This window comes from Leptolyngbya sp. FACHB-261 (assembly GCF_014696065.1).
GTDB lineage: Bacteria > Cyanobacteriota > Cyanobacteriia > FACHB-261 > FACHB-261 > FACHB-261.
This window is the reverse complement of record NZ_JACJPL010000027.1, coordinates 517,355-629,219: the sequence shown is the minus strand read 5'-3', so window position 1 is coordinate 629,219 and position 111,865 is coordinate 517,355. Positions and strand designations below refer to the sequence as shown.

The window sequence follows — 111,865 nt, the reverse complement described above, 5'->3', positions numbered from 1 at the left end:
CCGGTAGCCCCACCTACCTATTGTACAGAGGGTCTTAGTAAGCTTTGTATCAAAAAAGCCCCTCTCGCCTCGGAGAAGGGCTGGTTCAGAAATCAACTCAGGCTAGAAAGCCAGAGCCTAAGGAGCCAGAGCGCTGCCCCGTAGTAGGGAGCCTAGTGTCTTGGCAGTTACCTTTAACTGCACTAGTGGATTCGCAGGTACCACAGTTTTGTAGAGGTAGCTGTCAAAGGTCATCTTTTGCACATCGCGGTCAGCACACATCTCTACGAAGGCTTCACGGGTGGCGTCCGAACGGTAGAAGACCGTTTGCAAGATGTCCAACACCTTGTAGGTCAGGCCATACTTCTTGTCCCAACGCTGCAAATAGACCTTGAGGTTAGCCTCAGTGGGAACGCGCTGGCCTCCTTCGGAAAACTCCACAATGGCTTCTGCGCACATGCGCCCTGACTTGGCAGCAAAGTAGATGCCCTCACCGGAGGACTTGGTCACGGTGCCTGCTGCATCGCCTACGAGTGCAACACGACCCCGTACCCGCACCGGACGAGGGTGTTCGGGGATTGGGTGTGCTTCAACTTTGATAATCTTGCCGCCCCGTAACTTCTCAGCAGCCCGAGCGCGGATCCCGGCCTGTAGGTCTTTGATGCGAGCTTTGTTGGGCCTCATCGTGCCAGTGCCCACGGCGACGTGGTCGTACTTGGGGAATACCCAGGCGTAAAAGTCGGGCGAAACGTCGTCGCCTAAGTACATTTCCGCTCGGTCTTCGTAGAACTTCATTTTGTCGTCCGGGATGCGGATGCGCTCCTGGAAGGCGATTGCGTAGTTGTAGTCCCCAGCTTCAATGTCTTTAGCAATGCGGGAATTAGCGCCGTCTGCCCCGATTACCATGTCGACTTCAAGGCTCTTTTGCACCCCTTCAGGGCCACCCTCTGATAGGTCGGTGTAGTCCAGGACGTAGGGCTTGTTGCCGTTATCGCGGATGTTGAGCTTGTAGACTACACCGTTGATAATCTGGGCACCCAACTTAGCAGCCCGGTCACGCAGAAAGCCATCGAGAATTTCGCGGCGGCACATGCCGATGTACTCATTTTCCTTTTCGATGTTGATGTCCACCTCAAGGTTGGAGGGGGAAATCATCTTCATCTTGCGCACACGGCGGTCGATGATCTCAGGTGGTAGATCAAACTCTTCGACCATGCACAGGGGAATCGCACCGCCACAGGGCTTGGCGTTGTCCAGCTTGCGCTCGAATAAATAAGTTTCAATACCGGCTTTGACCAGAATCTCGGCGGCGGAAGACCCTGCCGGACCCGACCCAACTACAGCAACCCGTAGAGTCAACGCTCTTGTCTCCTATGGCCCTTCGTTACAGAGGGCATCCTACCACGGCTTTTTCCGCAGCCTGAGCGGCTTCTAGGATTTTCAGGAGAGTTGTAACAGGCTTTAACACTCTAGTTAAGAAGAGATACAAAGACTTGAACAACCTGAGCTTTCTGGTATGCGGATGGCGAGACTCGAACTCGCACAGGCAAGCCTACTACCCCCTCAAGATAGCGTGTCTACCAATTCCACCACATCCGCGTGGTCTTTTCCGGCTCCCTAGTCTAGCATGGCGATTGTGCAACTTTTGCAACCCTCACCAAATTTAGCGGCGATTCAAACCTGGTATCGGGTCAGGCTTCGCTATTATGGGAGGTGCTGTCAAATTTTTTTAAGGACTCACGCAAGGGGACTCATGGCCAAGAAGAGCATGATCGAGCGCGAAAAGCGTCGTCAGAAGCTAGTTGATAAGTATGCCGACAAGCGCGCTAGCCTCCTAGAGCAGTTCTCTGACGCCACCTCTCAGCAGGAAAAGCTCAACGTTCAACGGCAAATTCAACAACTGCCCCGCAACAGCTTCCCCAACCGTCTGCGCAACCGCTGTGCTTTGACTGGGCGGCCACGGGGTGTCTATCGGGATTTTGGTCTGTCTCGCCACGTTTTTCGGGAAATGGCTCACGCAGGTATGCTGCCAGGTGTAACCAAGTCGAGCTGGTAAGACCCCCGGCAGGGCTTTAAAACCTTGCTGTTCCTACCGAACGTTACCAAAGTAGGCCTGGCATTCAAGTTAGCGCCTGGGAATTTCCACCTTTGTGGCTTGCTGAGCCTCAGTGTATTTCTGAGCTAGTAGCCGCAGCAGGTGTTAATCCCCAGGCTGCTTAGTAATAGGTCGCTGACGGCGTTAGCGACGGCGAATTCACTATAAAAGCTCTTTGAGAAGTCGAACGCCTGCATCTCTGTGACAATGGCCACGACGAGCTCGCCAACGTCTGTTTCGCCTTCCATTCGCTGTCGGGCAAAGACTTGGGCTGCGCGTCGAGCGATCTGCTCGTTGACTGGTTCTGGAATAAACTCTTCGTCTAACCAGTGATGCAAGGCTTCTGCCAACCAATCTGCTTCCTGTTGGGCGTCCTGAACCGGAGGAAGGGTAATGGGAGAGATGGGATCAGCCATAACCAATGCCTCGCCTTCAGGGTTGCAGACTTGTGACGGAACTTGTGCCGGAAATTGTAGCTGGAACTGGTAACTGGAACAGAGGCAGTCAGTGCTTCTGACCTCTCACCTCTGACCTGCTGATGTGAGCATCCTCAGTATACTAATCCTGGCTACTGTCGAGACCTTATGCAGAGGAACCTGTCATGGCATTGGTTGTTGGCGAGCAAGCGCCAGATTTCAGCTTGAAAGACACCCGAGGTAACTCGGTTTCCCTATCCGGGTTAGCGGGCCAGAAGGTTGTCCTATATTTTTACCCAAAGGACGACACGCCTGGGTGCACCAAGCAGGCGTGCAGTTTTCGGGAGGCCTACCAGGACTATCTGGACAAGGGCATTGTGGTCTATGGGGTCAGCAAAGATGACCTCGACTCCCATCAAGAGTTCACGGGTAAGTACAATCTGCCTTTCCCGTTGCTAGCGGATCCCGCAGGCGAGATGATCAAGGCCTACGATGTTGAAGGCAACAGTGGCTACGCTCAAAGAGTCACCTATGTGATCGACGAGGCAGGCACGATCGAAAAGGTTTACGGTGCGGGCACTGTCAACACCGAGACCCATGCTACAGATATCCTGGCTGACCTAGGCGCTCGTTAGCCGATAGAGGAGTAACCCCGATGATGCCTCCCAGAAACCCTACACGCCAGCCCCGCTCCGGGTTTCTGGGGTGGCGGAGCACAGGGGCGAACCCCAACGTGACTGAATCGGCTGTGGTCGATGATATTCCTGTTGCCCAACGGCAGCCGCCTAAAACTCCCCCGGCACCAGTTCGACAAGGGATGCCCATCCGCTGGTTGGGTTGGACGATTAGCGCTGGTGTGTTGACCGGCTTAGCCGCGTTTGGGGTGTGGGTAGTCGTCGGCCCTCGCCGCGTTGCACCGGGTGCGTCAGTGTCTATTCCTGCTTCCACGCCGAGCTCAGCTGCCGCTAGCGCTGTGGCCTCCACCGATTTCTCCGCGGAAGCGCCCAAGACCCTGCTGGGGCATCGACCGTTTGAGGAAGCACCCCTCACTAGCCTGGAATCGATTGGTTCTGGTCGGGATGGTCGTGAGCTAATGATGCGGGCGACGGCTGCAGCTCGCTTCAAAACTATGCAAGCTGCAGCCAGAGCGGATGGCGTTGAATTAGTCCCTATTTCTGCGTTTCGTAGTATTGAAGACCAGAAGCGCCTGTTTTTTGAGATGGCTCGCGACCGTGACCAACGCCCTGCCGAACGTGCCAAAGTGAGTGCCCCTCCGGGTTACAGCGAGCACCATACTGGTTACGCTGTGGACATTGGTGACGGCGCTGCAGGCAGTGACCTGAGCGAGAGCTTTGAGCAGACGCCTGCTTACCACTGGTTGCAAGTGAATGCGGCGCGCTACAGCTTTGAGTTGTCATTTCCGAAAGATAACCCTCAAGGTGTGGCCTACGAGCCCTGGCACTGGCGTTTCGTGGGCGACAGCGATAGCCTGCAAACGTTTTACTAGCCTCGTATTACTCGCCTCTGCCCCATCCCCAAATCATGACCAGCCTATGAGCAGCCCTAGCCTGAACCTGATTGCGATCACGGTGTTTACCTTGACTCTCTCAACCTTGCTGGGGCCATTGCTGAACCTCAGTCCAGTGGTACCTGCGGCGGCAGTAGCGGTGGGCATGGCCTTGTTTGCGACCGATCGGCTAGTATTAGCAGGCCGCGGCGGCAATCTATTGCAGAACTGGTTAACACCCCAGCAGCGGGAGCGGGTCTTAATCCATGAAGCGGGTCACTTTCTAGTGGCTTATCTGTCGGGAGTGCCGATCCTTGATTACACCTTGAGCCCCTGGGAGACTTTTCGCCGTGGCCTGGGTGGGTCAGGAGGTGTGGTTTTCGACCGTACGGCCTTAGAAGCGCAGCTATCTGCTGGCACACTCTCGGCCCAATTGCTGGAGCGCTATTGTGCAATTTGGATGGCGGGTGTAGTTGCAGAACAGCAGGTTTTTGGCAATGCGCAGGGGGGCGCAGACGACCGCTTACAACTGCGTTTAGCTCTGTCACAGTTGCGCAAAGGCAGTAGTGAGCGCCTGAACCCCGAGATGCACGAACGTTGGGCAACACTAAGAGCCCGGACGCTAATGACTGAGCATAGCAGTGCCTATAAAGCTCTCTTGGCGCAGATGCGCCAGCGTGCCAGCGTCGAAGATTGCTGTGCTGCTATTGATCAACACCGGGATCAAACGGTGGATAAAGTGGTGAATGTGTAAATCTTAAAAGTCAAGTTTAAGAGTTGAGGCTGACATTAGAGGTTGGCGCAGGTGGAGTTGCTGCTTGCAGACAACTGACAACGCGATTGCGCCCCTGTGCCTTGGCCCGCAGTAGATTTTGATCGGCTCGGTTTAGCAAATCTAGACCTTGGGCATTATCGTTTTCTTGCAAATAAGCCGTGCCAATACTAATCGTGATTCGCAGATTGATCTGTGAATCGATAGCGAACGGTTGCGCACTGACCAGATGGCACAGACGCTTGCCAACTAACACTGCTTCCTCTATCTCGGTGTTACTCAGAATAATCACAAACTCCTCGCCGCCATAGCGAAACAGCGTGTCATGAAAACGCAGATTATTTTGTAGACGATTAGCTAATAATTGGAGGGCACGATCACCTGCCAAATGCCCGTAACGATCGTTGATTGACTTAAACAAATCAACATCAAGCATGATTAGGCTTAAAGGCAAGCCTCGGCTACGCGCATTTTGGATCTGGCGGGGTAAATCGCCATCTAGAGCTCGGCGGTTGTTCAGTTCCGTGAGCGGATCGGATAAAGCAATCGAGGTCAGTAGATCGTTGGTACGCATCAAACTGCGATGGTTGTAGACGATGCGCAAGCCGACGCGGACCTGGGCTAGCAGGAGGCGAGCTGTAAGACCCTGGTTTTGGACCACGTCTGCTCCCTGCTCTAAAAAACTGGCGACTCTAGCCTCATCAAGGGCATTGTCCTTAATTACGGGTGTCTCAGTTTGTAACAACAGGCAATAGATCCAGGCAAGCTTAGGCTGAGCCTTAATGCGATGGCACAGTTCTACTCCTGGTCCATCTGCAAGTTGCCCCTGCACAATAACAACATCTGGCTGTTGAGCTTGGATCAGTTGCAGGGCTTCACATGAATTGTCAGCAGTCTGGAGCGCACAGTTCGTCAACTCACACAACTGGGCGAGCACCGTTGAAGTGAAATCATGGTTCCCCACCGCAAGAATCAGGGCGTGCATTCAGACTTAACCGGCAATCCTAGAGGATGGTAGATACAAGGCAGGGGGAGCAAGCACCGCGAACACTAACATAATGGCCCCACAGAATAGATAAGGCCATCGGTACATTAGAACCCGAGCGTCAAGCTTCTGGATGCAGATGAGGGTATCTGGACCCTTGTGGAGAAGTCAACCCAAAAGTAAGCCGAGGGTATTACCCTCAACTTCAACTCGTTTGACTAACACGGCTTGAACTCTGAGACCCCTTGAGCTGTGTTGCAAGCTGCAAGCTGTGAGTCGGCAGCTTTTGGTGAACCTGGCTGGTCGGCGGCAACTGTCGCTGTACACCATAATTGAAAGAAGGCGTTCCTAGAAAACACTGACGTTATCGCACTCACTGCTTGCCCCATGACCAACTCTGCTTCTGGCCCTCTATCCCTTAGCGGTTCTCAAATCCGTCAGAAATTTTTGGATTTCTATGCCAGACGAGGACATGCGGTGTTGCCGAGTGCCTCGTTGGTGCCCGAGGATCCAACCGTTTTGCTGACCATCGCTGGCATGCTGCCCTTCAAGCCGATTTTCCTGGGACAGCAGGAACCGGCTGTGCCTCGAGCAACCACATCTCAGAAGTGTGTGCGCACGAACGACATTGAAAATGTGGGGCGAACGGCGCGGCACCACACTTTCTTTGAGATGCTCGGCAACTTCTCGTTTGGTGACTACTTTAAGCGGCAGGCCATTCCTTGGGCTTGGCAACTGCTAACAGATCCCGAGGAAGGCTTTGGCTTGCCCCCTGAGCGCTTAGTGGTCAGCGTGTTTAAGAGCGACTTGCCCGGAGTTGACAGCGACACCGAGGCCGCCGAGATCTGGCGCGATGTTGTCGGCATTCCCGAACACCGCATCCAGCACATTGGTGCTTCGGACAACTTCTGGAAATCAGGGGACACGGGGCCTTGTGGTCCTTGCTCAGAAATCTATTACGACTTCAAACCAGAAGCGGGCGACGACTCGATCAACCTTGAAGACGATAGCCGCTTCCTGGAGATCTACAACCTGGTGTTCATGGAGCTGAACCGCGATAGCGAAGGTAGCCTGACACCGCTTAAGAAGCAAAACATTGATACGGGCCTGGGCTTGGAACGGCTAGCTCAGGTGCTTCAAGGGGTTGCCAACAACTACGAAACTGATCTGATCTTCCCGATCATCCAGACGGCTGCTCAGATTGCTGGCGTAGACTACCACCAGGGCGATGAACGCACTAAGACTTCACTTAAAGTGATTGGCGACCATGTGCGGTCCGTGGTCCATATGATTGCCGATGAAATCCGAGCTGAGAATGTTGGACGAGGCTATGTGCTACGTCGTCTGATTCGTCGGGTGGTGCGCCACGGCAGGCTCCTGGGAATCGAACGGGTGTTTACGCCAGAGGTGGCGGAGACCGCGATTGCGCTTTCTGAAACTGCTTATCCGCAGGTGCGTGCTAAAGAAACAGCGATTAAGGCCGAACTTCAGCGCGAAGAAGAACGCTTCCTCAAGACTCTGGAGCGCGGCGAGAAGTTGCTGGCGGAGATTTTGGAGCGGCCCGAAACCCAAACTTCTAAGCAGATCACAGGACTGGATGCCTTTACGCTCTTTGACACCTATGGTTTTCCTGTGGAGCTAACGCAGGAGATTGCTGAAGAGGAAGGGCTCAGCATTGATGTGGCTGGCTACGAGCGAGAGTTAGAGCAGGCCCGTGAGCGCTCCCGTGATGCCCACGAAACAGTTGACCTGACTGTTCAAGGCAGCCTCGATAGTTTAGCTGCAAGCTTACAGGCGACTGAGTTTACGGGTTACAAGGACAACTCGACCCCGGCAGCCGTGCAAGTGCTCTTGGTTGGAGGTGAACCTGTGCAGTCTGCCTGTGTGGGCACTGAGGTGCAGGTGGTCCTGGACCAAACACCTTTTTATGCCGAGTCGGGGGGGCAGATCGGTGACCGTGGTTATCTTCTGGGTGACGCGGTGGTTGTGCGCGTTGAGGATGTGAAGAAAGACGGTAGTCTATTTGTGCATTTCGGGCGCGTGGAGCGGGGTGAATTGAAGGTCGGTGATCCGGTCACTGCCCAGATTGACTTGGCCTGTCGGCGGCGCGCTCAAGCCCATCACACTGCCACTCATCTATTGCAGGCAGCGCTCAAGCAACTGATTGACGCCAATATTGGGCAGGCCGGTTCGCTGGTGGCCTTTGACCGACTGCGCTTCGACTACACCTTTAATCGTCCTCTCACCCCTGCTGAAATTCAGCAAATCGAGGAGCAGGTCAACCTGTGGATCTCTGAGACCCACAGCCTGCAAAGCAGCACCATGGCTCTTACCGAGGCCAAAGCCAAAGGCGCGGTAGCGATGTTTGGTGAGAAGTACGGCGAACAGGTCCGGGTAATCGACGTGCCAGGGGTTTCGATGGAGCTGTGTGGCGGCACCCATGTCAACAACACTGCCGAGATTGGCCTATTCAAAATCGTGGCAGAAACGGGGGTCGCCTCCGGTATTCGCCGGATTGAGGCAATTGCAGGCTCAGCTGTCTTGGAATACCTGACCCTGCGCGATAGTGTGGTGCGCGATCTCAGTGACCGATTCAAAGTCAAACCTGAAGAAATCCCTGCCCGGATCACGAGTCTTCAAGAAGAACTCAAGGGTGCGCAAAAGCAACTGGAAGCGCTCAAGAGTGAGCTAGCCATCGCCCGTTCTGAGACTCTGCTGGAGCAGGCCCAAGCCGTAGGAGACTTCAAGGTGCTGGTCGCAAATTTGGGCGATAGTGACCCGGAAGCTCTAAAAACTGCTGCCGAACGTCTGCTGCAAAAGCTGGGCGAAGGCGCTGTGATCCTCGGCTCAGTCCCTGAAGCTGATAAGGTCAGCTTAGTTGCTGCCTTCAGTCCTTCTGTAATCAAAAAGGGTCTCCAAGCCGGCAAGTTTATTGGCGGTATTGCCAGGCTGTGCGGTGGTGGGGGTGGTGGGCGACCCAACTTAGCTCAAGCCGGTGGTCGCGAGCCTAGCAAGCTAAAAGAAGCGCTGGAAGCAGCCTGGACGCAGTTGTCTCAAGACCTCAGCTAATTAGCTGGCCTAGGTCCTGACCAAAGGGGAACCTGAGACCCCTGAATAGTTTGAACCTGATATACCTTGAGCCCGATGCTGAACTTGCTCAGCATCGGGCTCAAGGTATTTAGCTCTCAGCTTTTAGGTCTAAGCTCTAAGACCTAGGCTGCTCTAGACGTTGCCTGCCACCAAACATAAACCTCGGTGCTGTTGAAGCGGTGTAGTCCTTCTTCATCCGCAACAGCGACGTTAGTTGTGCCTGCAAGCGCTTCTAGAAAAATTGACAGGTACACCGCGTATTCCATGAGTTGGGTAGTTACCCAGGGGGAGGGGCTAGTAATGACCAAGCCTGGCAGATCGTCGAGTGCAGGCACGCGGGTCATTAAACATTGCTCAAGCAGCGCTCTTAGGGTTTCGTCACAGGTTTCGTATAGTTGTTTAACCATTTTTTTGATCTGGTATTTTTATCCAGCCTCTACTGAGAACTGTCCAAGCGCACCTAACTATCGAGTGAATTTGCCTTCGTCCGATAGATAAACTTTTCCATGCTGAGAATAAATTCACGATCTGGAGCTAGCTCGGCTGGTGCAATGCCAGGGAACGGGCACTCAGGGCAAGGACAGAATTAAAATTGCAGGCGGTCCAAGCACTCAGACCTTTAGGTCTGAGTGCTTGGGGGCAGCTAATCTGGTACAAGTTCTGTCCACAGTTGTGAGAGCTTTCGTGGAGCAGTTATAGGAGATGAAAGTTGCTCTAATTGGTGTATATTCGAGCACCTGATGCTCTAGTTGACCAACTCGGGGCTTGGTAAGGTTTCTGGGTCAGTGATTCCCTGCTGCTTTACCCTGACAGGAGCTACGAAGTGCCTACGCCCGAAGCCAAAAAATTGCTCCAAGACCTAGTGGACCAGCATGGTATCCACCAAGTTCTGAGCACTCTAGCTGAAATTCTTGATACCCAACTTGAAAGAGAACCACATCGTTATCACTGGTACGACATCGCTGCGGGTCTCCGCTTTCTGGTGGAGCACTTTCCAGAACGGTAGTTATGGCTAGTCGTCCTCTACTGCCCTAACGCTTCGTCGAGTAGTAGAGGACAACCTCTAGAAAACTATCCTTTAAAAAACTTTGACTATCGAAGGTGAGCCTGTAGCTAGCTGCAAGGTTTTTAGGAATGGAATTTCTCAGCCAGAACCAAACTTTTTTGATGCCTAAAATAGGGCAATGTTACTGTTCATTGGCCTGTTAATGAACTAGAGACCTATGGCCGAACCTATGGTCGGACTACATAGTTTGAGTTTAGTCTTTCTGCCTTACCCTGTTGAACTAGTGCTTGGTAAATGAAAGCAGCCACATCAGCCCGAGTAGTCACCTGGTTAGGCTTGAGGAGATTCGTCTCTGGATAGTTAACAACTAGCTCTGCCTGAGTTGCTGCAGCAACCTTGTCAGTGGCGTAATTTGGAATTTGGGACGCATCTTGATAAACCTGTACCGTAGTTGCCGCAGGGGTGCCCGCCGATAGACCCAGGCCATTGGCTAAAGCAATCAGAGATTGCACTCTGGAAATCTCTTGCTCAGGCTGGAAAACACCATTGGGATAGCCTTTTAGGAACTGCGTTTGATCAGCCTCACGGATGGCATTGGCTGCCCAATGATTGCTGGGAACATCTTTGAAACTTCTGGCTGTGCCTTGACCCGTTGGGCTACTGGCTGAAGTACCAAAAGCCCTTTCAAGAATGGAGGCATATTCAGCGCGGGTAACTGCTTGATTGGGCCGAAATGTGCCATCTGGAAAACCGGTAATGATATTGCGCACTGCCAAAGCGTCAATGAACGAACGTGCCCAATAATCTGTAGGCACATCTGAAAAGCTTGACACGGCAGGCGTGGCTGGGGCGGGTGAAACGGGGACGGGTACCACTGCAGTCGATTGCTCTTGCTCTGAAGTGGTGTACCGACTCGACCGCGGCTCAACTGGCAATCGCCCTGCGGGTATAGGCAGCACGGTCGGCAATTGAGATGTGGTATCGAGATTCTCTGGCGGCAGCTCATCAGTTGGATCGACAGGCACAACATCAGATATTGCTGGGTCTGTGGGAGCCAGAATGGCTGATGAAGCAGCTGGGGCAGGTGCTGAGATCAATGGAGTTCCTAGTAAATCAGAACCCCGTTCGCCCTGGTTGATCGACCAGAAAAAGATGCCACCCAAGACAGTCAGAGCAATAAAAACGGCGAGAGCTTCATCGAATCCTATGGGCTGATTTTGAGGCGAACGGGGATCAGGAGGAGGGGAATTCGTCATGGTCGTTAGCTCTGAAATCTCTGAAATATGCGAGGCCAGGACACGAAAGAGCAAGACGAGACAGGTCCGTTACCCAATCTTTGGCAATCTTTTGAGCTAGGTTCACTCGTCCAAGACTCACGCCTAATGCTCACAGGTGAAACCTGGGAAAATAGCCTCTAATTTGTGTGTAACGGAACCTGGCTGAACTGCAAGCTGAAGTCACATCTGCGCTTAAGAGGAGCACTGAATAGGGACGTGATGTGCTCTGTCTCCGAAGCCGGTTCAATGTGCAGCTATTGTTTGGCGCGGAACTCTTGCAGCCAATTGTTCAGCTCTCGACCGGCAATCTCGCGGCTGCCTAGACCAAAGGCAATAGCCACCGCGACTGCGACTGCTCCAAATAGCAAGCCGAAGGCTAAATTAACGATGCTGCTGGCGATGCCGAGCTGTTGCAGTGCCATGGCACCAATCAGAATCAGAATTGCCACCCGAGCAGCTTGAGCTAGGAATTTCGCCTGTTGGCTGCGCGCGCTCCAGATCACGGTGTAGGCCAGATTAGCTAGATACAGACCCAGTGCGAAGATCACGAGAGCCAGCACCACCCGTCCAGCAAACTCAATAAACTGCGCGACTACACTGGTTAGCACCACGAAACCTAGCAAATTAGCGGCTTCCACCGCAGCAAAGAGCATAATGCCAACTAACACCAGCGTGCCCGCAATTTCTGAAGGCGTTTTGGGTGCTTGGGTCTGTACCCTTACCGGTGTGGTTGCTGGATAGGCACTCGGCTGAGGGGGCTGGACTTGAGTCGTAGTTTGAATTCGAGTGGTTGTATCTGGTGGTGCTGTACTGGGCACCGAAGGCGGCGGTGGCAAATCATCAGCAGTGCCACTAGCTGCCTGATTGACAGTGGCGGCACCCGCTGGACGGTCGGTCACACCCAGCCAGGCCAGAACATTATTGAAGCCAAAGCCGGTGAGAATACTCGTCACCAGACCCGCAACTAAGCGCCCCACCACATAAGCAATTCCCAAAACCAACGCCGCCGCGAAAATCTGAGGAATCGCCAACAGGATGGCGTTCAACATGTTGGTTGCGGGCTGAGAAATGGCTGCAATTTGCAGAGCATTGAGCGCTGCAATCACAGTTGGGATCAGAATCAGCGCGTAGACCACGATGCCCAACAGACCAGAGAGCGATTGCCCGCCAATCCCAGCATCCATGCCAACTGAACGGCCTACCTGATCCAGACCAACGGCTGCTGCCAAATTCGTGACAATGCCTCGCACAATACGAGCTAACAGCCAGCCCACCACCAGGATGATGCCAGCTGCCAGAATGTTAGGCAGCATTGCCAGAATTTCATTGAGCAGATTCTGCACAGGCTGTAGTAAGCCATTCAGTTGTAAGGTGCTTAGAATCGCGGGCAGAAAGAGAAGAAAGACAAACCAGTAGACAGCATTAGCCAGTGTTTCGCTGACTGAAACCTGAGTCGTTGTATCAGGCGCAGTTGTTGCAGGCGTAGTTTCGGCGGGGTCAATTAGCCGAGAATAGCGACGAGGTTGATTAATGCCAGCTTGGGCACTTAAGCGTTCGTCTAGATTGGTTGCTCGTAGTGCTCGCTCAACAATTAGGCGTAGCACCGTTGCTAATACCCAAGCAACCAGGAGCAAAATGCCTGCCCCCAAAAGCTTGGGCAGAAAGACAAAGACCTGGTTGAGTAGATTAGTTAGAGGAGTCGTGACTGCTGGTAGATTAAGAACATTGAGACAAGCGACCAGAACCAGCAGTAACACTAAGTAGAAGACGGCAGTAGCGGCCCACTTCTCGATCTCAATAGGTGAGCGGCGGCCTGACTCGCCGGTGAGCATAGCTGCCAACCGATTATCGATTGATGTGCGATTTAGAATCCCACGAGTCAGTGCGGAGAGGGCCAGCGCCAGTAGCCACCCCACCACTAACATGAGCACGGCCCCTAAGATACTAGGGACATACGTGCCAATATCCTGCGCAATTTGTTGCAGTGTTACCTGGAACTCCTGCATTTCTTAACTCCTGACTTAAACCACAATTAGCAACACCGCGCTCATTCTTTTAGCTTTTTAGGATTAAGAAGCTAAAATGGTAGAGCATTGACCCTGCACAATGGGACCATATCACCATAGTTATTATGTGTCTACTCATCCAGAGATAGATAAGGTATAGAGAACCTTAGGGATTGTTTAACGATAGTAGTCAAAAAAGTGCTCTCTACTACATTTGCATTTATGTCAAGATGCTGCGCTTACTGGTTGGGTCATAGGATAGTCATGAATTGACGACAACTCAGCTTAGTGACAGCAATAGCTAGCTGTTAGATTCCTAGAAGAGACCTCCAGAATTTTTCTCCCCTACATTTCCTTGCGGCCTAGAAGATTATTTGTAGCAACACATGCTTCTGGATTAGATTCTAAAAACAGCTTGAATTTAATAATTTGTCGCAGTCGAGTTTTCGTCTGAGCTTGGCAATAATTTCAACTGGGTGTTGATGTTTTTCGTCAGGAGGTGGAGCTTATATCTCTTTGTTTTTAATCAGTCCGCAGGCATATTTTTTCGAGGCCAGTTATTAAGCTAATCTGAAGCAGGAAATGTCTTGCCTGCTTTTAGACTGCGGATGGGTCATGATTGATTTTAGTAAATTGCTACGAGAAAAGAGTGACCTCATCATTGAGCATTGGGTCGAAGCTGTCCAGCAAGATAGTCAAATCGAGAGTGTTAACTCTCTGCCTTACAAAGCTGTGAGAGATAGCCTGCCGCGCGTTTTGCAGGCTCTAGCGACGGTGCTATCTCAGTCTGAGAGCAACGACACTCAGTTGTTGGTGGAAACGAGTTTAGAACACGGGATCCTGCGAGCTGAACAGGGGTTTGAGCCTTTAGAAATTGCACGAGAATACCGGCTGTTGCGCTCGGTGATCTCTTCGATGTTGGAAGCAGATTTGATGGAAGCATCCGCTCTAGAAGTTTTTCGGGTGATCCGTTTAACGGATGCTGTAATTGATGAGGCCATTGCCCGTTGCTTCAAAAGCTATACGGAGACTCGCTTAAAAGAGCTGGAGCAACTACAGAGCCAACTAACTCTGACTAATCAGGAGCTAACCCGGTTGCTTCGGGCCAATCAAGATAATCTTTCGCACCTCGCCCACGAGCTCAAGACACCTCTGACTTCGATCATCGGCTATTCGGATCTGTTTCTTCGCTCACATCGTAGTGCATCTGAGGTCAGAGATTCCTTTCCCAATCTAGAGCATGTACAACGGGTGCTGAATAGTGGGCGTCAACTACTACATTTGATCAATGATGCGCTGGAGATCTCGCGCTGCGAAGCGGGGGAAATGCGTTTGCATCCTAACCAAACTGATGTGCGTGGATTGGTCAATAATGTCGTTGAGATGGTTGAGCCTCTGGCTTGTTCCAAAGATTTAGAACTGGTTGTCAACTGTGAGGATGCGCCTGAGGAGGTTGTGACTGACCCCTTACGCTTGCAGCAGATTCTCACCAATCTTTTGAGCAATGCAATCCGCTACACTCAATCCGGTTCTATTTCCCTAACTTGTCAAAGTCAGCCGGGGCAATGTTGGTCGATTACTGTAAAAGATACTGGGGTTGGCATTGAGTTAGAGGATCAGGCTCGCATTTTTGATCCCTATTTCCGAGTTCCTGCAATCGACAAGTCCTATATTGCCAATAGCACTGGTTTAGGTTTAGCGATTGTCTCGCGCTTGGTTAAGCTTTTGCGAGGGGAGATTCAGCTTGTCTCTGAGGTGGGGGTTGGTTCAACCTTCACGGTGACGCTGCCCCTAGCTATTGAGGTACCGGAGAAAAAAGCAACTCAGTTGCAGTTGGATTAGTGTTAGCTCACACAGAAGGGGTTGGCTAGGCTTTCCTGAAGCTTTCTGTTCGGGACTATGTTGTGCTGTGACTGCAACTTTTTAAAACTTGCAGGAGCCTCAGTTTTCGATTCTAAATTTTGAGGTCAATCGTCTCTCAATCTCATCTTTACCTATGCCTTCGATCAGAGCGTCCATGCGCCTGTGCAATTTTTGCACCTGATGCATGACCCAACCTATTATTAATAACTGGGCTATAAACCACCCAAAACTTTTATCGCCCTCAAAACCTATGTAGAAGCACATGAAAATGACCAGCCCTATAGGTTCTATCCAATCATGCCAGTGCATCCCGCTCCACATGGTGTCGCGGATCTTGTTATAGCGCTTTAATCTCAGTTTCAGCGCATTCTTCTCAAAGTTCTCCATATTGACGCTACACCTGACAGCTCGCCACTGATGGATACTTCGAATTGTAGTCGAGCAAACGCTTGTTGATCGAGTGTAGAGCCGTCAAGATATCTAAATCTTTGTTGCCGTGTGGTGCAAATGTTGGTTAAGCATCTATGTGACTCCAGCTTAAGTTCGTCAAGTCCAAAGTGTAATTCACAGAGTTTTCAATATATTTCTCCTTGCCGCTCATCATGGTGGCAATCTTACCGCCGGTGACATATATTTTAGCTGACTCTTTGTAGTAAGCCTTATGCCGACTAATCCATCCGGGTTTATCTCCAGTAGTTTCAATCTTTTCTATTCTGAATGTGTCACAGTAAAGCCGATAAACTGGTGTTTCATTATGGATTCTCTCGTTTTGGTAGCCTAAATTTCCAATGATATATATATGATTTCCAACTAATGTCGCAGTATGGAAGTCAGTTGGAGGAAAGATATTCTTAGGATAACCAAAAATCTTAAAAGTATCGTCACTCTGATAAACTACAACATCGTTATATATACAGAAGTTAGAGTCATAGTAGTCTTCATGCTCACCAGCTATTTCAACGATTCTTCCGTCCGGCAACTCTGTAATTGTTCTGCCAAATCGTTGGTAGCCCCATACTGGCTCATTACAGTTATTTGTTTGAGCGAAGCTGTCTCGTGCTACATATGCAGGCCTATTGCAACGAATCATTGCCTTCCAGAAATCGACTTCCATTAGTTCTGGATTCTTGTTACCAAATCTCCGATATCTTCCCGCTAAGTACTGCTCCTGTGACACTTGCAGGTCTTGACCACCAACTCCTAAAAGAAGCTGACGAGCCTCATCACTAATATCACTCAAATCTTCGCCTGCTTGAACGAGCATCCTTACAATTGGAATATCACTAGCGATTTTAATCGCTGTTTCACCTGAAATATTGACACGCGATGGATTGGCACCATTTCTAAGAAGGACATCTACGCAGTCAGTAGCACCGTATTCTGCTGCCATCATGAGAGGGGTAATATCGCAGCCAGCGGTAGCTTCGATATCAAATCCTTCTTCAATCAACCACTCTAGGATGTCAGCCCTGTTATGCTCGATAGGGTACATCAGTGTTAACTTTCCACAAGGTGCCCAATCACTTGGATCTGCTCCTGATAGAAGGAGTAACTTTGCCTTATCCAAGTCGCCTACTTGAAGGCTTAAGAGCCAGGGCGTTCTGTCGCAACGGTCACGCGCAGAAAGATCAGCATCTTGATCCAGTAAAGCCTTTACCCCATCTAGACTTCCTAGGGCAATTTCATGCATTAACCCAGTCCATTCTAGTTGAGTGGGATCGGCGCCTGCGGCTAGTAAAACCTTGACAGCATCAAATCTTCCTACTCTTGAGGCAACTTCAAGCGCAGACTCTCCATTACCGTTGACACGATTGACTTTGGCACCCCTCTCAATTAATAAATTCAAAATGGGTATTAAGTTTGCAGCTTTTGAAATGTTTCGATCATACATAGCATCAATCAATGCACTATAGCCATTCGGTCTTCGGCAGTGGATGTTCGAGCCAACATCTAGAAGGAACCGAACTTTATCAAGGTTTCCTGATTGCACTGCTAAGCTAAGCACGGTTTGTTGAAATTCTCCGCCAGCCGCGTTGACATTAGCACCGTTTCTTGCAAGGAACCGAAGCATGTCGGTATCTGCATCTGCACTGATTACTGCACACATTAATGGGGTCTGCAAGGAATATTGCTCTACAGCATTAACATCAATACCATTAGCGAGCTGGCGTGCTACTCCTGCAATGTCTCCCCGTTTCACGCAATCATGAATCTGCATAGTTTCAATTAAGATGCAATTAGCAAATACGCCTAACGCTTAAGCTAACTGGACGCAGATAACCTCTGAAACTCAGTCAACGATTTTTGGATGTTTCTGTGCAGCGCGGTGTTAGGCTACGATTGTTTTGTCTGATTTTATTACTCAAGTTTATTCTCCTCAATGTATAGTGTTTGCTAACGAACTCTTCAATAACCAAATCGACTGCGAATTTTCTTCGAGCTTTGATGCAACTTGTCGATTATCATTTTAACATAAGGCTTTTCAAGGTCAGGGATACCGGCTGCTGTTGTGTCAAATACACCTATCTCTGACCGTAAAAACTTAGTAATAACAATCTGTATATTTCTGATCTCGACCCAGCGCTCTTGGGGTAGGGGAATGTCATGATGCTGCTCTAGCAAGTCAATCAAGTAGTTATGATAGCCCCAGACTACTTGGGCTGTCGTTGGAGTCAGCAGAATAGCGTGAGAAGAAATCCAAGTGTCGTATTGCTTCTGAAGTTCAACGAGGTGTTGCTTACTCGGAGAATCATACTCAATTACATTGTTGAAGTCATTGAGTGCCTTGAAGAGAACTGGATATACTTCAAGTCGTTTGTCAAATAACGATGTTGTGTATTTCTGCTCTAATTGTCTAGTTAGTTTTCGAAATTCAGTGCGTGCTTGATATATAGCTACCAAAGATGAAGCCAATAGTGTAATGAGTCCTGACACAATGGCTATCAATAGTTCCGGCTTCATCTTTGGTAGCTTACATGTCTCGTTTACTTTATCAGGCGATTGTGCTATTCCAGTGCAGTGTCGTCTTAGACCTGTAAAGTCTGTGGCTCTTGGGTTTTGTTTCTCCACTCAACTATGAGCGAAGTTGTCTGCACTGTTCCAGGCCCCAGCTAGGCTTGGGGCATTGCGGCCATATGGTTAAGGTCTCGTTCGGGATGGCCCAATTCACGAACTGTTGCTGCAAACTCTAGGAGAATGCCATCTGGGTCGAAAAAGTAGAAGGAAGATAGGAAGGTGCTCTCATCCGCTTCTGGAACGTAACCGGAGGGCACATCGGCATGGTGCAAAATTGGTGTTGTTTGGACGCCTTTAGCGACTAGCTGATTTCGATACTCTTCTAGTTCTTCAGGTGCAACGTTGAAAGAGACATGATTCATTGAACCATGCGCAGTTCTGATGTCACCCGTTTGCATTGCCGCTGGATTTACAGATGCGATACCTGGTGCGGCCTCAGGAGCTTGGGGAAACCAGAAGAAAGCCAGTGCATCACCATTTCCAATGTCAAAGAAGAAGTGTTGTCCTCCTTCAGGCATTTGGATTGTCTTTATTAGACGTAAACCTAAGGTATTGCAGTAGAAATCAACAGTGCGGGTCATGTCCTTGCATACGAGAGCAAGATGATTAATGCCTTGGAGTTGAAATTCTTTCATTGGAGATACCTACTGATGTCTACTGATTGTTCACGAGCTGACATTAAGGTTATCTGGCGATCTTATCATGCCATTTCCTACGATACCTGACGATTGATAGGCAGAACGTTTCTATCTAAGATCCCGCAGCAAGTGAATACACAGGGTTGTTATGTTTAATACCGCTTGCAGCTTTTTCCCTGGCTGTGGTCATGTTCAGTTTCATCTTGTGACCCAAGATGCTGATTTCATCGAACGAACCCGTCTTTACGATTCTCCTCTGAAAGTGATTTGGTTACGGTTGGTAATGCACGAACGATTAATGAGGAAGCAATCTTTCGCTCTGAGGCTGAGACAATTCAAGATTTTATGAGCAATGCTTCATTGGATTGTTTTGAGCCTTACTGATCCCTGTGATTGCCTTGCTGACAGTTTCAAAGCAACGCCTCACAGATAAACTTCAACCTAATGTTACGCCCTAATAGAGTGTTTCACTCTAAAATTTTCCTCGAAATGTAATTCCTGATAGCGAGGAGATTGAACAAAACTTGAACGAATAAACTAGGCAACCATTTTCCCAACCACGTCTCGATCAAAGACATCCAGTTACTGAGCATTGCATCCCACGATATCTTGTGCCACCACAGGGAGTGAAGCGGCCTAATAGCAAAGTTGAGGGAATGCAAAGGTTACCGACAGTCCCACTAAGCTCTCCCATTAGTCCGCTCTGAAGGGGTCTTATGCTACAAGCTGCTACACCCTCCAACTTTGATCCCTAGATAAGATCAGAAGAATTCTAAGTACGCTCTTGCTCTTGCTCCTGATCCTGATCCTGATCTCTTGATCGCTTACTATCACCTCTACTAGCTTGTCTAAGCTCCAGATAGAGCTTGAGACAAGTTTCAGTTAGTTCAACGATAGCTGTAGCAAAACTCAGAATCACAACGTATTCAATCATTTACTTCTCCAGACAACTTTCATGAGCTATCTGAAGCGTATTCTTTATCAAACTGCATGGGTATGGAAAAAACCGGACGATTTTTTCCATACCCCCTATGGATTTCCCATGTCTCTAAATGATGTACTGATATGACCTGTTTCAATCATTTGAATGGATGTACCCGATATAACCTGTTTTAATTATTGTTTGGGCTAAAGCTTCTTGGTATTCTTCATAGGCACGAGGAGACTTTTGGTTGAGCAACTCTTTAGCCATCTGCTGGTATCGATTTGTGGACGGACTTGTTAATGTGCGAAGTGGGGCCATTTTTGTTTCTGGAGGTTTGCGAACAATTACCTTTTGGGATACCTCTTCGCGTTCCCACTGTCGAATAGCGGCTCGAACTCTCTGTCCGTCCACTGGTCCGCTTTTAGGAAGCCACGGAGGATTACCACTTCGGATATCCTCTAAACCATTAAGTAAGCAATCTAAAATATCTTTTTCTTTCATCCGAACTGACGTAAGCAGCTGATGAGCATTGGTAAAGCCTGATGAACTTATAGTTTCTACGTCGATACTAATAATCTCATCAGAAGCCTTACACAAATTAACCAGGCAGTCATAGTTGATATCCATTGCAATTAAGTTATAGCTCCAGCCATTTTTATGCATTTGGTGATAGTTATATAGCAAAGAGTATTGGATTTGATTTAAGTTAGTTCCTTGGTTCTCTCTCAGTCTAGTTCTGAGAAGATCTATTTTTGCCCATGCTGATCGTAGTTCTTCTGCTGATGCTTCTTCTTTAATGATTATTGCAAGCTCCATTCTTCCTGATGTCTGTTTTAGAAAGCGAGCAGATAAATTCCTCGATATGGGCATAAGCTCGGTGGCTTTTACTATTTCGCTCTGTCTACGTTGCTCTTCTTTCTTCAAATGTTTGTCCAATAAAAGATAAAGAACTTTTATTGCTACCTGTATAGTTAAAGAATCGGTAATTCTTCTCAAATCTGAAGTGCTCGTACCATCTATTGTATAAGAGCAAATAATGGGGTCTGGCGCAGTTTGACAAGCGCGTACTTCTATATAATCAATGATTGCTTCCGGAAATCTTTCTTCTCCTAGAATATAAACTGAATAAACAAATCCATGTTCTGCTTTTGCAAGCTCGGAACATTTGATCAAAATTCCAATAGACTCAGGTAATGGATTTGGACAATGTTCAAGCTCAATGAAGAAATCGTTTTTCAGGGGAAACCTTTCCAAGGCAATCAATAGTTTCTTGACCTCTTCCACACTTTTCAAGTTGCTATACGGTTCCCAGGTAAAATCTGATAAGAACAATATCGATGCATATAACTTGCCTATTGGCGTACTCAGTTTGATTTTCTCCAGAACAAATGATTCCACCTTCTCTTTACTTGGAATAGGCGTATTTTTAGATATTTCTGAAAACAATTTAAGGCGTAGTCTTCCTAATAAGCTCTTTTCGAGATGCTGAATTAAGGGTTTCTGGTTCATAAATATACAGCCAAAAAATGCAATCAAAAATATCCTGCCAATTCGCTAACTGATTTACTTTGAAGAAGTACGCAGCATAACGTTCGCGTTCAGCGGCAGCTAGTAACTTAAAAAACTAAAATTCAGCTTCTGTCCGCCTGCAACGTGATTGTTAGACTGCTTTAGGCTCACTTTTGCTCTACACTCTTCAACCGAAGTTCTTTAGCTAGATTATTCAAGGTGTCATCTATTATATCTCCTAAATCATGAACAGTGTTGTCATTAAAATGTTTCCAATCAGGAATTTTTTGCTTTGTGTCACGCTGTTTCTTCATCAATCTGTACAATTCCATATCGAGTGGTATTAGCTTTTTGTAATATAACTCTCTGAGTTCTTGATAGGTATCAGTGCTTGTTAGATATAACGCCTTGCTAATCTCCGCACGTATTTTGGCGAAAGTTGCTCCTGTTCTTTTATCGTATTCTTTTACAGCAGCAGAGTAGAGATCACTTTGCTCAATAGGATTGAAATATGATACTTCAATAGCTAATAACTGATACTCCCAGATCAAGTTTGCAAGATTATCGAGAAGCTGAACCTGAGCATCTATAATTTTATTTTGTCTTAGGAGAGCCGCTTCATATAATTTTTGTTCTCTAAGTCGCCTATCATCAATCTCCTTCTGCTTCTGAGCTTTTCTCTCATCAACTATTTTGAGAACACAGGGTATGAGAAGACCGGTTACACCAGCAGTGAGTATCAAAAGAAGAACTTTTTCAAAAAAATCTTGGCTAAAACTCATGTAAATTACTCGGAACTTAATGAACTGATGAACACTCGAATACGAAACCTATATCGATACACTTGTAGGTTAGCAGTCTGTCTAACGTTCCTAGTCAGCGGTTGCCAGAGACTTTGCAGCAACACAAGGCGGCTTCATTCAATCCGCTGCACTAGGCTTGTTATGCCGCGTCTGCTATGGTAATTAGCAGCTCTTTAAATAAAGATTAGGTTCCCTCATCTTCTACAGTGGTTCTATCTGATCTTGTTGCTCCTTTTTCGTTTGTAGACTGACCGAAAAAGTAACCTAATATTATCAGAAAGGCATTGTTTAAAATCTCCGGGATTGAGAATTTAGTAAAGATAGCAGTCACATGGGCTATTAGGATAATAAATAATAGAATTCCTCCTAAAATAGTCGCTGCTGATTCCCGTTCTAGAAGAGTAAACCAAACTTTTGATCTCCTCTCAAAAAGCTCTATATTTAGTTTGGCAAGATCTGCTTGTGATTTTACTCGCTCCTGATTCTGCTCTTGCTCAACCTCTTTAGACTGTTCTCTTAAGCGTTGAGCTTCATCTCTAAGCTCATTAACTTCTTTTTCAAGTTTTTTCTTGATTTCCTCATTATTAACTCGATTGATTAGGTCTTGTATCGTTTCAATTTTCTCATTTGAAGAGAGTATTCTAATCTTCTCTAAAATGAGTTTTTTCCTATCGAGAAGTAAAGGTAATATACCTATTTCAAACTGAGCATTTGATTTGGAGCTTGTGACAAAAATCTTTCCTTCGGCTCCCACACTGAAGCTTAAAGAACCAAAGGAACCAGGGTGTTTTATAGCTTCATTAATTGACTCTAAACTTTGCCTAAGCTCATCCAATGATTGTGTCTCTATTTGGCTTTTAGAAAACCCCAATTCTGCTAATTGAGGTTCAAAATATTCCTGAGCTTGTGCAGCAAGTCGCTTTCTTATAGCTTCGTAATTATATGCTGCTTTCTGTTCTGGCAATAAAAGCCCCATTCTAGTTTTTACCTCGACAACGTTGATTTATCAGGGATTGAAAGCATATTACTATTCTCTATTTGGATGCTGGTATCCGGAGAGATTGCGTTTCCTCCAACCCTCATAAAGCCAGTAGCGCAACAAACAGACAAGCTTCAGGTAACGTCTCCACCAAGGACTAAGCGGCATAACTATTATTAGACTGAAAGTTTCCGTATAACACCCTCATAGTCGTGATTAGGTGGATAATTTCCGTATAACACCCCAAACCAGGTAGATAAGTAGAATCTTTACCGCATAGTACGCCGATTCAGCCAAATAGGCAGAATCTTTCCGCATATTTTCAAGTTCAACACACTGATGAACAAGTCTCCTTCCAGATCTCAAGCCGAGCTGAGGTATTCATCCCAGCATAGCTGCCATTTTTCCTACTGGGTAGGAAGAAATTCAATGGAACGAAGTGCGGTTGAAACTAAGTTTTGCTCCTCACAGTCCTGTGTTTGCAACGATACAAGCTGGCCCAGCAGAGAATTTTCCGCTGACCCCTTGACTCTGCACTTCAGCCCTGATAGGGTTCCTAATTAAGCGACTGGACCCCTAGGCGTCCCCCAGAGTCTTAGATAAACTCTGGGGAACTAACCGCCAGGTTGTTATGCGCAACCTGGCGGCTAGGGGGCAGTTTAGCACTTGCCTTCCTTGGCCCTAAATAGGGTCACAGGATCCCATTGCCCTCAAACTTTTGGAGTCCTTTCCATGCACCTTACCCAGGTGTTGCAGCCGCAGCTTTGCATTTCCCTACTTCAAGTCGCCCGTTTCTTGGGCATTCCCAAATCGCGCATCTGCCGCATCGAACACTGGATGCACGTCTTGTTCGTCCATCGCACCGATCAGGGTGGTCAGTTCATCAGCTATCGAAAATTCGCTGCTTGGAGCGAAGCTTGCGCCCGCACCATCCTCAGTTGCACCGATTTACGCTTGCTTGAATGGCTGGGACACGTGATTAAAAGCGAGGTTCAGCGCTTTGCTTATCCCGAAGACGTCCTAGTCTACTGGCGGCATCTCTGGCAACGGCGCTACCGAGAGCTTCAACCGCAGCAATCAACCGCCTGAACGCAGAACCAAAATTCCGGTCCTGGCTGGGAAAGACTCATCCGCTAATGCAAAATTTCGTTGTTCGCTCTGGAAAAGTCAATCGTCTTGATTGAAATTTGCCTGCTGGTAGCGAAATTTTGCTACTCAAGACCGAAACTTCGCTACTCAAGACCAAAAGTTCGCTAATTCTAAGCAAACTTCGCTAATTCCAAGCAAAATTTGCTACTCAGATTAGAAAAATCAATCGTTCGGAGCAAAGTTTGTCTACTGGCAGCCAACGTTTGTTAATCGTGACCGAAAGTTCGCTAATTCTAAGCAAGTTTTGCTAATTCTAAGCAAAGTTTCGTTTGTCTGATTTGGAAAACTTATAGCCCTTGTCTCAGCTCAGTTCTCACGATGCAAACGCCATGTCCTCCCAAGCTCGTCTCGCTCTGTGGGACCACATCGTCCGTCGCCTCAAACTCCCGGCCCAACTCAAACTGATTCTGCTGGTAATTGCTAACTACATCGAACCCAACGGTGGCTGCTCCCGCGTTCCCCTCACCTTGCTCAGCCGCGACAGCAACCTCGAAACCTCAGAACTCAGCTTGTTATTGCTCAGCCTCGAAGGTCGCAACTTAGTGAGTAGAGTCATTGTTCATCCAGAAGGCGGTGGCCCCACCATAGTGCTCTACAGTCTTTCCGCTACCCTGCTGCAAGCCGTGCAAAACTTCCATTAGCTCTGCATCTTGCTCCCCCCGAACTTGCCAAACCAAAAAGGCCACACAACAACGAAGACCGCCTAAGCGGTCTTCGAGGTCTCTAATCTATAGCCTTAGATTCGAGCGGCGGAGCCTCAAAACGAGACTCTCAAGCAGACTTAGAACGTAACCAGACTTCCACTCCCCCAAACTTGGGGGTTAGGGGCCTAGCGACGACCGCCCATCCACTTAGCAGCAATCGCACCCAACGCAGCACCCACCATGGGGTTGCTCAGGAACTTCACCAGGAAAGGCTGGTCGGCCAGAACATCCTGGAAAATATCGGGGTGAGAGCGATAAGCAAAGGCAGCCAACTTGCTCACATCATCAGCACTCATGTGGCTGGCGTGGTGGGTTGACAGACCCAGTTGTCTCTCAATGTCCTTTTCAGAGAGACCGCGTTGCTTAAAGTGCTTCAGGAAATCACGGGCAACATCATCCCGCTGATTTGGCTGAATGCGGCTAATCGCTTGCTGGAGTTCTGGCTCCATTTGAGCGGAAGGAATGCGGTCGGGATGGAAAGAGCGACCAAACAAGCCCCGGCGCTCTTCGCGGCTAGAACGGTTAGCGAAATCATCAAAGTTGTCGTAGTTCTCAGCCGGAGCTGAAGCGTGGTTGTCGGGCAACTGCTCGACATCACCACCCGCCAGGTCATTCATAACCTGACGACGATATTCATTACTACTTGGCATGACTCAAACTCCTAATGTGCTTACTCGTACTCAATCCGATTGGCACTGTCGTCATAATTGGCCGTCAGGATTAATTTCTTGTCCGGCGCGTAGACCAAAACTTTCAAGTCGCGCTCCGGGAAATTACGACGGAATCCTTGGACCAAAGAAGACGCTAAATCGCGAACTTCAGTCGGACGAACTTGAGGAGCAATAACAACGCCTAGTTTGTTGTCATCACGCACGAAGGCATCTTTAACCATGCCTCGGCTCTTTTGCACTACCCATTCGCCAAAGTTCGCGCCAGTTGCAGATGTTCCCCGCTCTAGTTGGCTGTAGGGAGATTGCCCAACCTGGGTTTGCGCTGAGGGTAAGCTCCGAGGAGCCTGAGCAACTGAATTGCCTCCACAGGCAGTCGATAGGGTCAATACTAAAAAGAGAACACAAACAGTAAGAAGCTGTTTGCCTCGGCTCATAAAGTTCACTTAGTAACCTCCTGTTTCACAACAAAATGATTGGAATCGTTGGCAGCAACCCCAAGGGCGAAACCCAACAGTGGATTGCTACAGCTTGTGCCAATGCACTTTTAATCAAGCTTTAGACCAACAGAGGCAGGCCAGTTCCGACCTGCCCCTGACTCTAGCTATCGCCTGTAAATAAAGGCTTTAGATTCCACCCAGAATCTAAAACTAGGCGCGATCTACGATGTCTTTGGCTTTATCTTTCACGTCTTCTTTGACGTTACGAGCCTTGGCTTCGGCTTGCTTGGCTTGGCCTTCAGCTTGATGCTCGGGGTCTCCAGTGAGGTTCCCGAAAGCTTCTTGGGCTTTACCTTCGATATTTTTACCAGCTGCTTTTGCTTTTTCGTCAGCGCTCATACTATGCTCCTAGGCGTTGTCCGCCTTATCGAGGTCTTAATGTCTCAAGAATAGGAAGTAAATGAGCTGAAACTCTCTTTCAGAGGTTACATTCATTACTCTATCGAGAGAGATAGTACAATTGCTTATCAAAGTTCTTACAACTTGTAGCCGGGTCTTGAGCCTAGCTTGAGACAGGGGTTTGAGCCTAATAGAGCACTTTGAAAATCGCCTCTAAAAAGCTGCCTCTAAAAAATTGCCTGTTTAGAAACGCTCTTGTAAAGAATTCTGTAAACCTTTCTTTACAAATTGTTCTTGCCAGAAAGCATTTTGTACTTTTTTTATGCTAATTCCTGAGCTGGCTAACTAAATTCAGCTCAGGAACTCCAGCTCACCAGCCCATCGTGCCGATGCTGCCTTTGAAAGGGCCAACAATATCGCTTGTAACCCAGCCGCCGTAGAAATCGCCGGGTTGAGCCTGCACGCGTTCGCCATTGACATAACAAGCTTCCATCTTGCTTGGATAGACTGCAATGTAATCGCGAAGCGCCGCAAAGTAGGCTGTGGGCTCAGGATAATACCAGGCCCCATTGGGTAAGCTCTGCTCACCGACCGTAATCGTGTAATAGCGAGCGTTCCCTTTCCACTCGCAGAAGGTGGAACGAGGGCTGTCTTGGAAATATTCGCGCTTCACATCCTCCGGCGGGATGTAGTAAACCGGCGGATGACTAGTCTCCAGCACTCGCTTGGTACGGTTAGATTCGGCAATGACCACGCCGTTGAACACGACCTGAATTTGCTTGTCAGAATCCTCCAGCCGAGGCGGGCGAGGGTAATCCCAAACCGATTCCTGGCCGGGGCCGGGCTCAATACGGCGAGGTCCAAACACGGGAAACTCCTGCGAGGGTATGTAAGCTAGGGCTGTGTAAGACTACTGTACGTCTCAGGGCGACGGTCCCGGAAGAACTGCCAGGTGTGACGCACTTCCCGCACCAAATCCAGATCCAAATCCGCAATCACCACTTCATCCTGGTCCCGCGAACCCTGCGCCAAAATCTTGCCACGCGGATCGCAGAAATAGCTGGAGCCGTAGAACTCACCGATGTTCCAGGGCGCTTCCAGGCCAACCCGGTTATTCGCTCCCAAAAAGTAACCGTTGGCAACAGCGTGCGCAGGCTGTTCCAATCGCCACAAATACTCGCTCAAACCGGCAACGGTAGCACTAGGATTAAAAACAATTTCAGCACCGTTTAGTCCCAAAGCTCTTGCGCCTTCAGGAAAATGGCGGTCGTAGCAGATATAAACGCCAATCGTGGCAAAGCGAGTTTTAAAAACCGGATAACCTAGGTTGCCTGGTTTGAAATAGAACTTCTCCCAAAAGCCAGGATTCACCTGTGGCAAATGATTTTTGCGGTACTTGCCCAGATAGGTGCCATCAGCATCGATTACCGCAGCCGTGTTGTAGTAGATGCCTGTGATTTCTTTTTCATAAATAGGCACAATCAACACCATGCCGTACTGCTTAGCCTTCTCGCACAACAGCTGAATCGTGGGGCCATTGGGAATCTCTTCAGCCATGTCATACCAGCGTGGCGATTGCTCCGCCGCGAAGTAGGGACCCGTGAAAATCTCTTGGAAGCAGAGAATTTGCACGCCCTGAGTGGCAGCCTGCTCCAGGAAGCCAATGTGTTTGTCTAGATTGCCCTGGCGGATTTCTGCCAGCGATTTCTCGACGGGAACAGCATTCGTGGCCTGAGTAACAGCGCAACGCACAGTAGAAGACATAAAACAGAGCCGGTAGAAGGGCAAGTAAGCGAGCCAATAAAAGGAGCTAGCTAAAAGAGCCAACCAAAGGAGCCAACCAAAGGAGCCAGCCAAAGGCCGACGGGAGAGGAGTCGAGGTCAGACAACACCAGCCTACAAACTTCTCGCATTTGCTGTGTCGCTCCAGATACAACACGTTGGCAGCAGATCGACAATCCTGTTCGGCAACGGAGGATACTGAAGCTAACCGATGTGCTTCAGCCTAGTCGATGGAATTGCAACCGCCTGAAACGTCACTGCCCGGACCTGAGACCTCTGCACCTGAAACCTCTACACCAGAGGCGCCACCAGAAGAGGCAACGGATCCTGGCCTCGAAGGTCCTGTAATTGACATTGAGGGGCTGTGGCTGATTTACGGGAGTGGTTCCCAGCAGACTGTGGCTCTGCGCGATGTCAGTTTGCAGGTAGAGCAGGGCGAATTTATCTCTCTGGTGGGTCCTTCTGGCTGCGGCAAGACGACTTTGCTCCGGGTCTTGGCTGACCTGATCGAGCCGACCAGTGGCAGCGTTAGGATTCTGCGCGGTACGCCTCTAGAGGCTCGGCTGGAGCGGCAGTACGGCTATGTGTTTCAGTCCCCTGTGCTCTACGAGTGGCGTACAGTGCTCAAGAATGTGATGCTGCCTTTGGAAGTAATGGGCTTCCCGGCAACGGAGCGCAAGAGCCGAGCGCAGGCAATGCTCAAATTGGTGGGCCTGTCAGAGTTTGAGACTCGCTATCCCTGGCAGCTTTCCGGCGGTATGCAGCAGCGAGTTTCGATTGCGCGAGCGCTATCCTTCGACCCCGATTTGCTTTACATGGATGAACCCTTCGGAGCGCTGGATGAAATTACCCGCGAGCGCCTGAACCTGGAATTATTGCGGCTGTGGTCTACCACTGGCAAGACGGTGGTCTTCGTAACTCACTCGATCTCAGAAGCCGTTTTCCTGTCAACACGAGTTGTAGTTATGACACCACGTCCCGGCAAGATCGAGCAGATTGTCAACATTGATCTTCCGCAACCGCGCACGATGGACACGACAGAAACGCCAGAGTTTTTTGGTTACGTCACTCAGATTAAGGAGATTCTAAGAGCAGCTCACAGTTATGAGGCTGATTAATAAACAGACTCAGTATTGAGTGCTACCTTGGCCCGTCATCTAATTCCATTGCTAGAGCAATTCGAACCTAAATCTAGGCTCAAATCAGTGATTACCTCAGCCTTTGGGTAGACCCTAGCTTAGGCACAAAAACCTTTTGTTCTCTGTGTTCTGGGCATTGTTGCCAGCATCAGATCCAATACAAAAGCTCCAATACAATGTGAGCGTTGTCTCCAACCCAAGATAGAGCTATGAGCTGGATAGGGAGATCAACTGTTGTAGCCTGTTGTAGCCTGTGGCAGCAGGCTCTACCTGAGGGTGATGTTGAGACTCTGAGAAATTCCCTAGCCTTGAGATTAGTCTTTGTAAAAGCATAGGGAAGATATTTCTATGACAACTAACGTTTCTCCTGATTCTCCCAATCTCAAACGTGATACTCATACCTCGATCTGGACGGGTGCGCTCCTGATCGTTTTAGGGCTCGTTGCCATTGTCCTGCCCAATATTTCAACCTTTGTCGCAGAGACTTGGCTCGCTTTAATCTTGATTTCTACGGGCTCTGCTAAGCTGTTTTACTCATTCCAAACCCGTGACCAAGGCGGCTTCGTTTGGAAGCTGGTCCTGAGCATTCTCTACATCGGAACGGGTGTAATGCTGTTTACGAACCCCCTCACAGGCGTTCTCACCCTGACCCTGCTGCTCGGTAGCTTCTTGTTGGCCGAAGGCGCGTTTAACTTGATTCTGGCCTTCCGGTTGCGTCATAACCCCAACTGGTTCTGGGTACTGGTTGACGGTATCGTGACCCTAGCTTTAGGCGCCTTCATCTGGTTTGGCTGGCCCACCAATGCTCCGTGGCTCCTTGGTACAGCAGTCGGTGCTAGCATTCTTTCCACTGGCTTCTCCCGCGTGATGCTGGCGTTGAATGCCAATCCTGCTCCAAGTCAGCCTGACCAGACCGCTTCCGCTTAAGTTACTTTGGCTTCGATAATTGAATAAACAGTAAGGCAGCCGCAATGATGGCTGCCTTACTGTTTAATTGTCATTACGGCGCTTTCTTCAATTGATAAATGTCGAGGCTCAAGATTAGATAGGGTTCATGCTACTAGGCTCAATGAATAATCTTAGTGACCGCTGCTTCAAATTCCTCTAGTGCTTGAACACTTCCAACCTGCCAAGTACGTTCTACTGCAATAGGAGTAAGTTGAGTAACTGGTATGTTCGGGAAGTTAGGGCTAGTAGCAGACTCTACATATATTTCATTTTGAAGTAAATAGATAATTAATTTTCCAGCGCTGTAGATCCACACTTCTGGAACTCCAATAGCTGTGTAGGCATCGAGAGTTGTTCTTGAGGTTACATCTGTCTCGATAGCCAAATCAGGAGGTGGGTCATCCGATTGGAGCCTACGGCGACCAATCATGCGCTGATAATTCTGTATATAGAAGCAAGCATCAGGCTCAACTCCTGCCGTACCTTCCCGCTTAAAAGTTGTTGAACCAAATGGTTCGTACCCTTTGTTTGCTAGCTTTAGCAAACTCTTTACAATATCTGAAATTAAGTCTTTCGGCCTTTCGTGTTCAGGTAGAGGAACCATGATTTCCAACGTGCCCTGGCTGTAGGCAACCCGTGCGGCTCGTCTTTCACCCAACTCCTGCAAAATCGCCTCGAACTCCTGCCAACTAACATCTGGAATCGTCACGGCGCTACCAGGAGCCAGCCTCATTCGACTAACAGGTTTGACAATAGGGAGGGCAGCAGTCATAACGAGAATTGACAATCAGCCATCAGAGTTACACCACTAGGTTAATCAGGAAGGGTGGGCAATGCCCACCCCAAGCTTTGACACTAAGAAGCCTTGAATTTCTCGGTGATTCGCTTCATAGCCTCTTCTACATTTGCGCGGCTATTGAAAGCCGAAATGCGGAAGTAGCCCTCACCTGCGGCACCAAAGCCAGAGCCTGGCGTGCCGACCACATTGCAGGTATGCAGTAACTTGTCGAAAAATTCCCAACTGGACAAACCAGCAGGTGTTTTGACCCAAACATAGGGCGCATTCACACCGCCGTAGACGGCTATGCCAGCAGCTGTGAGTTGCTCACGAATGATGCGAGCATTCTCCATGTAGAACTGGATCAGGGCTTTGGTTTGCGCCTGTCCTTCTTCGGAATAAACGGCTTCCGCACCGCGTTGAACGATGTAGGACACGCCATTGAACTTAGTCGACTGGCGTCGGTTCCATAACTTCCAAAGTTCTACATCCGAGCCATCGGCTGCTTTTGCCGTGAGGGCTTTGGGTACTACAGTAAAGGCACAACGAGTGCCAGTAAAACCTGCATTTTTCGAGAACGAGCGGAACTCAATTGCACATTCCCTGGCCCCCTCAATCTCATAGATTGAATGGGGTAGATCTGGATCGGTAATGAAGGCTTCGTAGGCGGCATCAAAGAAGATGATTGAGCCATTAGCTCTGGCATAATCGACCCAGGCTTTCAGGTGCTCCCGTGTAGCAACGGCTCCCGTTGGGTTATTGGGAAAGCAGAGGTAGATCAAATCGACTTTCTGCGTGGGAATTTGAGCCGTGAAATTGTTGTCAGCCGTGATTGGCAAATACACTAAGCCCTCAAACTCGCCCTGTTCATTGGCAAGTCCCGTATGCCCTGCCATCACATTCGTATCCACGTACACAGGATAAACAGGGTCAGTGACGGCGATGGTATTGTTGTCACCGAAGATGTCGAGGATATTGCCGCAATCGCACTTGGAGCCGTCGGAGACGAAAATTTCCTCTGCTTCGACCGCACAGTTCCGTGCTTGGAAGTCTTGCGTCGCAATCTTCTCGCGTAACCAGGCATAGCCCTGTTCTGGGCCATAACCTCTGAAGCTGGCCTGTTCGCCCATGTCTTCAACAGCTTTGATCATGGCCGTGCGGCAAGCTTCCGGCAACGGTTCAGTCACATCACCGATGCCCAGCCGAATAATTTTGGCATCAGGATTTTCTGACGCAAAGGCATTGACTCGTCGAGCAATTTCTGGAAACAAGTAACCGGCTTTAAGCTTGAGGTAGTTATCGTTAATGGTTGCCACAGTGGATCGCTACAAGCCCCGTAAAATAATGGAGTGAGATAGACAAACTGAGATGGATGAATTGAGATGAATCAATGAGCTAAACATTGATTATCAAAATCCATCAAGAATCATAATACTTCTTGGCCTTTATTTTAGTCTTGGTTTTAGACCTTTATTGAGTGTCCATCCGAAGTTGGGCTGCCTTGAAAAGCACCTTTTCAAGGCTGACGAAGGCTGACGATTGAACCGTTAGCTGGACCGTTAGCTGGCCTGTTAGTTAGGTGATTAATCAGTCGTAAACTAGCAGTATAGAGTGGGGCTTCAGGCCGGTTTAACGCCAACCAACAGTGCTAGTTCTAACCACTTCCAATAACAATCGACATCCGCGAAGCCGACTTGTCTCAACCAGCCTAATTGCGTTTCCACATCCAGCAGCTTATTGGAAGGGTCGTCAGTGTGGGGGCTCTGGCCGATGGCGTAGAGAAAGCGTTCGTGCAGAGCAGGTGTGGGCGAGGCAACATGTTCTAGGTTGCAAAACACGCCGCCGGGCTCCAAAAGGTCAAAGATTTCCTCGTAGAGAGAGCGCTTGCGTTCGTGGGGGCAGTGATGAATCGCAAAGCTAGACACCACCACATCAAAGCAGCCCAGAGGTGGTAGAGGCTGATCGAAGTCATGCGCCACAATTTCGACGGTTGCGTCATCAGCAAAGCGGGCTTGGGCAGCTTGTAGCATCGCCGGGGAGAAATCGAGCGCCACGCCCTTGGTGTGAGGGCATTTCCGCTTCACTAGCGCTAGGAGCCGACCATCGCCAGTACCCAGATCCAGAACACGCTCGACATTTCTGGGGATTTGCTCAAGTAGCACGGCCTCGCCTTCAAGACGGTGAGGCAGTTGTTCAGCACGAGACAGATATCCCAATGCGTGCTCTGCCTGAGTCCACTGATTGACCATCGCCATTACTCGCTGTTGTACAGGGTTAGATGCTTAAAGTGAGAATTGACACACTGACCCCCAACCGGGAAGATTGGGCGACAGTCGCGGAACCAATGCACTAACTTGTCAAGACTCAATCTTAATTAGAGATTGAGTCTTCAGGTTCATACAGAACTCGATACAGAACTTGAGTATCGATCAAAACGGCGGTAAAGGCATGCTAGAGAAACTAACGATCACGCAAGGCGACATTACCCAGCAAAGCGTAGATGCCATTGTCAACGCGGCCAATAACTCTCTGCTGGGCGGAGGCGGCGTTGATGGGGCTATTCACCGCGCTGCTGGCCCCGAACTTCTGGCCGAGTGCCGTAGTTTGGGAGGTTGCCCCACGGGCCAAGCCAAAATTACGCGTGGCTATAACTTGCCTGCCCGTTGGGTTATTCATACCGTCGGTCCGGTCTGGCAGGGCGGCACCGCTAATGAGGACGAGCTGTTAGCGCATTGCTACCAGAGTTGTTTTGCCTTAGCAGAACAATACACTCTGAGCCGTCTAGCATTCCCTTCGATCAGTACAGGGGTTTACAATTTTCCAATTGAACAAGCTTGTAGAATTGCCCTCACTGAAATCAAGGCGGCTCTGGAGCGCAACCGTTCGCTCAACCAGGTTATAGTGGTTTGTTTTAACAACGGGGTCTATGGCCACTATCAAGCGGCTGTTGCCGAAATTTTTCAAGTTTGATTCAGGGAAGCTTCGAAAGTCGTTCAAACGCTGGTTCAAATTTGTGCGGAGACTCAAGCCTATGCGCATCGATGAAAGCTGGTACAAACGCCCCGCTAGCATTGCTGAACGGACCACCTCTGGCGGCGTGATCGTCCGCATCGAAAGTGGAAAAATCTATATCGCTCTGGTGCGCGAGGTTGGGCTCTACCATTACGTTCTACCGAAGGGTGGTGTAGAAGCGGGTGAAACTCTGGAGCAGGCAGCCTGGCGCGAAATTCAAGAAGAAGCTGGCCTGACCGAGTTGCAACTGATTAGCAAGCTCGATGTACGAGAACGGCTTGACTATCGCAAGCGTCGCTGGATCACGGCCCATTACTTCTTATTCTTGACCGAACAAGTTGATGGCGTTCCGACCGACCCCAAGCACCATTACAAGCTGGCTTGGGCGCCACTGGACACGATGCCGAAGCTGTTTTGGCCAGAGCAGCAGGACTTGATTCAGAAGAATCGCGACAAAATCATGGCGCTGCTGCAACCCCAATCGCCTTAGGTCGTTCGGTAGGCTATACATCGCTGAGCCATACATTCGGTGAGCTGGACACGTGTAGGCCAGATCTCAAATCACACAGACGGTTGAGCGGTCGTCAACTCAGTGAGTTTGAGCAGCATGGCATGGACTGATTCCGGCTGAGTTGGATTGACAATCACGACGGGTGGGTACTGTTCGCCGTAGCCCAAGGCGAGTGTCAGGTCTTCCTCAGTCCAGCAATCAGGACAGTCAGTGTGGGTCAGGCCAATCAACATGGGACGCTTTGAGCGTTCCTGCATGAAGCTGAGAATCTGGTGAGCGAGCCGAAAGTGGTCAGGACGATTGGCTGCTACTAATAGAACGTAGGCGTGGGCCTTGCGAATCAGAATGTCCCACATGAAATCAAAGCGGGGTTGACCCGGTGTGCCATACAGATGGAGTGACAGACCGGGTGGAATGGTCATGCGGCCAAAGTCGAGGGCTACTGTAGTTTGCGACTTCAATTGAGCTGTTACGTCAGTTGCTGTGCGGTCAGTGTCAACGACCTCAATCTCACTGATTGAGCGAATAAAGGTTGTCTTGCCCGAACCTACAGTCCCCGTCACGACGATACGCAGAACGGTCATCCGGCCTTCCCTTTCAAAAACTGACGAGAGGTTGCAACAGAGATGCTGGTGGCTTAGTGTCTATGGCTTAGTGTCTGTAGCTTAGTGTTTGTGCCGATAGCTGGCTCCACCTCTGCCAGCAAAAGGGGAAGTGCTACGTTGACGCTTGCGACGCTATATCTTGCGACACTATATTCAGTGCGCCCCGAGATTTAAACATAAGCAGACTGATCTTATGACCCTGGTTGACCAGTTGGAATTCAAGTAACAAAAAATCAAAGGCCGCCGGAGAGAGCCGGAGGTCCACTCAGTGCAAGGTCCACCCAGTGCAGAGGGGCATGGGTTGCAGAAGGAGGTCAATCTGCTGGACAAGAGCCTGCTTAGTCACCGGGGGAAAGTGCTCCCCCAGTTGCTAGGTCTTAAGTTGCCCAGTTTAAGTTGCTTAGAGCCATTAGCCAGAGCGGGAGCCTTAGAAGCCGCCTTGACCCATCAGACTTTAACCCCTCAGATCTCAGCCCCTCAGACCTCAACCCATGAGAACTGTTAGTTCGGTGACAACTCGCTTGATTTCCAAAAACAGAAGCCCTTGCTTAGCTGAGGAGCCAGCCAGCACCAGCAGCACTGCCTCGCTCCCGCAGCCCACCAGAATGCCGTAGCCTTTTTCGCCTTGCACAAAGATGCGCTCGACAACGCCACGTGCTAACTCAGCCCCGATCCGCTCTCCCAAGGAGAGCATGGCCGCTGACATTGCTGAGGTGCGCTCTTCGTCCATGCCACCGGGTAGTGAAGCGGCCAGAGGCAAGCCGTCTGGGGTTACCAAGACTGCGCCTTGAACATCTGGGGTGCCACTGACGAAGTTTCGCAGCACAGTCAACAGAGCATTTGCATTAATCATTGAGGGGGTCCTGAGTTGAGAGGGAATAGATGACTATGTCTGTATTTGTTGCGGTTGATGCCGCAGCAGAAAAGTCTAATTCAATAACTGCAGATTCTGGGCCATGAGGTAACGCAAGGCGCTCTTCTTGGCCTTGAACTATTAGACGTTTCAGTGCTCGCTATCACGGGTTGATGCACACCTAAATGACCTGACTCAATCTAATGCAGTAGTCAGCCCTTAATCAGCCAAAACGCAGTTTTCTAAACGTCTATGGAGGCGAACTGCAGCGCTTTGGCTCGCTTTGAGGATGCCTCACCCTATTGTTCAGTCTTGGGTTTCGCAATCAGGAAAAACAGGCTCAATATACTGTTGCAAATCGTTCAGAATTGCAACTGCGGCAGGAATCTTTCGGTTTGCTTCAGATTGACCGGAAGTCGATTTCTGGAGATCAGGGCCTAGCCACCAAAACTGATTTTTTAACTTCCACTCTGACGGAATATTTCCCTATAAGAGCGTTACTTGGGTATGAAACCCTCAACTTTTTGTGTTTAACTCTTGCCGTCACTACTGCTGGCTGTTAAGCTACGTGACAAGCTTTACAATTTTGCAAAGAGCAGGATGCAGAGTAAAGGGTGCTTCTGCTCGTAAGCCGCTCTACCCGGCTTAAAGTCTTTCCGACCTTTAAGATTATGAGTGGCTGGGTCAGTGGTGCCTACAAGATGGCGCCTACAAGAGACTACAAGGGTGCAATTGGCTCATGGTGATAGGCTGAGCGCCTGATTTACGTCAATGATTTGCGTCAAGGTCGGCTCATTGGGGCTGCTTGGCGCAATTCGGTGCCGTGGTTACATTTGCAAACCCTGAGATGGTACGCCATGCCTGTCTGTGGCGATCTGAAAGACTATCAGTTCACACAACTAGTTCAACTGCTCGACCGGGGAGTAAAAACAGGCCGTCTAGCAGTTCAATTGCCTCAGGCTCCTCAACCCACGCTTCTGATTTGGTTTCGAGAAGGACATGTCGTGGCGAGCACTGTGCAGGGGGAGCCCTCCGCGTTGGTCAAACTTATGGCCCAGCGCTGCTTGATCCATCAACACCAGGTGGGCTTGCTGCGCCAGCTCGCGCGCAGCTCTGTGCCTCTTGGGATGGCCCTTAAGACCGAGGGCATTCTCCTGCCCGAACATCTGCAATTGCTGTTCAGTTTGCAATTGCGTAACAGCTTTAATCGCTTGCTCTCGGCTTCAGCCGGGTGGTTCCGTTTTGAGGAGCGGCAAGCTGCCCCTCGTTCGGAGTTGACAGGGTTGAGCCTGCGGGGTCGAGAGGCGCTGGTTCTAGGTCTACGCCAATTGCAGGACTGGCAAGCCCTGCAACATCAGCTGTTAGCGCCGGGGGCGGTGGTTCGCCTTAAGCCTGCTTCCAATCCCAGCTTGCGGCTCAACTCTCTAGAGCGTCAGGTTTTGCAGCAGTTAGATCCTTGCTGCCAGGTTAGTGAGCTGGAGCGTCGAATGCCAGTTTCTGGTCAGCAGATTCGACAGGCGATCTTTCGGCTCCAAGTGCTCGATCTGGTTCAAGAAGATTTTGCTCGGTCCATTCATTCGCCCAAGCCTTTGGTGCTGCCTGGAATGCCACCTGACTTGCCTGTGCCTTGTGTAGAAGACCGCCAGGGGCTAGCTAGTGTGCCAGGCAATGAGCCTGGCAGTACCAGTCAAAGTGAGCAAGGTGAGCAAGTGCCAATTCTGCGAGCGTTTGTCGATTTTCTTAAAGGAGTTGCCTGATGTCGGCTGTACCGCTCTCTCAACCAGGTTCTGCTCAGCCTCGTGCTCTCAGCCAAATTTTGCGAGTGGTGATTACGGGTCCAGTCGGCGCAGGTAAGTCGACCTACATTGAAACCACCAGTGAGATCGAGGTCGTGCGCACCGAGCGCCAAGCTTGTACGCCTGCTACGCGTCGCTTAAAACCCGAAACCACAGTGGCCATGGACTTTGGTCGCATTACGCTAAACCCTCGCATGGCGGTTCATCTCTATGGCACACCGGGGCAAATGCGCTTTGACTTTATGTGGGACCTGTTGATCCAGCGAGCGCATGGCTATGTGCTGCTGGTGGCTGCACATCGACCGGCTCAGTTTGAGACGGCCCGCTACATTCACCGCTTCATGAGTGAGCGCACCCTGTCTCCCTGCGTCATTGGGCTTACCCATCTCGACTCACCGGATGCTTGGCCACCGGTAGAACTGCTGTTGGCTCTAGGTTTTGATCGGCAGACCTGCCCGCCTGTGATTGGCGTGAATACGCAGGAGCGCCGCTCGGTAGCGCGTAGTTTACTGCTGTTGGCCCAACATATGAGCCGTTCGCGCCAAAGCACCAAAGCACCAACCCAGCCGCCTACTAATCCGGCTTCCCCGCCGATTGCCTTTTCTGCCTGAGTCAAGCTGGCCCTTCTAGCTCACTTCGCCTCAGGAAATTGACCGGGAGCTATTTGACTTGATTTGGCAAAGTCTTTGGCAGCTCTTTGCCCACCAGCATTGAGTCAACCGGCCCCTGAAGCAGTGCCTCCCAAACCACTGCTGGAGGAATGGGTCTGAAATCTGCTTGCCTCCAGCCAGCTTTTAGTTGAAGCCCACCAATTTCTGGTTTGGTCTGGCTGGAGCTAGATCGGTCGGGCCAACATTTGATGTTGACGCGCTAACTTTTAGTTTGACCGCGCCAATATTTAATGTTGGCAGGGCAGCTTTTAAATTGGCAGGGCTGAAACTTGATCTTGTTGGACTTGCACGTACTAAAGAAACCAAGAGAAGCTTCAAAAAATCTGCGCAGGAAGAATGGTAGGTCAACGAGATGCTCTCTAGAGAGCCAGTCCCTTCTGGGGAGCAGGCTTCTGGGGAGTTAGCTTCTGGGGAGTTAGTCGCTCAAGTGCTAACCCTGCCAAAACACACAGTCTCGCTGGCGTTGGCCTAAAGATTGGGTTAGGGTTAATAACTGCTCTTGAGAGAGCAATTGCTTGGCATAGGTTAAGTTAAGCGGCTGCCTGGACGTATAGGTAAAAAACAAGGCCTTGCGTTCTGACGCAACGGGCAATCTACCTCGATGAAAGATGCTGCCTGTATCCGCAAAAACTACTGTGCCAGCTGGCCCCACGCAAGCTTTCCAGTCCTGTCTGGGAACTACAGACTTAACTGCCCTATCCACCGAAGCTTTATGCAAGCGATGGGAATGATACTTTAACCATTGAACAGGGGCAATAGAATTCTTGGCGATGTATTCAAAGGGTCCTCCCTCTTGGTCTACTTCATTTAAATAGACAATAATTCTAATCATCCGGCGGTCTTCGAGATCCTGATGCCAAAGGCGAGTAGCAACTTCCCTTCCATTCGCCACTTCTCGGCGACAGGAAACGCCTAAATAGGCCACAGGGACGCCGATGTAAGTTTCAACGATATTGAGAAGCTGTTGATCCAGCCCTGCTAAAAACAGCTCTGGATAATGCGAGATCTGTTCGGGTGTGGCATAAACCGAATGTCTACCTCGCCTGGTGACTCGGTTTGCTTCTAGTTCCTGGAACAAGCCGCAAGCTGCTTGCAACAGTTGGGCTGTTGAGGGCAGAGACAACGCCGCAAGCGAGGTTACGTAAGCGCCCTCAGACCGCAAGGTATTAACAATAGAATGCTCGCTTGCGGATAGCTTGGGCAGGTGACTGGCATATTTAAGTAGTTCTGTCCGATAGCGAAACTCTGAAGGGAGTTGTAAAACTTTCTGCCGGACTCGTCGCAGCAAACCTTGATAATTTTGGGTGCTGATGGGCTTGAGAGATTTCTGAATCAGGCTTGACATCTCTTGCCGACCTTCTAAGTCTTGTGCAATTTCAGGTCACTAGATCTGTAGTGAAGTTAAATACAAGGCGAGTTCACCTGCTTTAACGCTTAAGAGGTGAACGAATACAAATAGGCAAATGCAGCCCCAAGCTAGCCTAAGACTTGCGATGTCCACAGGCTTTAGCTAGATCTTCAGACTGTTATGAAAAACTAGTATGGTTGTCGAAAAATATCTTGATCTGCTATTTGAGGCCAGAGCGAAGGATCCAGTCTAAAGAAGCTCTTGTTATCTGACTTGCTGTTGCGGTCTAAGCTTGAGATCTAATCTTGGGTTTAAGCTTATCTGGCCTTTCAGAATAAGTGATAGCTTGCCTTCAATCGCTGTCTTCAATTTGCTGCTTTCAATTCGAAACCTTCCAAGAATCTGAGAGCCTGATGACTATTTCTTTGTCTTTTTTGTCTTTAAAACGGTGAGGGGCACACAAACGTGTGCCCCTCACCTAAGCATTATCTAAAAATGCGCTTACACGATTGCCGTTAGCGCTTCTGCCACAATTGTCAGCGCTCGATCGATCTCCTCAGCCGTGACAATCAGCGGCGGCACAAAGCGCACTACCTTGGGGCCTGCGGGCACCAGCAATAGACCTTGCTCCAAAGCAGTTTTGACCAAGGCCGGTGCAGTCAAGCCATTGTCTTCTTTCAGCACCAATCCCTGGATCAGACCCCAACCGCGTGCGTGATCAAGCAGATTCGGGAAACGGGATACCAGCTCATTCAAACCTGCCTGCAATTGAGCACCTCGCTCTGCGGCATTCTCAATCAAGCCATCACTGACCAGCGTCTGAGCAACACAGAGGCCAGCCGCGCAGGCAAGAGGATTACCCCCAAAGGTGCTGGCATGGTCGCCAGGGCCGAAAACATTGCAGAACTCCTTGCACAGCATGGCCCCAATCGGCACGCCACCGCCCAAGGCCTTGGCAGAAGTGAAAATATCTGGCTCAATGCCCAGGTTTTCATAGCCCCAGAGCTTGCCACTACGGCCCATCCCTACCTGCACTTCGTCCAGGATGAGCAGAATCCCTTTCTCGTTGCAGAGTTCGCGGATGCGTTGGAAATAGGCTCGGTCGCCAGGACGGACACCGCCCTCACCCTGCAAAGCTTCAAGCAGAATGGCGCAGACACGGCCCTCTAGCGCTTCAACTGCTGCCTCTAAAGCTGCCAAGTCGTTATAGGGGACGTAGTGGAACCCCGGCATCAGGGGGTCAAAGTTCTTTTGATATTTGGGCTGGCCTGTAGCCGTGATCGTCGCCAGCGTGCGTCCGTGGAAGCTAGCAAGGGCTGTGATAATCACCGGCTCACTGATGCCCCGCTGAATGTGGGCATACTTGCGGGCCAACTTGATCGCAGCTTCGTTTGCTTCTGCACCAGAGTTACAGAAGAAGGCTCGGTCCGCGCAGGAGTGTTCGACCAGCCACTGCGCCAGTTGCCCCTGCTCGGGAATGTAGTAGAGATTGGAAACGTGATGCAGCTTGCGCATCTGCTGACTCACGGCATCAATCAGAGCCGGATGGGCATGACCCAGCGCACAGGTGGCAATTCCAGCCACAAAATCTAGATACTCCCGGCCTTCGGTGTCCCAAACTCGGCAGCCTTCACCACGCTCCAGCACCACAGGGAACCGGGCATAGGTCGTCATCACATGGGCATCAAACTGCTCCGCCTCAGTAGAGGCTTGGTGTTGAGCGGTTGGTTGCAAAGAGACGGGCTGGACCAAGGCTTCTGGACTCACTGGACCCTCAAGGATTTAGTTGGCTGAGTAACTATTTTGGCCCGGTTTTCGAACAGGCTCCTTCCATTATTTCCATGTTTGCCAACGGTTGCTGTTGTCAAGTCCCCTAATCTTGTCAGGAGCCGATGGCAATTAAGCCCTTGGGGATCTTAAATAGCTACCTCCAGAACTCCAAACACCTTGAGCTTCAGAGAACTTGGGCTGTAGGCATTTTGAGCTTCAGGTAGTTTGGCCTTCGGTGTTTCGGGCTCTAGGCGTTTGGGCTTTAGGCATCTGGAAAAATGCCCATACTGGCCAGACGAGCATAAACGCGACGGCGTACCGCTTCGGCCTCAGCTGATTGATCGGCCTCAATCAAATCCAATGCTCGACGGTAGTGACCGGCAGCCAAGTTCCAGTCCCCCATCTGATGCCGAGCTAGGCCAGACTCAGCGTAGGCATGAGCCTTGAGCAGTGCAGGCTTGAGCTTGCGCTGCTCCGAGAGCATGAGCGCGTAGTCAAAGCTGGTGATTGCCAGTTCAAACTCGCCTAGAAGGCGGAAAATCATGCCCTGGTTGATGTAGGTGCTGATGTCCTCGGGGTTTAGGCAGAGGGCTTCGTCGTAGTCAGTAAGTGCATCACTATACTGGCCGAGAATGGCGTAGAGATTGCCTCGTTGGTTGTAGAGGCTGACACTGGGGCAGGTTTGGATTTGCTCGGTGAGAGCGGTAATCGAGCGACGCAAGCGAATTTGCGTCAGGCGAGACAGTGAACGCTGGTGTAGGGATGAAACCCGTGCATGGGGACGACGACGGATGCGCAGACCTGTCCGTAGCTGGACTGGCCGGGACAAACCAAATTGGGTAGAAGTAAGACTAACCTTCATGGTGATAGCTCCCTGGGTGAGTGACCCACACTCGCACCTTAGGCAATTCAACCGGATCGCAGTGCCACACCTGTGTCACTTTTGTGGCAGGACTCTGCCACGCGTTACAGCTGTCGGTGCCTACCTAACTGTTGCCAGAGGCTGGGTGCTAGAACTATCGATACTTTCAGGGTTCTGACGAAGAATCCGGCATCTATCTAAATAGGTAGCGAACCTTACCCATCAACTCATCCCTTTGGGGGTGCACAAAAGCCAATTCGAAAACTGGCTCACTTCTGCTTGCAATTCTGTAATTTCTTTGAAGTCGGCCCTTTTTTAGGATGGGCTTCCTAAGATCGGGATATGGGGGTGTGTAGTCGGGCCCTGTCCTAAGGTTGCTAGCCTGAGATTGCTAGCCTCAAGTAGCTAGGTTGTTCTTGCCCGCCGTCACCCGATTATTTGCTGTTCGTCTTAACTGGCTTACTACTTGGTTATTTGCTTTGGGCTACTTGCTTCTGGATTATTTGGCCTTAGCCATTTGCTCACTGGTAATTTCTTGGGGCGGGCTTGAGCCTAGGCATTTCAAGACATTTCAAGACATTTTGTTCTTAACTTTTACATTTCCCCATGGTGGATAACACGCAACTACCTCCTGCCCAGGAACTGGCGATTAGCCGTGACCTGATGACTTTGTCACGCCATGTGCTACAGCAAGTGGGCGGTGGCAGTTATGACGCTCAGGCGCAGGATCTCAGCGCTTTGATGGGGCGCATCGCCCTAGCAGGCAAACTCATCTCTCGCCATCTCAGCCGTTCAGGTCTAGTAGAAGATGCCCTTGGTTCAACCGGCTCGGTGAACGTGCAGGGCGAAGAAGTCAAAAAGATGGACCAGTACGCCAATCGGATCTTCATTCGCGCCTTGGAGCAGAGTGGCTTAGTCTGCCGTCTAGCCTCAGAGGAGATGGAGAAACCCTATTACATCCCCGAAAACTGCCCGGTTGGACGCTACACCTTGCTGTTTGACCCCATTGATGGGTCCTCCAACATTGATGTGAATCTGGCGGTTGGCTCTATTTTCTCGGTGCGTCAGCAAGAAGGCAATGACGAAACTGGCGAAGCCTTAGATCTGTTGCAGGACGGGCGCAAGCAACTGGCTGCAGGCTATATCCTGTACGGCTCCGGCACCGTGTTGGTCTACACAATTGGTAAGGGGGTCCACTCGTTCTACCTGGATCCCAGCTTGGGTGAATTTATTCTGGTCCAAGAGAATATTCAGGTTCCATCGACGGGCAACACCTACAGCATTAACGAGGGCAATTTCTGCTCTTGGCCAGAGTCAATTCGTCAGTATGTTATGCATTTGCACCGGACCCCCGGCTACACCTCCCGCTACTCCGGAGCGTTGGTGGCCGATATGCATCGCATTTTGATGTTGGGTGGGGTGTATTTGTATCCCGGCACTGAAAGTCACCCCGATGGCAAGCTGAGACTGCTCTACGAAACCGCACCGATGGCCTTTTTGATGGAACAGGCTGGCGGTAGGGCCAGCACTGGCACTCAAAACGTGCTCGACGTGATCCCGAAGAAACTCCATCAACGGACGCCGCTTATTATCGGTAGCCCGGACGATGTAGCTCTAGTGGAATCTTTCGTAGGCTCGGGGGCATCGGCTCAAGAACCTGTTCAAGTCAGCGAACTCAGAAGGTAACTATGACAGCAACCAATCCCCTGTTCGAACTCAAAGAACACGGTCAGAGCGTCTGGCTGGACAATCTCACCCGTGATTTGATCCAGTCCGGCGAACTCAAACGACTGATTGAGACCCGTGGTCTGCGTGGGATTACATCAAACCCAGCCATTTTCGAAAAAGCGATTAATGGCAATGCAATCTACGATGCCGACATCGAAACGGGTGCCAAAGCTGGTAAATCAGTTGAAGACATCTACGAATCTTTGGTGATCAAAGACATCCAGGATGCCTGCGACATTTTCCAAGGAATCTACGAAGAATCCGACGGCCTTGATGGCTACATCAGCATCGAAGTTTCACCCACGCTCGCCCACGATGCTGAGGGGACGGTTCGGGATGCCGTACGTCTTTATGAGACGATCGGGCGCAAGAACGTCATGATCAAAATCCCCGGCACCTCTGAGGCTGCTCAAGCCATCTCAGAAGTGGTCGGGCGCGGCATCAATGTGAATGTGACGCTGCTGTTCTCAGTGCAAGATTACGAGAACGCTGCCTACGCCTACATTGAGGGCCTAGAGAAGTTTGCTGCTACTGGTGGCGACATCAGCAAGGTTGCTTCGGTTGCTAGCTTCTTCCTCAGCCGCATCGACTCTAATATTGATGACCGCATCGAAGCCATGCTCAAGGGCGACGATGACCTCAACAAAGAAGCGCAACTGCGGGCCTACCAGGGCAAAATCGCCATTGCCAACGCCAAATTAGCCTACGAGAAGTACAAGGGGATCTACGCTAGCGACCGTTGGCAAGCCTTGGCAGCTAAGGGAGCTAAAGTGCAACGCCTATTGTGGGCTAGCACCGGTACCAAGAACCCCAACTACAGCGATGTCATGTATGTTGATGAGCTGGTGGGACCAGACACCGTCAACACTATGCCACCCCAAACCGTTGAAGCCTGCGCTGATCACTGTGACATCCAAGATCGGATTGAGACTGGCTTGGAGGGCGCTCATCGCCTCATTGACTCCCTACCCGAAATTGGCATCAATTTGGATGATGTGATGCGCGAGTTGCAGGTTGAAGGCATCGAGAAGTTCGTGCAGCCCTACACCTCCTTGCTCAACTCTTTGCAAGAGAAAATCCAGCGTCTCACGCCGGCTTAAGTAGACTAAACGTTTAGATGATTGGGGCAGACCTCAGCTGAGGAGTGCCCCATTACTTCTAACTCGATATCTAAACTCGATAAAACTTGCCCCAGAACAATTTCTAGTGCAATTTCTAGAGAATCTCTTTCGAACTCAGTTTAGGACCCCTTACAGGACTAAAGGACTTTAGTTGCCATGGTCAGTCTGCTCGAAAATCCGCTACGGGTCGGTTTGCAGCAGGAGCGTATCCCGGAGCCGTCCATCCTGGTTATCTTTGGTGCTTCGGGTGACCTGACCCAGCGCAAATTAGTCCCAGCCCTTTATGGTTTGCGTAAGGAACGCAAAATGCCCCCCGAGCTGACGATTGTGGGGGTAGCCCGACGCGACTGGAGCCACGACTACTTCCGCGAACAAATGCGGGAAGGGGTCGAGCAGTTTTCTAGTGGTATTGGCTCAGAAGAAGTTTGGAAAGACTTTGCGGAAGGCCTTTTCTATTGCCCCGCTGACATGAGCAAGGTCGAAGACTACCACAAGCTCAATGAGCTGCTTAGTGAACTCGACCAAAAGCGGGGCACAAGGGGCAATCGGGTCTTTTATTTATCCGTTGCGCCCAAGTTCTTCCCAGAAGCGATCCAGCAGTTGGGCGCGGCTAACATGATCCAGGATCCGCGCAAGACGCGGCTGGTAATCGAAAAGCCCTTTGGCCGGGATCTGGCTTCTGCTCAAGAGCTGAATCGGGTTGTGCGTGAGGTCTGCAAAGAAGAGCAGATCTATCGCATCGACCACTATTTGGGCAAAGAAACCGTGCAGAACCTCTTGGTGCTGCGCTTTGCTAACACAATTTTTGAGCCGATCTGGAACCGTCAATATGTAGACCATGTGCAAATCACGGTGGCGGAAACGGTGGGCGTTGAAGACCGAGCTGGTTATTACGAAACCTCCGGTGCTCTGCGGGACATGCTTCAGAACCACCTGATGCAGGTGTTCTGCCTGACCGCGATGGAACCACCCAATGCGTTAGACGCTGATTCTTTACGCACTGAGAAGGTCAAAGCGATCCAGGCGACCCATTTAGCTGATACTCGCCGTCTGGAATTGTCTTGCGTTCGAGGTCAATATGCTGCCGGTTGGATGAAGGGTAAGCAGGTACCGGGCTACCGTGAGGAACCCAACGTCAATCCCCAATCCACCACGCCCAGTTATGTCTGTGCCAAGTTTCTGGTTGACAACTGGCGCTGGCAGGGCGTTCCCTTCTACCTGCGCACTGGCAAGCGTATGCCCAAGAAGGTCTCGGAGATTGCGATCCAGTTCCGACAGGTGCCGCACATGATCTACCAGTCAGCGGCTCAGCAGATTAGCCCTAACGTGTTAGCTATGCGCATTCAGCCGGATGAAGGGATCTCGCTCAAGTTTGAGGCCAAAATGCCGGGTCAAAGTCTCAGCACCCGCTCGGTGGATATGGACTTCCGCTATGGCAATACGTTCGGTGTCTCAGGCAGTGATGCCTATGACCGTCTGTTGTTTGACTGCATGTTGGGAGACCAAACTCTCTTCACCCGTGCTGATGAAGTGGAAGAAGCTTGGCGCGTCGTTACGCCTGCGATCAACGCCTGGGATGCTCCCTCTGACCCAGCTCTAGTTCCTCAATACGAAGCTGGCACCTGGGGACCTGCCGAAGCCGAACTGCTCATGAACCGCGATGGCAGACAATGGCGTCGGCTTTAACTCGGAGTTAATTCGAATTAGCTAACATAGACCCAGGCTTAAGCCCTCACCTAGACTATGAATACCCAAACCTCCACGCTTGACCAGCAGTCCATTGTGCCGCTCCAGACGCCCAAAGATGTCTCAGTTGGCGAGATCGAGGCGGAGCTTGGCAAAATTTGGCAGTTCCACGGTGAAACGAGTGTAGCCCGTGCAGCTACCTTCAACCTTCTGGTTTATGAGCCCGAAGAAGCAGCAGGTATTCCCTCGGCTTCGGTTGAGGCTATTGCCACTCAAAATCCTTGCCGGGTCATTGACCTGTGCCCTAGTCCTGATGGCAAGGACGAAGGGCTGACCGCTCAAGTTGCCGCCTATTGTCCGGTGCAGAAGCGTCGCAGCACCCTAGTCTGCTGTGAGTACATCACCATCCAGGGCAATCTTGAGGCTCATGAGCGGCTGCACAGCACTGTAGAGCCCCTGCTAATCACCGGTCTACCCGTATTTTTGTGGTGGAAAGCCAGTCCGGTCTCTGACAGTGGCCTGTTTGACCGTCTAGTTTCGTTGAGCAATCGGGTCATCATAGACTCGGCGTTCTTCAGTAGCCCTGAGGCCGACCTGCTGCAAGTGCAGCGCTTGAGCAGCAAAGGCGTCCATATGAGTGACCTCAATTGGTCCCGTCTGGCCCCCTGGCAAGAACTAACCGCACAAGCCTTTGACCCCCCCGAGCGTCGGGCCTCGCTACAAGCCGTGGACCGCGTCACTGTTGACTTTGAAAAGGGTAATAGTACCCAGGCGTTGCTCTACTTAGGCTGGTTAGCGAGCCGTTTACAGTGGCGCCCGCTATCCTATAGCATTGGCACAGATGACTACGAGCTGCGTCACATCACCTTTGTCGGTCCCAATGGTCAAACGGTTGAAGCTGAACTGGCCGCTGTCCCGGTTGGCAATGTGGGCAGCGTGGTCGGCGACTTGATTGGCTTACGTCTGACCTCGACCGACGACGAGGCGGATTGTTGCACAGTCCTCTGCTCAGAAAGCACGGGCTGTATGCGCATGGAAGCGAGTGGCGGTGCCCAATCTTGCCGAATTCAGCAAGTTACCTCGCTGGCAGATCAAGACGCCGATGCCCTACTGGGTCAGCAACTTCAGCGTTGGAGTGTGGACGCGCTCTACACCGATAGCTTAACGATCGCTGCGGCCATTGTGGAATCTGCCAATGCTCCAGTGCAAGCCTGAGCGCCTGCCCTGACCCCTCCTGCCCTGACTATACAACCGAGAACTCAAGCAGAACTGGGAGTGTAATCTATGGACCAATCAGTGTTGACCTGGCTGGGTTCTCGAAGTGTAATCGGAGCTCTGTTACTAACTGCTAACGCTGCAGTCGCTGCAGAGCTGGCTATGCCTCAATCCAGTGCGCCTGCCCCTCAGCCAGCAGTTGTGCCCGCTGCTTCGCGCCCACCTGTATTAGAGGTGCAACTGGCGGAGCAAGCTCCAGAATACCGACTGTTGGAGTTCACTGAGGAAGAGAGCAATGCATCGATTGCTAAGTTTGGCTGCGATTGCCCTGCTCATCTCAATGCCCTGCGTCAGCTTCGGGGGCAGCCATCTCTCTATCAGTAGATTCGATTGGTGGTACTCGTTGTCTTGAAGCCAGTTGTCCTGAAGCTTTGCTGAGCCACTTATGGCTTTGATCATTGCGGGCACCCACAGTGGTGTGGGCAAAACCACCGTTACCCTGGCCCTGCTGGCGGCACTCGTCCGGCGGGGCTTATGTGTGCAGTCATTCAAGGTGGGGCCTGATTACATTGACCCCATGTTTCACACCCAGATCACCGGTCGTCCCTGCCGCAATTTGGATCCGGTGCTGACTAGTGAGGCTTACGTCACTCGCTGCTTTGCAAGCCAGGCCCAAGGGGTAGACGCCGTCCTGGTTGAAGGGGTGATGGGATTGTTTGATGGCGACTCGCAAGGAAGGGCTAGCACTGCTCATCTGGCCCACCTGCTGCAATTGCCGGTATTGCTAGTAGTTGATTGTGCCCGGATGGCACAGTCAGTTGCGGCTATGGTTCACGGCTACTGCAGTTTCGATCCCCAGCTTCAGTTCGCCGGCGTTGTGCTCAATCGGGTGGGCAGCGAGCGCCATCGCCAATTGCTGGAGGCCGCGCTTGAACCTCTGGGTTTGCCTATCCTGGGCGTTCTGTACCGACACGAGCAAATTCAACTGCCGAGTCGCCATCTGGGGTTGGTGCCGACTGAGGAGTTACCTGCGCTGTTGCAGCTCACTGACCAGCTTGCGCATCTGGCAGAAACTCACTTCGACTGGGCCCAGTTAATGCCGCTATTGCAGGCGGCTCCGCTTGCCTCTCAGACTAGGGAGCCAGCCGGAGTTCTACCCAAAATTTGGCAAAAAGGTGGGCCAATCATTGCTGTGGCCCGGGACCCTGCCTTCAGTTTTTACTACGCAGATAACCTGGAGTTACTGGCTGAGTTAGGCGCCGAGGTGCAGTTCTGGAGTCCTTTGCAGGATCGCGAGTTACCGGTTGGTACGCAGGGGCTGTACTTCGGAGGTGGCTTTCCCGAAATGTTTGCTTCGGTATTGGCAGAGAATCAAGCAGCCCTAGCCCAGGTTCGGCAAGCCATTCAAGCTGCTATGCCAGTCTATGCCGAGTGCGGTGGCCTAATGTACCTGAGCCAATCAATTACTACCTTTGAAGGCGACACTTACAAACTGGTAGGTGCTCTGCCTACTCAAACCTGCATGGGAGCACGCTTAACCTTGGGCTACCGCCTAGCCACCACTGCGCAAGACAGCGTGCTCGGCCAAGCCGGACAGCCAATACAGGGGCATGAGTTTCACCGCTCTACCCAGAATCCTGATGCTACGCAACCGCTATACCAATTTGCTGACGGTAGGCAAGAGGGATGGCAGTTGGGCAAGCTCACCGCCTCCTACGTTCATCTGCACTGGGGAGCTACTCCAGAGCTACCTGCACACTTTTTACGGGTTTGTCAGCGATTCGCAAAACTCTGTTAAAATCATCGGGTTGTTTCCCAGGTTGCTTACCACTTGAGCCAGTCGATAGACCTGCCCAAGGTTGATGAGAGGGTTGATGAGCTCGTTCAGGAGCTGGCCGCCATCCAGCAGACCAGTTCCAAGCGGATTGCACTACTCGGTTCTCGCCACGTTCCGATCACCCATCAAAATTTAGTCGAAACCCTCAGTTATGCCTTGGTACTGGGTGGGAATCGGCTGCTGACGTCCGGCGCCACGGGCATCAACCTCGCTGCGATTCGTGGGGCCCTACGCGCCGACCCCAACTTGCTTACCGTTATCCTGCCTCAGAGCCTCGATCGTCAACCTCGGGAATCTCGAGAGCAGCTTGAAACTGTTATTCATCTGATCGAGCACGGCGAGAACGATAACCTGTCTCTAGCTGAGGCAAGTGCTCAGTGCAATCAGGAGATTGTCTCCAAGTGTCAGCAGTTGATTTGCTTTGCTTTTCATGACAGCAATACACTGCTCCAAACTTGTCGGGATGCTGAAGAACAGCGTAAGGTAGTCACGCTGTTCTACTTTGACTAGCCCATTTTTGACTGACCCGTTTTTGACCATCTCATTTCTGGCTAGCAATTCCACCAGTGAGCATCCCGAAAAACTGGTAAACCAGGCAGTAACAGCTCTTTAGCCTCCGCTGTGCTGAAGATCACACCACTTGCTGGCAAGGTTTACCAATATTTAATAATTGAGTGCACCAGCTAAGGTGAATCTTGACGGTTCGCCTCCTGCTGACATGGTTAGATGCCAATAGGCGGCAACTACCAACAGAACAGGGTGGTTGCTAGGGTGCCTTTTCAGTCATTTCATCTACCGTCTGCCGTCGAGAGTCAGTTTGGTGCAGATCTGGCTGGGGCTACCTGAAAGCTCTCCAATCAAAATTGGGGTTATTTCTGGGTCATGTCCTTGAATAAACCTTCGTGAACAAACGTTTACAGCAACGGGATTTCACAGGTTAAAGGCCCTGGGTGTAACCCTGACTGCCCCAACCTTGCAGCAGTCACATTGCTGTATATGCCAACTGGCACCGATATCCTCCTGTGAGGATTAGGGGATTTAGGTAGAGATTTCCAGTTCGCCTGCTCCTGAAGTAGCTACCCGTTACTTGAAGAAGTACCCATCACTTAGCAATCCTGCCCTAGAGGTCATCAGATGGATACAAACTCTAATAGACCTGAAAGGATGAGCTCGGTTACCCCTCGGCACGAGGGGGAGCTACTGCACCTATTTAGCAGTGGTCAAACCCTCATCGCGCGAGGACAGGGGCTGGTCCTGCTTTGTAAAGAACATTACGTTGATGTCGTGGGTTCCGATGCCATGGTCGGGGGAGTCGCAGACTACTCCTGCCAGAAGATCTTCCTCCTAGGCTCCATTCACTTCGCTCACTCCCAAAGCTCTGAAGAACGACGAGCCGCTTTTGAGGAGCGCATTGCCTGGATCAATGATCTGTCTGAGTTGGCTTGTGAGGTCGTTCCTCTACAGCGTGCCCAAAAATGTCTGACGAAGCTCATACAAGCAGCAGGTGCCAAAGCAATCGCTGATCTATCGGACGAATGGCTCTGTCAGGTGTGCGGGGTTCTACCGAATACGATGACGATGGCTCGTAAAGGGATGGGCCTTCCCGCTAGTCCAGCGATGAGCGATGTCAATATTGCTCAAGATCGCCTGCTCGCTCAGTCGCTCTAGGGTCGGTTCTGTGCGTTTAGGTTGTCATTCAGTCAGGGTGCCTGTGCCTGGACTGCTGCGCGAATTACTGGCTAAATTAGTGAGCTACCCCACTGATGCCGCAAATTATGCCTGAGAGGTATCAGAAACTCCCATTCAGGTTTGCGACAAAGCTGTATGGTAGTGGGTGTTTTGTGATCCTTCTACAGCCGCTTGCTGCCCAAAATTCCTGAATCTGCCCCGCTCGCGCCACCAGATCCCTCTCCCCACTCCTGGTCGGCTCTATTGCCGCGAGCACCTTACGCACCCTGGCGAGTTTGGCTCAGCCTTATCTTGGCAGGGGTGTTATGTGCCGCTGATCAGAGCAGAGCGGTCCGCTCCTTTGGTCAGCAATCGGCCGCGGCAACTCTGCTGCCCCTACTCCATAGCGGTGTGCCATCTGATCTTGGCTTGAACCGCCTTACGCTGGTTTACGACCACCTTTTAGTTAAGCAAAAGAAGGCGGATTCCCAACTGCTGCGAACGATTGCTCAGAAGAGTGGTTTGGGCTCTGACGGCACGATCTCACTGTGCACAGGACCGCTTTACTGCGTAGACTTCAACGGTGATTTGCAGCCTGCTGCTGCTGCCAGTCTGATTAAAGTCCCAATTGCGCTGGTGCTAGTGTCCCGTTTGGAGGCAACTAACACTAGCCTGAATACTGCTATCTATCTTGACCCAGGTAACTACACCGAAGACCACTCAGCGATCGCTATTGGCCGACCTCAGACGCTGCGTTATTTGATGACCGAAATGCTAGCCAATAGCAGCAACACGGCCACCAATCAGCTGATTGACTACCTGGGCATGGATACAATTAACCGAGAGCTGAAGGCAATGGGCTTTACTCGGACCAGCGTGACCTACAAGGTGGTCGGTGATCAGATTTTTCCACAAAACCCTGGCACAGTTGCCAACCGCATTACCAGCAATGAGCTGAACCAGATGATGCAGCTCATTTACACGCGTAATACAACTGGTTACCATGCCATTCGCGCAGCTCTAGCCAAGCAGTACGACGACACAATGGGTATCAGTGCCCTTGCTGGCTTCAATATTTTGGAAGGGCGAACGGTGCGTTGGCTCGGCGAAAAAACCGGGGGCACTTCCCGAGTTCTAGGCACTACGCTGGCCTTCAAGCTGGGGGAGCAGATCTGCTATCTTTCGGTAACGACCAATAACCCTGGCGGCGAATCCCAAATTCGTAAAGCAATTGATGCTGTGGTTCGCTCACGGTAAACGAGTCAATTGAGACCCAGATGATAGTTATCAGACTGTGCTGGGGTCTGGCCCCTGGCTTTGGGCGACTTTACTTGCGGTTAGTGTCAACAGTTCGCGCCAATCTTGATCGGCAGCTAGCGCTCGTCGAGGCACAATCTGAAAGATCTCGGGGGTGGGATAGAGTAGCAGAACAGCCTGGTTCCAAATGGCCTTTTGATATTGAGACCAAGCTGTCTGGCCCTGTAGCGTCTGACCGCTGACCTGAACCTGCTCTTCATCAATATCTAGATTCAGAGGTTGACGCAAAGCCCGTTGATCGCGAAAACCGAGTGTGGCAAACAGTCGCAAGAAGACGCTGGTATAGAGCAGCAGATAAAAGCCAATCGCAGATAGTAAGATGTCTCGCCCGAGAAACGTTGGCGAGAGATAGAAGTCACTACCGGCCAGCAACAGAGCTACAGCCCCCAGAATGGGAAACAAACGAGCTAACGGTTTCCGCCGCCAGTGCAGCAGGTTAGCTTGATAGAAGTCTTCAGGCGTATAAGTCAACTGAATGTGCATGGAGCTGGAAAGCGCAAACCTCCGTATATTACTGTGCCAGCTCCACCTCAATGTCTGCCCCAAGCCTGACTCCGCCTTCCCTTACTCTTCTAACCAGGCTTCCAGGCTGCCCAGGGCACGATTGCGTCCGCGTTCGGTGCGCACAGAGCCTGCAGTCAGATTATTGAACCCATGCACTAATCCTTTGCCGCCCAGAGCGACCAAGCTCACGCGGTGGGTTTGACCCGGTTCAAAGCGGACTGCATTACCCGATGGAATATTTAAGCGCTTGCCAAAAGCTACACTACGCTCAAACTCTAGAGCCCGATTGACCTCAAAAAAATGGAAATGAGAACCAACTTGGATCGGGCGGTCTCCAGTATTGGTTACCTCTAAGTCGAGAATCTCGCGCCCTCGATTGGCAATGACCTCGGCGTCATGGAGAAAGTATTCACCCGGTATCATGGCGTGCCTTTAGAGGTTGAGGTTAACAGTTGCCGGTTGGCCAGTTGAGTTGGCTAGCCGGGTTAGCTAGTTAGTTTAAGTGACTGGAGTGAGTGGCTGAACTGATTGATTAGTAAGGGATTAGAAGGAGCCGCGCACTTAGGTAGGATAAAGCCTCCGCTGAAGCTCTAGCAACTACTCAGCAACAACTACCAAAGGCAACCGCACCTGAAAACAAGTCTGCCCTGGAAAACTGCTGACCTTGATTTGACCGCTTAGGCTTTCTAATAGCTTCTTTACTAACGGTAGGCCGAGGCCTGTGCCGTTGACTGCCTGCCGGTTTGCCTCTTGGCAGCGGTAGAACTTATCAAAAATTCGGTCGAGGTCTTGAGGCGTAATGCCAGGGCCACTGTTGAGCACCTGCAGTTGTAGGCAATTGCCCTCTTGCGTCGCTTCAAGACTCACCTGGAGCGCAATTTCACCACCTGTTGGTGTGTACTTACGGGCATTACTCAATAGCTCATGGACAACGCGCCGCAGGCTACAGAGATCGGAGTAAATCAGCGGCAGATGTTGCGGCATTGACAAGGTAAATCGCAGCTGGCGAGCTAAGAAACTAGACTGCAAGCCCTCTGTGATCGAGTGCAATTCAAGCTCCAATGAGATGGGCTCTAACTTGGTTTCCTGGGTGTTTGCTTCTAAGCGTTGGAGATCTAGGAGGTTATTAACCAAGTCAATTTCGTACTGGCACTGATCATTGAGGATTTGCCAATAACGCTCTTGCTTTTCTGGTGAGGTGTCTAAGCGCAGCATTTGCAGCGCCATTTTCATGCTGGTCAGCGGTGTGCGCAGCTCGTGGCTGATCGTGCTGAGGAAATTGTCTTTGAGTTCGTTGAGGTGCTGTGCCTGAGCCAAGGCCAGTTGCAGCTGCTCGGTACGCTCTTGAACCTGGCGCTCCAGTAATTGGTTGTGGAGCTGAATTTTCTGGTAGAGCTGGGCCTGATGGATAGCAATCGCTGTCTGGTCGGCCACCGCTCGGAGCACTTCAATCTCCTCACTGCGCCAGGAGCGGGCTTGGTACTGGTATAGCCCTAGCATGCCGTTAATTTCTCGGCCAAACCGGGTGGCCACAGCCAGCGAAGCCCTGATTTGCCAAGACTCGAAGCGCTCACGCATGGCCTGATCCAGTTCTGTGGCCTGCCGAATATCGGCAACAGCAATTGGATCCGGACTGTGGATTAGGGCTTGAATGTGGGAGTTGTCAATGGTGACCGTACGGCTGGGCGGACTGGCACGGCCCTGACGCTTCCAGGCAGCGATCTGGGTAAACGCTTCTTGATCCAGAGAGCCAATGGCAATGACACACAGGTCAACGTTGAGGGCTGCCCCCAACAACTGCACGGTTTGCTCCAGGATCGCCTCTGGGTCTAGGCTGCTGCGGATCGCCGAGCTAATTTGATTGACTAACGCTTCCTGGCGGGCGTGTTGCTGAGCTTGTTTGTACAGGGTAGCCTGCTGGATTGCGGTTGCTAATTGCCCAGAGACTTCTTGAGCTAGTTGCTGATCGGCGACCGTCCAGTGGCGGACGCGAGCGCACTGGTTGAGGTAGGCAATCCCGACCAAAAGTGCTTCGTTACTTTCTGGTGCTCGACATAGCAGAGGCACTACCAACAGCGAACGGGTGCGGCTGTGGCGATACTCAGAGCTGCTGGCGTCGATGCGCTCATCAGCTTCAACATCAGCAATGGCAATTAGGCGTTGTTGACGCAGCACATCCTCAGTGACGGCGCCATGATCAGCAAAGCTCTGGCGTACTGAGGGCCAGGGGGATTGGCAATACTCAAAGAAATCTTGACCTGAGCTAATGACTCGCGCCTCACCCACTAGCCGAATAACGCAGCGATCGACTTGGAGTGCTTCGCCAAGACGAGCTACAGCGCGACGCAGCACTGTTTTTAAGTTAAGTGAACTACGAATATCAGTCGCGATCTGATAAACCAGGCGTTGGCGTTGAGCCTGTTGCTCTAAGCGCTGAGAGTGTCGCTCCTGTTCCCACTCTGTACTCAGACGCTCGGTGAAGATGCGCAACAAACGCAGTTCTTCAGCAGCAAATGGCCGCTCGTGGCGATCCATTAAGTGCAGAATGCCCCAGACATATCCTTGAGGTGTTAGCAGTGGGCAACCCAGATAGGCGCGTAGCTGCTGAGATTGCAAAAAAATGTCTGTAGGAAATAGCTTGCGCAGCTCACCATGGCATGTGTACACCTGACCGGTTTGATACACCTGCTCACTGGGGGAACCGGCTAGCGGCAACTCGCCTCCGTGGTGGAGTTGACCATCGGCCAAGACTGAAACAATTTCGACGCGAGCACCCTGGATTGGATCGGGTCGCAGTCTTTCGATGGTGACATAAGCGACCTCAAATAGACTGGCCAGCACTGTAACTGCCTGGTCACAGACTTCGCCGAAACTGCCCCCTAGCCGCAAACTCGCTTCTGGTAGACCCGTGAGAACCTGGGATTCTGCCCTCTGTGCCAACCCTTGGCCTGAGCTAAGTTCCAACTCATCTAGCAGTTGGGACAGGTGTGTTTGAACCGGGTTAAGCCCTCGCGCCAGCCAAGCCAACAGCGTCTTCTGAGCAACCCAACCCAGTAGTTGATGTTGTGCAACTACTGGTAGCCGTTCACGACCTTGCTTCAGAAGCGCTGCAGCAACTTCACTCAAGGAGTGTTCTGGCGTTAGTAAGAAGCTAGATGAGAAGCCCTGTTGCATGTTGGAGCTAAGCTCCAAGAGCTTATGGCTGGCTGTAGCGTCAGTGACGGTGGCCTTCATTCGAGTATCTGCATAGCAGAAGAATAAGGGGCTGGAGATCTATTGGAATGCAGCCTGAGTTTGATGGTTGGTTAACCGAGTATTCCACCCAGAATAGCCTTGCCTTAAGCTGTCTTCAGTCAGTGAAACTACGGCCTCAAGTAACTCCACATTCAGAATTCATAGTTGCAAAATCCATAGATTTAGTGTCGTTAGGCTGGAGTGGTAAGCTAAGGAGCACTGATTTGCACGTAGGTTTGCCATGTCTGCACGGATTCCGGTTACGGTAATTACCGGGTTTCTTGGAAGTGGGAAAACTACCCTGATCCGACATCTTTTGCAGAACAATCAGGGCCGGCGCATTGCGGTCATCGTCAACGAGTTTGGTGAACTGGGCATCGACGGTGAGCTATTGCGCGGCTGTGAGGTGTGTCCTGAGGAGGTTCAGACTGGATCTGCAGAACGCAGCCCTATCTCAACCACCCCCATTTCAACTAGCGCTGCAACTAATATCATTGAGCTCACCAATGGCTGCCTGTGCTGCACAGTCCAGGAAGAGTTTCTACCCACCATGCAGGCTCTGCTAGAGCGGCGGGCCCAGCTTGACCATATTCTGATCGAAACGTCTGGCTTGGCCCTGCCTGCCCCCCTGGTTCGAGCCTTCCGTTGGCCGGAGATCCGCAATGCCGCTACTGTAGATGGGGTCTTGACTGTGGTGGACTGCGCTGCTGTTGCTGCTGGGGAGGTTGTCAGTGACCCAGTAGCTCAAGAGGCGGCCCGTCAAGCTGATCCCAGCCTGGATCACGAAACCCCCCTAGAAGAACTATTTGAAGATCAGTTGGCCTGTGCAGACTTAGTCATTCTGAATAAGAGCGATCTGGTCAGTGCTGCAGACCAACAGCAGGTTCTAGAACAGCTGAGGCCACAACTCAGTGCCAGAGTCAAGACTGTGACGAGTGCTCATGGTCAGCTCAGTGCCTCTCTGCTGCTGGGCTTTAATGCTGCGGTCGAAGACGACCTCGAGCAGCGCGAGGGCCATCACAGCCACGCGGAAGGTGAGGATCATGAGCACGACGAAGGTATTATCTCTGTGCCCGTAGTGCTGAACCAAGAGTTCGATCCAGACCGTTTGCAGGCGCATTTAGAAGCGCTGGTGCAGCAGCAAGAGATTTACCGTATTAAGGGTTTTGTTGCTGTGCCTGGTAAGGCTATGCGTTTGGTGATGCAAGGGGTCGGTAAGCGATTTGATCGCTTCTACGATCGTCCCTGGCTATCGACAGAATCGCGGCAAACTCGCTTAATTTTCATTGGGCGTGGGCTAGAGGCTGAGCCAATTCGAGCTGGTCTTCTGGCTTTACCCGTCTAGCGCTAGCTCCTATTCAACTTGCAAACGACCTGTTTGCAGGTAGTCAAAAACGCGATGAATCTGACGGCGCTCACCAGCCGTGAGCTCTCGCTCGGTCGCCAGAGCCGAGCTGAGTTCGCCGTATTCGGTTCGGGACATGCAGCCTTGGTTGAGAATCTGAGTTGTTAATTGTTCGAGGGGTGTTTGCTGCGCAATGGCGGCGCTAGATCCGAACGTCATGAGAAACAAACTCCTAGTTCTAAATGAGGTAGTTGCAGTCGTCAGCATTGGCTGTATTTTATTTCTCATGGAAGCAAACGCAAGTCCTGATAATAATCAAAAGTTCAGCAATTTCACGGCTCATTTAGAATAAGCATCGGAGCTAAAACTGGTGTTTTTTCGGGTTGCGAAAGCGACTGAAGTGAGAACTTCTGGGGCTCGATTCTAAAGCTAATTGTCTCTAGTTTGGCTTTCGTAAACTTGGCTTAGGACTTCTATTAAGAGTTGATGAAATTGTGTCGAACGCCCAATTTTGGGCTAAATGCTTTCAGGCTTGAATCAGGCAATTCGGCTGTCAAAAAATACTTAGGCAAACCCCAGTCTGGCCCTGATTGATCCATGACTTTGTGGGTTCAATGATCCACTGTTGCCATAGTCTGGCTCAGAATCAATAGGGAACCGGTAGGGAAGCGGAAAGTGCAAGTGTAAGCCGGATGGGTGCCCGTCCCAATTCAAGCATGAGGATGAGATTTCGGAATAAGCGAGCGTTGGGCAATTCTGGACAGTTCACAATAGAAAACATCAGGTGTTTTGTCTGATGCGACCCTAAGTTTCGAGAGCAAGTTTGATGAATGTTCACCGCCTGCCTGTCCTCTCAGACAACTACATCTTTCTGCTGCACGACCCTGCCTCTAGTACGGCTGCCGTTGTCGATCCTGCTCAAGCGGAGCCAGTCCTACAGCAGGTTAGAATCCTGGATGCACGCCTAGTCGCGATTTTTAACACCCACCATCATGGCGATCACGTCGGCGGTAACCTGGAGTTGCTGCGGGCATTTCCAGAAGCTACGGTGTACGGCAGCGAACTAGACCGAGGCCGAATTCCAGGGCAACAGGTCTTTCTGAACGAAGGCGATCGCGTGAGCTTTGCTAAGGAGACTGCGGAAGTCCTATTTGTGCCTGGTCACACCCGAGCCCATATTGCCTATTACTTTGCTGGAACCGGTGATCTCTTCTGTGGCGATACGCTTTTTGCTGGCGGTTGCGGTCGCCTTTTTGAAGGAACTCCAGCTCAGATGCTGGATTCCTTGAGCAAATTGCGCCGCCTACCGGAGGCCACTCGCATTTGGTGTGCTCACGAGTACACTCTAAATAATCTAAAGTTTGCACTCACCGTTGATCCCCACAACGCTGAACTTCAGACTCGCTTTGCCCAGGTGCAACAAGCGCGACAACAACAGCAGCCGACTGTACCTTCACAGATTGGGGTAGAGCGCCGAACTAATCCATTCTTACGCTGGGACCAACCGGCTTTGCAACAGAGTGCTGGCTTAAGCGATCCCATTCGCGTCTTTGCTCGAGTTCGGGATATGAAAGATCAGTTTTAGGATCAGTTTTGGAATCGCAATTGTAAAATCAGGCCTATGGAAATCCTGATCGTCGAGGACGAAGCTGAAATTGCCAACCTGATTCAGCTTTATCTGGAAAAGGAAGGCTTCACCTGCCGCTGCGCCAGGGATGGCTTGAGCGCTCTCAAAATTTTTGCGGAGCAGAAGCCGGATCTAGTCATTCTAGACCTACTAGTTCCGGGTCTAGATGGTCTTGAGGTCTGTGCCCGGATTCGTTCTCGACCAAGAGACAAGGATCCCTATATTTTGATGCTGACTGCCCGAGGAGAGGAGATCGACCGGATTGTATGGCTCTCAACCCGCAGATGACTATGTGGTTAAGCCCTTTAGCCCTCGTGAGTTGGTGGCGCGGGTACAGGCCTTGTTGCGGCGGGTTCTGCGTCAAGCCGGCCAAGCCCAAATTCAGCGCACAGCTCATTTCAGCGTTGATTTAGAACAGCGCGCAGCTTGCCGTTACCAAGATGACAAAAACGAGCCCTTAGAACTCACAACGCTAGAGTTCGATCTTCTAGCAACCCTGATTAGTCAACCTGGACGTGTGTGGAGCCGGACCTAGTTAACTGACCGACTGTGGGGAAGTGATTTTTATGGCGATGACCGCGTAGTTGATACTCACGTGGCCCGCTTGCGGAAGAAAATTGAGCCTGATTCCAACCGCCCTAGCTACATCAAGACGGTAATTGGAGTTGGCTATAAGTTTGAGGATGTCTCTTCGGGCTGAGCACTCAGGGTCTGGACTGGCTCAACCGGCATAGTTGCAAATTCTATTTCTAAGCTGCTGAAATCATATGCAGATAAACGGTGGGCTGTGCCGTGCATATAGCCCATGTAGCTTCCCATCAGAGAGTAAACAGCCAGGAGGCCAGCGGCTGAGGTGGCGACCAGAGTGCCCGCCAGCATTAGCGAGAACTCCTTGCACTCCAGTGCCCGTTGCATGAGCTGTAGCGCCCAAGCAACCAGAAGAACGACCAGAATGAGAAGAATAATCATAATGTAATAGATCTTAACCTTGATTCCTGCAACTGGCCAGAGGAAGTCTACAATTCGCAAGGTCTGACCCCGAGCTGCAGCTGTGAAGTGAAGCTTGAGGCTGCTAAGTTAGACTGTGAAAAGTTTTTTGAACAGATTTCTCAGCCTCAAGTAGACAAGCGAGCCTTAACTGAGGAGCCACCTCAAGCTCTGCTGCACTAGGGTTGTCAGACTAGCTCCTCACAGGAATTTGGTGTTGACCGAGATAGGTTTTGATCTCAGCAACCGACAGTTGGCCGTAGTGGAGCAATGAGGCAAGCAAGGCTGCTTCTGCGCGACCTTCAGTTAAAGCTTGACGGATATGCTCACAGGTCCCTGCCCCACCGGAGGCGATGACCGGAACCTCCACTGTCTCTGCAATGCGCCGAGTCAGTTCAAGATCGTAGCCTGCCTGAGTCCCATCGGCATCCATACTGGTGAGCAGGATCTCGCCTGCCCCCCGCTGGACCACTTCTTGTGCCCACTGCACTGCATCGAGTCCAGTGTTTTGTCGGCCCCCACGCACGTAGACATCCCAGCCCCAGATCTCGGAGCCAGTCTGATGAGTCTGCTCCGGATCAGTCTGGTCGCTCTGGTGGGAGGAGCGTCTGCGAGCGTCGATTGCCACCACAATGCACTGGTTGCCAAAGCGCTCACTGGCGCGGTTAATAAAGTCTGGGTCACTGACCGCAGAGGAGTTGATGCTGACTTTATCAGCACCCGCCCGCAGCAATTCTTTGATCGTGTCTAAGTCACGAATGCCCCCACCTACGGTGAGCGGAATGAAAACCTGCTCGGCTGTGCGGTGAACCACGTCAAAGATAATGCCCCGGTCCTCATGGCTAGCCGTGATATCTAAAAAGACGAGTTCGTCGGCACCGGCTTCGTTATAGACTTGCGCCAGTTCTACTGGGTCACCAGCATCGCGCAAATCTACAAAATTGACTCCCTTGACTACGCGACCAGCTTTGACATCTAGGCAGGGCAAAATCCGTTTAGCTAGCACAGCTCGAATCCATCCTGAATTTGGAGCAGAACTCTCTCAGGGTATATGGTTAACCGTCATTCATACTGGAAATACATCGTCATTTTTCGTTTCTCATGCAGCCTGAATCGACACCCATTAAACCTGCTGTTCTAATCACGATCATTGGCGAGACGGTTTTGCAGGACCGTCTAGTCCGTCTTTTAGAAAGCCAGGGGGCGACTGGTTATACGATTAGTGCAGCCCAAGGCGCAGGTCGTCATGGTAGCCGTATGGGCGATATCGCAGGCTACAACACCAATGTCGAGATCAAAACAGTGGTGTCGCTAGAGGTGTCAGATGACATTCTGCTTGCTTTGGTGCCTTACTTGGAAAGCCATGCGCTGATCGCCTTCCGGCAGTCGGTTGAAGTCTTAGCCAGTTAAGTTTGGATAGCTGATGCGCTACAGTGACTCTCTACTCGCGGATGGTTGGTTGCGTTCTTTTCGCACCACGGTCCGAGGGGCTCAACTCAATGCCTACGGTTTCTTGTTCGGTGGCCAGCTCATGGCTTGGATTGATGATGCCGCTGTGATGTTTGGGCGTTGTCACATGGAGCATGCATCTGTAGTTACCAAGAAAATCTCGGAGATGGTCTTTAACTCGCCTGCCCATCAGGGTGACATCGTGGAGGTTTTTACCCGAGTCCGACGGGAGGGTCGGACTTCGCTAACAGTAGAAGTACAAGCTTTTGTCTTTAATCCTGAAACGCCTACAGCAACAAACCAGATTGTGGCTTGCGAAATGGTTTTAGTGGCACTGGATGAGAAGGGTAGACCCTTTGCCTGGCATGAGCGTCCGCGCACTGGAGACTGGCACGATCAGTATCTAGCTCGCTAAATACTTGAGGTTTTTAGCTGGACTTGAGCTTCCAGTTGGGTAGCAATTGCTTCACCTACCTCTATATATCTATATCCATGCCTATATCTATGCGTATGTACGCTGCTGTACAAGCTGGTGGGGCTATTGGTCTGCTCTCTCAGCGTGTGATGCTGAGTTTTACTATGTCGCGCATCAATTACCTTTCAGCTGTTCTCAACCAGTTGGGCGGTTCATTTTTCTGAATTTTGTGGTATCAAGTGAAACCTTAGCTAGCTATAAAGGCTCTTGTCGAAGCTTTGAGACCACCCTTCTATCCTGAGGCAGCACTAGTTTTTGATAGCAGTACTAGCAACGGGGAACCTAGCTTGTGCTAAAAGCTGTGCTAGTAGTAACAGGCTCTGCCAAAGGAGAGATACCTTAGGTGGCAGAATTGCACTGAATTATAGCTAGCTTCTGTCTACGCCTGCGATGCTGATCATCGAGTCTGTTTTTTCTAAGGAGAATCCCTTATTTTGCTTGTCAAACTGTTGGCAAATTAGAACTTAAGAGGGCTAAAATTGTCATTACTCTGATAACCTTATAGAACTCGTTAACGCTACACCAGAGGATTAACCTACATGGCTGCCAAGACCACAGTCAAAGACAAATTAGATCAGTACCGTAGACTTCAAGAGCAACTCCAGCAGATCGAGAGCGAGATCAACATCCCGACAGCTTACCGTGACTCTGGCAGAATTGAAGAGGGCATCAAGCTCCAGAGTGTGCTAGATGGACTGGAAGATCTGGGCCTATCGCCTCACCAGTTAGCAGATTACATGGCAGCTAAAAAGATTGTTGCTAGAGGCTATGCGCCAGCAGATGGGGGGGGGAAAGCTTACAGCAAAGGGCCTGGTAGAGGTAAAACCGGAACCCGCAATAATCAATTTAGCCGTCTGACCGGTGAGCGACGCGAATGGTTGGAAACGACCATTAAGTCCAACCCGAATCTGGAAGATGACGAGCTTGTCGAGATGCTCAATGAGAAATTTAGCGGCAACTTCTCGCCAGAGTCGGTCAGCAAGCTGGTCGCTCAATTCCGCTAGAGGTTAAAGCCTTGCTCAAGCCTGGTGTGCTTCTATGCTGGTAGCGATATGCTCAGAGGCTAGAACCGCCAGGCTTGCCTCTGTTGTACTTATCTTGATTTTTGGCCTTGATTTTGTCTCTAATTGCGCCCTTAGATTGTGGCCTAGACTGCGGCTTTTTGCCTGGGCACTTCTTGCCTCAATATTTTTTGCCTAGACATTAGGAAAGCCAGAATGCAACCGGACCAACCAGGCTTACCAGGTAGTGAGCCCTATCAGCTTCTGCACAATCGTCTTCAATATCAGGGTCGCAAGTACGGTTACCGGGTTGATCGACTGCGTTTACCTAATGGGGTTGAGGGCGATTGGGAATGGATTCCCCATCCTGGTGGGGCCTTAGCAGTACCCCTAACTAACGAGGGCAAGCTGGTATGTGTACGCCAGTATCGTTTTACAGTTAAAGGCCGACTGCTAGAGTTTCCGGCAGGAACGATAGAGCCTGGAGAGGATCCGGCGGCGACAGTGCGGCGCGAAATTGAAGAAGAAACTGGTTATCGGGCTCATCGCTGGGAAACATTAGGGCAGTTTTACCTGGCGCCTGGTTACTCGGATGAGATTATTTATGCGTTTGCGGCTCTGGATTTAGAGCTTTTAGAGAAGCCGCCCGCTCAAGATGAAGACGAAGACTTGGTGGTTGAGTTATTTACGCCTGAAGAAATGGAAGCGGCAATCCTGGCCGGTGAACCCTTTGACGCTAAGACGATCACCAGCTTTTACCTAGCACAGCGTTTCTGGCGGTAGGGCAATCCGGGGTGAATTCCACCGACCAGGTCCGCAATGTTTCTTTAAAATGAGACTACTGAGGCTGCCCTACGTCTCCCGCTGTTAGCTATGCCGTTTTTGCCTGTCGTGCGTGCTCTGGCACGTACTCCCCTGCTGTCAGAGTTGCTCACCCGTCTGGAGCGACAACATCATCTGCCCTTGCGTGGGATTTCCCGCTTGCCGAAGGGGTTAGTCAGCGCCGCCATTGCTCAAACCCGAGCCATTAGTACTTTGCTGGTGGTCACTTCGACCCTAGAGGAAGCGGGGCGCTGGTGCACCCAACTAGAGGCGATGGGCTTTCGAGCGGTGCATTTCTACCCCACCTCCGAGTCTTCGCCTTACGAACCCTTTAACCCAGAGTCGGAAATGACCTGGGGGCAATTGCAGGTCTTAGCAGACTTGCTAGCTTCGCCTCAAGCGGGCAAAACTCTAGCGGTTGTTGCGACCGACCGTGCCCTGCAACCTCACTTACCACCAGTCGAGGTGTTGCGCGACTACTGCCTGGCTTTAGAGCAGGGTATGGAACTCAGCTTGGGAAACCTGGGCGATCAGCTCAGCCGTTTAGGCTATGAGCGCGTGTCACTGGTTGAAACCGAAGGGCAGTGGAGCCGTCGGGGTGATATTGTCGATATTTTCCCGGTCTCCTCTGAACTGCCAGTCCGCCTAGAGTGGTTTGGCGATGAACTGGAGAAGATCCGCGAGTTCGATCCGGTCAATCAGCGTTCGCTGGACCCTGTGCCCTCGGTAGTTCTAACACCGACTGGCTATGCTCCGATCCTGGTGCCCCGGCTTCAAACTCTCGACTTGTCAGCTCACTTGGATGATGAAGCGCAAGAGAAGCTGCTGGAGGGCATTGCACCCGAGGGCATTCGTCGCTTTTTGGGTCTGGCTTATGAGCGCCCAGCCTCTATCCTCGACTACCTGCCTGCTGATAGTTTGATCGCACTGGATGAAGTCGAGCAGTGCCGTGCCCATGCCCAACGCTGGTTTGAGCACGCCGAGGAACAGTGGCAGGAGGTGGGTGGAACTCCGCCCCTACCTCGGATCCATCGCCCTTTTGGTGATCTCCTGGCAGAAGCTCAAGGCTTTGCCCATCTCAGCTTGAGCGAACTGGTAGAAGAGGGCAGTGAGGGGCTGAACCTGGCCAGTCGTGCGGTGCCTGCGATCCCTCACCAATTTGGCCAACTAGCTAAGACGCTACGCGATGAGCGGGATCGGGGCTTCCAAGTCTGGTTGCTTTCAGCTCAGCCGTCCCGAGCTGTGGCCCTATTGCAGGAACACGACTGCCCTGCGCAGTTTGTGCCCAGTCCTCGCGATACTGGCGCCATCGACAAATTGGTGGGGCAACATACGCCAGTTGCCCTCAAATATTCTGGGCTGGCAGAACTCGAAGGCTTCATTCTGCCGAGTTTCCGACTGGTCTTTGTCACCGACCGGGAGTTCTTTGGGCAGCACAGTCTGGCAACTCCCAGCTATGTGCGCAAACGTCGCCGTAGCGCGTCGTTTCAGGTCGATCCAAACAAGCTTAGTCCTGGCGACTATGTGGTGCATAAAAACCACGGCATCGGCAAATTCCTGAAACTAGAAAGCCTGACGGTCAACCACGAAACGCGCGAATACCTAGTTATTCAATATGCCGATGGACTGCTGCGCGTGGCAGCGGATCAGGTGGGGACATTGTCACGCTACCGAGCGGTGGGCAGTGCGGCTCCCGAGCTGAACCGCATGTCCAGCAAAGCCTGGGAAAAAACCAAGGGCAAAGTCAAAAAAGCGGTCAAAAAAGTGGCTGTGGATCTGCTCCAGCTCTATGCTCAACGGGCGCAGCAGCAGGGACATAGTTTTAGCTCTGACACGCCCTGGCAACGGGAGATGGAGGAGTCTTTCCCTTACCAACCCACTCCGGATCAGCTCAAGGCGACCCAAGATGTGAAGCAGGATATGGAAAGTACCCGTCCCATGGACCGGCTAGTCTGTGGCGACGTTGGCTTTGGCAAAACGGAAGTAGCGATCCGGGCCATTTTCAAAGCGGTGAATGCGGGCAAACAGTGTGCGCTGCTGGCTCCGACCACGATCCTGGCGCAGCAACACTACCACACGCTACGGGAGCGCTTCGCACCTTACCCGATTCAAGTCGGTCTACTCAATCGCTTCCGCTCGGCCAATGAGCGTAAGGAAATTCAGCAGCGCCTCGCTACTGGCGAACTCGATATTGTGGTTGGTACGCACCAGCTCTTGGGCAAGGGTATCGTGTTTAGAGATTTGGGGCTGCTGGTGGTGGACGAAGAGCAGCGTTTCGGAGTCAACCAGAAGGAGAAAATCAAGGCTCTCAAAACTCAGGTCGATGTGCTCACGCTGACTGCCACACCAATTCCTCGGACCTTATATATGGCTTTGTCGGGTGTGCGCGAGATGAGCCTGATTGCCACACCGCCGCCTTCGCGTCGTCCGATTAAAACTCACCTATCTCCCTACAATGCGGAGACGGTGCGTTCTGCCATTCGTCAAGAACTTGACCGGGGCGGCCAGGTATTTTATGTGGTTTCTCGCGTTGAGGGTATTGAAGAAATCGCAGGTAAACTGCGCGAGATGCTGCCGGGGGTGCGGCTGGTGATTGCCCATGGCCAGATGCAAGAAGGTGAACTCGAAGCAACGATGCTCACCTTTAACAATGGGGATGCAGATATTCTGTTGTGCACCACGATTATTGAGTCGGGTCTGGATATTCCTCGCGTCAACACGATTTTGGTTGAGGATGCTCAGCGCTTCGGTCTTAGCCAGCTCTATCAGTTGCGCGGTCGGGTTGGTCGAGCTGGAATTCAAGCTCATGCCTGGCTGTTTTATCCCAGAGAAACAGCTCTTTCGGATCAAGCGCGTCAGCGATTACGGGCGATTCAGGAGTTTACGCAGTTGGGTTCTGGCTATCAGTTAGCCGTTCGCGACATGGAAATTCGAGGCGTGGGTAATTTGCTGGGAGCCGAGCAGTCTGGCCAAATGGACGCGATTGGCTTTGACCTTTATATGGAGATGCTGCAAGAGAGCATCAATGAGATTCGCGGTCAAGAAATTCCCAAGGTGGACGATACCCAAATCGATTTGCCACTTACAGCGTTTATCCCGGCTGATTACATTCCCGATCTCGATCAGAAGATGAGTGCTTACCGAGCCGTGGCAACAGTTAGTCAGTCGCGCGATCTCACGCAGATTGCTGCGGATTGGGTGGACCGTTATGGCTCGCTGCCGACTGCTGCTAGTCAATTGCTCAGGGTGATGGAGTTGAAATTGGTCGCCAAGCAATTGGGCTTCTCGCGCATTCGTTTAGGCACGAATGCCGAAGGTGGTAAGCAGCATGTTGTCCTTGAAACGCCAATGGAGGAACCAGCCTGGAACCTGCTCAAAGCCAATTTGCCCAGTCACTTATTGCCTCGCTTTGTCTATCAACGAGGCCAAGTAACTGTGCGCGGTCTAGGTATTCTCTCCGCTGAGAAGCAATTGGAAAGCCTAATCGACTGGCTCGGCAAAATGCAGGGTGCTTTGCCGGAACCTGTGGCTGTCTAATGTAGGCCCAATAGAAATATGACCCGGAAACCGGAACAATGATTTCTGGGTCATCTAGGGCCAGTGCCTACACTCAATTCTCATGGCATTTTTACCGTGTTCCATTACATCCGAGCCAGAGCTGCAAGCAACTCAAAAAGTGATCGATGCTTTGTTGGATCGCAGTGAGCTGACATCAGACGAACAAGACTATCTGAATGTCTTGGGCGCACTGGTGTATGAATACGAGCAGAAGCAGGAACTCGTCCCAGACATTCATGGCGTCGAACTGATCAAAACTCTGATGCTCGACCTAAACCTGCGTCAAAAAGATTTGGTTCCAATCTTCAAAACCGAGTCGATTGTCTCGGAAGTATTGAAGGGACAGCGTAAGCTGACAGCAGAGCATATTCGTAAACTCACTGAGTTCTTTCACGTCTCTCCAGCTGTCTTTTTTGAAGCCCAAAACTAGCTTGACCTGATCGAGTTTCATCGCTTCTATGAGCCAACGAAAATTACTAGAGGGACCCGGTTGGCGCTTGGGTTGGGCACCGGGATCAGAGCTGTTTGTTGGTTTAGTGGGTAGCGATCTCTGGTCACTGGAACTCACCAACCTCGAGTTGCGCGATTTTTGCCGCTTACTGTTGGAATTGAGCGAAAGTATGGCGGCTCTCAAAACTGAGCTAATGGACGAAGAAACGCTAGTCTGTGAGGCCGAAACCGAACAAGTATGGCTGGAAGCACGAGGCTTTCCAGACCGATTTGGTGTGTCATTGCAACTGCAAACTGGGCGTCGGGCTGATGGTCAATGGCAGGCAGAAGCCGTGCCAGGGCTAATCCTGGCGGTACAGGAGCTTCAGCCCTTATTGAACCGTCCAGGCATCAGTGAATGGGTGCAACCGTTCTAACTTGCCCATTCTGACTCGCTCCTTCTAAATTGCTCTTTGTGAATGGCGCTTGAGATTTCTACACAGTCCGCGGCAGGGCAAAAACGGTGATAAGATTGCCCCACTTGCTCGGTTCTGGTAGGGAACAGCTGCCAGAGGTAACGGGGAAAGTTTGGTGAGAATCCAACGCTGTCCCGCAACTGTGACGGAGAAATCTCCTAGCCAGGATGCCCGCCGATGCGCTGCTGAATCTAGTGTGCGAGGTACACCCATGACCGCTTCTTCCCGGCTCTCTGCTAAATCAACGCTGTCTCAGAAAGCGATCAGCTTCACCCTTTCTCTGCCAGTACAGGCCACTCTTTATACATCCTTGTGTGCCTTGATCCTCTGGACTGTCTATTTCTCCACCTATCCAGCGGTGCATAATTCGCTGCACTCCGTGCGCCATCAAACGCTGCTGGTCGGCTGCCACTAGCTCTATGTTGAAATTCAAATCAACAACGCTCCTCAGCCTAATTGGGCTGTTGAGCCTGGCTGTTGTGGCCTCAGCGCGTCTGCCGCAAGCTAGCTTGCAACTCATTACCCAACCGCCGCTTGACCAGTTGGTGCCCTTCGATGCCACGGGGGAAACTGCTCAATCTGCACCCATTTTGACCTTGCAACTCCGAGATGCAGCAGGACAGCCTTTGCCGAAAGCTAAAGTGCACCTGCAACTGTTTGCACCGTCTCACAATCCGTGGTTCTCGACTGATTTTCCAGTAGTTGAAGGAACTCAATTACTAGAGCTGACGGCTGAAACTGAACGCGGCGAATTGCAGCTCCAGCAGATGCTACCGATTCGGGGCAACTATCGACTGGCCGTGGAGGTTTTACCCGTTGATACCGATGCCTTTGCGCCCATTGCCCAAACACTCACATTGCGGGTGAGCGAACACAGCAACAAATATCGCAACTTTGCAATTCTGGCGGTGATGCTTTGGCTGGTGGGTTTAGGTGGGGGTTGGCTGATTGGCAAACCTCAAGTCATCCAACCGGGTGAGATTGCTCCCCAATCGATTCGACTATTGCTGAGTGCTGTTGTGCTTGTGGCAATTGTGGCTTTACTGGTTGTCAATATCAGTGCTGAGCTGGCAGAATCCCACGCGCATCACCATGAGCATTCAGAAGTTTCGTCCGCTCAAATCCCTCAAGGAATTGCCCAATCGCAGGGGTTAGAGGTTCGAATAATCGGCGATACTCAAGCAACTGTTGGACAACTAGCACAGTTGCAAATTCAGGCAATTGATCAACAAACAGGCCAGCCTGCGACTGATCTAGCTTTTCAGATTCAGACCAGGCAACTCGAAGAAAATTGGTTGGCTTTCGCTTATACCGGCACTCCAGATCCGGCTGGGCAACTTGCTTGGCGACAACAATTTTTTGATGGGGCACCGCATCGGCTTGAAGTGACTGTTTTACCGCAGTCAACTGCCGGACGCCAATTTAAGCCTTTTAAAGTTGTACAAGAAATTGAGGCTGAAGGCGTAGCCCCACCGCTATTGGTTCGGCTGATTGCCTTGGGATATTTCACCAGCATCGTGCTTCTGGGCTTGGTTATGGGGTTGTGGCTACAGCGCCGGCAATCCTGGGCTCAAGCTCAAGGTTCGTGATCACTGTGGCAAGTTCAGGCTCAGCTTGATGCCTCTGGGTCAATTCCAAGCGCTCGTAGCTGTTCTTGCAACTGTTCGGCTCTAGTTTGAGCTTGTTGCAAGGCAAGTTCTGCTTGCTCAGCGCGTAGTTGTTCTTGTTCGGCCCGTTGCTGTTGTTGTTGTGCTGCTTCCTCAGGTGTGGGAACTCTCTCGCCCTCTGCTGTGAAGTAGCGCAACTGACCTGCATCAACACCCAAATACAGCTCTAGCTCTTGGCTCCAAAGCCAACCCTGTGCAATAGGGGTGATTGCCTCATACTGCCTGCCATGAAGCCGAAAGCCAGCGAATTCTAAAGTCTCAGGCGAAAACCAGAAATACTCAGGTGTCCGGAAGCGGTCCTGGTAAAGGGTCTTCTTGAGATTACGGTCAGTATCAGCCGTGGAGCTAGACAGTAGTTCAATAATCAAATCGGGGTAGCGGCCATCTTCTTCCCATACCACCCAGGATTTGCGGGGCCGCTTTTCGGTGTCTTTGACTAGGAAGAAGTCTGGGCCTCGGAAGTCGCGGTTGCGTAGTTGTTGGCGGCTGAAGTAGATGGTGAGGTTAGCCCCAATGAAAAAGTCTTCGCGCCCGCGCCAGAGCCACTCCAGACAGGTGACCAAAATCAGCAATTGTAGGTAGTGCAGAGAGCTTTCCATCTCTGGTTCATCGCTTAAGAGCTGGCTGGTATCGGGCATCTGTGCTTCAACGTCTTGAGCGCTATAAGCCATCGCATCCTGCCTTACAGTCACTTCAGGTTTGTATGAGCTGCTCTTGGCTTCCATTGTAAGGATAGGGCTGTAAGGAAGAGAACTCTGTCTACCAGCTCAGCACCAGCACTTCGGAAACTTTGCCACGCCGGTCAGGTCGAGAATTAATCGCTCGACTGGCCTCAATCGAGATCACCCGAAAGTCGGCATACAAGTCGCGAATAAAGGGACAATCGGAATTCGAAAGCATAGTACGGACGCCCCGCATTTGCAGCTGAGCAAAAACATCGCGCAGGGCAATTTGATCCGCCTCACAGAAGCTAAAGCGACTGTAGGCCGTGAAACTACTGGTTGCTGAAATTGGCTGATAAGGTGGGTCAAAGTAAACGAAATCAGCCGGAGTTGCAGTCTCTAAAACCGCCTGAAAGGGCTGCACTGCAATCTCAGCAACCCGGAGCATATCTGAGGTTTGTCGCAGTAGATTCGGATCGTAAATTTGAGGATTGCGATAACGCCCCATTGGGACATTAAAATGTCCCAACGCATTCTCTCGATATAAGCCGTTGAAGCAGGTTTTATTGAGATAAAGAATGCGAGCTGCTCGCTCGACTGAGTTCAGAGTTTGCTGCTTAGGCAGAGCTCGAATCTGATAGTAATAAGCATCACAGTGCTGGGCTTTGTGTTGAGCCAAGAGCTGGATTACTGCTTCGACCTGATCGCGAACACAGGTGTAAAGGTTAATCAGCTCTGGGTTAATATCGGTCAGTACCGCTCGCGCCGGGGCCAGATGAAAAAATACAGCAGCCCCGCCTAAGAAGGGCTCAAAATAAGTTTTGAATTCACTTGGCAAATAGGGCTGATACTGAGCTAACAATCGCCCTTTGCCACCTGCCCATTTCAGAAAAGGTTTCGCCTGTAGTGGCATCAGGAAGGGTTCAGACCGATGACTTTTTTCAAGAAACGGCCAATCGGCTCCAGAATATTCTGAGCGAAGTGATGCTCCTGTTCCTGGTTGGGGATGAGACTCATCATCGTGTGATATTCATCCAGCAACTCGCGCTCCAGGTCCGAAATACGCTCATCAGCAAACAGCGTATTGGCGATTTCAGCCAGCAGTTTACGGCGGCCCTCTTCGCCGGTATCGTTGAGATATTCCACGATCCAGGCTTCAGTTTCAGTGCGTGATACACGCTGCTGGGTCAGCTCTTTGAGTTCCCGATTGTAGGACTCGCCGTAGCGCTGGAGCAGCGTTTGCAAATAGGTCAATTCCGCAGGCTGAAGTGCCCCATCGATCCAGGCAGACCCCAGAACGATTTTGAGCAGTAAACGTTGCTGAGGGTCAGGCTCCATCGCTCAAGCTGCAATTAGATTTTGCTGGAAGAAATCGAGCGTCCGTTCCCAGGCATCCTGAGCCACGGGCTCATTGTAAACCTCAGGTCGGGTGTCGTTGAAAAAGGCGTGATCCACGTCTGGATAAATTCTGGCCTGGATTGAACCGCCCGCCTTACGAATCGCGGTCTGTAATTCGTAAACTGCCTCCGCCGTCACAGAGCTATCGTGCTCGGCAAATAGCCCTAGCACAGGCGCTTTGAGTTTGCTGAAGTCAGGCTTGACATGGGGATGAATGCCGTAAAAATCCACGACTGCGCCAATACTCTGGCTCACCGTCGCTGCCAGCAAGGCCAATTGACCCCCCATGCAGAAGCCCACAACTCCCAGTTTTTGGCTGGTCACGGCTTCGTGGTTTAGCAAAAAGTCTGCTGCGGTTTGCAAATCCTGCGCGGTCTGCTCGATGTTGAGCGCCATCAACAAGCGCCCTGCTTCATCCGGCGAACTAGTCTGCACCCCGTGGAACAAATCGGGAGCCAGTGCCACATAGCCAGCCGCCGCAAAACGGTCAGCAACATCTTTAATGTGCGGCACCAGCCCCCACCATTCCTGGAGCACGAGCAGCCCTGGCCCTGATCCCGATTCCGGGACTGCCAGATAGCCAATGTTTGCGATGTCCGTGCCCATAGTCTTTTCTCTAAACTGCAATCAACCAACTGCAATCAACCAACTGCAATCAACTGGCTGTGATCAACTGGAATCAATCTGGCCCGAGTTTTAGAGCCTCAATTAACTAGGCCCCAACCAACCAGGCCCCAATCCTAAGCCTCAATCGTGACCGACTTGATTTTGTCGCCTTGGCGAATGGCATTGACCACATCCATATCTTCGGTTTTGCCGAAAGCGGTGTGGACACCATCCAAATGTGATTGGGGCGAATGGCAGATAAAAAACTGGCTACCACCCGTGTCTTTGCCGGCATGGGCCATCGACAGCGTACCCGCCAAATGCTTATTGGGATTGCCCTTGGTTTCACACTTAATGGTGTAGCCCGGACCCGCCGTGCCCGTACCCTGTGGGCAACCGCCCTGAATCATGAAATTTGGGATCACTCGGTGGAAATTTAGGCCGTTGTAGAAGCCTTTGTTCGCGAGGTCCACGAAGTTCTTAACGGTGCCGGGGGCGTCTTGATCAAAAAGCTCCAGATGAATGGTGCCTTTGTCTGTTTCCATAATGGCGCGAGTCATGGCTCTCTCCCCGAGATATACGCAGCCTTCACTTTATCAGGCCGACTATCCAATCAAGCCTAACTGGTACGATCAGGGCTGGGCGGACTTCACAGCATAGACGAATATGAAAATTTCCCTCAACTGGTTGCGCGAACTGGTGACCTTCGACCTATCGCCTGAGGCGTTGGCCCATGCCCTGACTATGGCCGGGTTTGAAGTCGAGGAAATCGAAGACCGTCGCACTTGGGCCAAGGGGGTCGTGGTTGGGCATGTGCTCAGCCGCGAACAACATCCCAATGCCGATAAGCTCAGCGTTTGCCAGGTAGATATCGGAGCTGAGAAACCACTGAACATTGTCTGCGGTGCCGCTAATGTCGCTGCTGGGCTATTCGTGCCCGTGGCAACCGTGGGCACTGAGCTACCGAAAATCAGCCTCAAAATTCGTCCCTCTAAGCTGCGGGGCGTGACTTCTGAGGGCATGATCTGCTCGCTAGCCGAGTTAGGATTGTCGACTAAATCTGAGGGCATCCACAGCTTCAACCAGCCAGATCTCAAGCTGGGCTCTGACGTGCGGCCCCTCTTGGGACTGGATGACGTTGTCCTGGATCTCTCGTCCACTGCTAACCGTGCCGATGCTCTAAGCATGGTGGGTATTGCCCGTGAGGTGGCTGCTCTAACCAACGGCCAGCTCAAACTGCCCATCACCCCCAAACTGGAGATTCCTACAGACGCAGCCAGCTCACTGCGGTTGCAGGTTGAAGAACCCCAGGCTTGTCCTGCCTACATTGGCACCTTGATCGAGGGCGTGAAGATTGGCCCTTCGCCAGAGTGGTTGCAGCGTCGCCTTCAAGCTGCTGGTATTCGCCCCATTAGCAATGTTGTAGATGTAACCAACTACGTTCTGTTGGAGTGGGGTCAGCCCTTGCACGCCTTTGATGCCGACCAGTTGCGGCGGCAGGACCCAATTACTGTAGGTGTGCGTTTTGCCAAGTCGGGTGAGACATTAACGACGCTAGACAGTCAGAAACGTGACTTGCAAGCTGCCAACTTAGTGATTACCGATGGTGACAAGCCTATTGCCCTAGCTGGTGTGATGGGCGGTGAAGAGTCCGAAGTGTCTGAACAGACGGTCAATCTGGTTCTGGAAGCAGCTCTGTTTGACCCGGTGGCGGTACGGCGCTCAGCGCGGGCCCAGGGCTTACGCAGCGAGGCCTCAACCCGTTATGAACGCGGCGTCAACTTTGCAGAATTGGAAATGGCCTGTGCCCGTGCCATTGCTTTGATTACCGAGTTGGCTGGGGGCCAGGCGACAGCCCAGAGCATTGCGGATGCGCGTCAAATTCTGCCCCGCACGATTGAGCTGCGTCTGGACCGCGTGGCTCAGGTTTTGGGTCCTGTCGAACCCACCGATGGCGAGAACGCCAATGCTTCTGAGGAAGACGAGTTCGAAGGAGAAATCCCGCCTGAGCAGATCGAGCGCATTTTGACCTCACTAGGCTTTAGCGTGCAGCGCACTGAGGAGCGGGTCTGGACAGTGGGTGTGCCGCCCTATCGCTATCGAGACATGGAGCGCGAGATCGACCTGATCGAAGAGATCGCGCGGCTCTACGGCTACGACAACTTCAGCGATACCTTACCCGCTAAGAGTGAGCTAGGTTACCTCTCGGTCGAGCAGGCTTTACTGCGGCGAATTCGTGAGGCCTTCCGGGCGATTGGCCTGACTGAGCTGATCCACTACTCACTGGTATCGCCCAATGAGAGCGAGCAGTCGGTGCAGGTCCAACTGAGCAATCCTCTGCTGGCAGAGTATTCAGCGCTTCGATACGAGCTGTTGGATGGCCTGGTTGGAGCCTTCAGCTACAACCTTGACCAGGGCAATGGTCCGCTCAACGGCTTTGAAGTTGGGCGGGTTTTCTCTCGCAGCGAGGAGGGCAACAGCGAAGCCGAGCACCTGGCAGGCATTCTTGGCGGTGACAACACCGTGGGAACCTGGCAGCACCAGAATCGGCCTCTGGATTGGTACAGCGCTAAAGGTCTTTTGGAATCGGCCTTTGAACGGCTAGGGCTTAGCGTCGAATATCAACCCGATCGTCGTGATCCCCGCCTGCATCCTGGACGTACGGCTTCGCTCTGGATCTCAGGCGAGCGTCTGGGTAGCTTTGGACAACTCCATCCTCAGTTCCGTCAAGAGCGCGGCTTGCCCGATGAGGTGTATGCCTTTGAGCTGGATCTGTATGTCCTGATGTCTGCGATGGACCGCAGACCTGTGGCAATTTTCAAGCCTTACTCGACCTATCCAGCTTCTGACCGGGATCTTGCCCTGTTCGCGCCGTTGGATCTATCGGTGTCAGAGTTACAACGCACGATTAGCAACGCGGCTGGTCCCCTGCTGGAATCGGTATCGGTCTTTGACGAGTACCGAGGTGAGGGCGTCCCAACCGGGAGGCGCAGTCTGGCCTTCCGCCTGGTTTACCGTTCTAGCGAGCGTACTCTGACCGATCAGGAAGTTGAGCCGGTACACCAGAATGTGCGCGAGGCCCTAGTCGACAAGTTCAATATCAGTCTGCGGAGTTAAGCTGGTGCCCAAGTACGTTCTCTGGGGTTCGTATTGCGACAATGTCGTGGAAAAGCGAGCCCCTTACCGTCAAGCTCATCTAGACAATCTTCAGAAACTGAAGGAGGCAGGTTACCTCGTCACCATCGGTCCAACCCAAGACTTGCGCAAGGTGTTTGGCATCTACGAAGCGAAAGACACCGAAACTGTTAAGGCATGGGTGGAAGCTGATCCCTATTGGCAGAACGGCATCTGGACTGAGTATGAGATCCACGAGTGGATTCAAGCTTTGTGAGATCCAGCTAAGGCCTAGCAGTGTGGAGCTAAGTAGCTAAGCACCAAATGACAAGTCGAGCGACTCGTCAAGCTATAGGTCAAAGAAGGGATGACGAATCCCTGTGCCGTGACGGGTTTGCTGATTACGAGCTTCGATAAAGCGACGGGTCGCCTCGGCCCGGTTTTTCATGAACGCAGCCCAAAAACCGGGCTGAAATTCATCCATGGTTTTCGCTAATGCCCAAACATCAACCGCCAGGATGTCATGGAGAACCTGATCTTTTTGCCGCAGGTCAGCAAGATGTTCGGCCAACTCGGGTGGCATGGAACTCATGGGTGTGGACTGGGCTGAGTTGGTCATCGGAGCGCTCCAGAAATCAAGAATTTGCAACAGGGGACGGAAAAACTCTGCTCAGTTTGGAAACTCTCATTTAACTCCGGATCCAACGGCGCAACCTCCACCAACTGGGTCATTGGTGTATTTATGGCTAAGAGATTCTGTTGTAACTATACTTAGAGGCTCCTGTCCACAGGAGTCTCTTCTATCTTACTCATTGAATCTCTTTGTCACGAATTTCAAGCGGATGCCTTAAGCCTTAGCTAGAGTGAGTTTTAAATGAGACGTATCGTTAAAGCGTTCTATTCGCCACAGCGTACTGTTAAAACGGGACGTTGCTTCAGCGTTTAGCCAGCGTTCCCAGTCCAGCGTTAAGTCGAACCGAGCCGTAGTCGCTACGTTAAAGCCCCAGGTACGGGTCGAACCCAGCAAGGCTGACAATAGATGAGACAGTAGGCCGCCGTGTGTCACGATGAGCACCGGACTCGGCAAAGGAACCTGCAAAATTTTCTGCACAAACTGTTCTGCACGCTTGCGGGCTGACTGCGGTGTCTCTGCCCCCTCGATCGGCAGCCAATCGACATTCTGCTCTAAGCGTGCGCACAACTCCGGGTAACGCTGGCTAGCTTCAGCCCAGGTTAGACCGGTAAAAATGCCCTGATCTAACTCCCTCAACTCTGGACAGATTTGGGAGGGCACTGCCGGTGCCACCCATTGAGCAGTCTGGAGGGCGCGTTTTTGTGGACTGGTATACAGGCAAGCGGGTTGCAGAGCCTGATCTTGGAGCTGCTGTTGCAGTAGGCGGGCTTGGTGAAAGCCATAGGGCGTCAGTTCAGTCTCGACGCAGCCCAGCATCCGGCCCTCTGGATTGCCTTCTGCCTCTGCATGACGAATCAGGATCAGTCGCGTCTGCATTCTAAAGTGTGCACTCTGAATAGGGTAATTGCGGTTTCGGAGACGCTGGCCTTTAGGTAGCTTGCACTCTAGGGTAGTGGCACCGCCTCAGCAGGTTACTCCTCGATACCCACCATGATCGACCTACCGTCTGCTCCCTGCTCTGGACCTAGTTTCAACGCTCCCCCCGCCGCTCGTCCTATCCCCAGCATGGTTCCTTATTCAGTTGAGGCTTTGCTAAGCCGGTACGAAGCCGGAGAACGTGATTTTCAAGGCATTAATCTCAACCTGGCGGATTTGTCGGGTATGAATTTGCAGGGGGTGAACTTGCAGGATGCTCGCTTAATCAAGGCCAATCTGACTGGGGCTAACCTTAGTGGTGCTGACCTGGGCGGCGCGATTTTGCGCGGAGCCTGTTTACGCTTTGCCCGCCTCAGCAACGCCTGCCTGAACCGGGCTCTGTTGAGCGGTGCCGATCTGCGCTTTGCCCGCCTTGACTATGCCAGTCTGGTTGCAGCCGATCTGATTACTACGGATCTCTCGGGTGCTAACCTTAGCAATGCCGATCTCAGCAATGCTGACCTTCGCTACGCTTCACTCTGGTTTTCGGCTCTGCGAGGGGTCCGGTTAGAAGGGGCTGATCTCAAGGGCGCTCGGCTGCGCTTTACCTTCCTGAGCCCCAGTCTCTCTTGAGCCAAGTTCTCGGGCCAGATTTGAGCCAAGCTTCGGGTGATTCAGGTGAAGTCTTGCTGAGTGAGTCTCAAGCTCGAGTGTCTGCCCAACTGGGCACATAGCGCCAACTCTGACGCAACTCCTGCTTGATCGCTTCACAGTCAGGTTCTCGTTGGTGGACGAGCCTCCAGAAGGCAGCAGAATGATTAAGGTGGATAGTGTGGCACAACTCGTGGACAAAAACGTAGCGCACTAGCGGAACAGGCAGAAATAGCAGCTTGTAGTTGACACTAATTGTTTTGCGATCTGAGCAACTGCCCCACCGAGTTTTCTGGCCTCTCACTGAAGCTGTGCTGAAAGGTAAATTCTGCTCTTGGCTGAGTTGTCGGAGCCAGGGCAGCAGATGAGTTTGAGCTTTGTAAGTCAACCAATCCCGTAAGGCTCGGTGGCATCCAGCAACTGAAGTGACTGCCCCACTAACCACCAACCGCCTTGCGTCCTGTTCTGCAATCTTCTGTTCAGTGATTTTAAGAACAGGGTTAGAGCTGGGTTGATACTCAACTGTCCAAGTTTCACCAATCGCGCGCAATTCTATGGTTTCAGGGAGTTGGGCAGGCGGTTCGCTGGCTAGAACTTGACACTGCGCTTCTAACCGCTTGAAGGCGGATTGAATCCAGGTCTGCTTCTGTTGGATCAGTTCTGGAATTCGCCTGTGATCAAAGCCTACCGGCACAATTACTTCTAAGCCGCTCCGAGCTGAAATTCTCAAGCGAGCATGTTTGGCTCTGGAGCTTTCGCGAATGCTGTAGTTCGGTGCTGCAGTTATTTGCTGTTGGGGATTTTGGCGAGAGGCTGGCATGGAATTTTGGCTGAGGCTAAGCAGAATGTAGCAGTTTGCGAGACTGGCTTCAGCAAGCATCTCCTGCCAGATTACAGCTAGGCTGTTACATCAGGTCGTCACCTCGTTAGGTTGTCATATCACGGAGTAAGGGAGCCGCCAGCATGATTGCTACGCCCCGCGTCAGAGCCCCAGAACTGCCCCGAAATCAACCCTGGCTCAACACTGAGCAGCCCTTATCGCTGTCGCAATTGCGGGGGCGGGTTGTGCTTTTAGATTTCTGGACCTATTGCTGCATCAACTGTTTGCATGTTCTGCCCGATCTCAAATTTTTGGAGCAGAAATATCGAGATGCGCTCACCGTGATTGGGGTCCATTCGGCTAAGTTTCAAAACGAGCAGGAAATCGAAAACATTCGTGCCAGCATTCTGCGCTACGACATTGAACATCCGGTGTTGGTGGATAACGAATTTCGCGTGTGGCAGGAGTATGCAGTTCGGGCTTGGCCCACGCTGGTGCTGATCGACCCCGAGGGCTACTATGTTGCTCACGCTTCTGGCGAGGGCAACCGTGACGCCCTCGATGCTGCTATTGCTCAGCTGATCGCCGCCAGCCAGGAGCGGGGCAAGCTCAACTTCCAGGAGTTGCAGCTCAAACTGGAGAAACAAAGCCGACCGCTTACCACTCCCCTAGCTTTCCCCGGCAAGGTTCTAGCTGATGCGATCGGCGAGAGGTTATTCATCGCAGACTCAGGCCACCACCGCCTGGTCGTCACCAGTCTTGCCGGTGAGGTTCTAGCGGTCATTGGCACTGGTAGCCGAGGCCATGCGGACGGCAGCTATGAAGAAACTCAATTCTCTGCGCCGCAGGGCATGGTTCTAGATGTTGAGCGCCAGTGGCTCTATGTTGCTGATACCGACAATCATCTGCTGCGTCGCGTAGATTTGCAGGCCCAGATCGTGACCACGATTGCCGGAACTGCGGAGCAGAGCCATCAGATCCAGCCCCACGCGGGTCCTGCGCTCTCAACAGCACTGAATTCTCCCTGGGATTTGGAACTAGTCGAGGGACGGCTGTTTATTGCGATGGCTGGCCCTCACCAGATCTGGCAGATGGATCTTGAGCGTGAATTGGTAAGCACCTATGCCGGTACAGGGGCTGAAGCTTGCGTCGATGGTCCGCTCACAGATGCCGCCTTTGCTCAACCGAGTGGCATCACTAGCAACGGCAAAGAGTTGTTTGTTGCTGATAGCGAAACTAGTACCATCCGGGCTGTGGAATTGGGGGCTAATCCCCAGGTGCGGACTGTGTGCGGCAGTGGTGATTTATTTGGCTTTGATGACCGTGACGGCATCGGCAGTGAAGTGCGCTTACAACACTGTTTGGGCGTGGAATATGCTCAGGGATCGCTTTGGGTCGCAGATACCTATAACCACAAAATTAAGCGGGTCGATCCAGCTACTGGTGAGTGTCAAACGGTGGCTGGTTCCTCGGCTGGATTGGCCAATGGTGAACGACAATTGGCTCAATTTAGAGAGCCTTCTGGTCTCAGTTTTGCAAATGGCAAGCTTTATATCGCCGATACCAACAACCATGCGATTCGTTGTCTGGAGTTGACAACTGGTAAGGTCATGACTTTCAAGATTAGGAGCTTGTGCGCGCCTGATCTTTGCTTTCCAGAAGACCTCAATCCTGAAGAGTAAGTGCTCTTTCTAGATCTCGTAGCTAGTGCTCTAGCGAGCGATTTTCGCGCTCGATAAGTGATGCTACCTCTTGCAGCATCACTTTTGCTCTGATAGGGCAAGCCGTATACCTAGGCCCACTAACACAGTGCCAGCTAGATACCTAAGCATCTCGACCAATATTACTTGTCCTGCTAATCGATCTCTCAGAGTTCCAGCAACATAGCCCAGTGTTCCATAGATCAAGAAGCACAGTGTTGTAAAAGTCAATCCGAGGGCAAACAACTGTATCCCTACTCGGCTCGGGTTCGGATCCACAAATTGTGGCAGAAACGCTATGAAGAACAAAATACCCTTGGGGTTCAAAACGCTGGTAATGATGCCCTGCCAGACAACACGGTTGAGCTTATTAGAATTGGCTCCTGCTGAAGCAATGGTCAGACGCTGTTTGCTCAGTAAGGTTTGGATACCTAGATACAACAGATAAGCTGCGCCTGCATAACGAATAATCTCAAACGCCGCTGCTGACGATTGTAGGAGGGCAGAGAGCCCAAGCACAGCAAAAAACGTATGGATAACATAGCCTGAACAGATGCCTAGAGTGGAAAGTAGCGCAGTTCTGCGTCCCTGCGCAACTCCACGGGTTATCACATAAAGCATGTCAGGCCCTGGTGTGATAATCAACAGTGTAGCAGTCGTCAAAAACAGAAGAAAACCCGGTGGTTGCATTGAAGTAGTGCTCCCTCAACCTGTATGAGGCGAGCTTATAATGTCTGAGTTCTACTTGGCTTGGATGAAACTGCGCCCTGTTATGTAATGGCTGGCACCTAACAACTTGCTGAGTTTCTAGTTGCCAAGTGGTGACGTTGCTCAATCCAAACCCGTATCTGCGTCTCGGAGACTTGGTAAATGGCTTGTTCTGTCGTTGGATCATAGGCACTCCACCAAGTATTGCCAGTGTAGTCATCAACACACCAGACGCGTAGCTCACATTCTCTGCTCAAGGTCTTAATAAAAAGCTGCCTGAGCTCCCCTAACTTCTGGTTAAGAACTTGAAGTAATGAAGATGGTTCCAGGCCAATACCTAGGCGAGCACTCATGTCAAAACCCTCTGGTAATTGCTAATAGGTTCACTTTAAGAACTGTGCCGCCATTAATCAAAACACTGTCTATATCTCATCCATCACTAAAATCGATGGATCAGTGTTAGTATTCTCCAGAGTTCAAGGATATGGCTGATCTAGGCCCTGCGCATGAAGCACAATCGTTCCAATCAGTTGAAGCTATCTCAATTGCGTATTCTGATTGCAGCGGCAGAGTACAGCAGCTTTAGCGAGGCGGCTCTACAGCTAGGGATGTCGCAATCGGCAGTTAGCAATGCTATTGCTGTGCTAGAGGCAGATTTAGGGGTGGTCTTATTCTCGCGCGGTCGCTACGGCGCTCATCTTACACCAATTGGTGAGCGGGTCATTAGCCATGCCCAGCAGATGATGCAACTGCAAGAGGAGATCTTTAAAGATGCGAATCTAGCAAGAAGCTTGCAGGGCGGACAGGTTCGAATTTCAGCTTTTCGCACTGTTTCAACGCATATTTTGCCAGAGGTAATGGCTCAGTTTCGTCAACGCTTTCCTGATATTACCCTCAGTATTATTGAGCGATTTGACTCGCCTAGTGTTGAAGAAGATTTGCGTAAGGGGCGTGCTGAAATTGGTTTTGCTGATTACTCAATGAGTGACGAATTTGAGACTTGGGAACTGTTGCGGGATGAGTGTTTAGTGCTGTTCCCGCCTAACTTTAAACTCATCGGCTCAGAACTCAGTTGGGAGCAGTTGTGCAATTATCCCCTGATTATGGGACCGGATGGCGATAGCTGTGACCAACAGGTTTATGCCCATTGTGCAGCTCTGGGCAAATCTTTACAGGTTGCTTATCAATTCAAAGCCGATTCCACGATCGTGAGTATGGTTGCTCAAGGCTTGGGTGCAACGATTATTCCCCGCCTGGCAGCGAACCCGATTCCAGATAATGTCCAGGTATACAGCTTGCCCGTTCCCTTCTTTAGAATTATTAGGGTAGCTACTCTGGCTGGTGCTCTTCTGCCCCCAGGCGTCTTCGCGTTTTTGGATCTGCTGAGAAATACAGGCAAGCTAACCAAAATATAAAGCGTTCGAAGTGATGAGGTGTCTTAGCCAAAACTGTTTAGCGAGGCTACCTCATCACTTTGATTTCATCACTTCAAGCAAGTCCCGATGCATAATGACCTTGGCCTAATGATCTCGGCCTAATGATCTTGCCGTAATGAGCGATTCAGCGCACTCAGTAAAGCTTTGCCAGAAGCAAGGCTAATGTTGGGATCGACGCCCACACCGAAGGCGAATGTCCCTTTATGTCGCACTTGAATATAGGCAGCTGCTTTGGCATCAGTACTCCGACTTAAAGCGTGCTCGTAGTAAGCTGTGAGTTCAAAAGCAATGCCTAGCTCATTTTGTAATGCTTTGGCCAAAGCATCGATGGGTCCATTGCCTCTGCCTGTGATCTCTCTGCAATTGCCGTCAATGCTGATTTCAGCGTCGCAAGTGACCTGTTCATCCTCGCTGCTTTCTGAAATTCGGAATTTTTGGAGTTTCAGGGGCGAGATCGCATCAATGTACTCATTGAAAAAGGCATGCCAAATCTCAGCGGGTTTCAGTTCTTTGCCAGTGTGATCAGCGATGCGTTGAATGATTTGACCAAACTCAGGCTGCATGGGTTTGGGCAATTGGAAGCCGAATTCCTGATCCAATAGATAAGCAATCCCCCCCTTACCCGATTGGCTATTGACGCGAATGATCGACTCATAGGTGCGGCCAATATCGGTCGGGTCCATCGGTAGATAGGGAACCTCCCAAATCTCGCTTTGGCTCTGGGTGTAGTGAGCCATGCCTTTGCTAATTGCATCCTGGTGAGAACCGGAAAAGGCGGTAAATACCAATTCTCCAACGTAGGGATGCCGGATATGAGTCGTGATATTGGTGCAGCGCTCAACCACATCAACAATTTCGTCAATATTGCTCAAATCCAAGTTCGGATCAATGCCCTGTGTGTACAGGTTGAGCGCTACCGTGACCAAATCAACGTTGCCGGTTCGTTCGCCATTGCCTAACAGGGTTCCTTCAACGCGTTCAGCGCCAGCCATCATACCCAATTCGGTACTGGCCACGCCTGTGCCCCGATCGTTGTGCGTGTGCAGGCTAACAATTGCTAGGTCACGCTGCTTGAGGCGTCGGCAGAACCACTCGATTTGATCAGCGTAGGTATTCGGGGTGCAGAGTTGCACGGTCTCTGGCAAGTTCAAGATAATTTTGTTGTCTGGTGTAGGCTTCCAAACATCAATCACGGCCTCACAGATTTCGACGGCGAAGTCAACTTCTGTACCAGAAAAGCTCTCTGGAGAATACTCCAAAGTAATCTTGGTTTCGGGCATCGTGCTTGCCAATTCTTTAATTAATTGAGTCGCTTGGGCTGCGATCTCAATAATCTCTGGCTTGCTCTTTTTGAAAACAACGCGCCGTTGCAATTCTGAAGTTGGATTGTAGAGGTGAATGATCGCTTGCTTGGCCCCGCGCACCGATTCAAACGTCCTGCGGATCAAATGCTCACGCGCTTGGGTCAGGACCTGAATCGTGACATCCTCCGGGATTCGGTTCTCTTCGACCAAAGTCCGTAGAAAATTGAACTCGACCTCTGCGGCTGAGGGGAATCCGACTTCTATTTGTTTGAACCCGACCTTCACCAGCAGGTTAAACAGCTCAAGCTTCTGGGCCAGTGTCATCGGCACCACCAGGGCTTGATTACCATCGCGTAGATCGACTGAGCACCAGAGTGGGGCTTGCTCAATCACTCTGGAGGGCCACTGCCGGTCTGGCAAGGTGATGGCGGTAAAGGGTCGGTACTTATAGAAGGGCAGCTTATGCATGGATTCAGGCTCCTAGTCGCGAGAAATTACGCAACCTCATATAGAGACCTTAAGCCTATCGGTTGGTTGAGGTCTTGGACGGAACTGCGCTCTCTCGGGGAGGAGTTCTGGAGGCGTGCCAAGTGCCCCACCATTGCCGGGCAATACTCAGTTCTCTGCAAGGATCAGCCACTGAGCAAACTGTGCCGGTACTGGCCTGGGGTTATGCCAAATGTCCGTTTGAACAGGCGATTGAAGTGGCTTTGGTCGAAGAAGCCGTTAGTTAACGCCACCTCACTAATCGATTGTCGGCTTGTCCGCAATGCCTGCTTAGCTCTTAAAACTCGAATCTGACGTTGATAGGCATGGGGAGGTATACCGACACTGTGATGAAAGGTGCGGATTAAGTAATAGGGGCTGAGATTTGCCAATTGCGCCAGTTCATCGATAGACACATCAGCAGCATAATGAGCTTCGAGGTAGTTGCGTACCTTTTCTACCGCCGTTAGCTCTTTGCCCACGGGTCGCAGTTCGCAGTGTTCATCCGCATGGTTGGATATGAGCTTAGAGAGGGTGCATAGCAGCAGCGAATCGCGCTCAAGTTTGGAGGTGGGATGTTCGAAAGCCGTGAACAACCGCTGAACTAGCTTCCTGACTCCTTCGTCCCACACGGCTGTTTTAGGAAAATAGGGCAGCCCTTTACCCCGCCACTCGGTTTGCCCAATCACTTTTTGCAAAAGCAGTACATCAACATAAAGGTTGCGATAGGCCCAACCAGCGTCTGTGACGGCACCCCCCGTGTGAACTTCGCCAGGATTGAGCAGATTGAGACTACCTGGATAAACGGTGTGGGTTTCGCCTCGGTAGGCGTATGCTCCCTGTCCCCCATCATTGATGCCGATGGTATAGCTTTCGTGCATGTGCTTAGCATAAGTATGCTTCAGCAGCCTTGCACTAAAGAGTTCAATGCCGCAGGTGTCAGCGGGTACCCATAATTTAACGAACTCTTTGGTTGGCTCCATCGGGGCGACCAGAGATAAGGGAATCTGTACCCAACATAGTAGGCCGAATTGCAGTGAGCTAGGCTTTCAGCCTAGAAAAGTCATGACCTTGGAATCTATCGACAGCCTAATGTACAAAAATCAAATCCCCACCCTGCGTAATCGAACTGGATTCAGGAATGGTTATGATGAGAGGTGATAGTTGAAATACATGAAAGTATAGGACTGCTTGAATAAACCAGAAGCTTGAGGTATCGGAGTTTAAAATTAAATGGTTATGCAAGCGCAGGAAAAAATCGCTATTCCCCTGAAGAATACTTAGAGCTAGAGGTTGATTCAGAAGAACGTCATGAGTATATTGATGGTGAAATTGCTCGGATGACAGGTGGTACGCCGAACCATAATCAAATTGCTGGCAACCTCTATGCAGCTCTAAATTTTGCCTTAAAGCGACAACCCTATCGAGTTTTTGTAACTGACCAACGTCTCTGGATCCCCAAGAAACTTAACCCTATCCTCTATTCCATTCCAAATCTTGCTCGCTGAAATCTACGATAAAGTGGACTTCAATGCGCAAGAGTAAGTTGGTCTAATTTGCCTTATGCTGACTTTTAACTGGTAACATTTCTGAAAACATGAGCTTCTTTCTTAGTCGCTGTACTCTGGATTAAGAGCCAGAGCCGGGGCTAGAGCAATAGCCAGATCTAAGGTCGAAAACAAGAGCATCCTTTTCTCTTGAATTATGAAGCGAATTCAGGACGAGGCAACGTTTTGGCAGGATCCCGAACTTGATGGTGTTGAAATTCTCCACGCCCATTACGTTACGCAATCCTTCAGCCGACATACTCACAATGCCTTTGTAATCAGTTTGATTGAGCAAGGTGAGGGTGCGTTTTGGTATCGAGGGAGCCTGCGCCATTCCTCGGCAGGAAGCCTTGGGCTATTGAATCCAGATGAACCCCACACTGGACATGTTCTCGGCAACATTGGCTGGACGTATCGGGCACTTTACGTCGATCCAGGGTTGCTGCTGCGAGTTGCCCAAGACATTGCTGAGCGGCCTTGGAATGGCTGCTGGTTTCCAGAACCGGTTGTTCAAGATCGACGCGTGGCTCAATCAATACGGACGCTTCATCGGCTGTTGATTGAGCCGAGTTCTACCCTGGAACGGGAGTCGGCTTTGCTGGTTGCCCTGTCTCAACTTCTGCTCCGCCATGCAGAACGTCCCCCTAGCTTGCAACGAAGAGGCCCAGAACATCGTGCGGTTACCCAGGTGCGGGAATACATTGATGTTTGCTATGCAGAAAACTTGTCACTCCAAAAACTGGCTGCACTTGCTCAGTTGAACCCCTTTCATCTGGCGCAAGTTTTTCGCAAAACCGTGGGACTGCCGCCCCATGCCTATCTCAATCAAGTGCGAGTGGCGCGTGCCAGAACCTTGATTGTGGCTGGTGAGCCGATTGCGCAGGCAGCCCAAGCCACAGGTTTTGTCGATCAAAGCCATTTGACTCGTCGTTTTAAGCAGGTACTCGGCTTTACTCCTGGACAGTTATTCAAACGTTCTTAGGCCCTACCCCAAGAATGTACAAGATGCCTGGCTTGAATGCCCCCACAGTAGTAAAAGCTACAATATCAGGGGGTTTTCATGGTCCAACCTGGCAAAAAAACTAGCAGAAAAACCGAAGGCAAAAAACGACCAAAATTGCTCCTTTCTATCCAACAACCACTCACGCAGGCTTACCTCAAACTAGCCGTAATGACGCTCATTTGGGGAGGATCTTTTATTGCGGGACGGGCGGTCGTTCAAACGATTGGTCCCTTCTCAGCTGCCTTTTGTCGATACGCAATTGCCACGCTGCTTTTACTGTTTCTTACGATTAAGTTGGAGGGGGGATTGCCCCGACTGAAACGGCAACAGCTTTTGCCGGTAATAGCGCTGGGTTTGAGCGGTATTTTTGCTTACAATGCTTTCTTTTTCTTAGGACTGCAAACGGTTGAGGCCAGCAGGGCTTCTCTGATTGTCACAACCAACCCAACCGTGATTGCCCTCAGTGCCGCTCTGGTTTTCAGGGATAAGTTGACTCGTTCTAAGTGGGCAGGTATCCTCACCGCCCTGCTTGGCGCTGCCCTTGTGATTACCCGAGGCAATCCTCAAGCCCTTTTAGCGCAAGGGATTAGTTCTGGGGATCTGTTTCTGCTGGGATGTGTTGCCAGTTGGACAGTTTACACCCTAGTTGGTAAGCGATTGATGGTGACTTTATCACCGTTTGCCGCTACGACCTATGCCTGTTTAGTGGGTACGCCGCTTTTTCTAATTCCTGCGATTCAAGAAGGGCTTTTGCAGGAGTGGCAGACGTTTTCGCTTTCGGTTTGGCTTGGCATTCTTTACCTTGCTGTTCTGGGAACCGTGGTTGCTTTCTGCTGGTACTACGAAGGTTTGAAAGCAATTGGTCCCACGAAAGCTGCAATTTTTATCAATCTTGTGCCCGTAGTTGCTGTGACTTTGGCCGCGCTCCTGCTAAATGAACCTTTAACCCCAGTGTTGCTTTTGGGTGGGCTATTAGTTCTGATCGGTGTTTCACTGACCAATCGCTCTTAAATGAGCATTCGGACCCTCATAAGTAGCGAATTCCTTGAGCCAAACCTCGACAAACCCCGGTTAAAAAATCCAAGTCAAGTGTTTCCAGGCGGTCACTCGCTTTATGGTAGTGGGGATTGCGCAGATAAGCCGTATCCGTGACCATCAACGCTCGATAGCCTCGATCCCAAAAAGGCGCGTGATCGCTGGCACGGGTTGCCGGCACAAGCTGTCCTTTTTGACCTGCAGGCAACCATTGGCAAGGCACGCCAACCTGGCGAATTCGACGGCTGAGACCAATGAGATCAGGTAGAGTGGGCAAATTGCCAACTAGTGCAATAAAGTTGCCACAGTTGGGATAAAAATACTGCAACCCCGTTGGATAGCGCTGCGATCCAGGGGCCGTAGTGCAGTAGCCCAACATTTCCAAAGACAGCATCAAGCGCAATGATTGCTGCTGTTCTCGGAGGAAATCGGCATAGCCTTGGCTACCCAACAGGCCATATTCTTCCAGGTCGAAAGCAACCAGACGCAGCGGATGTTTGGTTGGCTCAGCACTCAGCAAACGAGCCAGTTCTAGCAGGGCTGCAACGCCTGTCGCATTGTCATCGGCACCCGGTGAGCCGGGCACAGCATCGTAATGAGCACCAATCAGAATTGGCGGTTTTTGAGCTGCAGTTTGTCCAGACGAGGAAGGCAGATTCAGAATTAGATTTTGGTGGCGCTTGCCGCGAACTTCAAACTCATGAACCTCTACCGCTCCCCATCGCTCAAATTGCTGGCGAATATACTGCTGCACGTAGAAATGACCGGCAGTTGCCAGGTAGGGATCGCGTTCGCGTACCACTTCTTGCAAATGAGCTTGCAACCGCGCTTTGAGGTCGTCCAGTTCGCCCAGCTCGTTTGAATGGCTTAAGCTGTTCCCGGTCATGAACGAGCAGGTCCGCTCGGACCCGATTGACCCCGCAGAATGCCGCTGTAGAACAGGCGTGTGACGGCCTCATAAGCCCAGTGACCAGTGGGCACGTCAGTAAAGGGCGGCTCAAATTGCGAAATCGGAGTTTGGTAAACCGTTGCCAGTGGTAATGGGGCTTGGCTACGGCGAATCTGCGTGGCCTGGAGAGGCTGGGCTGGCTCAACGGGTGCTGCTGTCGGTTGTCCTTCACGCATAACTGGAGCCGGTTCGGGTTGGGTCTGGGCCTGCGCTGGCAGCGCAGAGGCCATGACCAGCAGCCCAAATGCCAGTAAATATCGCCAGGAAGAACGGACCATGCTTAGTGCTCCTATGCTCTATTTTCTATTTAACTGCGAGTTGCTGGCGACTGCAGGGTCAGAGCCTTTGGGAGCTGTCTATCGGGAGACGCACTTCAAAGCAGGTTTCTCCTGGCCGTGAGCTAAGGCGAATATCTCCCTGGTGCTTTTCCACCACAACCCGATAGGCAATATTGAGGCCCAATCCCGTACCACTGCCAACGCCCTTAGTCGTGAAGAATAGGTCAAAGATACGCGATTGCAAGTTTGGTGGAACGCCTGGGCCGTTATCGGTGATGGTTATGACTGCACAGTCGTTCTCGCAGCAAGTTCGAATCGAAATTTGTCCCTGTTCTTCTTGGCTTGTGTTCGCGTTTGTATTGATATTTTTGGCGCTTGTCTGATCTGTGTGTGTATCTTTTCTAGGGTCATTGACCGCATCAATAGCGTTGTCGATGAGATTGGTCCACACCTGATTTAGTTCACTTGCATAAGCTCGAATGGGCGGTAAACTGCGGTCATAATCACGGGTAACTAACACACCTTTCAACTTGTGCTTCAAGATCGTGAGTGTACTCTCCAGCCCTTCATGCAAGTCCACTTCTTGCAAGGGGGCTTGGTCTAAATAGGAGTAGTCCTTGACGGCTTGCACGAGCTTAGAAATGCGCTCAGTGCTGTGCTGAACCTCAGCTAATAACTCGGCTTGGGCTAAAGTTGCCTCTAGCCAGGTCAACACGTCGCTTAGCAATTCGGGGGCAACCTGTTCTTTGAGCCTCTCCAGCCAAACTACATCCAATCCAGCTCGGACTAAATTCGGGGCCAGTTGCCAACCCGCAACAACTCCGCGTGCCTCTAGCCAGTCTGTCAGTTTATCTTCTAGATCGCTCTGGGTTAGAGGGTCAAGCTCCACTCGCGCTTGGGTTGGATGGAGCAAGGTCTGCTGTGAGTCTGCTAAGAAAGCCTGCTGGGCAGGCAGCATTGGCCGTTGACCTAATCTGAGCGTAAGGGGGTGCAATGTTTCTAAGGTCTCCTGCAACTGTCTAGCAGCTCGTTGACCGGCTGAAGCAGGGTTATTCAGCTCGTGAGCGAGACCCGCGGCTAGAGTGCCAAGAGCAACCAGTTTTTCACGTTGTAGAGACAAAGATTGCACCTCCTGCCAACGCTTCGCCATCGTGCGTAGAATGGCAACCGTGACAGTCGGGGCAGTCATCAGCAAACGCCAAAAAACCTCGTTTTCTAATTCGAGAATGTGGCAGGGGGTAACAGCACGCCCACTGGCCCAAAAATGAGACATGCCCATTAAAATCGGCAGTTCCCCAAAGAGCGTGGGCGTGGAGTGCGTAGTTAGAAGAATTTCTTGTTGCTCAATCGTTTGTATAATTTGAAACTGTCCTGAAAGCAGCAAAAAGACGTGTTCAGCAGGCTCACCTTCTGCTCGCAAAACTTCGCCAGGTTGCAACCAAAGCTCAGTTCCCTGTTCGGCCAGCCAATGCAGTTGCTCCTGTGGGAGAGCAGCAAGCAGTGACACCTGACGTAACGTATCGAGGTGGAGCATCATGACACCTAAACGAGGCCCAAAGGAATCCCAGTCAAGCTCAATGTGGCTTCAATTTGACTCCTTGATGCTACTGCTATTCCCTCTCCCACAAACTCTAACAATAAGTTGATTTAGAAGTTGATTTAGAGGTGATGATTGTCAATGGCCTCAAACATTCCACCAAAGGTTGCTCCTCGGGTTCTGGCAAGAAAGTCGTGGGGGAAGCCCAATTGAATCTGACTCGCTTCATCTAAGCTCTTGAGATGTGCGTCTGCTAATTCAAAATCGAGACAGGCTAAGTTGTCCTTGACTTGCGACAACTTTCGGCCACCAATGATTGGAATGATCTTTTTTTGCCTCACCCAATTGAGGGCTACTTGAGCAGGGCTTTTGCCAATCTCTTGCGCTACTTGTTGTACAGCGGCGGCAATACCCAAGTTTCTTTCGCTTAGCTCAGTGAACTGAGCTTGCTCCAATCGCTTTGATTCTGAGGAACTACCTGTTGATGCATTCTGTGTTGATGCATTCTGGTTGTACTTACCGGTTAGCAGGCCACTGGCTAAAGGTGACCAAGCAGTGACACCGAGGCCGAGCGCACGGGCCATTGGCAGCAATTCTCGCTCTGAGGTTCTTTCAATCAAGTTGTACTCAATTTGTAAGCCAATGAACGATGTCCAGCCTCGCAATTGTGCCAGCATATTGGCCTGCGAAATGATCCAAGCCGGTGCATCTGAGACACCGATATATAAAACCTTGCCAGCACGGACCAAATCGTCAAAGGCTCGCATGACTTCTTCTACAGGGGTGGTGAAATCCCACGCATGTAGCCACAGCAAATCAATATAGTCGGTGTTCAATCGCTTCAGGCTACGCTCGACCGATTGCACCATGCTCTTGCGATGGTTGCCAGCGCGATTGGGATCTTTTGTAGGTGGGCTATCGGTGTATTTGGTAGCGAGTACCACGCGCTCTCGATCCGCAGCAATGAATTCGCCCAGATATTTCTCGCTGCTACCGCCCGTGTAAATCTCATTAGCTGTATCAATGAAATTGCCTCCCGCTTCTATAAAGGCATCGAAGATTTTTCGACTTTCTTCGCGGGATGCTCCCCAGTCAACTTCTTCGCCAAAGGTCATAGTACCCAGGCAGATTTCAGAAATGCGTAAGCCGCTTTTGCCCAATAGTTTGTAACGCATGCTGTTCTCCAAATGGATTGAAGGATTTACTGAAGTGATCCAATCAACATTAGATCAATCAACCCGCAGCATAGCCGCCATCAATTGTGATTGACTGGCCTGTAACCCAGGCAGCCGCATCAGAACAAAGGTAAATAACCGTTCCAGCCACTTCTTCTGGCGTGCCAACTCGTCCCATTGGGTGCATGGCATTGAGTGTTGCCATCGCTTCTTGGCTACCACCAAAGCTGCGGTCTAGAGTGCCGGTACCACCAATCGCGCCTGGGCAGACTGCATTTACCCGAATACCCGATTTAGCATACTCCAAGGCAATGCATTTGGTTAATCCCAAAACGGCATGTTTGCTGGCGCTGTAAATGGGAATGGTGGCGAAACCGACAACACCGCTAATCGAAGATGTATTGACGATGGCGCCACCGCGCTCAAGCATTCGAGGAATTTGATACTTCATGCTTAACCAGACACCCTTGACATTGATATCCATGATTTGAGCGAATTCCTCTTCGCTTTGCTCAGTGAGCGGTTTGGGTGTTTGTTCAATGCCTGCATTGTTAAAGGCACAATCGAGGCGGCCAAAAGTTTGAATGGTCTGCTCAACTAGGGCCTTCACTTCTGCTTCCTGGGTTACGTCAGTTTTGATAAACAACCCCTGACTACCTGCCGCTTGAACCAGTTGGACTGTTTCTTGCCCTTCATCGGTTCGACGGCTGGCCACTACCACTTTGGCTCCCTCACGGGCAAAGGCCACTGCGGTCGAGCGACCAATACCAGAACTGCTGCCAGTAACAAGTGCAACTTTGCCATCAAATAAGGCCATGAGAATCTCCCTGTTGCATCTCTTGTAGACACAAATTTGACTCGAGTATTGATTGATTAGGTGTGTAAGCTACTCAGCCAAAAGCTTGAGCCTCCGCATGTGCTAAGCGCCCAGGAATCGGCTTTAATGGGTAAACAGACCAGAAAAAAGCGTCAGCGGCGTGTTGGTCGCCCACGAAGTTGGTCGCCTCAACAATGCGACCACCCTGCATGCGAAACAGTAGGCAAAAGGGGATGTCGAGCTTAGCCTCGCCCATAGCGCCATAGCCCCGATGGCAATCAATCACATAATTGTCATTGCCACCCAGATAGATGAGGTCGGCCTTGAAATTGGCTTTATCCAGTTGCTCAAAGAAGGCGAATACTTCGTTGGGTCCTCGCTTGGAACCAGCTAGTGGATGATGTCCTGGTATGTGCCAAACAATGTTAGGTGCGAAAATTTGACGCACGGTTGCCAAGTCACCCCTGCCGTAGGCTGCATAGTAACGCTTGATAGTGGCAACATTGGGGTGATCTGAGGAACTGGTCTGGGCTAAAGCTTTTTGCCCTAGTAAATCTTGGCTGCCTAAAAGAAATGAGAAGCCCGCAACCGCTCCTAAATTCAAAAAGTCTTTTCGAGTGGATTGGCTGGATAGAGTTTTCTTCATGACAGTCTTCACATCCGTAGTCAGCGGGCAAGAGTCAGCGAACAAGAATTAGCGAGCGAGGTGGCCACCCGTCACATCTAGATCCATGCCTGTCATAGAGGTGGCTTCATCGGAGGCGAGAAACATCACAGCCCGTGCCATTTCTTCCGTTGTCATAATTCGCTTCGTTACCATTGTCTTGACTGCCTCTTCGTAATTGCTTCTGAAGAAAGAAACAGACTCCCGTAACTGTGGCGTATCAACCGCCAGAGGTGAAATTGAATTGACGCGGATATTGTGATCTGCATTCTCGATTGCTGCAATCTTAGTCATGCCCACAATGCCGTGCTTGCTGGCAGCATAGTGAGTCATTCTGGGAAAACCAGCATGGCCAGAGACGGAAGCCATGTTGATAATGGCACCGCCTCCTTGACGACGCATGTATGGGATTTCATATTTCATTGAGAGAAATTCGCCGACCGTGTTAGTTCTTATAATGTCCAAAAAATTATCGAGTGGGATATCTTGCAGTTCGGCAGGGGTCATAAAAATGCCTGCATTGTTGAAAGCAATATCGAGCCGTCCGTATCGCTGAACGCAATTATCCACGAAGGCTTTGACATCGTTTTCAACCCGAACATCAGCTCGCTGGTAAGTGGCTTTGCCGCCTGTTTCTCGAATACTGCGAGCGATCTGTTCTCCCAGCGCCTCCCGACGACCGCAAAAGTGAACGCTAGCTCCTTCTTTGGCAAAAGCTCGGGCAGTCGCTTCACCAATCCCTGAGGTTGCGCCGGTAATCAGTACAACTTTGCCAGCAAACTTACCATTGGGATTCGCTCTGCCCACCTCAGGAGTGACAGGCTTTTGGGTGTTTGCTTGTACGGTCTCGGCCACGATTCCTGTGGCAAGTCCAGCTATTCCTAAACCACTGGTCAATAGAATTCGACGACGAGAAAGTCTTTGGCTGGGCTTTCGACTGCTGTTTGTAGCCTGTTGGTCGTTGTCGTTGGTGTTGCTCATGGTTATTTCAAACTTGCCTCAAGAAACTATGGTTTAAATCTTGCACTGCGTCAATTCGGCTGGTAATTCTGCCTGAGTTTCGCAGCAACTACAGTGATTTGTCTCTGTAACCCCATATCTGTAGCTTTTGAAAACTGCAATGCTCCCGATCAAGTTTAGAAGCCAGGACCATAGAGTCTCCTTCTTGAATAGTTGAAATCTCAAATTGAGCGAGTTTTGTCAATCCTAAACTGAAAGAAATCTTGCCATTTCTTCATGAGATGCTCAGCAGTAAATAGGCCAGCGCCACTACTTTCTACAGGACTTAGCTTGCTTTGTCTTGAACGTTCTTGCTATTCTGACTTGCCGTTCTGAGAACGGTAGCGCCCTGGCGTCACCTGCATCAGTCGCTTGAAATGCCGCGTGAAGTGGCTTTGATCTGCGAATCCCGTTTCAATTGAGACCTGACGAATCGACAATCCCTGAGAAAGCAACCTCTTGGCACGGGCAATGCGAACCTGAGTTTGATATTGATGGGGAGGTAGCCCTATCTCGCTACAAAACACACGATGCAAATGATAAGGGCTGAGGTTAACTACCTGAGCTAATTGCTCAAGACTGACATTTTGGGCCAGGTTATCTTCTAGATATTCACGAGCTTGTCGTACGCAATTCTGCTCTCGTCCCACACTTCTTTCTGAGGCTTTCGCATCTGCATATTGCGTAGTTAACTGCGTGAGTACGTGCAGAAGCAGAGATTCCTGCTCTAGCTTAGAAGTAGAAGTCTCAACCGCTAGATGAAAGTCTAGAAAAAGCCTGGCAAGTGATCGGTCAAGAATGATTGGGTTTGCGAAAAAAGGCAGACTTGTTTGATGTCCGGCAATTTCTGCCGCAATCGTTTCTAGTAAAGCAACACTCGCATACAACGTACGAAATGTGGCACAATTTTGCCGATCTTCAACATCACGGGCGGAATGTACTTCTCCTGGGTGAATGATGCTGAGGCTACTTACTGGCACTGCATAATAAGTGCCGCGGTAGTAGTATTCACCTGGGAAATCAAGGCTGAGGCAAAACTGATACTCCGCATGAGAGTGCTTGGGTAGCGACTCTGCTGGACCTGGCGCGTAGCGGTATAGCTCCAGCAGAACATCCTGGAAGGACCACACTTTGATCGTGTGTTGTTTTTTCTCTGGTGCTAGCGACACACAATTCCCCGTTGTCCCCGCCAATGCCTGCTCTATTCTCCTTAGTAGCGCTCTAGTAGCAGCTTGACCTCTTCAGGAAGTTCCAGTCCTTTGAGAGCTTGCCACTCCGCTTGACGCACCGCTAGATAAGCTTGAGCCAAGCCGGGCTCCAGGGCACCCTGCAACACTTCGTCCTGGCGCAGATGCTCAATGGCTTCTCCCAAATTGGTTGGTAGAGGAGCAATCTGCTGGGCCTGACGCTGTTCTGGCGATAGATGGCCTGGATCAACGGTGACTGGCTCACCAGGGTTTAAGTTGCGACGAATGCCATCTAAGCCTGCTGCGATTACTGCTCCCAAGGCCAGGTATGGATTAGCAGTAGCATCTGCGGTTTTGAGTTCAAAGTGGGTCGAGCCAGAACCGCCTGGACCACCGGGAACCCGCACTGCTGCCTCCCGATTGTCTAAGCCCCAGCAACAAAAAGCGCCGCTCCAGAAATGCGGTCGAATGCGGCGATAGGAATTTGGGCTGGGCGTTGTCAGGGCCATCAGGGCTGGCAAGTGCTGCAAAATACCTGCGATAAAGGCCCGCGCAACTGCCGATAAACCGCCTACACTGCCTGGGCTCGGCAACAAGTTCTGCCCGTTCCGCCACAAACTCAGATGCAAGTGACAACCACTCCCGGCTTTGTCGGCAAAGATCTTAGGTAAAAACGAAGCTCTGAGGTTATGGCGCAGCGCAACCGCCCGTACTGTCTCGCGGAAAGCTATCTGCTGGTCGGCAGCTTGCAGGGCGTGGCTGTAGAGGATTGAAATCTCCTGCTGACCCGGTCCAGACTCCGGATAATACTGCTCCACCTGCATACCCTGTGCCAGGAGAGCTTCAGTAATGTCGTCAATCACTGGCTGATGCAGGTCCATTGCCAATGTGGAAGCAAACACTGTCTCGTCAGCTGGCAGCGGCCCGTCTGAATTGGATTTCAGCAGATAAAACTCGTTCTCAAACGCCGCCATCACCTGAAAGCCGCCCTGCTGCTCTGCCTCAGCTATCATGCGTTTGAGAAAGTGGCGGGGGCACAGCGACCAGGGCCGCTGATCCTTGACCATGTCACCAAAGACACGAGCATGGCTAGGGGCGTAAGGCAAGGGCATAAGGGTCTCCCAGTCGGGCACCAGCTGCACCTCACCGACTGGTCCCAAGCCACTGCCTGATACCACTGCATCGTAAAGAGCAGGCAGCGCTTGCTGAGCGACTGAAATACTGACTCCGTCTGGATGACGTGACAAAGCGCCGATGTGAATTGCCTTAGCGCGAATAATATTGGCGTTGTCGCACCAAAGCACCCGGATAAACCGCGTATTGGCCTTACCCAAAGCTTCCAGGACGTCGCTGACCATGCCTTCTCCAACTGGCAATCTCTCAGAAAATTGCCCGGTTTGTGCTGTTGTTGTGGGTTCAAGCGGCTGTTTGAGCTGTTGTTTGAACCGGCGCGCCGATCCTACGGTCTTTAGCCCTAGATAACTGTATCTACCTGGTCTATTTACCGTTTTTGCTGACTTGCTGCTCAAAAATCCCCCTGCTGGGAGAGGTTTTGCTTTTGGGGATTTTAATAAGCTGTGGTCCTCTTTCTGCGCCTGGCTCGAAGGTTCGATGTCTCTTGTCGTCGCTAGGGATCGGTGAATGGAAGGTCAGCAACCTCGAAACTTAAATAGGCCAGCAACGTCTACACCAGCACGGAGTCAGAACGGCTTTATGAATACCTTCTTTTCTGGTGCCTCGATGATTCTGTCCATTCTGGCGTTAATGGGCAGTGGCTTTACGCTCTATCAAGTTTTTGATCTGCGTCAGTCCATCGACAGCCTTGAAGATTCTGTGAGTCGCGCTGCTGTAGCTCCTGCCCCAGTTGCGGTCAGCCCAACCACTGTCAGCAGCGAGCCCACTAACTCAACTGCCAGTAGTGATCCTGCGACAGACCAGTCCAGTGCAGAGGGGACAGCGACCCCAGGCGCAGCTAGCACAGCAATCCAGCCAGGGCAATTTGTGCAATCGGCATTTGGCACTAAGGCAAGGGTAGAACTGCTTTCGGCCAAGCGCATTAAGGATCCAGCAAGCGGAAATCGGGATGTGGTGAATGTGCAGATGCGCATTCGCCGCGAGGCAGAAGACGTTGTTGGCAGTGACATGCTGAACGTAGGTAGCACCAAAGCCGTTAACCCTGGGACCAGCGAAACCTACGACCCTGTTGACTTTCTCAAACGCTCAACTGGGCCCGTCAGTTTATTTAGCATGCGTCAGGGTGCATCGGCGGACGCCTACGTTTGGCTAAGAATCCCCGAAGGGGTAAGCCAGATTGACCTGTTTGTGCCGCAAACCGGAGCCTTCAAGGCTGTGCCAATCTCAGAGTAGAACCGTTTTCCAGTCGTACGTTTAGCTTGCCAGCTGTACGCTTACCCGGTTATACGCTTGCCAGTCATCGCTTGACATTCATTGTCTAAACCTCGGCCATCAGCCCCTTCCCTCAGTCTTGATGACTTTCAAGAGCAGAGTTGAAGGGGCTGTTTCCGTATCTAGTGCTCAGAATCCAGCGCTTAGGTGTGTCCCAGCTCTCCTGGAACCTTCTGGCTGCTCAATTGCTAGCCGCCGATCTGCACCATTGTGCGGCTGTAGTTGGTATCTGTACCCCGGTCGCGGGCTTTGAAATTAATCTCGGGCTTAAGCCGTAGCAGTTCGGCAACGGCGGAGCGAACTTCCGTTAGATCTTGCTCCTTACGCAGAGCCTGCCGCAGGTCAAGTTGGCCTGTTTCGTTGAGCAAACAAGGGCGCAGCCAGCCGTCTGCAGATAGCCGCATGCGGTTGCAGCGGTCGCAAAAACACTCGGACATCTGACTGATAAAGCCTAGGGTGCCTTGAGCACCTGGAATCTGGAAAATATCAGCTGGCCCATTACCTCGCACCGCTGACTCGATCAAACCCCAGCGTTCCCGGATACGTTGCCGCAAGGTTTCTGAGTCAACCCAGCCTTTGTGCTCAAACAACTCGGCATTGCCAATGGGCATGAACTCAATAAAGCGCACATGCCAATCACGCTCCAGGGTCAAGGCGGCTAGGTCGAGGACCTCAGTGTCATTGACACCAGGAATCACGACCACGTTGAGCTTGAGCGGATTGAACCCAGCTGCATGGGCGGCCAAAATGCCTTGCCAGACGCGCTGCCAGTGATTGCGTCCGGTGATCTGACGAAAAACTTCAGGGTCTAGAGAGTCGAGGCTAATGTTGATCCGGCGTAAACCAGCTTCATATAGACCAGGAGCCAAGTCTGCGAGCAGATAAGCATTGGTAGTCATCGACAAATCGCTTAAACCCGGCAGATGCGCGATTTGTTGAATCAGATCGACAACCCCTGGACGAATTAGGGGTTCGCCCCCTGTTAGCCGAAACTTGGTAAACCCTAGGGGTATAAACACGTCCCGTAACAGGGTTAATAGCTCTGCATCGGTGAGCAGATCCTGGCGCTGAACGAACTCCAGGTCCTGACCCTCTGGCATGCAGTAGGTGCAGCGGAAGTTGCAGCGGTCAATCAGGCTGACACGAAGATAGTCGACTGGATTCATGACGCCCTGGCTTGGTGCTGCCTGGATTGGCTGCCTTCATTGTAGGGTTGCGACCACTGCCTACACCTAAGCGTCAAAGGTAGCCAGTCCAATTTCAGACGGGGAGGCATTTAGCAGTTCTGCCAAGTTGGCGCGTAGGGGCCAGGTTGTATCTCAATGATTGGCTGAGTCTGACTCCATCAGAGCCCGCAGCTTGCTACAAAATGCGGAATCTTCCAGGGGAGGCAGGGCATCCGTTAGCTCTAGAGGGGTTTCGGGCATAGACCCAGGTTCGGTTGCAGCTAACTCAGTTGACGCTAACCCAGGCGTTTGGTTCTCGTGCTTCAGCAGCAAAGCAGTGCTTGAGGTCTCAGCCCCGTTCAAGCTCTCTGGGCTCAGGCTCTCTGAGTTTAAGTGCTCTAGGTTCAATTGCTGTGAGTTTAAGTGCTCCGGGTTTAGGTGCTCTGGGCTCAAGCTCTCCTGGCTTAATCTGTCTGCGGGGCGCTGGAGTTGGGTGAGCCCTTCACAAACCAAGCGGTCAAACTCATGGCTGAAGTGGGTCCGAGGCTGGCCGCGACGTTGCCAAACTTCCAGGATAAGCTCCACCGACAATGCCTTGTAGCGCCCTCGATAAAGCGCTTCAATTACCGCCAGACGCAGCCAATTCTGGGGGAACGCTACGGCCCACTCCTCAACTAGGTCAGTGCACCGGCGGCCTCCCAAGTCAAAGCTGTAGTGCTCGAGCAGGGCAATCGCCGTTTCCATTCACTTAAGGAGCCTCCCGCTCCACGCCACCGCTGACTGGAGTGACGCCAGTTGCTGAGAAGCGTTCTGTCGGTCCGGTCCAATTAAAGTCACTAATCCGCAGACCCAACGAGCCAATCGCCCGCTCGGGGTTGTACTGCAGCACAATACCGTAGGTTCGGCGGTCGTAGCGCAGCACAAAGTTTGCGTCGACGATCTCACCTGTGTCAAGGTTGATGCTGCCTTGGACTCCAATACGGAAAGGACCATAAATCTGCTGGAGAAATCCTGCCGAGAGCACCTGAACATCTTCGATACGGTCAAATCGGAAGGGGGACCGACCCGTTCTTAAACCTTGGCTATAGGACAGGTTGAAGCTGGTGTAGTCAAAGAACCGTCTGGAGAAGCGCCCTACAGCTCCTACTACCCCAATCGTGCCCGAGAGCAAGCCTTGGTCATCCCCATTGCTGTAGAGCGAATATTGACCAGAAATGCCAGCAAAGATCCCTAAAAAGGGCACTACAGGTTCCGCTGTGTAGCGCAAGCCTGCATTACGCTGTGCGGGCAGAGGGGTCCCCTGCCAGAGGGGGAAGTAGCGGCTGAGAGCTGAGGCCACCTGATAGCGCCCTAGAGTCAGGTTCTCGTCTTCGTTGCGGTCGCTTTCGGCTTCAATCAGCTGGGCGCTGCCCTGGTAGGTGAGTTGGTAGCCATTCCCGAACTGAATCACTGGCGAGGTCAAGACACCGCCAAAGCTATTGCGTACTGTCTGGCGGCCTAACGAGCCGTTAAATAAACGGTTGCGATAGGCATACTGCACCGAGAGCGTATGGGTGCCAACCAGCCTGCGATAGCGCAGATTCGCGCGCACTTGGTCTTCGAGATCGCCTAAGTCAAGACCAGTTAATGCCGCCGAACCCTCTAAAACCTGGCCCGGACCCAAAGCCACATTCAGTCCAGTTTCCAACGCAAATAGGCTATCCGGTGAAAAGCCATTCTCCACGGCACGCTGAAGAGTTAACTGCGGCGTGATCGTGACATTGGTGGTGGGTGTGTTGACCAAGTCAAGATTGCGTTCGAGATACAAACCGCCTCGGTCATCCCCGTCAAAGGCGATCCCGATGGGCGTTTCATCCCGCTGCTGGCGTCGGCTGATGCGTCGCCGCGTCTCTGGTAGCGGCACCACTGTCCTCTGGTCTAGCACCAGAGTACTGCGGGTGGTGGTAATTTCCTCTTCGCCAGTAGCTAGGCGGGTTGATTGAGCACTCTCAGCCCGCAGTTCGAGTTCGGGTGGGGAGTAGGGGTCATTGGTGATGCGTATGTTGCGAGCAACCCAGCCATCGCGGTTGAACTCGATGCGTTCGGCCTCGTAGCGCAGGCGACGAACCGAGCCCTGCCGCCGAAAAGGCTGGGAGCCAATACCCAACTGCGTCTCTATGCCGCCTGCGGACTGCACCTGCAACTGCTCAGGGCCACCGCTGATTGGAACCCCTGAACCCGGTGTGCCTGGCCGCACATCTGAGGCTAGGGGCGGTGAGAAAGGCTGATTGGCATTGCCTGGATTGATCTCGCCCCGGGCGTCTAGAAAAACCCCTTGCTCCAATGCGAAGTTATACTCCAGCCGTTCGCCAGAGCTGATTTGATTGCCTCGCGTCAGTTTGACATTGCCTTCTGCCACACCAACCCGAGTCAGTAGGTTAACCCGCAGACGGTCTGCTGTTAGAACCGAGTCTTGATAGCGCATCTCCACATTGCCTGTGGCTGTGAAAATGCGGCGTTGGTCGTCGTATTCCTGACGGTCTGACCTCAGCTCGACTCTGGAACCAGCCCCAGGTCCGCCCAGAGGCAGCACAGTAGGAGACTCTCTAGGTTCCAAGTCTGAGGCTGGCCGTGCAGCTGGTGCGGGCGTGGGCAGCGGCGATTCAGGGGTTAATGGCTGTGGTGACAGCTGTGATGGCTGCGATGGGAGAGACTGTGACGGAGCCGGCGCACCAGGTTGAGCTGTTCCTGTCGCAGGTCTCGGCTGATAGGTTTCAGGTCCTGTTTCATATCCTGGCTCAAGCGCTTCAGGCTGAGGAGAGACCGGCTCGATTTGACCCAGTAAGGGTGCCGCGCTCGTGCTAGGAACTGTTGGCCCGAGAACTGATGGTCGGATCGGTTGTGGCGGTGAAGTTGCCCGACCTGCTGGATTAGAAGGCAGAACAGAGGACCGATTAGCAGAAAGCCCAGAAGGGCTGGTCGGTAGTGGAGCAGGCGAGCGGGAAAAGGCGGTTGCAGCTGCCTGAGGCTCTTGACTTGCTGGAGCAGGCTCAAATGCAAAGCCTGGACTAGCTTGACCGGCACTAGGCAGCGGCACTTGCTGAACGATAGGAGGGGGAGCAGGTGGTAGGACCAGAGGTGGCATGGAGAAAACTATCCGAGCTGTTGGACGCGCCCCATCACCCTGTCCTGACTTCCCCCCAATCGTGATGTTCCTTCAGCAGCTCTATTCCAGGTCGCGGCGCTTGGGATTACGGGCAGGGTCGTTAGACAGGAAGCCGAAGACAAACAGGGACGCGAAGAAGATAACAACTGCATATACAACGATTTTGAGGGTCAGCATGGATTATTCTCCGAAAGAATAGCAGGATGTGCGTGCCAGGCGCCTGTAGAGCAGAGGGAGCGCTTTGCCCAGCTGCCCTAAATGAGACCCGGTACAAAGTCCTTAACATCTTATCGGAAAACGATCCAATTCCCTGAAGACAGCAGCCTGAACTGCATTCGTACCATAGAAGCTGGCCTGTTCAGGTGTGTCTCCCTTGCAAACTCCTTATTGTCCGCCCCCTTTTGAGCCCCCTCTAATGCTGCGCGAGGGTTTGGCGATGACGGTCTACACAGCAACCTGGGGACCCAAACATTGGCAGCAGACAGTCAGCTTGCCTGAACCTGATTTTCGGCCGCTGGTCGTTGAAGGGGCCGGTGGGGTTCCGTTGGCTGCTCAGCTTGCCACCCCTGCTACGTCTAAGGGCACCAAGGGTATCAAGGGCACAATCATTGCTACTTACGGCATTACTGGCAGCCTGGAAGACGCCTGGTTGTTGCAAGTGCTAAGGCGCAAGGCGATAGCTCAGGGTTATGCAGTAGTGCTGTTTGACTGGCGGGCTCACGGCAAAACGGCTGAACTCTCAGCCACTCTGACTTCCGATGGGTTGAATGAAGGCGAGGATTTCGTCTGTCTAGCGCGGCGAGCCAAGCAACTTGGTTGTCCTGCCCCGTTTTTCCTAGCAGGTTTCTCTTTGGGGGGCCAGTTAGCGCTGTGGGGACTGAAAGCGGCTCAGGCTAGTGGCAACGCTGAGATTGCTGGAGCTGTAGTGATTTGCCCGAGTTTGGAGTCGAACCGTTCGCTGGTGTATCTGGAGCGGTCGCCTCTGGGCCGCTACTTGGAACAGGCAATTGCCGCAGAACTGAAGCGTTTAGCTTGGCACCTGCACGCTTTGCATCCGGGCAAGTTTGATGCGCGGGCGATCGAGCGGGCTAACACAATTCGTGGCTTTGACCGAGAGCTGGTGATTTCTCGCTTGGGCTTTTCGACTGTAGAGGACTATTACAAGGCCACCAGCCCGCTCTATTTGTTGCCGAGTTTAGACTTACCCGCTCTCATTCTTTATGCCAGTGACGATCCGATGTTTGATCCCACCCTGGTACCGGAACTAAAAGCTGCTTCTGCTCAGAATCCTGCCTTAGATTTGGTGCTTACCCCCTACGGTGGCCATGTTGGTTACCTCAGCAGTCGGCGGGGCATGACTGCTTGTGGCGATCCTGACCCCTGGTGGGCCTGGAACCGAGCCCTGGAATGGCTCGATCGGTTTTAGTTGAATATTTGTGCAATGGTGCTCGAAAAAAATGAAGCTCGGGTCAGTATGTTCATGACGAGACTGACGCTTCATCCAAGAGGGCTTAATGATGACCTTGCACAAGTGGCCTGGAACAGGGTGTTTAGAGTTGACAGGCTCGCTTGTGCTGGGGTTGGGTTTGCTTTGGGGTAATCCAGCTCTGGCCCAAATTGCTGCTGATCAATCTGCGGGCACCGTCGTCAATGCCAATACTGTGATCAATGGTCGTGCTGGCACTCGCATCGATGGGGGCACCATTCGCGGCGGCAATCTTTTGCACAGTTTTGATCAGTTCAATCTTGGGCGAAGTGAGAGAGCTTACTTTAGCAATCCTGCCGATATTACTAACATTGTGAGCCGGGTTACTGGCAGTAGTGCCTCTAGTATCCAGGGCACATTAGGCGTCTTGGGAAACGCAAACTTATTCTTGATTAATCCTAATGGCATCGTCTTTGGGGCAGGTGCCAGCCTAGATGTGAAAGGTTCTTTTGTCGCGACCACGGCCAATGCAATTCAGTTGAACAATGGTGATATTCTCGGCACCAATCTAACAACCCCTCTGCCGAATAACGTCCTTAACGTCAATCCTTCTGCTTTTCTGTTTAATCAAGTTCCAGCTAGACCGATTCAGGTGTTAGGCGGTGGAACTCAGCTTGCTGTTCCTACTGGCCGTAGTCTTGTCTTCGTTGGTGGCGACTTAGATATACGGCGAGCAACTTTAGTGGCTCCAGAAGGGCGTGTGGAATTGGGAACAGTTGCAGGTGAGGGAGCTGTTAACCTTGACGCTAGTGATCAAAACAATCTCAGACTGAGTTTTTCAGATGATCTAGCCCGCGGGAATATCCTGCTGAGCCAAGACAATTCTAGTAGTCGAACTGCTGTTGACGTCACTGGAACGGTTGGTGGCAGCATCACGATTTACACCCGCAACCTTGATATTTCCCTCGGCACTCGTTTACTTGCAGGAATTAGCCGAGGTCAAGACAGTAGAGGCCGTCCATCTGGCGATATTGTGATTGATGCGACGGGAGCGGTAACTCTGGTCGGCATACTAGATCGTAATGATGATCTGGGTATCAATAACAATGTCTTTGCTAATGCTAGAGGCAATGCTGGTAATGTTTATATCCAGGCTAATTCGCTGTCCTTGACCAACAACGCTCAACTGACAGCCAACACTCAAGGAATCGGCAATGCTGGCAATCTCTTTATTCAAGTTGACGGGGCGCTAACCCTCGCCAACCGTACCAGCAGAATCAGCAGCAGAGTGCAACGGGACGGTGGTAATGGCAAAGGTGGCAATATTCAAATTCAGGCAGGCTCAATTTCGGTTACGGGTGGGGCGCAAATCAATACTGAGCTGGAAGCAAGGTCTACTGGAAGTGCAGGCAGGATTGAAATTGACACAGGAGTCCTCTCGATCAGTGATGTCGGTCGCCTGACAAGCAGAACCCGAAGTCGAGGCGATGCTGGTGAGATTGTGGTGCGTGTTAATGGCCCAATCAACTTGGTTAGAGGTGGCAGAATCATCAGCGATATTTCTAGAGGAGCGACTGGCAATGGTGGCAACATCGTAATCGAAGCACAATCTCTATCCCTGTCGGAGGGTGGTTTTATAGAAGCCTCAACGGCCTCAGCAGGGCGAGCTGGCGACATCAAAATCCGGGCCAGAGATTTCGTTAATCTAGACGGAGTTTTGAATTCAGAAAATATCCTTGATCTAGAAACTAGTCGAATTTTTGCGGGCACTCAAACTTCAGATGAAACAGTAACTTCTGATAGTCGTGGAGCTGATATTCGCATCACAACCGGACGCTTACGCTTGGCTAATGGAGCCGTTGTGAATGCTCAAAGCCGAAGTCGCTTTAGTGGTGGCAGTATTGCTGTTAATGCGAATAATCTGGAAATTACAAATGGCGGGCAAATCCTGACGACAGCGTTTAGTAGTGGCGCTGCGGGCAATATCAGTGTCGAGGTTGCTGGCCAAGCGACTCTCTCCGGCAGTGATTCAACTTACTTCAATCGGCTTGCTAGGGCGATTGGGGAAGAAGGCTCAGGACGCCCAAACAGAAGACTGATTCGCGATCTGATTTTTAGTGATGGTTCAACCAGTGGCCTACTCGCTCGGGCTCAAGGCACAGGAGCAGGCGGTGACTTAACCATCCATGCTGGCCAATTAGTGGTCCGAGACGGGGCTATCCTCACTACCCAAAGTCAGGGTTCAGGAGAAGCAGGCGACATTCGCGTTGATGCCGACACTTTAGCTGTGGTTCGGGGCGGTCAGTTACTGGCTACCGCTTTAAGCGGTGGGAGTGCAGGTAATGTCACACTCAACATCGCTCAGGCCATTGCCCTAGCCGGTCGCGACCCTACATACAGAACTCGTCGTGGCAATGCTCAGTCTTTAGTGAACCAAAGGCTTTTACCATCCATCGATCAGGCTTTCTTCAATCAGGGCGATGCGAGCGGTGTCTTGGCACAAGCCTTAGGAGCAGGGCAAGGCGGTAACATCACTCTGCAAACCCCCTCACTCTCCTTGAGGGATAGGGCGCAGCTATCCGCCGCAACTTCTGGTCCAGGTAAGGCCGGTAACATCTCCGTGCGGGGTGCAAACTCCGTTGTCCTCAATAACGGTTCTATTTCTACGGCTGTGCGAGCCGGGGCTGCTGGTCAAGGTGGCAACATCAACCTTCAGACTCGATCGCTCTCGCTAACTGGCAATGCTCAACTATCTGCCGAAACTTCAGGCAGCGGTAGGGCAGGCAGTATTTCTGTGCGAGGGGCTCGTCTCATTGCCCTGAGCCAAGGTAGCTTGATCACCACAGCTGTAAAGGCTAGGGCGGGAGCCCCCTCCTCTCAGTTAAATGAGGGCACACAAGGTGGAGCTATTAATCTGCGCACCGGTTCACTGCGGCTGGATAGTAGCGCTGAAATTTCTGCACGTAGCGAGCGACCAGGCAGTAACGCCGGCAACATCACAATCAACGCCAGTGGGGCTTTGCAATCAAACAATAGTAGTATCAGCACCGCTGCAAATCAGGCTACGGGAGGCAGCATTGCGATCAACGCTCGCACTATTCGCTTAGAAGGCAACAGTGACATCACCACTCGTGTTGCCAGGGGAATCGGTAATGGCGGCAATATTTTCTTGAGGGCTGATACCATCTTTGCCTTTGCTGACAGTGACATTATTGCCTCAGCAGCGCAAGGTAAGGGCGGCGATATCACTCTGGATACACCCGTCTTCTTCGGCTTTCGCTATCAACCTCGCACTATCAACTCCTCGGGCGCCAGCCTTGATGGCAACGGTCGAGTAGATATCAATGCCAGCGGTCAGCTTAGCAATGGCAGTGTGCAAGTACCCGATGTCACACTTTTGCAAAATAGCTTGACGCTGCTGCCTGCCAATCTACTGGACACTAGCGCTTTGATCTCAAGTAGCTGCATTGCCCGTCGTCAGCAGGAAGGGGGTAGCTTTCTGGTCACAGGGGCAGGAGGTTTACCGGCTGGTCCCAAGAATCCCAACGCTTCTCCCTTCCCAACAGGAACTGTGCGCTCAATTCCAGAGGCTGTTGTTGAGGAGGATGTTGCTGGGTTGAATCAATCTTGGCAGTCAGGAGATCCTTTAGAGGAACCCGATGGAGCCTACCGTTTGGCTGATGGCCGGATTATGCTGAGCCGAGCCTGCAGCGAATGAGGGAAGACTGACACTCTAAGCGGCTGTCAAATTAGCGCCTGATCACTCAACATTAGGTGAGTGCGCTAGCTCCGTCCATTTAGTGCTTGCTTGGGAAGACCATGCCCCTGCCGTCTCTTGTTCTCGCTTCTGCCTCCCCTGCTCGTCGCCGTCTTTTGCAAAGTGCTGGTTTGGATCCCACCGTTCGCCAGAGCGACTTTGATGAATCGCAAGTGCAAATCAGCGATCCGGCGCAATTGGTACAAACGTTGGCTCAGCGCAAGGCAGAAACGGTTGCGCCCCAATTTAGCAATGCCCTGGTTCTAGGCTGTGATTCGGTTCTAGCCATTAACGACGAAATCCACGGTAAGCCCGCTGATCCCGCAGAAGCTGTTGCCCGTTGGCAGCAGATGCGCGGAGCGGTTGGTGATCTCTACACGGGCCATGCTCTGATCGACACGGCACAGCTCAAAACTCTGGTCCGCTGTCAAGTAACCCGGGTTCATTTTGCTCAGGTCACCGATGCCCAAATTCAGGCTTATGTGGCCACTGGGGAGCCGCTCAACTGTGCGGGCTGCTTTGCCCTCGAAGGCAAAGGTGGCCTATTTGTCGAAAAATTAGAAGGTTGCCACACTAACGTGATCGGCCTCAGCCTGCCCCTGCTGCGCCAGATGTTTGCTGACCTAGGCTATGACATCACCGACTTCTGGTCGTGAAGTTGAAGCCTGAAAAATGCTCGGAACGCATTAAAAAACACCCCCGAAGGGGTGTCTACCACGTCAGATGGAGAAGCAAACTCAGAAGCCTTATTTGGCTTAGCTCATAGCCGCATGGCTACGGTCGTAGGTTGCTCGGAAGCTGGGGTGAACTTTACCTTGGATGTGGTTCCAGAATTGGGTCACATCAGCTGCTAAACCGACTTCCGCTGCCGAGCGACTCAGCAAGGATTGTTCGCGATTCTTGATCGATCGATGGTGGCCCATCATCAATAAGCGCGCTTCTTCATGAGCGGAACGGACAGCCATGGCAGGGACAGACATGGACAGTGCCGGAGTGGGTTCAGCCTGGGGAGCAACCTGACGTGCTACAGGCGCAACGGGAGCCACAACTTCAGGTGCCAAAGGTGTTACTGGACCTGTGCGATAAGCAACACCGCGATACTTCAGGTCTAGGGTGGCTTGTTGCACAAAGGGATGTCTCAGGTTGCGGAACCGCCAGTCTAAACCTCGGTACTTACCCTGAGTCCCTTCACCCATGGGCTCTACAGCAGGAGGAGTGTAGTCGTGACTGACACCGCGATACGTTAATTTCATGGTCTTCGCCTCTTGAAAACGTTGTAGTGATGTGAGGCGCGTTCCTTCGGGATATCTCCCTACTTCCGTCTCCCTGAAGCACCCAGTCAGAGCACTGGAGGGGATGAACGAATTCGTTTCTGTATCCTATTTTACGGTTTGGCCCTTCCTAGGTCAAATTAAGAGTCATGAAGCCCTGACTATTTATATTGAGAAGTTGGGCTGACCGTCGTTAGGCTAGTAAGTTGCTTGCAAACGGCTCGACAAGTACTCCCCAGCTTGAATCGGGGGATGTAGAGCTGGGCGGTCTGAATTTTGGCAACTGGGCAGACAAGTAACTACCGTGTCGGTGTTGGGATGACAAAAAAAGGCTACCGAGTAGCGGGAGCGCAAGGCGCTAGGACCAGCAGGGCTAACCACTCGATGCTTGGTCGAGACAAAGACATCGTTGGTCCAGCGTTGCATCAAATCGCCTGTGTTTACAACGATGGTGTCGGGGATGTATGGCGCCCGTATCCATTCTCCCCAAGTTGTGCACACTTCTAGCCCGCCAACTTCATCTTGAAACAGAAGGGTAATGCTGCCGTAGTCAGAGTGAACTCCAGCCCGAATTTGCTCTGTATCTGCTGCCACTGCTGATGCAGGATAGTGCAGTAAGCGCAGCGTGTTATCGCCTGGATTGTGTTTATCGTCGAAGAAGGTTTCCGGCAAATCCAGTGCAGTGGCAAAGGCTCTTAGGATCTCCAATGACGCCTGCGTACAAGTTTGATAAAACTCCAGAACTGTCTCACGAAAATCGGGTAATTCCGAGGGCCATTGATTAGTGATGAGTGCCTGAGAATGCTCAGCAATCTGGGCAGAATCGAGCTCTATACCAACATTAAATGCTTCCTTCAAATCAGTAGAACCGCCCGGATCTAACTGCTCTCGGCCAAAGCCAACATAGCCCCGATTGCCTACCTCGCTTGACCAAGCAATCTGCTGTTTGGCTGAGGTTTCCAAGTCAAAAAAATATTTAGCTTGGGCAAATAACTCCTCGATTAAAGGCTTTGGTACACTGTGGTTCTTAAGATAGATAAAACCAATGTCATGACAGGCTCGATAAAACTCAGCCACAATAGCCTGCCGCTCGGTAGTATTGCCGTTTGTAAATAGTCTGAAATCAATCAGGGGGATCAAGTTAGCAGTGTTTGGCATGTGCAAAAATGTAACTTCAGCTACAAACTAGGTTAAAGCCTCTTCGTAAGTTTGTAGGTGCCAGCAACCTTCAAAGCAGAGTTCTACCATGCCTGAGCCGAGAGTTGCAACGTCAGTGTCAGAGCTTAGAAAAACTCCAGCAAAGAACATGGGCAGTCGTGGGCTAAGCTCATCCCAAATTATTGATGTACTGGCACCAGTAGGTGTAGGGATAGTTGCGCTGCTGTTATGGGACATCGGTGTGCGCTTCAGCCAGGTTCCGCCTTACATTTTGCCAGGGCCTTTAGCGGTTATTAGAGCTTTAATCAGCGATTGGAATGTACTTTTCTCTTCTTTGCTAATTACCTTTAGGATCACAGTATTTGCCTTTATTGCGGCTGTTGTCTCAGGGGTTCTAATTGCAATTCTATTTACTCAAAATAAATGGATCGAGCGCAGCTTATTCCCCTACGCGGTCATCCTTCAGACCACACCCATTGTTGCCATTGCCCCACTGATTGTGATTTGGTTTCGTGATAATACCGAAGCTGCTTTAGTCACCTGTGCCTGGCTAGTTGCTTTATTTCCAATTGTTGCAAATACAACTTTAGGCCTTAACAGCACCGATCATAATCTGCGCAATTTGTTTCAACTCTATCGAGCGTCCCGCTGGCAAACTCTACTGCGGTTACGCTTGCCGAGTGCCATGCCCTACTTCCTAGGCGGCTTACGCATCAGCGGCGGACTGGCCCTGATCGGCGCAGTTGTGGCCGAATTTGTTGCAGGTACGGGAGGCTCGAAGGCAGGGATCGCGTACCAAATTCTTCAAGCCAGCTACAACTTGCAAATCCCCCGCATGTTTGCGGCCTTAGTGCTGACCACAGGGCTAGGAGTTCTGATTTTTATTGTGCTCTCGCTCGTTTCAGACTTTGCGCTTCGAAACTGGCATGAAAGCGCAGTTAAACAAGAAAATTAGGTGTTCGAATCCAATGGACTCATCTCTGCGTACGCTTGGTGTTCCTCCTAATGCCTGGTCTGTGGATGCGCTCAGTGCTGATCTCACTAGGCCCGCTCTCGAACCACGACCGCTCACGCTAGCGACTGCCACTAAAACAGTCCGTTTAGACCTAGCTAAAGCGGCGATTCTCGTCATTGATATGCAGAACGACTTCTGCACTCTAGGTGGCTGGCTTGACCACATTGGCGTTGATGTGACTCCGGCCCGTGAGCCTATCGGTCCGCTGAAAACTCTGCTGCCTGTATTGCGAACGGCTCAAGTTCCGATTATCTGGGTTAACTGGGGCAACCGACCTGATCTGCTAAATATCAGTGCTGGGCTGCGTCATGTCTATAAGCCAACCGGCGAAGGGGTTGGTTTAGGCGATCCATTGCCTAGCAATAATTCTCCGGTTCTAACCGTCGGTAGTTGGGCGGCAGCGGTAGTGGACGAACTAGCACCTGATCCCAGCGATATTCGCGTGGACAA

General features: G+C 51.4%; 113 protein-coding genes, 1 tRNA gene and 2 riboswitches (1 of these 116 only partly in view). Of the genes, 55 read left to right on the top strand and 59 right to left on the bottom strand.

Annotation, left to right across the window (positions count from 1 at the left end; translation table 11 throughout):
- Positions 1–117: 117 nt before the first annotated feature.
- Positions 118–1,338 (bottom strand): geranylgeranyl reductase, encoded by a 1,221-nt coding sequence (gene chlP, locus H6F94_RS22525; protein ID WP_190804471.1) that lies wholly within the window; start codon positions 1,336–1,338, stop codon positions 118–120.
- 158 nt (positions 1,339–1,496) lie between these two features.
- Positions 1,497–1,578, bottom strand: a tRNA-Leu gene (locus H6F94_RS22520).
- A gap of 154 nt (positions 1,579–1,732) precedes the next feature.
- Here H6F94_RS22520 and rpsN point away from each other — a divergent pair.
- On the top strand, positions 1,733–2,035 hold the full coding sequence (rpsN, locus tag H6F94_RS22515) for a 30S ribosomal protein S14 (RefSeq protein WP_190804470.1): 303 nt from the start codon (positions 1,733–1,735) through the stop codon (positions 2,033–2,035).
- A gap of 125 nt (positions 2,036–2,160) precedes the next feature.
- On the opposite strand, the gene H6F94_RS22510 is transcribed toward rpsN, so the two are convergent.
- Positions 2,161–2,490 (bottom strand): DUF8822 family protein, encoded by a 330-nt coding sequence (locus H6F94_RS22510; protein WP_190804469.1) that lies wholly within the window; start codon positions 2,488–2,490, stop codon positions 2,161–2,163.
- Positions 2,491–2,675: 185 nt separating this feature from the next.
- Between H6F94_RS22510 and H6F94_RS22505 the strand changes: the two genes are divergently transcribed.
- From H6F94_RS22505 to H6F94_RS22495, 3 genes are read left to right on the top strand one after another with little or no spacing between them, the layout of a single operon-like run.
- A complete protein-coding gene (locus H6F94_RS22505) occupies positions 2,676–3,125 on the top strand; it encodes a peroxiredoxin (protein WP_190804468.1) in 450 nt (149 codons plus the stop codon).
- Between the two features lie 20 nt (positions 3,126–3,145).
- Complete coding sequence (locus tag H6F94_RS22500; RefSeq protein ID WP_242041335.1) at positions 3,146–3,997, top strand: M15 family metallopeptidase; 852 nt, start codon at positions 3,146–3,148, stop codon at positions 3,995–3,997.
- A gap of 46 nt (positions 3,998–4,043) precedes the next feature.
- Positions 4,044–4,751 carry a M41 family metallopeptidase gene (locus tag H6F94_RS22495; RefSeq protein WP_190804467.1) on the top strand — a complete coding sequence of 236 codons (708 nt, stop codon included), beginning with the start codon at positions 4,044–4,046 and terminating at the stop codon, positions 4,749–4,751.
- Between the two features lie 16 nt (positions 4,752–4,767).
- On the opposite strand, the gene H6F94_RS22490 is transcribed toward H6F94_RS22495, so the two are convergent.
- On the bottom strand, positions 4,768–5,754 hold the full coding sequence (locus H6F94_RS22490) for a GGDEF domain-containing response regulator (RefSeq protein ID WP_190804466.1): 987 nt from the start codon (positions 5,752–5,754) through the stop codon (positions 4,768–4,770).
- A 387-nt stretch (positions 5,755–6,141) separates the two neighbouring features.
- On the opposite strand from H6F94_RS22490, the gene alaS reads away from it, so the two are divergent.
- Positions 6,142–8,823 (top strand): alanine--tRNA ligase, encoded by a 2,682-nt coding sequence (gene alaS / locus H6F94_RS22485; protein ID WP_190804465.1) that lies wholly within the window; start codon positions 6,142–6,144, stop codon positions 8,821–8,823.
- Between the two features lie 143 nt (positions 8,824–8,966).
- On the opposite strand, the gene H6F94_RS22480 is transcribed toward alaS, so the two are convergent.
- Positions 8,967–9,251, bottom strand: coding sequence for a hypothetical protein (locus tag H6F94_RS22480; RefSeq protein WP_190804464.1), 285 nt, complete (start codon positions 9,249–9,251; stop codon positions 8,967–8,969).
- A gap of 416 nt (positions 9,252–9,667) precedes the next feature.
- Between H6F94_RS22480 and H6F94_RS22475 the strand changes: the two genes are divergently transcribed.
- Positions 9,668–9,850, top strand: a complete 183-nt coding sequence (locus H6F94_RS22475) for a hypothetical protein (RefSeq protein ID WP_190804463.1) — start codon at positions 9,668–9,670, stop codon at positions 9,848–9,850.
- A 227-nt stretch (positions 9,851–10,077) separates the two neighbouring features.
- Here H6F94_RS22475 and H6F94_RS22470 read toward each other — a convergent pair whose 3' ends face one another.
- Positions 10,078–11,106 (bottom strand): S-layer homology domain-containing protein, encoded by a 1,029-nt coding sequence (locus H6F94_RS22470; RefSeq protein ID WP_190804462.1) that lies wholly within the window; start codon positions 11,104–11,106, stop codon positions 10,078–10,080.
- A 275-nt stretch (positions 11,107–11,381) separates the two neighbouring features.
- The gene (locus H6F94_RS22465) at positions 11,382–13,133 is read right to left on the bottom strand and encodes a mechanosensitive ion channel (protein WP_190804461.1); all 1,752 of its coding nucleotides are present in this window, start codon (positions 13,131–13,133) and stop codon (positions 11,382–11,384) included.
- A gap of 615 nt (positions 13,134–13,748) precedes the next feature.
- On the opposite strand from H6F94_RS22465, the gene H6F94_RS22460 reads away from it, so the two are divergent.
- Complete coding sequence (locus H6F94_RS22460; RefSeq protein ID WP_190804460.1) at positions 13,749–14,975, top strand: sensor histidine kinase; 1,227 nt, start codon at positions 13,749–13,751, stop codon at positions 14,973–14,975.
- Between the two features lie 99 nt (positions 14,976–15,074).
- Here the strand turns inward: H6F94_RS22460 and H6F94_RS22455 are convergent, their stop codons facing one another.
- The 4 genes from H6F94_RS22455 to H6F94_RS22440 all read right to left on the bottom strand — a co-directional run bounded on the left by H6F94_RS22455 (position 15,075) and on the right by H6F94_RS22440 (position 18,646).
- Positions 15,075–15,383, bottom strand: a complete 309-nt coding sequence (locus H6F94_RS22455) for a hypothetical protein (RefSeq protein WP_190804459.1) — start codon at positions 15,381–15,383, stop codon at positions 15,075–15,077.
- A 127-nt stretch (positions 15,384–15,510) separates the two neighbouring features.
- Positions 15,511–17,214 (bottom strand): ankyrin repeat domain-containing protein, encoded by a 1,704-nt coding sequence (locus H6F94_RS22450; protein WP_190804458.1) that lies wholly within the window; start codon positions 17,212–17,214, stop codon positions 15,511–15,513.
- 188 nt (positions 17,215–17,402) lie between these two features.
- Complete coding sequence (locus tag H6F94_RS22445) at positions 17,403–17,957, bottom strand: hypothetical protein (protein ID WP_190804457.1); 555 nt, start codon at positions 17,955–17,957, stop codon at positions 17,403–17,405.
- Between the two features lie 149 nt (positions 17,958–18,106).
- On the bottom strand, positions 18,107–18,646 hold the full coding sequence (locus H6F94_RS22440; RefSeq protein WP_190804456.1) for a VOC family protein: 540 nt from the start codon (positions 18,644–18,646) through the stop codon (positions 18,107–18,109).
- 151 nt (positions 18,647–18,797) lie between these two features.
- Here H6F94_RS22440 and H6F94_RS33630 point away from each other — a divergent pair, with 151 nt between their 5' ends.
- Complete coding sequence (locus H6F94_RS33630) at positions 18,798–18,998, top strand: DUF5615 family PIN-like protein (RefSeq protein ID WP_396426453.1); 201 nt, start codon at positions 18,798–18,800, stop codon at positions 18,996–18,998.
- Between the two features lie 726 nt (positions 18,999–19,724).
- On the opposite strand, the gene H6F94_RS22435 is transcribed toward H6F94_RS33630, so the two are convergent.
- The 3 genes from H6F94_RS22435 to H6F94_RS22425 all read right to left on the bottom strand — a co-directional run bounded on the left by H6F94_RS22435 (position 19,725) and on the right by H6F94_RS22425 (position 22,862).
- Positions 19,725–21,083, bottom strand: coding sequence for a hypothetical protein (locus tag H6F94_RS22435; RefSeq protein WP_190804455.1), 1,359 nt, complete (start codon positions 21,081–21,083; stop codon positions 19,725–19,727).
- A gap of 167 nt (positions 21,084–21,250) precedes the next feature.
- Positions 21,251–21,865, bottom strand: a complete 615-nt coding sequence (locus H6F94_RS22430) for a hypothetical protein (protein ID WP_190804454.1) — start codon at positions 21,863–21,865, stop codon at positions 21,251–21,253.
- Between the two features lie 205 nt (positions 21,866–22,070).
- Positions 22,071–22,862, bottom strand: coding sequence for a hypothetical protein (locus H6F94_RS22425; protein ID WP_190804453.1), 792 nt, complete (start codon positions 22,860–22,862; stop codon positions 22,071–22,073).
- A 735-nt stretch (positions 22,863–23,597) separates the two neighbouring features.
- Between H6F94_RS22425 and H6F94_RS22420 the strand changes: the two genes are divergently transcribed.
- Together H6F94_RS22420 and H6F94_RS22415 are read left to right on the top strand one after the other, a co-directional pair.
- On the top strand, positions 23,598–23,954 hold the full coding sequence (locus H6F94_RS22420) for a hypothetical protein (RefSeq protein ID WP_190804452.1): 357 nt from the start codon (positions 23,598–23,600) through the stop codon (positions 23,952–23,954).
- A gap of 389 nt (positions 23,955–24,343) precedes the next feature.
- Positions 24,344–24,655 (top strand): hypothetical protein, encoded by a 312-nt coding sequence (locus H6F94_RS22415; protein ID WP_190804451.1) that lies wholly within the window; start codon positions 24,344–24,346, stop codon positions 24,653–24,655.
- A 188-nt stretch (positions 24,656–24,843) separates the two neighbouring features.
- Here H6F94_RS22415 and H6F94_RS22410 read toward each other — a convergent pair whose 3' ends face one another.
- The 5 genes from H6F94_RS22410 to H6F94_RS22390 form a co-directional block, all read right to left on the bottom strand.
- A complete protein-coding gene (locus H6F94_RS22410; RefSeq protein ID WP_190804450.1) occupies positions 24,844–25,368 on the bottom strand; it encodes a hypothetical protein in 525 nt (174 codons plus the stop codon).
- Positions 25,369–25,388: 20 nt separating this feature from the next.
- Entirely contained in the window at positions 25,389–25,823 is a 435-nt protein-coding gene (locus H6F94_RS22405; protein WP_199320620.1) for a hypothetical protein, read from the bottom strand.
- Positions 25,824–26,036: 213 nt separating this feature from the next.
- Entirely contained in the window at positions 26,037–26,225 is a 189-nt protein-coding gene (locus H6F94_RS22400) for a CsbD family protein (protein ID WP_190804448.1), read from the bottom strand.
- Between the two features lie 370 nt (positions 26,226–26,595).
- Positions 26,596–27,093, bottom strand: a complete 498-nt coding sequence (locus tag H6F94_RS22395) for a DUF427 domain-containing protein (RefSeq protein ID WP_190804447.1) — start codon at positions 27,091–27,093, stop codon at positions 26,596–26,598.
- Between the two features lie 26 nt (positions 27,094–27,119).
- A complete protein-coding gene (locus H6F94_RS22390) occupies positions 27,120–27,989 on the bottom strand; it encodes a nitrilase-related carbon-nitrogen hydrolase (protein WP_190804446.1) in 870 nt (289 codons plus the stop codon).
- A 248-nt stretch (positions 27,990–28,237) separates the two neighbouring features.
- On the opposite strand from H6F94_RS22390, the gene H6F94_RS22385 reads away from it, so the two are divergent.
- Both H6F94_RS22385 and H6F94_RS22380 read left to right on the top strand, forming a co-directional pair.
- Entirely contained in the window at positions 28,238–29,125 is an 888-nt protein-coding gene (locus H6F94_RS22385) for an ABC transporter ATP-binding protein (protein ID WP_190804445.1), read from the top strand.
- A 369-nt stretch (positions 29,126–29,494) separates the two neighbouring features.
- Positions 29,495–30,073 (top strand): HdeD family acid-resistance protein, encoded by a 579-nt coding sequence (locus H6F94_RS22380; RefSeq protein WP_190804444.1) that lies wholly within the window; start codon positions 29,495–29,497, stop codon positions 30,071–30,073.
- 139 nt (positions 30,074–30,212) lie between these two features.
- Here the strand turns inward: H6F94_RS22380 and H6F94_RS22375 are convergent, their stop codons facing one another.
- The 3 genes from H6F94_RS22375 to H6F94_RS22365 form a co-directional block, all read right to left on the bottom strand.
- The gene (locus tag H6F94_RS22375; protein ID WP_190804443.1) at positions 30,213–30,866 is read right to left on the bottom strand and encodes a Uma2 family endonuclease; all 654 of its coding nucleotides are present in this window, start codon (positions 30,864–30,866) and stop codon (positions 30,213–30,215) included.
- 83 nt (positions 30,867–30,949) lie between these two features.
- Positions 30,950–32,188, bottom strand: a complete 1,239-nt coding sequence (locus tag H6F94_RS22370; protein ID WP_190804442.1) for an LL-diaminopimelate aminotransferase — start codon at positions 32,186–32,188, stop codon at positions 30,950–30,952.
- Positions 32,189–32,491: 303 nt separating this feature from the next.
- Positions 32,492–33,121 carry a class I SAM-dependent methyltransferase gene (locus tag H6F94_RS22365; RefSeq protein WP_190804441.1) on the bottom strand — a complete coding sequence of 210 codons (630 nt, stop codon included), beginning with the start codon at positions 33,119–33,121 and terminating at the stop codon, positions 32,492–32,494.
- A 169-nt stretch (positions 33,122–33,290) separates the two neighbouring features.
- On the opposite strand from H6F94_RS22365, the gene H6F94_RS22360 reads away from it, so the two are divergent.
- Together H6F94_RS22360 and H6F94_RS22355 are read left to right on the top strand one after the other, a co-directional pair.
- Positions 33,291–33,842 (top strand): O-acetyl-ADP-ribose deacetylase, encoded by a 552-nt coding sequence (locus tag H6F94_RS22360; protein ID WP_242041334.1) that lies wholly within the window; start codon positions 33,291–33,293, stop codon positions 33,840–33,842.
- Positions 33,843–33,903: 61 nt separating this feature from the next.
- Positions 33,904–34,374, top strand: a complete 471-nt coding sequence (locus H6F94_RS22355) for an NUDIX hydrolase (RefSeq protein ID WP_190804440.1) — start codon at positions 33,904–33,906, stop codon at positions 34,372–34,374.
- A 71-nt stretch (positions 34,375–34,445) separates the two neighbouring features.
- On the opposite strand, the gene H6F94_RS22350 is transcribed toward H6F94_RS22355, so the two are convergent.
- Positions 34,446–34,979 carry a GTP-binding protein gene (locus H6F94_RS22350; RefSeq protein ID WP_190804439.1) on the bottom strand — a complete coding sequence of 178 codons (534 nt, stop codon included), beginning with the start codon at positions 34,977–34,979 and terminating at the stop codon, positions 34,446–34,448.
- A gap of 505 nt (positions 34,980–35,484) precedes the next feature.
- Entirely contained in the window at positions 35,485–35,853 is a 369-nt protein-coding gene (locus H6F94_RS22345; RefSeq protein WP_190804438.1) for a roadblock/LC7 domain-containing protein, read from the bottom strand.
- 857 nt (positions 35,854–36,710) lie between these two features.
- On the opposite strand from H6F94_RS22345, the gene H6F94_RS22340 reads away from it, so the two are divergent.
- The 3 genes from H6F94_RS22340 (at position 36,711) to H6F94_RS22330 (ending at position 38,663) form a co-directional block, all read left to right on the top strand.
- A complete protein-coding gene (locus tag H6F94_RS22340) occupies positions 36,711–37,610 on the top strand; it encodes a DUF4388 domain-containing protein (RefSeq protein ID WP_190804437.1) in 900 nt (299 codons plus the stop codon).
- Positions 37,610–38,260 carry a GTP-binding protein gene (locus H6F94_RS22335; RefSeq protein WP_190804436.1) on the top strand — a complete coding sequence of 217 codons (651 nt, stop codon included), beginning with the start codon at positions 37,610–37,612 and terminating at the stop codon, positions 38,258–38,260. Before H6F94_RS22340 ends, H6F94_RS22335 begins: the two co-directional genes overlap by 1 nt.
- A 187-nt stretch (positions 38,261–38,447) precedes the next feature.
- Positions 38,448–38,663, top strand: a complete 216-nt coding sequence (locus H6F94_RS22330; RefSeq protein ID WP_190804435.1) for a hypothetical protein — start codon at positions 38,448–38,450, stop codon at positions 38,661–38,663.
- Positions 38,664–38,750: 87 nt separating this feature from the next.
- On the opposite strand, the gene H6F94_RS22325 is transcribed toward H6F94_RS22330, so the two are convergent.
- The 3 genes from H6F94_RS22325 to H6F94_RS22315 form a co-directional block, all read right to left on the bottom strand.
- On the bottom strand, positions 38,751–39,665 hold the full coding sequence (locus tag H6F94_RS22325) for a phytanoyl-CoA dioxygenase family protein (protein WP_190804434.1): 915 nt from the start codon (positions 39,663–39,665) through the stop codon (positions 38,751–38,753).
- A 504-nt stretch (positions 39,666–40,169) separates the two neighbouring features.
- On the bottom strand, positions 40,170–41,435 hold the full coding sequence (locus tag H6F94_RS22320; RefSeq protein ID WP_190804433.1) for an aspartate aminotransferase family protein: 1,266 nt from the start codon (positions 41,433–41,435) through the stop codon (positions 40,170–40,172).
- 265 nt (positions 41,436–41,700) lie between these two features.
- Entirely contained in the window at positions 41,701–42,300 is a 600-nt protein-coding gene (locus H6F94_RS22315) for a tetratricopeptide repeat protein (protein ID WP_190804432.1), read from the bottom strand.
- 606 nt (positions 42,301–42,906) lie between these two features.
- Between H6F94_RS22315 and fbp the strand changes: the two genes are divergently transcribed.
- From fbp to H6F94_RS22270, 9 genes are all read left to right on the top strand, one after another.
- Complete coding sequence (gene fbp, locus H6F94_RS22310; RefSeq protein ID WP_190804431.1) at positions 42,907–43,986, top strand: class 1 fructose-bisphosphatase; 1,080 nt, start codon at positions 42,907–42,909, stop codon at positions 43,984–43,986.
- Between the two features lie 2 nt (positions 43,987–43,988).
- A complete protein-coding gene (gene tal, locus H6F94_RS22305; protein WP_190804430.1) occupies positions 43,989–45,128 on the top strand; it encodes a transaldolase in 1,140 nt (379 codons plus the stop codon).
- A gap of 177 nt (positions 45,129–45,305) precedes the next feature.
- Positions 45,306–46,835: a glucose-6-phosphate dehydrogenase gene (zwf, locus tag H6F94_RS22300; RefSeq protein WP_190804429.1), complete on the top strand. Its 1,530-nt coding sequence runs from the start codon at positions 45,306–45,308 to the stop codon at positions 46,833–46,835.
- A gap of 57 nt (positions 46,836–46,892) precedes the next feature.
- Complete coding sequence (locus H6F94_RS22295) at positions 46,893–48,050, top strand: glucose-6-phosphate dehydrogenase assembly protein OpcA (RefSeq protein ID WP_190804428.1); 1,158 nt, start codon at positions 46,893–46,895, stop codon at positions 48,048–48,050.
- 69 nt (positions 48,051–48,119) lie between these two features.
- Positions 48,120–48,434 (top strand): hypothetical protein, encoded by a 315-nt coding sequence (locus tag H6F94_RS22290; RefSeq protein ID WP_190804427.1) that lies wholly within the window; start codon positions 48,120–48,122, stop codon positions 48,432–48,434.
- Between the two features lie 61 nt (positions 48,435–48,495).
- The gene (locus H6F94_RS22285) at positions 48,496–49,848 is read left to right on the top strand and encodes a cobyrinic acid a,c-diamide synthase CobB (RefSeq protein ID WP_190804426.1); all 1,353 of its coding nucleotides are present in this window, start codon (positions 48,496–48,498) and stop codon (positions 49,846–49,848) included.
- Positions 49,849–49,881: 33 nt separating this feature from the next.
- Positions 49,882–50,397, top strand: a complete 516-nt coding sequence (locus H6F94_RS22280) for a DNA recombination-mediator protein A (protein ID WP_190804425.1) — start codon at positions 49,882–49,884, stop codon at positions 50,395–50,397.
- A gap of 654 nt (positions 50,398–51,051) precedes the next feature.
- Positions 51,052–51,555: a hypothetical protein gene (locus tag H6F94_RS22275; RefSeq protein WP_190804424.1), complete on the top strand. Its 504-nt coding sequence runs from the start codon at positions 51,052–51,054 to the stop codon at positions 51,553–51,555.
- 192 nt (positions 51,556–51,747) lie between these two features.
- Positions 51,748–52,812, top strand: a complete 1,065-nt coding sequence (locus H6F94_RS22270; protein WP_199320579.1) for a serine hydrolase — start codon at positions 51,748–51,750, stop codon at positions 52,810–52,812.
- A 30-nt stretch (positions 52,813–52,842) separates the two neighbouring features.
- On the opposite strand, the gene H6F94_RS22265 is transcribed toward H6F94_RS22270, so the two are convergent.
- The 3 genes from H6F94_RS22265 to H6F94_RS22255 all read right to left on the bottom strand — a co-directional run bounded on the left by H6F94_RS22265 (position 52,843) and on the right by H6F94_RS22255 (position 56,610).
- Positions 52,843–53,355, bottom strand: a complete 513-nt coding sequence (locus tag H6F94_RS22265; protein WP_190804423.1) for a YcxB family protein — start codon at positions 53,353–53,355, stop codon at positions 52,843–52,845.
- 81 nt (positions 53,356–53,436) lie between these two features.
- Positions 53,437–53,799, bottom strand: coding sequence for an urease subunit beta (locus tag H6F94_RS22260; protein ID WP_190804422.1), 363 nt, complete (start codon positions 53,797–53,799; stop codon positions 53,437–53,439).
- Between the two features lie 174 nt (positions 53,800–53,973).
- On the bottom strand, positions 53,974–56,610 hold the full coding sequence (locus tag H6F94_RS22255) for a sensor histidine kinase (RefSeq protein ID WP_190804421.1): 2,637 nt from the start codon (positions 56,608–56,610) through the stop codon (positions 53,974–53,976).
- Positions 56,611–56,851: 241 nt separating this feature from the next.
- On the opposite strand from H6F94_RS22255, the gene cobW reads away from it, so the two are divergent.
- Complete coding sequence (cobW, locus tag H6F94_RS22250) at positions 56,852–57,955, top strand: cobalamin biosynthesis protein CobW (protein WP_190804420.1); 1,104 nt, start codon at positions 56,852–56,854, stop codon at positions 57,953–57,955.
- 9 nt (positions 57,956–57,964) lie between these two features.
- Here cobW and H6F94_RS22245 read toward each other — a convergent pair whose 3' ends face one another.
- A complete protein-coding gene (locus H6F94_RS22245) occupies positions 57,965–58,174 on the bottom strand; it encodes a hypothetical protein (protein WP_190804419.1) in 210 nt (69 codons plus the stop codon).
- A gap of 607 nt (positions 58,175–58,781) precedes the next feature.
- Here H6F94_RS22245 and gloB point away from each other — a divergent pair.
- The 4 genes from gloB to H6F94_RS32525 are packed head-to-tail and all read left to right on the top strand — an operon-like array spanning position 58,782 to position 60,282.
- Entirely contained in the window at positions 58,782–59,540 is a 759-nt protein-coding gene (gene gloB, locus H6F94_RS22240; RefSeq protein WP_190804418.1) for a hydroxyacylglutathione hydrolase, read from the top strand.
- 36 nt (positions 59,541–59,576) lie between these two features.
- The gene (locus H6F94_RS32535; protein ID WP_242041333.1) at positions 59,577–59,870 is read left to right on the top strand and encodes a response regulator; all 294 of its coding nucleotides are present in this window, start codon (positions 59,577–59,579) and stop codon (positions 59,868–59,870) included.
- A gap of 4 nt (positions 59,871–59,874) precedes the next feature.
- Positions 59,875–60,117: a hypothetical protein gene (locus H6F94_RS32530; protein ID WP_242041332.1), complete on the top strand. Its 243-nt coding sequence runs from the start codon at positions 59,875–59,877 to the stop codon at positions 60,115–60,117.
- 60 nt (positions 60,118–60,177) lie between these two features.
- Entirely contained in the window at positions 60,178–60,282 is a 105-nt protein-coding gene (locus H6F94_RS32525) for a winged helix-turn-helix domain-containing protein (RefSeq protein ID WP_313949351.1), read from the top strand.
- Here H6F94_RS32525 and H6F94_RS22230 read toward each other — a convergent pair.
- Positions 60,252–60,551 carry a hypothetical protein gene (locus H6F94_RS22230; RefSeq protein ID WP_190804792.1) on the bottom strand — a complete coding sequence of 100 codons (300 nt, stop codon included), beginning with the start codon at positions 60,549–60,551 and terminating at the stop codon, positions 60,252–60,254. The two genes, H6F94_RS32525 and H6F94_RS22230, sit on opposite strands and share 31 nt — an antisense overlap.
- A gap of 211 nt (positions 60,552–60,762) precedes the next feature.
- Positions 60,763–61,575: an imidazole glycerol phosphate synthase subunit HisF gene (gene hisF, locus H6F94_RS22225; protein WP_190804417.1), complete on the bottom strand. Its 813-nt coding sequence runs from the start codon at positions 61,573–61,575 to the stop codon at positions 60,763–60,765.
- Between the two features lie 95 nt (positions 61,576–61,670).
- On the opposite strand from hisF, the gene H6F94_RS22220 reads away from it, so the two are divergent.
- The 10 genes from H6F94_RS22220 (at position 61,671) to H6F94_RS22180 (ending at position 70,368) form a co-directional block, all read left to right on the top strand.
- The gene (locus tag H6F94_RS22220) at positions 61,671–61,979 is read left to right on the top strand and encodes a P-II family nitrogen regulator (protein WP_190804416.1); all 309 of its coding nucleotides are present in this window, start codon (positions 61,671–61,673) and stop codon (positions 61,977–61,979) included.
- Between the two features lie 13 nt (positions 61,980–61,992).
- Positions 61,993–62,433 (top strand): acyl-CoA thioesterase, encoded by a 441-nt coding sequence (locus tag H6F94_RS22215; protein ID WP_190804415.1) that lies wholly within the window; start codon positions 61,993–61,995, stop codon positions 62,431–62,433.
- An 89-nt stretch (positions 62,434–62,522) separates the two neighbouring features.
- Positions 62,523–62,657 carry a hypothetical protein gene (locus tag H6F94_RS33060; RefSeq protein ID WP_277878143.1) on the top strand — a complete coding sequence of 45 codons (135 nt, stop codon included), beginning with the start codon at positions 62,523–62,525 and terminating at the stop codon, positions 62,655–62,657.
- Between the two features lie 375 nt (positions 62,658–63,032).
- On the top strand, positions 63,033–63,497 hold the full coding sequence (locus H6F94_RS22210; protein ID WP_190804414.1) for a hypothetical protein: 465 nt from the start codon (positions 63,033–63,035) through the stop codon (positions 63,495–63,497).
- 213 nt (positions 63,498–63,710) lie between these two features.
- Entirely contained in the window at positions 63,711–64,277 is a 567-nt protein-coding gene (locus tag H6F94_RS22205; protein WP_190804413.1) for an NUDIX hydrolase, read from the top strand.
- Positions 64,278–64,367: 90 nt separating this feature from the next.
- Entirely contained in the window at positions 64,368–67,853 is a 3,486-nt protein-coding gene (mfd, locus tag H6F94_RS22200) for a transcription-repair coupling factor (protein ID WP_190804412.1), read from the top strand.
- 82 nt (positions 67,854–67,935) lie between these two features.
- Positions 67,936–68,304: a helix-turn-helix domain-containing protein gene (locus H6F94_RS22195; protein ID WP_190804411.1), complete on the top strand. Its 369-nt coding sequence runs from the start codon at positions 67,936–67,938 to the stop codon at positions 68,302–68,304.
- A 28-nt stretch (positions 68,305–68,332) separates the two neighbouring features.
- Entirely contained in the window at positions 68,333–68,740 is a 408-nt protein-coding gene (locus H6F94_RS22190) for a DUF1818 family protein (protein WP_190804410.1), read from the top strand.
- A 92-nt stretch (positions 68,741–68,832) separates the two neighbouring features.
- A riboswitch (cobalamin riboswitch) is annotated at positions 68,833–68,972 on the top strand.
- Between the two features lie 18 nt (positions 68,973–68,990).
- Positions 68,991–69,194: a CbtB domain-containing protein gene (locus H6F94_RS22185; RefSeq protein ID WP_190804409.1), complete on the top strand. Its 204-nt coding sequence runs from the start codon at positions 68,991–68,993 to the stop codon at positions 69,192–69,194.
- Between the two features lie 4 nt (positions 69,195–69,198).
- Complete coding sequence (locus H6F94_RS22180; RefSeq protein WP_190804408.1) at positions 69,199–70,368, top strand: hypothetical protein; 1,170 nt, start codon at positions 69,199–69,201, stop codon at positions 70,366–70,368.
- A gap of 20 nt (positions 70,369–70,388) precedes the next feature.
- Here the strand turns inward: H6F94_RS22180 and H6F94_RS22175 are convergent, their stop codons facing one another.
- The 5 genes from H6F94_RS22175 to H6F94_RS22155 all read right to left on the bottom strand — a co-directional run bounded on the left by H6F94_RS22175 (position 70,389) and on the right by H6F94_RS22155 (position 73,672).
- The gene (locus H6F94_RS22175) at positions 70,389–71,138 is read right to left on the bottom strand and encodes a Uma2 family endonuclease (protein WP_313949350.1); all 750 of its coding nucleotides are present in this window, start codon (positions 71,136–71,138) and stop codon (positions 70,389–70,391) included.
- 67 nt (positions 71,139–71,205) lie between these two features.
- Complete coding sequence (locus tag H6F94_RS22170; RefSeq protein ID WP_190804407.1) at positions 71,206–72,021, bottom strand: DNA adenine methylase; 816 nt, start codon at positions 72,019–72,021, stop codon at positions 71,206–71,208.
- Positions 72,021–72,446, bottom strand: a complete 426-nt coding sequence (locus H6F94_RS22165; protein ID WP_190804406.1) for a tellurite resistance TerB family protein — start codon at positions 72,444–72,446, stop codon at positions 72,021–72,023. The genes H6F94_RS22170 and H6F94_RS22165 overlap by 1 nt, the downstream gene beginning before the upstream one ends.
- A 3-nt stretch (positions 72,447–72,449) precedes the next feature.
- Entirely contained in the window at positions 72,450–73,112 is a 663-nt protein-coding gene (locus H6F94_RS22160) for a dienelactone hydrolase family protein (RefSeq protein ID WP_190804405.1), read from the bottom strand.
- Between the two features lie 134 nt (positions 73,113–73,246).
- Complete coding sequence (locus H6F94_RS22155) at positions 73,247–73,672, bottom strand: peptidylprolyl isomerase (protein WP_190804404.1); 426 nt, start codon at positions 73,670–73,672, stop codon at positions 73,247–73,249.
- A 106-nt stretch (positions 73,673–73,778) separates the two neighbouring features.
- Between H6F94_RS22155 and pheT the strand changes: the two genes are divergently transcribed.
- Positions 73,779–76,229, top strand: coding sequence for a phenylalanine--tRNA ligase subunit beta (gene pheT, locus H6F94_RS22150; RefSeq protein WP_190804403.1), 2,451 nt, complete (start codon positions 73,779–73,781; stop codon positions 76,227–76,229).
- A gap of 4 nt (positions 76,230–76,233) precedes the next feature.
- Entirely contained in the window at positions 76,234–76,503 is a 270-nt protein-coding gene (locus H6F94_RS22145; RefSeq protein WP_190804402.1) for a YciI family protein, read from the top strand.
- Between the two features lie 72 nt (positions 76,504–76,575).
- Here the strand turns inward: H6F94_RS22145 and H6F94_RS22140 are convergent, their stop codons facing one another.
- Together H6F94_RS22140 and H6F94_RS22135 are read right to left on the bottom strand one after the other, a co-directional pair.
- Positions 76,576–76,845, bottom strand: coding sequence for a hypothetical protein (locus H6F94_RS22140; RefSeq protein WP_199320578.1), 270 nt, complete (start codon positions 76,843–76,845; stop codon positions 76,576–76,578).
- Between the two features lie 228 nt (positions 76,846–77,073).
- Positions 77,074–77,736, bottom strand: coding sequence for a histidine phosphatase family protein (locus H6F94_RS22135; protein WP_190804401.1), 663 nt, complete (start codon positions 77,734–77,736; stop codon positions 77,074–77,076).
- A 114-nt stretch (positions 77,737–77,850) separates the two neighbouring features.
- Here H6F94_RS22135 and H6F94_RS22130 point away from each other — a divergent pair, with 114 nt between their 5' ends.
- On the top strand, positions 77,851–78,408 hold the full coding sequence (locus H6F94_RS22130) for a pentapeptide repeat-containing protein (RefSeq protein WP_242041331.1): 558 nt from the start codon (positions 77,851–77,853) through the stop codon (positions 78,406–78,408).
- 67 nt (positions 78,409–78,475) lie between these two features.
- Here the strand turns inward: H6F94_RS22130 and H6F94_RS22125 are convergent, their stop codons facing one another.
- Complete coding sequence (locus H6F94_RS22125; protein WP_190804400.1) at positions 78,476–79,246, bottom strand: M48 family metallopeptidase; 771 nt, start codon at positions 79,244–79,246, stop codon at positions 78,476–78,478.
- A gap of 143 nt (positions 79,247–79,389) precedes the next feature.
- Between H6F94_RS22125 and H6F94_RS22120 the strand changes: the two genes are divergently transcribed.
- Positions 79,390–80,928 (top strand): thioredoxin-like domain-containing protein, encoded by a 1,539-nt coding sequence (locus H6F94_RS22120; protein ID WP_190804399.1) that lies wholly within the window; start codon positions 79,390–79,392, stop codon positions 80,926–80,928.
- A 78-nt stretch (positions 80,929–81,006) separates the two neighbouring features.
- Here the strand turns inward: H6F94_RS22120 and H6F94_RS22115 are convergent, their stop codons facing one another.
- Complete coding sequence (locus H6F94_RS22115; RefSeq protein WP_190804398.1) at positions 81,007–81,636, bottom strand: LysE family translocator; 630 nt, start codon at positions 81,634–81,636, stop codon at positions 81,007–81,009.
- A 524-nt stretch (positions 81,637–82,160) separates the two neighbouring features.
- Between H6F94_RS22115 and H6F94_RS22110 the strand changes: the two genes are divergently transcribed.
- The gene (locus tag H6F94_RS22110; RefSeq protein WP_190804397.1) at positions 82,161–83,069 is read left to right on the top strand and encodes a LysR family transcriptional regulator; all 909 of its coding nucleotides are present in this window, start codon (positions 82,161–82,163) and stop codon (positions 83,067–83,069) included.
- A 119-nt stretch (positions 83,070–83,188) separates the two neighbouring features.
- On the opposite strand, the gene leuA is transcribed toward H6F94_RS22110, so the two are convergent.
- Complete coding sequence (gene leuA, locus H6F94_RS22105; protein WP_190804396.1) at positions 83,189–84,862, bottom strand: 2-isopropylmalate synthase; 1,674 nt, start codon at positions 84,860–84,862, stop codon at positions 83,189–83,191.
- A gap of 164 nt (positions 84,863–85,026) precedes the next feature.
- Positions 85,027–85,863, bottom strand: coding sequence for an AraC family transcriptional regulator (locus H6F94_RS22100; protein ID WP_190804395.1), 837 nt, complete (start codon positions 85,861–85,863; stop codon positions 85,027–85,029).
- 225 nt (positions 85,864–86,088) lie between these two features.
- Between H6F94_RS22100 and H6F94_RS22095 the strand changes: the two genes are divergently transcribed.
- From H6F94_RS22095 to H6F94_RS22085, 3 genes are all read left to right on the top strand, one after another.
- Positions 86,089–86,388 carry a Uma2 family endonuclease gene (locus tag H6F94_RS22095; RefSeq protein WP_190804394.1) on the top strand — a complete coding sequence of 100 codons (300 nt, stop codon included), beginning with the start codon at positions 86,089–86,091 and terminating at the stop codon, positions 86,386–86,388.
- A gap of 196 nt (positions 86,389–86,584) precedes the next feature.
- Positions 86,585–87,409 carry an AraC family transcriptional regulator gene (locus H6F94_RS22090; protein ID WP_190804393.1) on the top strand — a complete coding sequence of 275 codons (825 nt, stop codon included), beginning with the start codon at positions 86,585–86,587 and terminating at the stop codon, positions 87,407–87,409.
- 78 nt (positions 87,410–87,487) lie between these two features.
- Positions 87,488–88,441, top strand: a complete 954-nt coding sequence (locus tag H6F94_RS22085) for a DMT family transporter (protein ID WP_190804392.1) — start codon at positions 87,488–87,490, stop codon at positions 88,439–88,441.
- Positions 88,442–88,457: 16 nt separating this feature from the next.
- Here the strand turns inward: H6F94_RS22085 and H6F94_RS22080 are convergent, their stop codons facing one another.
- From H6F94_RS22080 to H6F94_RS22040, 9 genes are all read right to left on the bottom strand, one after another.
- A complete protein-coding gene (locus H6F94_RS22080) occupies positions 88,458–89,351 on the bottom strand; it encodes a M28 family peptidase (RefSeq protein ID WP_190804391.1) in 894 nt (297 codons plus the stop codon).
- The gene (locus H6F94_RS22075) at positions 89,348–89,692 is read right to left on the bottom strand and encodes an S-layer homology domain-containing protein (RefSeq protein WP_190804390.1); all 345 of its coding nucleotides are present in this window, start codon (positions 89,690–89,692) and stop codon (positions 89,348–89,350) included. The genes H6F94_RS22080 and H6F94_RS22075 overlap by 4 nt, the downstream gene beginning before the upstream one ends.
- Positions 89,693–89,750: 58 nt before the next feature.
- On the bottom strand, positions 89,751–91,229 hold the full coding sequence (locus tag H6F94_RS22070) for a sensor histidine kinase (RefSeq protein ID WP_199320577.1): 1,479 nt from the start codon (positions 91,227–91,229) through the stop codon (positions 89,751–89,753).
- A gap of 122 nt (positions 91,230–91,351) precedes the next feature.
- Positions 91,352–92,404, bottom strand: a complete 1,053-nt coding sequence (locus H6F94_RS22065; RefSeq protein ID WP_190804389.1) for an aldo/keto reductase — start codon at positions 92,402–92,404, stop codon at positions 91,352–91,354.
- 58 nt (positions 92,405–92,462) lie between these two features.
- Positions 92,463–93,221: an SDR family oxidoreductase gene (locus H6F94_RS22060; RefSeq protein WP_190804388.1), complete on the bottom strand. Its 759-nt coding sequence runs from the start codon at positions 93,219–93,221 to the stop codon at positions 92,463–92,465.
- A gap of 73 nt (positions 93,222–93,294) precedes the next feature.
- A complete protein-coding gene (locus H6F94_RS22055; RefSeq protein ID WP_190804387.1) occupies positions 93,295–93,867 on the bottom strand; it encodes a nuclear transport factor 2 family protein in 573 nt (190 codons plus the stop codon).
- A gap of 48 nt (positions 93,868–93,915) precedes the next feature.
- Positions 93,916–94,866: an SDR family NAD(P)-dependent oxidoreductase gene (locus H6F94_RS22050; protein WP_190804386.1), complete on the bottom strand. Its 951-nt coding sequence runs from the start codon at positions 94,864–94,866 to the stop codon at positions 93,916–93,918.
- Between the two features lie 332 nt (positions 94,867–95,198).
- A complete protein-coding gene (locus H6F94_RS22045; RefSeq protein ID WP_190804385.1) occupies positions 95,199–96,053 on the bottom strand; it encodes an AraC family transcriptional regulator in 855 nt (284 codons plus the stop codon).
- 41 nt (positions 96,054–96,094) lie between these two features.
- Positions 96,095–97,429, bottom strand: a complete 1,335-nt coding sequence (locus tag H6F94_RS22040) for a glutamine synthetase family protein (protein WP_190804384.1) — start codon at positions 97,427–97,429, stop codon at positions 96,095–96,097.
- Positions 97,430–97,784: 355 nt separating this feature from the next.
- Here H6F94_RS22040 and H6F94_RS22035 point away from each other — a divergent pair, with 355 nt between their 5' ends.
- Complete coding sequence (locus H6F94_RS22035; protein ID WP_190804383.1) at positions 97,785–98,438, top strand: hypothetical protein; 654 nt, start codon at positions 97,785–97,787, stop codon at positions 98,436–98,438.
- A gap of 227 nt (positions 98,439–98,665) precedes the next feature.
- Here the strand turns inward: H6F94_RS22035 and moaA are convergent, their stop codons facing one another.
- From moaA to H6F94_RS22015, 4 genes are all read right to left on the bottom strand, one after another.
- Positions 98,666–99,643: a GTP 3',8-cyclase MoaA gene (gene moaA / locus H6F94_RS22030; RefSeq protein WP_190804382.1), complete on the bottom strand. Its 978-nt coding sequence runs from the start codon at positions 99,641–99,643 to the stop codon at positions 98,666–98,668.
- A gap of 153 nt (positions 99,644–99,796) precedes the next feature.
- The gene (locus tag H6F94_RS22025; RefSeq protein WP_190804381.1) at positions 99,797–100,387 is read right to left on the bottom strand and encodes a hypothetical protein; all 591 of its coding nucleotides are present in this window, start codon (positions 100,385–100,387) and stop codon (positions 99,797–99,799) included.
- 4 nt (positions 100,388–100,391) lie between these two features.
- Entirely contained in the window at positions 100,392–102,767 is a 2,376-nt protein-coding gene (locus tag H6F94_RS22020) for a DUF3769 domain-containing protein (RefSeq protein ID WP_190804380.1), read from the bottom strand.
- An 81-nt stretch (positions 102,768–102,848) separates the two neighbouring features.
- Positions 102,849–102,965, bottom strand: a complete 117-nt coding sequence (locus tag H6F94_RS22015) for a photosystem II reaction center protein I (protein WP_190804379.1) — start codon at positions 102,963–102,965, stop codon at positions 102,849–102,851.
- Between the two features lie 238 nt (positions 102,966–103,203).
- Between H6F94_RS22015 and H6F94_RS22010 the strand changes: the two genes are divergently transcribed.
- From H6F94_RS22010 to H6F94_RS22000, 3 genes are all read left to right on the top strand, one after another.
- Positions 103,204–104,214 (top strand): YheT family hydrolase, encoded by a 1,011-nt coding sequence (locus H6F94_RS22010; protein WP_190804378.1) that lies wholly within the window; start codon positions 103,204–103,206, stop codon positions 104,212–104,214.
- Between the two features lie 130 nt (positions 104,215–104,344).
- The gene (locus H6F94_RS22005) at positions 104,345–107,932 is read left to right on the top strand and encodes a two-partner secretion domain-containing protein (RefSeq protein ID WP_190804377.1); all 3,588 of its coding nucleotides are present in this window, start codon (positions 104,345–104,347) and stop codon (positions 107,930–107,932) included.
- 101 nt (positions 107,933–108,033) lie between these two features.
- Positions 108,034–108,627: a Maf family protein gene (locus H6F94_RS22000; protein ID WP_190804376.1), complete on the top strand. Its 594-nt coding sequence runs from the start codon at positions 108,034–108,036 to the stop codon at positions 108,625–108,627.
- 99 nt (positions 108,628–108,726) lie between these two features.
- Here H6F94_RS22000 and gifA read toward each other — a convergent pair whose 3' ends face one another.
- Together gifA and H6F94_RS21990 are read right to left on the bottom strand one after the other, a co-directional pair.
- Positions 108,727–109,224: a glutamine synthetase inactivation factor IF7A gene (gifA, locus tag H6F94_RS21995; protein ID WP_190804375.1), complete on the bottom strand. Its 498-nt coding sequence runs from the start codon at positions 109,222–109,224 to the stop codon at positions 108,727–108,729.
- A 35-nt stretch (positions 109,225–109,259) separates the two neighbouring features.
- A riboswitch (Glutamine riboswitch) is annotated at positions 109,260–109,336 on the bottom strand.
- A 104-nt stretch (positions 109,337–109,440) separates the two neighbouring features.
- Positions 109,441–110,400 (bottom strand): isopenicillin N synthase family dioxygenase, encoded by a 960-nt coding sequence (locus H6F94_RS21990; RefSeq protein ID WP_190804374.1) that lies wholly within the window; start codon positions 110,398–110,400, stop codon positions 109,441–109,443.
- 88 nt (positions 110,401–110,488) lie between these two features.
- On the opposite strand from H6F94_RS21990, the gene H6F94_RS21985 reads away from it, so the two are divergent.
- Positions 110,489–111,355: an ABC transporter permease gene (locus H6F94_RS21985; RefSeq protein WP_242041328.1), complete on the top strand. Its 867-nt coding sequence runs from the start codon at positions 110,489–110,491 to the stop codon at positions 111,353–111,355.
- A 13-nt stretch (positions 111,356–111,368) separates the two neighbouring features.
- Positions 111,369–111,865, top strand: the 5' portion of a protein-coding gene (locus H6F94_RS21980) for a cysteine hydrolase family protein (RefSeq protein WP_190804373.1). 289 nt of this gene lie beyond the right edge of the window; only the first 497 of its 786 coding nucleotides appear in the window; its start codon is at positions 111,369–111,371; its stop codon lies off the right edge, out of view.

What these genes read in the sequence shown, in the direction of transcription:
- H6F94_RS22160 (WP_190804405.1), bottom strand. Translation starts at nt 73,112, where the DNA reads ATGGGCACGGACATCGCAAACATTGGCTATCTGGCAGTCCCGGAATCG.
- zwf (WP_190804429.1), top strand. Translation starts at nt 45,306, where the DNA reads ATGGTCAGTCTGCTCGAAAATCCGCTACGGGTCGGTTTGCAGCAGGAG.
- H6F94_RS22510 (WP_190804469.1), bottom strand. Translation starts at nt 2,490, where the DNA reads ATGGCTGATCCCATCTCTCCCATTACCCTTCCTCCGGTTCAGGACGCC.
- H6F94_RS22185 (WP_190804409.1), top strand. Translation starts at nt 68,991, where the DNA reads ATGACCGCTTCTTCCCGGCTCTCTGCTAAATCAACGCTGTCTCAGAAA.
- H6F94_RS22205 (WP_190804413.1), top strand. Translation starts at nt 63,711, where the DNA reads ATGCAACCGGACCAACCAGGCTTACCAGGTAGTGAGCCCTATCAGCTT.
- H6F94_RS22400 (WP_190804448.1), bottom strand. Translation starts at nt 26,225, where the DNA reads ATGAGCGCTGACGAAAAAGCAAAAGCAGCTGGTAAAAATATCGAAGGT.
- H6F94_RS22090 (WP_190804393.1), top strand. Translation starts at nt 86,585, where the DNA reads ATGAAGCGAATTCAGGACGAGGCAACGTTTTGGCAGGATCCCGAACTT.
- H6F94_RS22130 (WP_242041331.1), top strand. Translation starts at nt 77,851, where the DNA reads ATGATCGACCTACCGTCTGCTCCCTGCTCTGGACCTAGTTTCAACGCT.
- H6F94_RS22380 (WP_190804444.1), top strand. Translation starts at nt 29,495, where the DNA reads ATGACAACTAACGTTTCTCCTGATTCTCCCAATCTCAAACGTGATACT.
- H6F94_RS21990 (WP_190804374.1), bottom strand. Translation starts at nt 110,400, where the DNA reads ATGCCAAACACTGCTAACTTGATCCCCCTGATTGATTTCAGACTATTT.
- fbp (WP_190804431.1), top strand. Translation starts at nt 42,907, where the DNA reads ATGGTGGATAACACGCAACTACCTCCTGCCCAGGAACTGGCGATTAGC.
- H6F94_RS22075 (WP_190804390.1), bottom strand. Translation starts at nt 89,692, where the DNA reads ATGGTCCGTTCTTCCTGGCGATATTTACTGGCATTTGGGCTGCTGGTC.
- H6F94_RS22055 (WP_190804387.1), bottom strand. Translation starts at nt 93,867, where the DNA reads ATGAAGAAAACTCTATCCAGCCAATCCACTCGAAAAGACTTTTTGAAT.
- H6F94_RS22490 (WP_190804466.1), bottom strand. Translation starts at nt 5,754, where the DNA reads ATGCACGCCCTGATTCTTGCGGTGGGGAACCATGATTTCACTTCAACG.
- H6F94_RS22440 (WP_190804456.1), bottom strand. Translation starts at nt 18,646, where the DNA reads ATGAAAGAATTTCAACTCCAAGGCATTAATCATCTTGCTCTCGTATGC.
- H6F94_RS22290 (WP_190804427.1), top strand. Translation starts at nt 48,120, where the DNA reads ATGGACCAATCAGTGTTGACCTGGCTGGGTTCTCGAAGTGTAATCGGA.
- H6F94_RS22500 (WP_242041335.1), top strand. Translation starts at nt 3,146, where the DNA reads ATGATGCCTCCCAGAAACCCTACACGCCAGCCCCGCTCCGGGTTTCTG.
- H6F94_RS22135 (WP_190804401.1), bottom strand. Translation starts at nt 77,736, where the DNA reads ATGCAGACGCGACTGATCCTGATTCGTCATGCAGAGGCAGAAGGCAAT.
- H6F94_RS22040 (WP_190804384.1), bottom strand. Translation starts at nt 97,429, where the DNA reads ATGGTCAGCGACGTCCTGGAAGCTTTGGGTAAGGCCAATACGCGGTTT.
- H6F94_RS22455 (WP_190804459.1), bottom strand. Translation starts at nt 15,383, where the DNA reads ATGGAGAACTTTGAGAAGAATGCGCTGAAACTGAGATTAAAGCGCTAT.
- H6F94_RS22025 (WP_190804381.1), bottom strand. Translation starts at nt 100,387, where the DNA reads ATGGAAACGGCGATTGCCCTGCTCGAGCACTACAGCTTTGACTTGGGA.
- H6F94_RS22155 (WP_190804404.1), bottom strand. Translation starts at nt 73,672, where the DNA reads ATGACTCGCGCCATTATGGAAACAGACAAAGGCACCATTCATCTGGAG.
- H6F94_RS22260 (WP_190804422.1), bottom strand. Translation starts at nt 53,799, where the DNA reads ATGATACCGGGTGAATACTTTCTCCATGACGCCGAGGTCATTGCCAAT.
- H6F94_RS22385 (WP_190804445.1), top strand. Translation starts at nt 28,238, where the DNA reads ATGGAATTGCAACCGCCTGAAACGTCACTGCCCGGACCTGAGACCTCT.
- H6F94_RS22195 (WP_190804411.1), top strand. Translation starts at nt 67,936, where the DNA reads ATGGCATTTTTACCGTGTTCCATTACATCCGAGCCAGAGCTGCAAGCA.
- H6F94_RS22445 (WP_190804457.1), bottom strand. Translation starts at nt 17,957, where the DNA reads ATGAAGCCGGAACTATTGATAGCCATTGTGTCAGGACTCATTACACTA.
- H6F94_RS22125 (WP_190804400.1), bottom strand. Translation starts at nt 79,246, where the DNA reads ATGCCAGCCTCTCGCCAAAATCCCCAACAGCAAATAACTGCAGCACCG.
- H6F94_RS22190 (WP_190804410.1), top strand. Translation starts at nt 68,333, where the DNA reads ATGAGCCAACGAAAATTACTAGAGGGACCCGGTTGGCGCTTGGGTTGG.
- H6F94_RS22180 (WP_190804408.1), top strand. Translation starts at nt 69,199, where the DNA reads ATGTTGAAATTCAAATCAACAACGCTCCTCAGCCTAATTGGGCTGTTG.
- moaA (WP_190804382.1), bottom strand. Translation starts at nt 99,643, where the DNA reads ATGAATCCAGTCGACTATCTTCGTGTCAGCCTGATTGACCGCTGCAAC.
- H6F94_RS22165 (WP_190804406.1), bottom strand. Translation starts at nt 72,446, where the DNA reads ATGGAGCCTGACCCTCAGCAACGTTTACTGCTCAAAATCGTTCTGGGG.
- H6F94_RS22085 (WP_190804392.1), top strand. Translation starts at nt 87,488, where the DNA reads ATGGTCCAACCTGGCAAAAAAACTAGCAGAAAAACCGAAGGCAAAAAA.
- H6F94_RS22460 (WP_190804460.1), top strand. Translation starts at nt 13,749, where the DNA reads ATGATTGATTTTAGTAAATTGCTACGAGAAAAGAGTGACCTCATCATT.
- H6F94_RS21985 (WP_242041328.1), top strand. Translation starts at nt 110,489, where the DNA reads ATGCCTGAGCCGAGAGTTGCAACGTCAGTGTCAGAGCTTAGAAAAACT.
- H6F94_RS22065 (WP_190804389.1), bottom strand. Translation starts at nt 92,404, where the DNA reads ATGCGTTACAAACTATTGGGCAAAAGCGGCTTACGCATTTCTGAAATC.
- tal (WP_190804430.1), top strand. Translation starts at nt 43,989, where the DNA reads ATGACAGCAACCAATCCCCTGTTCGAACTCAAAGAACACGGTCAGAGC.
- H6F94_RS22120 (WP_190804399.1), top strand. Translation starts at nt 79,390, where the DNA reads ATGATTGCTACGCCCCGCGTCAGAGCCCCAGAACTGCCCCGAAATCAA.
- mfd (WP_190804412.1), top strand. Translation starts at nt 64,368, where the DNA reads ATGCCGTTTTTGCCTGTCGTGCGTGCTCTGGCACGTACTCCCCTGCTG.
- H6F94_RS22365 (WP_190804441.1), bottom strand. Translation starts at nt 33,121, where the DNA reads ATGGTCAATCAGTGGACTCAGGCAGAGCACGCATTGGGATATCTGTCT.
- H6F94_RS22265 (WP_190804423.1), bottom strand. Translation starts at nt 53,355, where the DNA reads ATGCACATTCAGTTGACTTATACGCCTGAAGACTTCTATCAAGCTAAC.
- H6F94_RS22505 (WP_190804468.1), top strand. Translation starts at nt 2,676, where the DNA reads ATGGCATTGGTTGTTGGCGAGCAAGCGCCAGATTTCAGCTTGAAAGAC.
- rpsN (WP_190804470.1), top strand. Translation starts at nt 1,733, where the DNA reads ATGGCCAAGAAGAGCATGATCGAGCGCGAAAAGCGTCGTCAGAAGCTA.
- gloB (WP_190804418.1), top strand. Translation starts at nt 58,782, where the DNA reads ATGAATGTTCACCGCCTGCCTGTCCTCTCAGACAACTACATCTTTCTG.
- H6F94_RS22245 (WP_190804419.1), bottom strand. Translation starts at nt 58,174, where the DNA reads ATGACGTTCGGATCTAGCGCCGCCATTGCGCAGCAAACACCCCTCGAA.
- pheT (WP_190804403.1), top strand. Translation starts at nt 73,779, where the DNA reads ATGAAAATTTCCCTCAACTGGTTGCGCGAACTGGTGACCTTCGACCTA.
- H6F94_RS22325 (WP_190804434.1), bottom strand. Translation starts at nt 39,665, where the DNA reads ATGTCAAGCCTGATTCAGAAATCTCTCAAGCCCATCAGCACCCAAAAT.
- H6F94_RS22355 (WP_190804440.1), top strand. Translation starts at nt 33,904, where the DNA reads ATGCGCATCGATGAAAGCTGGTACAAACGCCCCGCTAGCATTGCTGAA.
- H6F94_RS22070 (WP_199320577.1), bottom strand. Translation starts at nt 91,229, where the DNA reads ATGATGCTCCACCTCGATACGTTACGTCAGGTGTCACTGCTTGCTGCT.
- H6F94_RS22315 (WP_190804432.1), bottom strand. Translation starts at nt 42,300, where the DNA reads ATGAAGGTTAGTCTTACTTCTACCCAATTTGGTTTGTCCCGGCCAGTC.
- H6F94_RS22100 (WP_190804395.1), bottom strand. Translation starts at nt 85,863, where the DNA reads ATGGAGCCAACCAAAGAGTTCGTTAAATTATGGGTACCCGCTGACACC.
- H6F94_RS22230 (WP_190804792.1), bottom strand. Translation starts at nt 60,551, where the DNA reads ATGATTATTCTTCTCATTCTGGTCGTTCTTCTGGTTGCTTGGGCGCTA.
- H6F94_RS22080 (WP_190804391.1), bottom strand. Translation starts at nt 89,351, where the DNA reads ATGACCGGGAACAGCTTAAGCCATTCAAACGAGCTGGGCGAACTGGAC.
- H6F94_RS22350 (WP_190804439.1), bottom strand. Translation starts at nt 34,979, where the DNA reads ATGACCGTTCTGCGTATCGTCGTGACGGGGACTGTAGGTTCGGGCAAG.
- H6F94_RS22415 (WP_190804451.1), top strand. Translation starts at nt 24,344, where the DNA reads ATGTCCTCCCAAGCTCGTCTCGCTCTGTGGGACCACATCGTCCGTCGC.
- H6F94_RS22340 (WP_190804437.1), top strand. Translation starts at nt 36,711, where the DNA reads ATGCCTGTCTGTGGCGATCTGAAAGACTATCAGTTCACACAACTAGTT.
- H6F94_RS22465 (WP_190804461.1), bottom strand. Translation starts at nt 13,133, where the DNA reads ATGCAGGAGTTCCAGGTAACACTGCAACAAATTGCGCAGGATATTGGC.
- H6F94_RS22000 (WP_190804376.1), top strand. Translation starts at nt 108,034, where the DNA reads ATGCCCCTGCCGTCTCTTGTTCTCGCTTCTGCCTCCCCTGCTCGTCGC.
- leuA (WP_190804396.1), bottom strand. Translation starts at nt 84,862, where the DNA reads ATGCATAAGCTGCCCTTCTATAAGTACCGACCCTTTACCGCCATCACC.
- H6F94_RS22010 (WP_190804378.1), top strand. Translation starts at nt 103,204, where the DNA reads ATGCTGCGCGAGGGTTTGGCGATGACGGTCTACACAGCAACCTGGGGA.
- H6F94_RS33060 (WP_277878143.1), top strand. Translation starts at nt 62,523, where the DNA reads ATGCGTATGTACGCTGCTGTACAAGCTGGTGGGGCTATTGGTCTGCTC.
- H6F94_RS22425 (WP_190804453.1), bottom strand. Translation starts at nt 22,862, where the DNA reads ATGGGGCTTTTATTGCCAGAACAGAAAGCAGCATATAATTACGAAGCT.
- H6F94_RS22295 (WP_190804428.1), top strand. Translation starts at nt 46,893, where the DNA reads ATGAATACCCAAACCTCCACGCTTGACCAGCAGTCCATTGTGCCGCTC.
- H6F94_RS22170 (WP_190804407.1), bottom strand. Translation starts at nt 72,021, where the DNA reads ATGCCACTACAGGCGAAACCTTTTCTGAAATGGGCAGGTGGCAAAGGG.
- H6F94_RS22495 (WP_190804467.1), top strand. Translation starts at nt 4,044, where the DNA reads ATGAGCAGCCCTAGCCTGAACCTGATTGCGATCACGGTGTTTACCTTG.
- H6F94_RS22480 (WP_190804464.1), bottom strand. Translation starts at nt 9,251, where the DNA reads ATGGTTAAACAACTATACGAAACCTGTGACGAAACCCTAAGAGCGCTG.
- H6F94_RS22430 (WP_190804454.1), bottom strand. Translation starts at nt 21,865, where the DNA reads ATGAGTTTTAGCCAAGATTTTTTTGAAAAAGTTCTTCTTTTGATACTC.
- H6F94_RS22410 (WP_190804450.1), bottom strand. Translation starts at nt 25,368, where the DNA reads ATGCCAAGTAGTAATGAATATCGTCGTCAGGTTATGAATGACCTGGCG.
- cobW (WP_190804420.1), top strand. Translation starts at nt 56,852, where the DNA reads ATGTCTGCACGGATTCCGGTTACGGTAATTACCGGGTTTCTTGGAAGT.
- H6F94_RS22110 (WP_190804397.1), top strand. Translation starts at nt 82,161, where the DNA reads ATGAAGCACAATCGTTCCAATCAGTTGAAGCTATCTCAATTGCGTATT.
- H6F94_RS22390 (WP_190804446.1), bottom strand. Translation starts at nt 27,989, where the DNA reads ATGTCTTCTACTGTGCGTTGCGCTGTTACTCAGGCCACGAATGCTGTT.
- H6F94_RS22060 (WP_190804388.1), bottom strand. Translation starts at nt 93,221, where the DNA reads ATGGCCTTATTTGATGGCAAAGTTGCACTTGTTACTGGCAGCAGTTCT.
- H6F94_RS22285 (WP_190804426.1), top strand. Translation starts at nt 48,496, where the DNA reads ATGGCTTTGATCATTGCGGGCACCCACAGTGGTGTGGGCAAAACCACC.
- H6F94_RS22210 (WP_190804414.1), top strand. Translation starts at nt 63,033, where the DNA reads ATGGCTGCCAAGACCACAGTCAAAGACAAATTAGATCAGTACCGTAGA.
- alaS (WP_190804465.1), top strand. Translation starts at nt 6,142, where the DNA reads ATGACCAACTCTGCTTCTGGCCCTCTATCCCTTAGCGGTTCTCAAATC.
- gifA (WP_190804375.1), bottom strand. Translation starts at nt 109,224, where the DNA reads ATGAAATTAACGTATCGCGGTGTCAGTCACGACTACACTCCTCCTGCT.
- H6F94_RS22275 (WP_190804424.1), top strand. Translation starts at nt 51,052, where the DNA reads ATGAGCTCGGTTACCCCTCGGCACGAGGGGGAGCTACTGCACCTATTT.
- H6F94_RS22115 (WP_190804398.1), bottom strand. Translation starts at nt 81,636, where the DNA reads ATGCAACCACCGGGTTTTCTTCTGTTTTTGACGACTGCTACACTGTTG.
- H6F94_RS22015 (WP_190804379.1), bottom strand. Translation starts at nt 102,965, where the DNA reads ATGCTGACCCTCAAAATCGTTGTATATGCAGTTGTTATCTTCTTCGCG.
- H6F94_RS22420 (WP_190804452.1), top strand. Translation starts at nt 23,598, where the DNA reads ATGCACCTTACCCAGGTGTTGCAGCCGCAGCTTTGCATTTCCCTACTT.
- H6F94_RS22335 (WP_190804436.1), top strand. Translation starts at nt 37,610, where the DNA reads ATGTCGGCTGTACCGCTCTCTCAACCAGGTTCTGCTCAGCCTCGTGCT.
- H6F94_RS22140 (WP_199320578.1), bottom strand. Translation starts at nt 76,845, where the DNA reads ATGACCAACTCAGCCCAGTCCACACCCATGAGTTCCATGCCACCCGAG.
- H6F94_RS22435 (WP_190804455.1), bottom strand. Translation starts at nt 21,083, where the DNA reads ATGAACCAGAAACCCTTAATTCAGCATCTCGAAAAGAGCTTATTAGGA.
- H6F94_RS22345 (WP_190804438.1), bottom strand. Translation starts at nt 35,853, where the DNA reads ATGATTAATGCAAATGCTCTGTTGACTGTGCTGCGAAACTTCGTCAGT.
- H6F94_RS22450 (WP_190804458.1), bottom strand. Translation starts at nt 17,214, where the DNA reads ATGCAGATTCATGATTGCGTGAAACGGGGAGACATTGCAGGAGTAGCA.
- H6F94_RS22050 (WP_190804386.1), bottom strand. Translation starts at nt 94,866, where the DNA reads ATGAGCAACACCAACGACAACGACCAACAGGCTACAAACAGCAGTCGA.
- H6F94_RS22215 (WP_190804415.1), top strand. Translation starts at nt 61,993, where the DNA reads ATGCGCTACAGTGACTCTCTACTCGCGGATGGTTGGTTGCGTTCTTTT.
- H6F94_RS22035 (WP_190804383.1), top strand. Translation starts at nt 97,785, where the DNA reads ATGAATACCTTCTTTTCTGGTGCCTCGATGATTCTGTCCATTCTGGCG.
- H6F94_RS22375 (WP_190804443.1), bottom strand. Translation starts at nt 30,866, where the DNA reads ATGACTGCTGCCCTCCCTATTGTCAAACCTGTTAGTCGAATGAGGCTG.
- H6F94_RS32535 (WP_242041333.1), top strand. Translation starts at nt 59,577, where the DNA reads ATGGAAATCCTGATCGTCGAGGACGAAGCTGAAATTGCCAACCTGATT.
- H6F94_RS22470 (WP_190804462.1), bottom strand. Translation starts at nt 11,106, where the DNA reads ATGACGAATTCCCCTCCTCCTGATCCCCGTTCGCCTCAAAATCAGCCC.
- H6F94_RS22405 (WP_199320620.1), bottom strand. Translation starts at nt 25,823, where the DNA reads ATGAGCCGAGGCAAACAGCTTCTTACTGTTTGTGTTCTCTTTTTAGTA.
- H6F94_RS22020 (WP_190804380.1), bottom strand. Translation starts at nt 102,767, where the DNA reads ATGCCACCTCTGGTCCTACCACCTGCTCCCCCTCCTATCGTTCAGCAA.
- H6F94_RS22255 (WP_190804421.1), bottom strand. Translation starts at nt 56,610, where the DNA reads ATGAAGGCCACCGTCACTGACGCTACAGCCAGCCATAAGCTCTTGGAG.
- H6F94_RS22220 (WP_190804416.1), top strand. Translation starts at nt 61,671, where the DNA reads ATGCAGCCTGAATCGACACCCATTAAACCTGCTGTTCTAATCACGATC.
- H6F94_RS33630 (WP_396426453.1), top strand. Translation starts at nt 18,798, where the DNA reads ATGTTTAATACCGCTTGCAGCTTTTTCCCTGGCTGTGGTCATGTTCAG.